Raw genomic sequence first — 115,343 nt, forward strand, 5'->3', positions numbered from 1 at the left:
AAAGGTGGAGTTTGAGATGGTAGAGCTAACTTATTTTTTATTAATCCTGGTGGAATCGTATTTGGTCAAAATTCCAGTTTGGATCTAGGAGGTTCTTTTGTTGGGAGTACTGCAAATAGTTTTGTCTTTGATGATGAGTTTAAATTTAGTGCAACCAATCCACAAACTCCACCTTTATTAAAGATAAATGTTCCCACAGGGTTACAGTTTGCAGGTAATCCAGGAAGAATTGAGAGTAAGTCAACTGCACCTGCTGGAGTGAATTTATTGGGAAGACCTGTTTTTGGTTTACGAGTACCTGATGGTAAGAGTTTGCTACTGGTGGGTGGAGATATTGCGATTAATGGTGGTGGAGAAAGATTCAGAGCAGGTTTACACGCTCGAGGGGGACGACTGGAATTAGCAGCAGTCGGAAGTGATGCAAAGGTAGGGCTGAGTGTAGATGGTAATAATTTGAGTTTAAGTTTTCCCGATGATATTGCGCGAACTGATATCTACCTGGACAATCGCACTGATATAAATGCACGAGCTGGAGCAGGCGGAAGTATTGCCGTTAATACCCGTAATTTGAATCTTACTCAAGGAAGTGTAATAGTAACTGGAATATCTTCAAAATCAAGTTCTTTCGATAGTAAAGCGGGAGATATTCAGATCGATACCACAGGAATAATAAGTCTAAAAAATATAAGTTTTATTTCTAACTCTATCAATGGTGGTACTGGTGATGCTGGTGATATAAATATAAAAACTCACTCCCTCTTTCTGGATAATAACTCTTTCATTGCTAGTAGTAATCGTCGAGGTAATGGGAATGCTGGTAATTTAATAGTTACTGCTGATAATACAGTTTCTGTAAGAGGTGGTTCTTTTCTAGCCAGCAACACTTTTGAACAGGGAAATGCAGGAAATATCAGTATTAATGTCCGTAATTTAGTTTTATTTGATGGTGTGAGTGGTCCTGAAAGATTATTTACTAGCAGTGGCATATATAGTAATGTCCAACGTAGAGCCCAAGGTAATAGTGGAGAAGTAAATATTACAGCTAAATCGGTTAGTTTTACCAATGGTGCTGGAATATTTACCAATATTTTTGGGTTAGGAAATGCAGGTAATATCAACATTAATGCCCAAAATAGAGTTTCCTTTGATGGAGTGGGTCCCAGTGGAAGAAGAAGTGGTGCGTTCAGCGATATTATGGAGGAAAAATCTGAGGGACGGGGTGCAGATATCAACATTATCACGGGATCGCTTTTTTTAAAAAATGGCGCTCTGCTAAGCACAAATACAGAGGGAAAGGGAGATGCAGGTAACGTAAATATAAAGGCTCGCGATACGGTTTCCTTGAATGCTGGTAGTATTTTCAGCGATGTAGAACAGGGTGCTAAAGGTCAAGGGGGAGATATAAATATCACAAGTGGGTCGCTTTTCGTCACAGATGGTGCTCAACTGATTGCAGCAACGAGAGGACAAGGAGATGCAGGAAGAGTGAATATAAACTCTCGCGATACCGCCGTTTTTGATGGTATTGGGAGCGATGGATTTTCCAGTGGAGCATTCAGCGCAGTGGGAGAAAGTGCGACGGGACACGGTAGTGGTATCAACATCAACACCAACATCCTTTCTGTTACTAATGGTGCTGTGCTTAACGCGAGTACTGCAGGAGAGGGTAAAGCAGGTAGTATTACTGTTAATTCTAAAACCTTGGAAGTCAAAAATAATGGACGACTTCGCACCACCACATCAAGTAATTTTGACGCAGGTGACATCACACTCAACGTTAAAGAGAAAATTAATGTATCAGGGACTGAGTCTGGTATATTCGCTAACACTACTATCAACTCTAACGGCAAAGGCGGAAGTATTATCATCGATCCCCAAAACGTAACCATCCGAGATGGTGCTAAAATCTCTGTAGATAGTCAAGGAGAAGGTATTAGTGGTGATATCCAACTCGTTGCAGGTTTACTCACTTTAGATAAAGGCACAATATCTGCTGAGACTCGCAGTAACACAGGTGGCAATATTACACTTAAACTTAAAGACTTATTATTACTACGTAATAGTAGTCAAATATCAAGTACCGCAGGAAATCAACAGTTTGGTGGTGACGGTGGTAATATAAATATTGATACTCCCTTTATAGTTGCATCTCCCCAAGGAAATAATGATATTACTGCTAATGCTTTCAGTGGTAGAGGTGGAAATATTAATATAGCGACTCAAGGAATTTTCGGTTTATCTCCACGGAGCAGAGAAGAGTTACAAAGTTTATTAAACACGAATAATCCTGCAGATTTAGATCCCGGGAACTTACCTAGCAGTGACGTTACCGCTATTTCTCAACAAAACCCCTCCTTAAGCGGTCAGATATCTATCAATAATCTTTTTGAATCCTCACGGGGAACAGAAGAATTACCTACAGATGTGGTTGATGCAGCAAGTTTAATTAATCGAAATATTTGTATTGCTTCAGGTCAAAGAAGTCAGTTTTTTATTACTGGAAAGGGTGGTTTACCTCCTTCTCCTTATAATCTTTTCGATCCCAATTCGACTTGGGAAGATTGGAGCGTTACGAAAGAAAGAGAAATATCTAAACCAAAACCTAAAACTAAACCAACGCAAACAAAAAATCAGTTATCGAAGCCAATTGAACAGAACAAAAATGAACAACTTAATCCAATAGTACAAGCTCAAGATTGGGTATTGGATGGTAATGGTAATGTAGTTCTAACTTCCAAGCCAGTTAAGGTTACTCAACAAGGTACTTGGTTACATCAAGAAGATTGTCTCCGTTTAGGAAAGAAGAAATCATAAAATATGCGATCGCATTTCCCTTCCTTATTGTTTTTCCTTGAGATCCCAAAATCCAAATCTATCTATATTTTGTAGAATAAAATTCCTAACAGAATGTTTACTGACGGTTAAAACTATAGTAATAAAAATCTTAGTCCTGTCCTAAATCTTGTAATTCAGAAAAATGTTGGGACAACCTTTGGTTGTGRTRAATTATTCCATCTTTTACAAAGTGATTCGTTTATCAGCAATAGTTTCACTTCAGTTTTTGCTGTTTTTTTTGGATGGATTTTGGCAAGGCTCGGCAAATGCTCAAATTACCCCAGATGCAAGTTTAGGAACTGAAGCTTCAAAAGTTACTCCCAATGTTGAAATTAAAGGTTCACCTGCTGAAAGAATTGATGGTGGTGCAACTAGGGGAATAAACCTATTTCATAGTTTTTCCGAATTTAATGTTGGAGAATCCCAAAGAGTTTATTTTAATAATCCTGCAGGTATTGAGAATATTTTAACCAGAGTCACAGGGGGAAAAGTATCTAATATTTTAGGAACCTTGGGTGTAGATGGTAGAGCTAATTTATTTTTTATTAATCCTGGTGGAATCGTATTTGGTCAAAATTCCAGTTTGGATCTAGGAGGTTCTTTTGTTGGGAGTACTGCAAATAGTTTTGTCTTTGATGATAAGTTTAAATTTAGTGCAACCAATCCACAGACTCCACCTTTATTAAAGATAAATGTTCCCACAGGGTTACAATTTGGGAAAAATTCCCAAGATATTCGTGTTGATGGTATTAGCGGTGGGCGTAGTAGCATACAAGGTTTGGGATTAAGAGTATCTCCAGGCAATACTCTGGCTCTGATTGGTGGGAATATAAATATAGAAGGTGTTTTTTTAAATGCACCAGAAGGACAAATTGAATTGGGTAGCGTTGCTGGAATTGGTCAAGTCAATTTAAAACCCATCAATCGAAATTGGATTTTAGATTATGATAATTTTCAAAATTTTGGCAATATTAATATTTCGAGAAGCTTGGTAGACATTGCTGCAGTAAAGGAGAATAGGCTTAATAATCCAAACGAAGATACTGCCATTTCGTTCCGAGCCGCAAAATTAGATATAGGTAGAACCTCTGTTATTAGAGCTAATAATGGTACTGATGCGCCAGGTGCAGATATCAACATTGATGTCAGACAATTGATAGTGCGAGAAGGGGCAAATATATCAACACTAACTAGAGACACTGGAAATGCAGGAAATTTGATTGTAAATGCAACTGAGTCTGTGAAATTGACTGGTACTACCCCTAGAGGTTTTTTTAAATCTTCATTGAATACCCAAACTGATGCTGCAGGTAAAGGGGGTAACTTGATTATCAACACTGCTTCTCTGGAAGTTAGCAATGGTGCTTTAATCACTTCTACTACTAAAGGTACTGGTGATGCTGGTGATATAACTATTAACGCCACTAATTTTGTCAAATTTGGTGGAGAAGGAGATTTATTGACTGGAGCATTCAGTCAAGTTAATCCCCTAGCAAGAGGTAATGGGGGTGGTATATCTATAACAACTCCAGTTCTTGAGGTTGACAAAAATGGCCAAATTTCTACCAGTACTTTTGGATCAGGAAACGCAGGTAGCGTCAGAATAAATGCCACCGGTCGGGTTAAATTTGATGGCGGAGGAGATTTTTTGAGTGGGGTATTCAGCCAAGTTGCTCCTGGGGCAATTGCTAATGCAGGCAGTGTATTTATTAACACTAATGCTTTTGAGATGGATAACAACGCCGCAATTTCTACTAGTACTTTGGGATTAGGAAATTCGGGGACTATAATAATTTCTGCAAACACTTTTAAAGCTACTAATTCTAGTCAAATTGCCAATTTTACAACAAATAAATTTACAGCAGGCAATATCGCCATCACAGCGAGAGATAGCATTATCCTTTCTGGTTCTCAAACTGGAATATTTGCGAACACAACTCCGAATTCCATTGGCGGAGGTGGCGGCATTATAATTGATTCAGGAACTACAACAATCCGAGATAATGCAACAGTTGCTGTTGATAGCCAAGGAGAAGGTATTGGTGGTGATATTCAGTTAGGGGCAGATTTTCTTACTCTAGACAAGGGCATAATCTCCGCAGAAACTCGTAGTAGTACGGGTGGTAGTATTACTCTAAAAATCAAAGATTTGTTGTTACTGCGCAATAATAGTAAGATTTCCACTACAGCAGGAAACCAACAGTTTGGTGGTGATGGCGGTAACATAAATATTGATACTCCCTTCATTGTTGCATCTCCCCAAGAGAATAACGACATTACTGCTAATGCTTTTAGTGGTAGAGGTGGGAAAATTAATGTGACTACTCAAGGAATTTTTGGTTTATCTCCACGCAGTAGAGAAGAGTTAGAGAATTTATTAAACACAAATAATCCCGCAAACTTAGATCCTAATAACTTATCTAGCAGTGATATTACCGCCATTTCCCAACAAAACCCTTCCTTAAGTGGTCAAATATCTATTAATAATATTGTTGAACCTTCACAGGGAACGGAAGAATTTCCCACAGATGTGATTGATGCAACGGGATTAATTAATCGAAATATTTGCATTGCTGCGCGTCAAGGGAGTGAATTTGTCATTACTGGGAAGGGTGGTTTACCTCCTTCTCCTTATAATATTTTTTCTCCCAATTCAACTTGGGAAGATTGGAGTATTACGCAAGAAACAAATATATCTAAACCCAAACCTAAAACTAAACCAATACAAACAAAAAATCAGTTATCTAAGCCAATTGAACAGAACAAATATGAATCACCTAATCCAATAGTGGAAGCTCAAGATTGGGTATTGGATGGAAATGGTAATGTAGTTTTAACTTCTCAACCAGTTAAGGTTACTCAAGAAGGTACTTGGTTACGTCAAGAGGATTGTCAGCGTTTAAGGATCAATTAATAATCAACAGTAGTAAGTTCATGAAAGGTTCGATCAAATTTATATCGATCGCAATTTTAAGCTTAATATTTAGTCTTAATATCCTAACAGTGTTTCCTGCGATCGCTTCCCGGTGGAGATATGCACCTATTGCACAACAACCCATTCGTATTGAAGATAAGGTAATACCCTCATCATCAATAGAAATGGGTAAGAGATATTATGATAATGGGCAGTTTACAGCAGCAATTGAAGTGTTGCAGCAAGCTGCACAAATTTATCAATTAAATGGCGATTCAGTAAAACAGGCTCAGGTATTAAGTTTTATTTCCTTATCTGAGCAAAAGTTGGGTAATTATGAACAAGCTGAAGCTGCGATCAAGACTAGTTTGTCATTACTAGAAAATTTACCACCAGAGACAAGAATAAACAAGGTTTGGGCTCAAGTATTGAATGCTAAAGGACATTTACAGTTAGCAAAAGGTAACGCTACAGCAGCTGTAAAAAGTTGGCAAGATGGAGAAGTCTTATATAGAAAATCTGGGTATGAAGCAGGTATAATTGGGAGCAAAATTAATCAAGTTCAAGCTTTACAAAGCTTAGGTCTTTACCGGCAAGCATACAACATTCTAGCTGAAACAGAACAACAAATCCAGGCGCAAGCAGATTCTCGCCTAAAGTTAGTAGGTTTGAATAATATTAGTAATATTCTCAGACAAAGAGGTAATTTAGAACGTTCTCAAATGCTTCTAGAAGAATGTTTAGGAGTAATAAAAAAATTAGGCCCAACAAAAGAACTTTCCCAACAAGAAAGTCAAATATTATTAAACTTGGGAAATACTAATTTAGCTTTAGGGAGGAGAGCACAAGATATAAAAGATGAACAAAATGCTGAAAGATATAATCGATATGCTTTAAATTTATATCAACAAGTAGCTACAACTACAAGGTCTCCAATTACAAAAATTCAAGCACAATTGAATCAGTTAAGTTTATTAATCGATAGCGGACAATTAAAAAAAGTTCAATCTTTAGTATCATCAATATCTGAAGATATCAGTAAATTATCTCCTAGTAGAACATCTATCTACGCCCGCGTAAATTTTGCAGAAAGTTTGATTAAATTAAATAATTTAAGTAAAAATATATATCACAATAAAGATATTATTAGAATCTTAAATACTGCTGTTACTCAAGCCAAATCATTAAACGATTCACGGGCAGAGTCCTATGCTTTGGGTACTATTGGTAAGTTATATGAAAATGGTAAAGATTGGTCAAATGCAATAGCAAGTACTCAATCAGCCTTACTAATTGCTCAAGGAGTTAATGCAGCGGATATTGCATACCAATGGGAATGGCAAATAGGGAGAATTCTAAGAAATCAAAATACTCAAAATCAAAATACTCAAAATCAAAATACTCAAAATCAGGCTGAGGCAATTAATTACTATAGTCAAGCTTTAGAACATCTTAATGCATTACGTAGCGATTTGGTTGCGATGAGTCCGGAAGTTCAATTTTCTTTCCGGGATAGTGTAGAACCTGTATATAGACAATTAGTTGATTTGTTATTGCTTTCACCTCAACCTAGTAAAGATAATTTAATGAAAGCACGCAATGTTATTGAAAACTTACAATTAGCAGAATTGGATAACTTTTTTAGAGACGCCTGTGCTAAACCTGTTGCAGTAAATATTGATAACTTAGATGTTAATGCAGCAGTTATTTATCCAATTATTTTACAAAATCGCTTGGAAGTAATAGTAAAATTACCAGGTAATGACAACCTAGTTCACTTTACAAATCAAAATGTTTCTACTTCTCAAGTCGATGAAGTTGTAAAAAAATTACAACAGTTACTCAGGAGAAGGAGTACGAGTACAGGGAAAATAAAAGTGTCATCCAAACAACTCTACGACTGGTTAATAAAACCATTTGAGGCAGAATTAGAAAAAGGTAGAGATAGGGATAAGAGTCAAATCAAGACTTTAGTATTTATCCTTGATGGTTCCTTACAAAATATTCCTATATCTATCCTCCATGATGGAGAAAAATATCTTATAGAAAGATATGCAGTTGCTGTCACTCCTGGTTTACAACTACTATCACCAAAACCTTTATTAAGGGAAAAAATTAACGCTTTAATTGCTGGAGCAAATAACGCTCCAAGTTTTGAAAAAGAGAAATTAAGACCTTTAGAAAATGTCAAGCTTGAGTTATCGGAGCTTAGCAAACAAGTAAGCAAAAGTCACAAGTTAGAAAATAAAAATTTTCTCAAAGAAGAAATTCAAAAACAAATTAATTCAACTCCTTTCAATGTTGTTCATATCGCCACCCACGGACAATTTAGTTCTAATCCAGAACAAACTTTTGTTTTAGATTGGAACAAACGTATTAATATTAAAGATTGGGATCAACTATTACAACTTAAAGACTTTAAAACAGAAACTCCTGTAGAATTATTAGTACTTAGTGCTTGTGAAACAGCTACAGGAGATAAACGTGCTGCTTTAGGTTTAGCTGGGGTTGCTATTCGTGCAGGTGCTAGAAGTACTTTGGCTACTCTTTGGCAAGTTAATGATGCTTCAACGGCAGAATTTATGATCCAGTTTTACAAAAAATTTAATAATTCAAAGATTACTAAAGCAGAAGCTCTACGAAATGCTCAACTTGCTTTTTTAAAAAATTACCCCGACACAGATTATAACCGTCCTTATCATTGGGCACCATTTATTTTAGTAGGTAATTGGCTTTGATTTCAGTTATCAGTTATCAGTTATCAGTCATTCATTACCCATTACTGTGCGCTGTCGCGCCCCGCTCCGCTAACATTACTCATTACCCATTACCTATTACCTATTACCTATTACCTATTATCAAAGATAAATTTTAGTTTTCTATGATCGATTCTTGGGAAATTTCTTCTAACCCAACTTCTGGTTGACTTAACAATTGAATCCAAATTTTCTTTAAATTCGCATCCTGGGATTTTTTGATTCTCTGCTGTGCAATCTCCGTTAAAGTATTAAACCAAACACCATATTTCGCATAAACTTTAATTTTTTCTACAGGAGTTTTTGCATTACTTAAATCCATAGTCATTTCAGAGGATGGATTAACCCTTTTCACAACTCCAGTTAATGAAACAGTAGTTGGTGCTTCAATTGATACTTCCGTCATCGGACAATTAATATCAATGTACCAACGATATTTACTACCAATTTCTAATCCTGGGGCTATAGGTGGTAAGCTGATACTAAAAACACCCGATTTAGTTGGTAATTTAAAACTAGTTCTGAATACTTCATTATCTCCATTTTGCAAAGAAAATTCACCTGAAAGTGGTTCTTTACGATCATAGGGTGTGTACATCCAAAATGTAGGACGCTTATCTATAGTTAGTTGTAAATTGCGACTACCTACCATAATAGTTAATGGTGGGCGATCTTGACTCTCAAAGCATTTACCTCTACTTCCCGTTCCTTCCGGTGCAGAAGGATTACCTCCTCTCTTTGGTGGAGGCTTTTTCTGTGCAGGAATAAATCGAATTTTTGTTTCTTGGGAATTACTCAGAACTAAATTGTGAGACTCCGCGAAAACTTCTCTAGAACAGCTAACTAGAGTCATTATTACTATGGTTACAAAGAATGTAGTCTTAAGTTTAAATAATAGAAAATTTTCCGTATCTTGTTGCATTTATTCCACCTCCTACAAATTATTCTTATTGCATTTACATACTTTGGCAATAGAGAATAATTTGACACTCTATAATTTTGGAATAACTACAAATTGGATAATCTATATTACTGATTTTTATATGATTATTTTGTAGAAAAAATCGTAAGAAATATATTTCGGTTATTCGATAAACCTATCTTTTGTTGACAAAGATATTTCAAGTAATTTAATTTGAATTAATTGACTACGGTTATTAAATCTCTTATAAATTTATTTGCACTTTTAAAATCAGGTATTTCTCTAGAAATAATTTCTACAAATTGATATGGTTTTAAATTAGTATTTTCATGCAATACATCTTCTACAATCAAACTTGAAATCGGTCCTATGTAATGAGCTAATTTTTCTTGACAAGATTGAATAAATTTTGGGTTTAACAAAATATGTTTTAGGCGATTGACATTTTTTGGTTGAGAGGATGAAGAATGTAGTTTTTTAGGAACATTAGATTTTTGAGATTGAGAGTTGTTTTCTCTAAAATTATAATTAGAAGTATAACTAGAATTTTCTCTACCTCTAACTTGAGATGTTAAAGGAGATATAGAAAATGTTTCAATAATTGTTGGTGCTAATTCGCTTGAATATTTTAATGTTTCTCCAGAACATAAATCAGGTCTAGATAATTCTTCCTTTGTTTTAGAATATGTACAATCATAGCTTGTTTCTAATGCTTGACAATTATTCAATTTTTTGAAATCTGAATTAGGTAGGGTAACTACAAAACTTTCTAAATCCACAAGTAATTGTTCACATGTTTGATATCTATTTGTATATACATCAGCCAACATCCGCTCTAATATACTAGCAAAACCTTTACTAACATTAGTATATAAATGCCACTTCCACTCAAAAGTGTATCTGTCCATAAGTAAAGATGGATCTTTTCCTGTAAGTAAAACAATTGCTGTCACCCCCAATGCATAAATATCACTGCAAGGGAAACATAAACCTAAACTAATTTGCTCCCGAGGTGCATATCCCAACTTACCAACAAGAGACATCTTTCCGACAAAATTTGTGGGTTGATAACTCTCTAGATTTTTAATATTAGCTATTTGCTTACCAACTCCAAAATCAATCAAAACAGGTAAATTTTTACCCTGTGGTAACATGATATTATCAGGAGATATATCTCGATGAATAATATTGTTTTTATGAACGTATTGTAAAACAGGTAGAAGATTATTTAACCACTGAATAACTTCTTGCTCTGTAAAAGTTTTTCCTTGTTTTTGACGTTCTTGTAATAATGTGGAATAAGCTTTGCCGTTAACAAATTCTTGTACTAAGAATAATCGATCATCTGCTTCAAAACAAGCAAGAAAACGGGGAATTTGTATATGTTCAAATTGGTAAAGGATTTTTGCTTCCCTTTTGAAAAGACTACGGCATTTTTCCAATTCATTGTATCCCGTTCCTGTAGGTGCAAACTCTTTTAAAACACAAGCTTCATTAAATCGACGAGTATCTAAAGCTAAATAAGTTCTTCCCAATCCTCCTTGTCCCAAAAGAGATTGGATGATGTAGCGATTATCAATGACGGTTCCTGATAGAATTTCTGTTTTTAATGGTAAAACTTGAGACATAAAAATCATACTCCACTGATACTTGATTTTTTCTCCCTGTCTCCTGCATGTCTTACTTCCACTATTGGTTTTTAGATTTGCATCTTTCAGCAATAAATAGAATTCAAGATTTTGATCTACCTACATTGTTTTCAAAAAATTACTTGCGTAATTCCTGAAGTAATTAAGCAGACATATTATCAGTAGATAGGTGGAGATAAAGCAAATAATTTTTTTTGGAAAGTAAAGGTTCTTTTTGCTTTCGCAATAACAGATGAATTAAGTGTACTCAAGCTTTATCCTCAGTAGTTGAGGATATTTAGGAACTATCAGAATTATTTCAGGTAGGGAATTCAGGTTAATTCAGATTAATTCAGGTTAATTCAGGATACCTTATCATATGACCTAATTTAAGGTGTCAGTATCAAGATTAAGGCTTGCTGGAATAACAACTAATACCAAACAGTAGTAACCAAAAGTTGATGTCTAAAATAAAAGTAATTTGAATAGTGTTAGATTCTAGGATTTTCAATTTTGCTTCATATAATAGCCATTAATAAATAACAGCATAAACTAGATATACCGTGATATTTATAGTTTTAACTAATTTTGTGGGACATAAAAGTTTTATTTTCAAATATAAATAATCGGGTAATTTGAATTTAAAATTATTCTGCTTATATCATTGAAGAGATAAATCATAACTCTACTGGAAACCATTAACTAATTTATATCCAATAGCTATCCTACAGTTAGTTCATATAAGTACTACACATGTTTCTTTAGCTCTGATCTTTTACCAGTCAAAAGTTTTGGGACATAAAAGTTTTATATTTGACTGTTAATAATTCGATGATTTGCAGTTAAAAATATCTTGCACATATATTATTAAATCATGGATATATCATTTCACTACCTATTAATATAGTCTGTACAAAAGCCATTCATCAATTTAAATTATGAGCATTACTATTACTTATACTGTTTGTAGTTGTCTGTATTATTAAATTTTCATTATTACATCTTCAAGATTTTGTATTGATACATATATTTCTACTTTGATAAATTATGATATTTCGATTAAACTCTCATAATGTTTTTGATTATTTAGTTGCTCGTGATTTATGCAATCCATCAGAGCAAGCTCTTAGTAAGATTGAGCCACTTGAAGCCAAAAACTTTAACTTGTTGCTGACTTTCTCAGATGGTTATAAACTGCTAGTAAAACAAGAGAGACACGATCAAGAAGGGAAAACAGCTGGTGAGTTTTTGAGTGAGTGGAGAATTCAAGAATTCTTACAGGAATTTCCAGAACTTGGTAATCTTCGTCCTTTAGTATCGGAAATCCTTCATTTTGACGCAGAAAATTCCATCATTATTTTCAGATATCTAGATGATTATCGAGATTTAATGGATTTCTACACTAAGGAAAATACTTACCCTACAGAAGTCGCTGCTGCAATTGGTACTCTCCTAGGAAGCATTCACCGTCATACATTTAATCGCCAAGAGTATCAAGATTTCTTTTGTACGGGATCTGAACCTCTAAGCAGTAACCGAATACCTCAGTGGATTAATAATTTAGAACGCATAGGTCCAGAAATTTTTGGTTTGGTATCTGCTGACGGTCTGAAATTCTTTGCCCTTTATCAACGATACAATAGTTTAGGGCAGGCGATCGCTCAATTAGGTAATGCTTTTACTCCCTGTTCTCTAACCCACAATGACCTAAAACTAAATAATATTCTTCTGCACAAAGATTGGGAGCATGAAAGTAACAGCATTGTCAGGCTAATTGATTGGGAGCGCTGTACTTGGGGAGACCCTGCTTTTGATTTAGGAACAGTTATCAGCAGCTATGTGCAAATCTGGCTAAATAGCTTGGTTATCAGTAAGTCTCTGAGTATTGAAGAATCTCTGCGTTTAGCCATGACTCCTTTGGAACAGATTCAGCCTTCCATTGCTGCGCTAGCCAAAGCTTATTTTCACACTTTTCCAGAAATTTTAGAACATCGTCCTGATTATTTATGGCGAGTGACACAATTTGCAGGTTTTGCCTTGATTCAACGGATTGAAGCAACAATCGATTACCAAAAATCTTTTGGGAATAGCGGAATAGTAATGCTTCAGGTTGCCAAGACATTGTTGTGTCGTCCAGAACAATCCATACTGACAATTTTTGGCATTACTGCTAATGAACTAATTCACCTGAGTCTTTCTGCTGCTTGAGATATTTAGTCGAGACAAAAGTTATGATACAAGTAATTAATTATACACATGATCAACCGTCGGATGTCGTAACTAAGCAATTACTAGAAGTTTTACAAGATATTGTTAACAAGGTTAAAATCCACTCCGACTTCTCTATTCGCCATCCAGATTACAAACCATTAGAAATTCCGACTGAGGTTGTTGAACGCTTTCATAAACTGCCTGAAGATATACAGCAAAAATATCTGAGTCTAAACCTGCAAAGTTTTTTATATGGTATTTACTACAATGGTTCAATGCGAACTGCCCTCGCACCAGAAAAAGATCGCAATGCTCCTCCATTAGACCTAGAAAATAATACCATCTTGGGAATAGACGTAGAGTTTTATCAGCGATTACACAAAAACAATACTGGAGAAGGCTACTTCGATCCTGGTTGGTCTATTTTGAGAGAGGAGAGTGACGGTAGTTTGGTTGTGACTAAGGGAGGGCTGAAGTTGTATATTGAGCACAACAAGCATCTCCCAATATCTGAAAAATCTCCCGTGGTGGGAAATTTGGTCGCTATCCGCATGCCTAAGAATCAGGTGCAAAACGGCTTTTATCGAGCTGTTGGCAATCTAGGATTTCATCGACTCGACTATTCAGACTCTTCAGTACTTGTGCGAGTCTACTTCAATTTGACTCCTGAAGGTGCAGTTGTAGTAATGGGGAGTCTAACCCGGCGACTGAACGAAATTGAAATTCCTTTTAGCTTTAAGGTTTTATATAATCCCAAAGACTACGAACGGCAAGATTCGGGGGTGCTGTACTTTGACAAGAGTGATTATGAAGTTGTCGAGGAAGTTTTAAAGACTATTTATGCAGAACACCGATTCCATTTTCAGACAGAAACTCCTCTATTTACCAAGCAACTAGCACCAGGTGTGGGATTAGCAGAAGAACCAAACTTCCAATTTGCAGAGCAGGAAAGTTTTGGCACTAATCGGTGTCAAATCATCGCAAATGGGTTATTAGAAGCTTGGTATCAAGGAGATAACTCATCACAGGGGCGAATGAAAACTATACTTCAGCAATTTTCTACCCTAGGGATTGATGTGCAGTGCGTTCATCTCAATGCCAAATCTAAAGATATTTATAAGTGTTTAGATATCAGTAGTAGTAAGACCTTAAATGAAAGGAAAGTTTAAGGGGAAAAGAGTTCGCATCAGGAGATTTAATCAACCGTAAAATGATTTAATAGTTTTTGTTTTTTAGCCCAATAATATTCTTGGGCTATTTTATTATGATTTTTGTTTCGATTTAATACTCAAGACTTTATGTGGACATAATTATTTTACTTTATTCCCTAAACTTTAAAGTATACAAGTCATTGGCATGCTTTTAATTGATTTTTTATTATCTAATAATAAGATGGAAATAAACTATGTATTGAAAAGCTTTTGGAGGGGATTTAATAGTGACAAAAATATTGATAATTTGACATTTATATTACTAACAAAAGTATAGACATCTCCAATAAAAATTATTATGATTAAATCAGGAATTAAAAATTAGTAATTAATTCTATTCAAAACACACATAACTTGGAGAAAAAATAACATGGCTAATATCAAAGTAAAAGAAATTCAACCTGCTGGAATTGAATTGTTTGGCGATTCTGAAAGTTTTATGAATGAATTGAGCGGTAACGAGCTTAATAACGTAATAGGTGGTAGGACTAACACTCATGCATATACCTGTACGGGTGCAAGGACTTGCGCAAAAACTAAGTAATTGCTTAAACATCGTAACAAGGAAATCTAATAATTCATTAATTTTATAAATTATCCTTGTTAAAAATTGAATTGAGAATGGGATTTTAATATTTTAATTATACTATTCATCCCATTCATTACACATCAATTGGAGAAAAAATAACATGGCTAATATCAAAGTAAAAGAAATTCAACCTGCTGGAATTGAATTGTTTGGCGATTCTGAAAGTTTTATGAATGAATTGAGCGGTAACGAGCTTAATAACGTAATAGGTGGTAGGACTAACACTCATGCATATACCTGTACGGGTGCAAGGACTTGCGCAAAAACTAAGTAATTGCTTAAACATCGTAACAAGGAAATCTAATAATTCATTAATTTTATAAATTATCCTTGTTAAAAATTGAACGGAGAATGGGATTTTAATACTTAAATATTGTTATTAGTCCCATTTATCATCATGAATAAATCCTAGAAATCAATCTTAATAATGATAATAAAATTAAGCTCTAATAATGTATTACAGTACTTAATTAACTCTAATATATGCAAGGAACAGGATATGGGATTGTGTCAAATTCATCCCAAACCGAATAATAATTTTATTTTTATAATTATTGATTTACCAAGTGGTAGCCAGCTAATTATTAAGCAAGAGTATTATCATCTAAATAATGACATTGCTAATCGGATAAAGCGAGAGTTGAAGATTCATAGCTTTTTGAATTCTTCTTCAAATTTAGAATTCACTTCTTCATTGAATCTAGAAATACTCCATGTCGATCTACAAAATTCGATTTTGGTGTATAAATGTTCAAACTATATGAGTTTAGCAAATTATTACCAAAAAAATAATTTTTTCCCAATAGCAATAGCCAAATTAGTTGGTATTAGTTTAGGAACTCTACATAGTGAAACTTTTGCTTCTCGTAATTGCTGTGATTTTATGAATGAAGTTATTGAGGGCAAGCTAAGGTATCAGTTTCCTTATCCTAGTCACCTACTAGATAAACTTAACTTTGAGGCTTCAATCCGGGATTTACCTCCACCAGGCTTTCCATTTATGGCTCTTTATCAACGCTTTGCAAACTTAAGAACAGCAATTACAGAGTTAGTAGCCAATCGTCAGCACTATTGTCTGACACACAATAATTCTCAATTAGACAATATTCTAATTCCTATACATTGGGAAGAATTGTTATCTCAAGCTGAGGTACATAATGAGAAGAGCTTGAGAATAATTAATTGGGAGAATTGTAGTTGGGGCGATCCCGCCTTTGACTTAGGTAAAATTGTTGCCAGTTATTTGCTATTGTGGCTGAATAGCTTCATTATTCATCCTGCTATTGAATTGAATCAATCCCTCCAGTTAGCGACAGTACCTCTAGAAGTTATTCAACCTTCAATTCTTGCTTTAACTAGAGCATATATTAGTATCTTCCCGAAAATCCTGGAAACAAATCTGAATTTCTTGTCTCAAATTATCCGCTTTACTGGTCTTGCCCTGATATACGAAATCATATCAAAACTCCAGTCTTTCAAAAGTTTTGATGATCGCTGTGTGTGCATACTTCAATTGGCAAAAAGACTCCTGTGTAGACCTGAAGAATCATTTCAATCTGTTTTTGGAATAACGCAGTTAGAATTGGTTGAACAATTAAAAAATATTTAGCCAATAAATTAGCAAATAGTAAATGATATTTTGTTATGCAAACAATACAAATAATCCAAGAAATTGCCAAAAAAATTCAAATTAATTATTCTGATTTATCATGTAGTCATATTAATTATCAACGAGACAAAAAATCTACAGATATTGTCGCAATCTTCAAAACACTGTCTCGAAAATTTCAATATGATCACCTTGCATCGCTCCTCTGTACTTTAATATTTGATATTTACTTCAGTGGAGAAATGTTATTAGTAAAAAAAAGAAAAGCAGTTAGCACACATAAATATTCCGAAATTGAATCAGAGAATACTATTGCTGAAGTAGATTGGGAATTTTATGAACAATTACACCACAATAATCAAGGTAAAGGTTGGTGGAACCCAGGTTTCTCGCTCCTCAGACAGGAAACAGATGGTAAGATTGCAGTAGAAAAGAAAGGTATTATCTTCTATATCCAATCAGATAGCTATCTTCGTTTAGAAAAACAATCTACGACAGTTGGTGACATGTTTTCAGTCTATACGCCACCAGGTAGAATTTTACATAAATATTATATGGCATTTGGAGATGTAGCTAGTTTTTATGAAAATTCACCTGCATTTATCTACTTCAACTTCAATAGTGAAGGTGCAGCTGCAGTTATGAGAAATTTGACGCAAAAATTTAATTATCTTCAGATTCCTTTCTGCTTTAAAGTCTTGCACAATCCCTCAAACTATGGGCAATACGACTCAGGATGTCTCCGAATAGATCGGGATAGCTATCCAGTGGTTCGACCAGTTCTACAGAATGTTTATGAAGAAAACGCATCCGACTTTAATACTAAAATTCCCATATTCACAAAAATGCTAGCACCAGGGTTAGCTTTAGCAGAAAATCCTGAACCTGAATACGAGTTTTATTTTAGAGAAGAGTTTGGTATAAATCGCTGCCAGATTGTTGCTAATGCATTGGTGGAAGCTTATCAGAATGGTCATGAATCTCTAGAAGATCGGGTTAAATATATTATTCAACACTTCGAGGGCTTAGGGATTAGTTTAGAGCATCCCTACCTTAATCCAAACTCTGAAGATATCTACACACCATTAGATTAAGCCAATGGTGTGGAAATAAATATCAAAATACTAAATCTAACTATTTACTAAGTAGGTAGGTTTCAGTGTTATTGGTTAAGCAATGGTCTTCCAAGTCATTGATAATCTCAAATTTTGCACTTTCTTCGTTGATCCATTCAGAAAATAAATCTGAACTAATTTTCTGGCGCAGCGTTTCATCCAATTGTGGTTGAATAATTTCTTCTATTAAAATCAAGTGTACTCCGTCAGAAGTGACAACTGGTTTAAGAAACTGAGGCGATTTAGCAGCAAAAACAGCAGCAGAAATTTCTGGCTTCATATCTTTGCGGTGTACTATCCCCCGATATCCGCATTTTCGACGTAATTCAGTATCCTGTATATATTGGTGAGCAATATCATAGAAACTCATTTCACCTTCTTTGATCGCATAGAAAAGTTCTATCGCCAATTCTTCATCCTCCAATACAACCTCATACATAACTACTCCCACATAATCTAATTGATATTCAAAAAAATAGGGTTCAATCTTATCTAAAAATAAATGCTGTAATAATTTATTACTAAGTAAATCGATGCGAATAAATTCTTCAAAATCTTCTAGAGAAAGGTTATGTTTTTTCAGCCATGTCCAAGTATCTTCAGCACTATTAAGTTTATTCATAAATCGAAATTTATCTGCTGCTTGCTGAAGTTCCTCAGTATCTACTTTGACACCAACCTCATTTGCTGTATTCTCAATAACTTTACGGGTGATAATTTTTTTGTTTAACGTAGGAATTTCGCAGTATAGCTTAACACAGCGTAGAATATCTTCGTTAGTAATAGTAATAGATTGTGGTATCATATTAATCCTATTTATTTAGTGGTAATTACTGATTAAAAAATATTAGTGAACAGCGATTAGTAAATATTGATAACTAGAATCATGCCCCGGGGATTCTAACCTCCCTGCTGCAACTTTTTAAATGGATCGATAACGTAATCAATAATCCGACGTTGCCGCACAATTACCTCAGCAGTTACTGTATCCCCAGGACGTAAAGGAATACACTTGTCAGTTGTGGCAATACAGTTTTGATTTGGGAAAATTTCCAAATTATAAACTGCTACCTTGCCTTTAGGTGTGTCTAATTCTGAGGTAGTAGGAGAAATATTAATTAATTTCCCTTTTAGAACTCCATAATCCTGAAATGGATAAGCATCTAGCTTAATTTTCACAGGCATTCCTTTTTCTAAATAACCACTTTCAGTGGTCGCCATCTGTGCTCGAAGTACTAATGATGTTCCTTGTGGTGCTATTTCCATTATCATTTTTCCTGGTTGTACTACGCTGCCTTCACCTTTAATTGGTAACTGAAATACAATGCCATCTATAGGTGCTTTTAACACCCTTTGGCTTAACTTAAATTCCAAAGATTGAATCTGACTTTTTGTTTGGGCAACTTCTGCTTCAAGGGTCGTTATTTCTCCATCTAAATTCTTTAACTGTTCCTCACTTTTAAGTACAGCTAATTTCCCAGAATGAACCAAACTTTTATAACTACGTTTTTGTTCTTGCCAACGGAGTTGAGCTTGTTTAATATCCGAAGATGCTTTATGAATCTTATTTTCATAACTACTTTGTTTTTCTCTCAAACGAGACCGAGCTTTTCTTGTTTCTGATGCAGCTTTCATCATATTTTTTTGAGCTTCTTTTGCTAACTGTTGAGTTTCTAAGAAGCGCTCTTGGGATAACGCACCCTCTTCATAAGCTTTTTTGTAACGAGGAATTTTTTCTTGGGCAGTTTTTAAACGAATTTGTTCTAAATCATAAGCAACTTTACTAGATTCAATAGCCTGTCGTACCTGCTCTATTTGTGCAAATAATTCTTCTTTTTGTAAACTGTAGGCGGATCTAAGAGTTTCAAGATTCTGCTGTGCTTGCTCTACTTGCGCCTGTTTTTCTAGCTGTTGAGCTTGACTTTGTTGCTGCTGGGTACGCAGTGCGAGTATCAACTGGTTTTTCAACAAATTTTGCTGGTGTAGACGATTTTCTTGACCTTCTAATTTCTGTCTTTGTTGCTGAAGTTCAGCACTAACTAACTCTGATTTCAGTTCTAATAACTTCTGCCCAGCTTTTACAGATTCACCTTCCTTTACCTTAATTGCTGCTACAGTTCCTTCAACAGGGGCATCAAGTCTAACTGTTTTCCCTTTTGGTTCTAGTCGTCCCTTTGCTGTCCCTGTTTCGTCAACCTGAGAAAACATTGCCCAAGGTAAAGCAATACCTATAAACACCACCACAAAATAGAGTAATCCCCTTGTCCAAACCTGTGGCAAACTATCTAAAAGCTCTTTGGTGGCATAAGACCAGTCATGACTTTGAGGTGATTTATTATTGTTAGATTTAGAAATATATTGTTGAGTAATTAAGTTGTCATAATGACGCTCATCTGGGATCGTTTCAGTAGGAGCATGTCCATTCAACGTATGATTTTCAGACATAGTAGTGTTTTGAGTTTTGGATTGTTGACTAGATGATACGAAAGAATCACCCTAGGTTAACCCAGGTTTGTAGTTGCGCTATAGATCCAAAGCGTCTTTCTGTAGAGGTAGCATAATTACAAGCTAGTTCATTCTGCAACATCTAACTGCTGTTGATTGAGATAGAAATAATGTCCTCTCTTCACCATTAATTCTTCGTGAGTACCGCTTTCAATCAACACACCCCTATCTAAGACTAAAATTAGGTCAGCCTTGCGTACAGTAGAAAGACGATGAGCAATAACTAGAGTAGTGCGGTTTTGGAGAATGGTATTGAGATTCTTCTGAATAATTTGCTCCGATTCTGCATCGAGGTGGGAGGTTGCTTCATCTAAAATTAATAGGCGGGGATTTCCTAATAAAGCACGAGCAATGGCTAGACGCTGGCGCTGTCCCCCAGACAACGTACCGCCTCCCTCCCCTATTTGGGTTTCATACCCCATGGGCAGTTTTTGAATAAATTCATGTGCACCTGCTAGTCGTGCCGCCGCGATAATTTCTTCTAAAGTAGCAGAAGGATAAGCAAGACCAATATTTTCTCGAATTGTTCCTCCAAAGAGAAATGTATCTTGATCCACTACACCAATTTGCTGCCGCAATGAGGCTAACGAAAGGTTGGTGATATCTTGTCCGTCAACTAACACTTTCCCATCTGTTGAGGTATATAACCCCAACATGAGCTTGGAAATAGTAGTTTTACCTGAACCACTACGCCCCACTAGCGCTACCATTTGTCCTGCTTTAACCTCAAAACTAAGATTTTCCAGAACGTTAATATCACTTTCTGGATGATAACGGAAGGTAACATTATCAAAGCAAATGTGACCATGCAAGTCAGGTAATGATTGCCGCGCTTGATGCTGCAAATCTTCTTCTGGCTCGTAGTCCAGCACATCATTAATGCGCTCTATTGCAATCACCACTTCCTGTAACTCATTCCACAACACCGTCAGTCTTTGAAAAGGGTTAATAACATTACCCAACAACATATTAAAAGCTACTAATTGCCCAATCGTGAGCTGATTTTGAATTACTAACCATGCTCCAAACCAGAGCATTGAAACAGTAGCTAGTGACTCGATAGTGTTGCTAAAAATCTGCAGTCGATTGCCAATAACTTCCCCAGAAAAGTTAGTTTTAACCTCTTTATTTAATAGTTCTTCCCAATGCCAACGCACAGTCTGTTCAACTGCTGTAGACTTGATAGTACGAATACCAGAAAGAGCTTCAATGAGGTAACTGCTCTCAGCTGCAATTGCACTAAAGACTTCCCGAGAAATTCGTTTTAAAAAAGGTGTAGAAATCCATGCCAACAGGAAAAAGGGCGGTACAATTACTAACATTAGTAGTGCCATCTTCCAACTGTACCAAAACATCAATCCCACATAGATAAAAACTGTCAATAAATCTAGCAGAATCGATAAAGCCTCACCAGTCAAAAATTGCTGAATCTTACGGTTTTCCTGGATACGAGAGGTAAGATCACCAACATAACGAGATTCAAAAAAACTCAAAGGCAATTGCAAAGTATGGCGAATAAAGCCAACAATTAACGCTAAGTCTACCTTATTTGCCGTGTGGTCAAGTAAATATTGCCGCAAACCTGTAATAGCAACCCGGAACAGGCTAAACATCAACAAGCCTAACCCGACTGCTGTCAGGGTTAGGGCGCTGCTTTGTACTACCACTCGGTCTAAAATTATCTGCGTAAATATAGGTGTAATTAGACCAAATACTTGAATCAGCACAGAAGCAATAAAGATTTCTAGTAGTACTAAAGCATGAGGTTTTACCAACTCAAAAAATTGCCAGAAGGAATTTATATTCTCCTTAGCATCCTTTAGCAGTACTGTAGGTTGTAGTAAGAGTGCATAACCAGTCCAATTTGCTTTGAATTCTTTGCAGCTAAGAGTTTTCTGACCAATGGCAGGATCAGCAATTACCACATGCTTATGAGTGATTTCATAAACAACAATAAAATGTTTTCCTTCCCAGTGGATAATAGCAGGAAGATTTTGTTGTGCCAGTCGATCCAGACTAGCTTTTACAGGTCGAGTAGAAAAACCAATACTTTCGGCTGCAGCTGATAGTCCCCGCAATGAAGCTCCGTTACGATCAGCATTGGAAATATCTCGCAACCGGTTAGCACTAAATCTTTTTCCCCAATAGCGAGCTACCATCACCAGACAGGCAGCACCACAGTCAGAATAACTCTGTTGGGCAAAAAACGGATAGCGCCGGATAACTCGCTGCCAAAAATGACCAACTTTTTGAGTGGGTCTAGGAAAGTAGACTTTGTTAAGCTTTTTTCCTGGCTTTAACTCTTCTAATATAGGGATTTCTTTATTTTTACCCGATTTACCTACTCTTTTTATCCCCCCTTCTCCCAAAAAATTTTCTGCCGGAATCATCTGCGAATCTTGGACTTGTGCCTGACGATAAAAATGCTCACGAATTTGAGGATATTTGCTAATCAGGGGAAATAACAGTTCAGGAGTAAGATAACAGAGCTTTGTTTTTAGTGAAGCTCTAGCTGAGTAAGACTCAAAGGATTCTTCTGGAAAGAAAGTACACTCTCCAAATGAGGCTCCGGCTTCTAGGTTGGTAATTAACTTGCCTGCACTATTAATTAGTCTGACCTTTCCAGAAATTACAATATAGACCCCTGCCTCAGCATCAACTTTCTGCCAAAACTTACCAACAGGAGGCTCTAGGCATTTTATTTGTTTGAGGCAGGATGATAATTCTGGTTCTGAAAGACGATGCCCTAGAGTATTGGTAAAATTCTGAGGGGAAATCAATAGATTAGATATATCTCGAACCATAATATCATTCCATGTTGCTGGGATTGAATAACCAAAAACCATTAGAATCGGAACCATTAGCGGATTTCAGATCGTGAATTAAGATACTTTGACCTTCTTTCCCTTGAACGCTAGTTTCTTGAATCTTTACTGGTTTCGGTTTAGTAGATAATCCCATCTGTTTGAGTATTCGTTTGAGATGGCGATCACTGATTTCAATCCCAAATTCTTTCGTCATATGTTTTTTCAGCCAGTTTATTGTCCATCGGCGAAAGGAATAACCATAATCACGAGGACTATCACTCAATAGTTCCTTTAAACGTTCCAAGTATTCTTCATTAACGGCTTTAGGACGGCCAATGGGACAATCTTGCCATTGATGTGCCATTCCTGTACGAGCTATATGCATCCAATGTCGCACTGTCGCTGGACAACACCCCAAAACACGACAAATTTGTGCTTGAGTCTTTCCCTCATCAGCTAAAAGCATAATCTGAATTCGCTGGCGGTACTGATCGGACAACTCATCTTGCAAACTTTTTTGTAGTAATTTGCGTTGGAATGATGTTAATATCTTTTTAGTGTTAATACTTGACTCTTGTGAATTTATCTTGTGTGTTTCATGCAACATATTTGTAAAAAAATAGAGTTTTTTACTACTAAAATAGAGCTTTTTACTACTATTCCTTAGCGAATATTGTCATAATGCAAAATACTTTTCTTCCTTAAAGAGAGGAAATTAAAGAGATTAAGCATGATTAGTATTAAGACAAAATTAATTTATAAAATTTCAGTATGACAATATGTAGGAAAGTAGAAAATCCAAAAATTATATGTCAATATTTCTGTATGATTTACTCAATAAATTTAATTATATTGAAATTTTAACCTCAATGATTGAGGTTAATTGAGGATTGTAAAAATTAATCTAATTCTGAATAATTGAGTTCAATTGAGGTTAATTTATAATAATGATTCGTATAATACGAAAAACTGTAGGTAATATGGATAAAACCGGATTCCTATATATGTTAACCCTATATATACTAAATAATTAGACTGCTTTGTATCTTTGTACGATTAAGTCTCATATCATATTCGGTAAATTCGTTATGATATCATGTCCGGTTAATGACTTACGATTAAACGCCGATTTGAGTTCACCAATAAAAACTTGTTAAACCTTGAATCAAATCTTGCTGTTGAAGTAAAGATTAGCACCGATAAAATAAGACTTCTTCCAAATCATCAAGTTTTTCAAATGACCGATAGCACTTTGTGCCGCTTTGCTGTATATTGCAATTGGTTCATCCACCTTTGCTATGCTAATTCGTTTCGGCATCGCTCATCCTTGCACCCTCAACTTTTATCGTAACCGATTATCCGGAGGTGTAACATAATATGATTTCCATACCTGTGCGAAAAACCGGAAACCCTTTCTCCCTCTGCACCATTCTCTCTTCTCCTTCCGCATTTAATGAAAAGTAATTAGGCAAACACGATTTCATCGGTTGTAATTATTAACATAAATCATCAAACTTCCCGTACTACCAACAAATGCAAAAAAACTGGGTATTAAAGGTAACCAGGCTGCACTTACGACTAGCGCACTCCAACAAATACCGTATAAAACACCCAAACTAGCACCCGTTGCAACTATAGTTTTAAGGTGAGATGAACGCAGACTCCAAGTAAGGAGACTTCCCGTACAAGAAAAAAAACTAATCCAGATGATTTCACCAAATTCAGGTAAAGTCCAAATCAAAGGTCGGTTATCTAAAACTGCACTGAGGATTTGACTAACCATATGAGCTTGAATTTCCACTCCAGACATTGTTTCTACTGATCCAGGATTGTTACTGTAGGGAGTACGCCAAAGATGATCTTTAAAGCTTGGAGCGGTCGTACCAATTAGGATAATCCGATTTTTAACTAACTCTGCATTAAATCGTTCGCTAAGAATCTCTTGCAGAGAAATCTTCGGTGCTATTTCATCATTTGCACGGTAATTAAGTAAAATCTGATGACTATCAGCATCAATATTATGATAACCACCACTATTATGCTTTACGGTCCTAAATACAATATTTCTTAACTTTAAATAATTATCCTGAGTAAATTCGGTTTGAATTCCCTTATCCTCTAAATAACGGGTTGCTAAGTGCCAATTAAACGCATACTGATTTTCGCAGGGAAATGCATCATTGCTTACAGCTAACAAATGACGGCGAATAACTCTATCTTTGTCAAAGAGTACATTATTAAATCCCTGACTTCGGGGAGGAACTTCTTGAGGAGCTCGAATACCTGATTTTCCATCGGCTTGACCATACAGACAAATTGCAAAGAAGCGATCGCTCTTTTGCATAGTTGTAATTAAGTCTTGATATTTTATTTCTACAGGTATTTCTCTATAGATGTCCAAACCAATAACTCTGGCTTGATTCTCCTGCAATTTTTTGATTAATCTGTCCAAGGAACGATTTGATAGAGATGACGCTCCTCGTTCTGCAACTGCTTGGGATCGAACATCATCTTCTGTAATAGTTACTAATAGAATTCTTCGATCTTGTTCTTCTTTTGGTCGCTGTTGCATCAAACTATCGAAAGCGACTAATTCCCATGTTTGCAATAAACCAAGGGAACGAATTCCTATAATCAGGATAGCTGTCAGCGTGCTGACTAAAATGGGACTCCAAATGGAGATTGGAGCGATCGCAGACTCTGTCGCAAGCTCTGATGTATCTAAATATTGCTCAACCCAATAGCTATTAAATACCGTTGCATAAATTCGATTTTTAACAACTAAATGACTTCCCTGTTGGCTTACCAATCCAGAAAGGCGCAATTCTAAATGTTCGCGACTATTTTCAGCTTTGATTTTTCCCTTACGAAGTATTGTTTGATATATTTGTAATAATGTTTGAGTGCAACGGGCATTTCTAAGAATGCGATCGCGAACTGTTCTAAGATGTTCTGGTTGATCCTGAGCTTCCCAATTTTCAATTATTCGCTTTTGTACTAATTGGTCGATGGATTTAGGTGTGTGAATTTCTGAGTCTTGAGAAATCAGCGAACATATTTTCTGAGTTAGAAATGGTTGTCCTCCTGACCAATAGAGTACTTCTTCTAATACTGCGTTAGGATTATTAACTCTTTGAGTTAATCCCTGAAGTAGAGCGTGGCTTTCGCGTAAATTAAAACCCCGAAGCTCAATCGCTCGACCAATATTAAAAGGAGTAGACTTCTCATTTTGAATTAAATCTGCAGGAGTTGCGACACCTAACAATGCAAATGTCAGTCTTCTATATTTTGGTCTACTTGCCCTTCGATCATAACAGTTGCGAATCAGTGCAAAAAATTCATCCGTGGCAAAACTTAAGCTAAGAACACTGTCTATCTCATCAATGAAAATAACTATATTTTTACTAATTTGTGCTAATAATACTGTATCAATAAATTCTCCCAAACGCTGTATCGGAGATAAATCCTCCTGTTCGCGCAACCAATTACGTCGAGATATTTTTAACTCAAAACCACTAATTAATTCTTGAATAATACCACCATACCATTGTTGCGGCGTTATTTCTTGGGATCCAATTCCACTCAACTCAATTTCGACACAAGCAATATCTTGAGTTTCCAGCTTGTTCATTGTCCTTATCCGCAAACTGGATTTTCCCATCTGTCGAGAATTGAGGACATAACAGTATTCTCCCGCTAATAAAGCATTATAAAGTTCGCAGTCTGCTTCACGAACAACATAACTAGAAGCATCAGGAGGTAAACTTCCCCCAGCTTGGTAGTGATAGTGGGAGTTGAGTGGAAGGTTCATAATTAATTTTCTACAGTATTATTTTTTCTTTGAGGGAATCTTTGAATATTATTTTTCTTTGTTTACTTAGATCGCTCTTATTTTTTTGATATACCATTCGATCAGTTATTTTGCAAAAACTTATTCAAAATCAATTTTATAAATACAATTATTTTTATGCGGAAATTTATTAATGGAATAAATACATTATTAGTCTTTGGGCAAATCATTATTTACCTCAAAAGTATATTGTTTTTAGGTTATAGAACCTTGATTGATCAAGGTTTATACAAATACTAGTTTTCAAATATTTCTCGAAAAATCAAATCTCGCGAATATTCTATAAAATATATTAAAGTAATGCGAACAAAGAAAATTATATTGCTTTACATAAGCTTTTATTTATAAATTAAACTAAATTCAAGTCAATATAAAATTTTATTACTTAAACTCAATTTACCTGAGTTTAGCTAAAATTTACCCATGGATATTCAGTTTGATGTTACTCAATTCGACTCAACTATTTAGGAAAAATATCAAACATACTATTTATATAAACTAAATAAAGCTTTATTGGCTGACCTATATAACCTAATTCATTAGTAAGATATTTTTTTCAACTGTAAAATCTAAGAATAAAAAAATGAAGCTAAACCTAACCTGAATAAAAACTAATTATAATATGATTCTTATCATAAATAATTTAAGATACAAGACATAAATTGATCATATTTTAGCAAATATAATCTACGATGTGTAATTAGGTATTCCGTAATCTTTATCAACCACAAATTATTTGAGAACATCATTTCATTATGGGAATCCTATATGCACTAATATTATATTGTAATTAATGTAATTATTTTGTCCACAGGTAAATCCTGGCAATGAAAAATTTAAATTTAACTAAAGTTTGAATTCCCGATCCTCATGCATATATTCTCCTAAAGAGTAGTGAATTTACGTCACTACTCCTTTTTCTATTTGTATCCTTTGTATTGAGCCTCCAATATGAAATAGAAATTCCTTACCTTAATAAATCTGAATTATCACAATTAAAACTCAGTTTAATGTTACTCAAATTAACTGAATTATTGATTTATTTAGTTAGAGATAATAATTACAGAAAGCAAAAAACAAGCTTTCTCAAACACAAATAAAACTCTATAAAATGAGTTAATCTAAATAAAGGAGAAAAAATATGTCCAACCTTAAAACTAACACAGAAATTACTTCTATTAACCAAGAATTGTTTGCAGATTTAAACGAAAAATCAGCTGAAACAATCAGTGGTGGTCGGTTTGAGAATGGTGGCGGTAAATACGAAGTATTCAAAGTTTACAACCAAACTGGTCGCTACAAAATTCCTTATACCGTTGATGGTAAAAGAACAAAATACCCAAGTACTAATTCATTCTGGGTTACTGATCGTGGTGGACTAATTAAATTTGACTATGATGCTGGTAAACCAGGTGTTCAATTGAAGCAATACAATTTACAAAACGGACGTAAGTATGCGTTCCGACTTAATACCCGTACTGCTTATAAATACGACATTGAACTCTATGATATCGGTGCATGGACCTAAGAAATGAATTCCAAATAAACAGTAATTCTGCTTAACGATATAATATCAATCTCTATAAAGCTTATAAATTGTAGATTGAAAGATATTACAAGTAGATTTGTTGTTTGGAACCTCTGAGCTTGTATAGTCCGAACGATAAAAAGTTGCATTCAAAGATAAAAATAGTACCCAGTTTCCTATTTTCTTGTTCAAAAACTAAACAAGGTAAAAATAAAACTTATCTTTGAATGCGGCTTGGCTTTACTCCTTTGGACAAATAGCAGGATTGCGCTCGCCATCCTCAAATTTTAAACCATCGCTCGTGTTAGGAACTTTCTATCTCAAAGCTGATTTCACAAGAAACAATTATTTGGGAATCAGCTTTGTCTTTAAGTTTAAGTTTGAATTTTAAATCTTAATTTCAAATCTTAATTTTAAATCTTAGTTTTAAATCTAGATCTTAAGTTTAAATTTTATAACCATAAATTATTTCTGAGTAGAGAAAAGTATTTGATAAAATGACTCCCTTTAAAAAATGAAATACCATATTGTCCAACAACACTCGGAAGAAGACTGTGGTGCTGCTTGTCTTGCAACTATTGCAAAACACTACGGGCGTACCTTTACTCTTAAGCGTACTCGAGAAGCAGTAGGTACAGGTTCTCGAGGAACTACTCTATTGGGATTAAGTCGTGGTGCAGAAGCATTAGGCTTTAATACCCGTCAAGTAAAAGCTAATCCTCAAGTACTTGATCAATTACACCAAGCACCTTTACCAGCTATTATTCATTGGAAAGGTTACCATTGGGCAGTATTGTACGGTAAAAAGGGTAAAAAATATGTAGTTGCCGATCCAGGTGTTGGTATCCGTTATCTCAATCGCCAAGAATTAATGACATCTTGGGGTAACGGCGTAATGCTTTTGCTGACACCAGATGATAGCCGTTTTTACCAACAAGAATCCGACAAAATAGGTGGTATAGGACGTTACATCCAACGTGTTTGGCCGTATCGTTTTCTTCTGCTACAAGCAATTGCTATTAACTTTGCCATAGGATTGCTATCTCTCGCTTCTCCCTTAATGATGCAACTACTCACAGATGATGTTTTAGTGCGGGGAGATACCCAAATGCTAACTACTGTAGCAATAGGGGTGGTTGTAATGAGCCTGATTCAAAGTGCGATTTCTTTAGTTCAATCTCACTTAATTGGTCATTTTGGTCAAAGATTACAATTAGGCTTAATTTTAGACTATGGACGAAAGCTTCTACACTTACCTCTTTCCTATTTTGAAGGGCGACGCAGTGGAGAAGTTGTTAGTCGTATTGCTGATGTTAATGCAGTTAACGAACTTGTTTCCGGAATTGTTCTTGGTTTACCCAGTCAATTTTTTATTGCTGTGGTGTCTTTGGGCTTTATGCTCTTCTACACCTGGACTCTGACTCTAGCTTCTATTCTTGCTTTTATTGTTGTTGCATGTATTAATCTGCTTTTCCTACCTGCAATGCGACAAAAAACTCGCAAGATGATTGTTGAAGGTACAGAAAACCAAGGTTTTCTAGTGGAGACATTTCGTGGGGTTCAGGTATTAAAAACTACACATGCTACACCCCAGGCTTGGCAGGAGTATCAGGGAAATTATGGTCGTCTGGCTAATATCAGTTGGAAGACCATGAAGTTAGGGTTATATAGCAACACGATTACGGGCTTATTTTCAACTTTCAATAGTATTGCTTTACTTTGGTTGGGTAGTTATTTAGTCATTAATAATACTTTAAGTATCGGTCAATTACTGGCATTTCAGGGCATGAGCAGTAATTTTCTTGGCTTTCTCAGTTCGTGTATCGAATTGCTCGATGAGTTTGTCACTGCTCAGATAGTAATTCAACGCCTAACAGAAGTCATTGATGCAACTCCAGAAGATGAGAATGATTTCAAAAAGCCTTGGGCTGAAATTTCAGAAAATGAAGACATTATCTGTAACAATCTCAACTTTCACCACTCCGGTAGAGTCAATTTATTGTCAGATTTTTCTGTAAATATTCCTGGAGGTCAAGTAACTGCTTTAATTGGTAAATCCGGTTGCGGTAAAAGCACCCTTGCGAAACTAATTGCTGGCTTATATAAAGTTCAGTCGGGTAACATCCGTTATGGTATATACAATCAGCAAGATTTATCTTTAGAATGTCTGCGACAACAAGTAGTATTAGTTCCTCAAGAAGCTCACTTCTGGAGTCGTTCAATTATTGATAATTTTAATTTTAGTTATCCCTATATTAGTTTTGAAGATATAGTAACAGCTTGTCAGATTGCTGGTGCAGATGAATTTATTAGTAAACTACCTGATAAATATCAAACTGTTTTAGGAGAGTTTGGAGCCAACCTTTCTGGCGGACAAAAACAGAGATTAGCTATTGCAAGAGCGATCGCAACTAACCCACCAATACTAATTTTAGACGAATCTACAGGTGCGCTTGACCCCGTTAGCGAAACACAAGTATTGGATAGATTACTTCACTATCGTCAAGGTAAAACCACAATCATGATTAGCCACCGTCCGAAAGTTATTCAACGTGCTAATTCGATTGTTCTTTTGGATGAAGGACGTTTGAATATCCAGGGTACACCGGAAGAACTAAATCATCTTCCTGGAGAACATTTAGATTTTCTTGATGATTTTCTTCCTCCTCGAAATAGTAATGGTTTCAAGTCTTCTTTCGCGATCGGTCATTAGTCACTTTAGTAATTCCTCAAGTAAATCACTAATTCTCAATCCCCAATTCCATGCTTACCAATTTTCAACCAAAGTTTTTACCTCCAGCACGAACAGATGAATTTCTCCCACCTATCAGTCGTTGGACTACTTTTGGCGGATTATTTATTCTGTTTGTACTGGGTCTAGCTGTTCCAATCGCTGCTGTAACTAAATATAAGGTAACGGTACAAGGACAAGCAGTTGTCCGTCCTGCTGGTGAGTTGAGAATCGTCCAAGCAGCAACAGAAGGACAAATAATGCAAATTTACGTCAAAGTAAATCAAACAGTTACAAAAGGTGCGGCGATCGCTAGGATTGATGATTCCCGTCTCCAAACAAAAAAAAGCAAACTACAAACCAATATTCAGCAAGCCAAATTACAGCTGATTCAAATCAACGCCCAAATTAATGCTTTTAATACTCAAATTAAAGCCGAAACTGAGCGCATACAACGTACTATTGCTTCTGCTCAAGCAGAATTAAGAGGACACAATCGTACTTTCCTAGATAAAAAAATTACTACTGTTTCTGAATTAAAAGAAGCCCATGCTAATGTCAAAATCGCCCAAAAAGAATTACAAGAAAGTGAAGCTCGCTTAACATCAACACAAGCTAATTTCCGGTCTACAGAAGCTGCGTTGGGAGCAGCAAAATCAAAGCGCAATCGCTACGCAAGTGTAGCGAAAGAAGGAGCATTATCTAAAGACCAAATGGAAGAAGCACAACTCGCTGTTAAGCAACAAGAACAAGCAGTCATAAGACAACAAGCATTAGTAGAAGCTCAAAAACAAACTATTGAGCGTCTAAAACAAGCAGTTAGGGGTGCGATCGCTCGACGAGAACGCGCTCAAGCAGTTCTCAACCCAAGTAATGCACAAGTCGCAGTTGCAACTGAACGCATTGCTCAAGAGAAAGCTTCTGGGGAAGCAAATAAAGCTACCCTAGAAAAAGAACGTCAAGCTCTACTCAAACAACACGTTGAAACCCAAAAACAATTAGAACGCGACTTAAGAGAACTCAAACAAGTAGAAAATGACTTAAAACAAACCACTATTACGTCAACTGAGGATGGTATTATCTCCAAATTAAACTTGAGAAACTCCGGTCAAACCGTACGTACTGGTGAAGAAGTTGTCCGAATTGTTCCTATTAATGCTCCCAGAATCATTAAAACATCCATAGACTCTGAGGATAAAGGTAAAATCAAAGTTGGTCAAAAAGTGCAAATGCGCGTTGGAGCTTGTCCTTACCCAGATTACGGAACCCTTAATGGTAAAGTCACAGCAATTTCTCCTGATGCAATTTCCCCTCAAAGAAACAATAGTCCATTGACTGAAAACAGTACCCCAAAAGCAAATTCTAGAGCTTCTTTCTATGAAGTCACTGTCGAACCAGAAAAACTCGTTTTGGGTCATACCCAAAAAAAATGCTATATTCAGTTGGGAATGAATGGTCGAGCTGATATTGTAACCAAAGAAGAGACTGTACTACGATTCTTTTTAAGAAAAGCAAGATTAATAACAGATATATAATTTTGAGGAAGAATAATATTTAGCTAAGATCTCATATTAAGTAATATTTGCGAGATTTTCATTAGATGCGCGGTTTTTGAGTTTTTGTCAAATAAAACCTTCACAGGGAAAAGTTAAAAAATATTAAATAAATATCAGTTACAAGAATTTATCTGAAGTATTTATAAACCTTTAATAGTGTGTGTTGAATATACTTTGCCTATTTTGTTACTAGTTACGGTTAGGCAAAGTTTTTATAGTTTTATTTAATGAATCTGATTATTGATGGAAATAAACAAATTCCCATTTCCCATTTTCTATTTTCTTAGTTAAAATCAAAAATCCTTAATGTGCAACAAAATGACTATTTTTATAAAATTAGTACAATAAAATTATGTTATAGTTCTCACTCAATTAAGTGAGCTACAAAACTTCGGCAATAGGAAACATACATGTATCTTAGTGATTTGAAAAAAGCGGTATTAAAATCAATATCGCGAAAGATTTCAACTTTTAACCTCACAATTAAGTAGGTTAGTAAGAAAAATCATAACTTGTTTGTAATAGTGCTACTATGAGCCAAATACGGACATTTTATATTTATTTATATAATTTAATTTTTTCTTACCTACTTACTTATTCTTTTTTATATGTTTTTTGTATTTATTCTATAAATTAAATATATTATGTTTATTTTCGAAGAATATTTTTTAGACGAACGTCACAGATGGACTTTGTGTAATACCAAAGATGTAGAAATATTTAGAGAACATAACTGTCACGTATTTCAACATAAACGTTCCTATGGTTACTGGGCAATATGGAAAAAGCTAAATGAAGATTTTTATGAGTATGACGAATTTCATATTCACGTTGTCCTTGAGCAAGTACCAAATTTTAAAAATCCAAATTATCAACAAGAACAATATGGTTTTATTTGGGGAGCATTAGATGCAGTAAATCACTTATCTTTCCTTATTACTAGTAATGGGAATTATCAAATATGTAAATGTGAAAATGGTAATTGGGAAGAATACAGTGAGCTTCAGGAAAATGATAATATCCACAGAGGTAACAGCTTAAATATCCTTGAGATTCGTAGGAAAAAAGATATAGTTAAGTTCTACATTAATAGTGTACTGGTAAAAGAAATTTCAACACAGATAGCGATGAAAATTCTGGGGAAAAATATCGGATTCCTAGTCTGTGGTGAAAATACAATTAAGATACATAGCTTAATAATCAAGACTTCTGGTATTGATGATAAAGATAGTGCAGAAAAGCGAAATACAGACGAATTCGAAAATAACACAAATTTAAAGGCATCTTTTTTTGAACATGTATCGCCCGAAAATGATAGCTTCGAGCAAGTATTTGCAGATTTAAATCTATTAGTTGGACACGATCTGATTAAACAACAATTCTTATCATTTGCTAATTTTCTTCAGGTGAAATCTGAGCGTAGCAAACGGGGACTTAAAAATTTAGATCTTTCACTGCATATTGTTTTGTTAGGTCCACCTGGAACAGGAAAAACTACCATCGCAAGATTAGTTGGTCGTTTATACAAACAACTGGGCTATCTTGAAAAGGGACATGTAGTCGAAGTAGATCGTGCGGGACTTGTTGGTGCGTATTTGGGACAAACAGCATATCGCGTAGACGATGCAGTTCAGCAAGCATTAGATGGAGTTCTTTTTATTGATGAAGCTTATAGCCTGATTACAGAAGGTGGGTCTTCAAATGATTACGGTCATGAAGTAGTTCAAATACTACTCAAACGAATGGAAGATCGTCGTGATCGATTAGCTGTAATTATGGCAGGCTATACTGAAGAAATGGAGTTCCTTTTTAAATCGAGTCCCGGTCTTAGTTCTCGTTTTAGTCGCTTTTTTTACTTCGAGCGTTTCACACCAAAGGAATTAATTTTAATTTTCCAGCAATTTTGCCGCGATCGTGACTATACCCTGGAAGAATCAGCAAAGTCTGCACTTTCAGAAATCTTTGAAAACGCTTATGCAAAGCAAGGAAAAATGTTTGATAACGGTCGTTATGTTCGAAAAGTATTTGAGTACAGCGTTGAGCAACAAGCAAATCGTATTATTTTATATGATTTTAAAGAAATAAATGATTCTTCCATATCTCTGATTAGAGCAGAAGATTTAATTGGTTTTATGGATAGGGATTAATTGACTTGCGCGTAACGCTGTAACTTCTGTTTGCAAAGCGGTACGTTACCGTAAATTATTTTACAATGAATTGATACTAAAAATTTATATTAAAAATTGATACTAGAAATTCCCTACAATTTAAATAAACTGAAGGGAATATCCTAAATCAAATAATTACCGAGTAAAAGATGAAAAATAATAAATTTATGTCATCTTGATTTAGCTGGATATATTCACAAAAAACCTCAAATTAAGAAGCCTTAAAAACATATTGTAAATGACTAGAATTAGAAATCAAATTAGATTCCGATAATTCCCAATTATGGCTATGACATAAACGGTCTATAAAATATTTCCGATACAAATTGCAACGAGGTTCAACTGTATTACCCAAAATTTTTATCAATCCCATACTTTGCAATTTATAAGCTAATACAGGTTCTATTTGTATTGGACTAACGGATGTGATTGCTCTTTTAAAAGCTTCAGCTAATTCAGGATGTTGTTGGAGATTTAACCAGTGTTCTAGTAAATGATGACTGTAAATACCTGCATCTGTAGTTGCTTCCCTCAACAACTTATCAACCGCCATTTTTGGATGTATTTTGAGATAAACAAAAGCTTGTTCTAATAAGTAAGGGTGACCTCCCACAAGTTTCATCAATAATTCAATAGTGTTGTTATCTATTTGTAACTGATGTTGGTGAACCAATTCTAGTACTTGTTCATGAGTGAATTCTGATAATTCAATTGGTAACCCAACATTAAACGGAGATTGATTAATATTGAGTCGGATATAAACATCTGTGGCGTGAACGATGATTAGTCTTAATTTTTTCCAAAGTTTACGACTTCTTGCTTTTTCATACCAAGAGCGTAGCAAACCAAAAAAATCTTCATATATCTGGGGATAAGGGAAGAGTAAATCCACATCATCCAAACATATAACTAAGGGAGAATTTGCCAGGTCTAAAAGATATTCTTCAAAGTAGGTAGTGCAACTAACTTTTGCTCCCATACCTTCCTCGTCCCAATATTCATCTAGATTAGTGGGTAATCCTAATTCACGGCTGATGTTGATACAAAACCAGCGTAAAAATTTATTTAAGTTCGTAAAATGAGTACTACTATCAGCTAACTCGAAGCTTAAATTAACAGTGCGATAGTCACATTGTGCAATTTCAGAAAGAACTTTACCAACAAGATAAGTTTTCCCCATTAGACTAGGAGCCTTAACCCTAATCAGAGAACCTGGTTGCTGTATTGTTTGATGACAAATTAATTCAATTGGAGGACGTTCTACATAAATATCAGGGATAAGTTTATCGTCCTCATTTTCAATGTTTAAATATTTATCTTTAACTTCTGTTTGACACAATCTAGAGTTAATTTTTTTTTCGTTTATACTTGTTTTTCCGGAGTTTTTATTACTACTATTAATCCCTAAATAATTTGAACTTGCAGACATATATTGGTCATGGGATAAATATTCCCAACGTCGTTTCAGTGCTTCTTTAAAATTACTTTTCCGAACCCGCTCACCCAATGATTCTGTCAAAATTTTCCACAGCTTCGGGGCAACATCTTGACTGATATAACTAGTAGCGTACTGATTCTTTGCAGCTATAACATCATATTCTTCTCTCAACCATGCTCCTTTGAGGATCATAGTTTCAACATCTGTTAAGTTACGGTTGAATTTTAAGTATACAGATTGATTCGCAATTTTAATTGCTTCTTCTAAATTGAAATTAATCATAATTAAAAATTATTACGAATAATACAATCAAAACATTTGCTAGATCTCAAAAAATTAAATTACTTCTTAATTTCTCCTAAGTTGCTCCTGAGTAAATGCTGGGAGCAAGTCCAACTCATACGCCGCGAGTTTAGGAATAAGTCATATATAAAATTTTATGATGTATGTCGCGCTACTTGAAGTCGGAGAACTTAATCTACACTGCCGTACAGGCTTATTCCTCAATAATCTTGCAACTAAATACTTGAATATAGTAATTCTGCTGTTAAAACAAATTTAATGCTAGGACAGAAAAGGGAAGATATCGGGAAGATGTAGAAAATATAGCAACAGGAATTTCATATTTAGCTAACAAATGTAACTACATGAACCGTTAACGTCAATTAGCACAATTCCCCATCCTCTCAAGGTTGGGGAGAGGCTGCGCCGACGCCTACGGCTCTGGATAGCGGGTTGGACTAGTTAACAATAAAGTTAATATTTTTAATTATTAGCAATATTTAGAGTTCAATTATTCCGTGAATTTAAAAAGCAAACTCTACCCCAAAATTTATGAGGTAGAGTTTGCTTTTTGGCACATTTATATGGGGGAGCGAAGAAAGGTAAATGATGATAATGTAACATCAAATATACTTATTATATCATCATGTCAGTTAAATTACCTATAGATGAAATACCAGTTATTGATTTTTTTCTCTTCAGCCATGGAAATAAACAAGCTAAACAAATGGTAGTTAAGGAAATTCATGATGCTTGTAGTCAAGTTGGCTTTATTTATTTGCAAAATCATGGTATGAGTGAGGACTTGATTGAAAAAGTATTTATACAAAGTAAAAGTTTTTTTGATTTACCCTTAAAAACTAAGCAACAATTTGCTTGGAGTGATGAGTTTAGTAATCAAGGTTATGTTGGTATTGAACGAGAGCGCCTTAACCCAAATAGACCCGGAGATCTAAAAGAAGCTTTTAACCTTGTTGAGAGCAGGAATCGGGTAAATGAATCTTCTATTCCCGAATCACAAAATACTCCAATCCACAATGGTTACATTCTTAATTTCTATGAAGCTTGTAACCAACTTGCAAACAAAGTTCTGCAAGCTTTAGCATTAGCCCTAGAATTGCCGGAAAACTTTTTTGTTGACAACCATAGTAATCGCAAGCATACCCTCAGACTTCTGCACTATCCACCCTTGGAACAAAAACCACAAATTGGACAAATACGTGCTGGCGAACATTCAGACTATGGAAGCATTACCTTATTGTTTCAAGATTCCCTTGGTGGTTTGGAAGTCAAAACTAGTTCTTCTGGTTCTAATGGTGATTTCGGTAAATGGATTTGTGCTCCAAGCATCCCCAATACAGTTATAGTCAATACAGGAGATTTAATCCAACGTTGGACAAATCATGTATTTTGCTCCACAAAGCATCGAGTCATAATCCCTGACGACAACAGAGTAACGCAATCACGGTACTCTTTGGCTTTTTTCTGTCATCCCAACGACGATACAACAGTTACTTGTTTGGAAAGCTGTAAAAAAGAGCATCCTCCCATATATCCCCCCATTCTTGCTGGAGATTACCTGTTAAGTCGTTTGCGAGCAACATATTAACTGCGCTTCTGCTCCGTTTTAAGAATAAATCTATACAAAATTAGCATTCAATATTATTTATTGACTTATGTTTGCAAAACAAAATATTTATTTGATTTTCAACAAATTACTTGATACATATTAATTCAGTCTGGTAAATAAAGCATTAACTTCAATAAATTCATCAAAAATTCATACATACTTTAATGTTAATGTTTTAGTATTTTGACTGAGGTAGATATTTAACCAAGGAGATAAATAAATTCACTGTTATTTTCCTCCTCTAGGGTGCTTAATAAAGTTATGTGTAATCGACTCTGAATAACTGATGCATTTCTTTTCGGATGTTCGCAAACAAGCTATTTTATAGCTTTTTGATGGCTTAAGCTAGTATAAAAATATATTTTTGTGAGGAGAATATTTTTGAAGTTTTTCTCAATTTATTTCTATTACCAGTGAAATCTTATAATTAACGGCAATTGTTTTCTTACTAGTATTTAGGACAAAACTACATGTAGAATTTTTCATTTTGTGAATACTTCAATCAGGAAATTTGTTCTTTGTAGTTAATAAAGAAAATTTATTTAAATGAGTTTGTAAGTTTATGAAAAATTTATAGTGGCTTAATATCGACTACTAAATCAAATTAAAGACTTAAAAAAGCTGGAGTAGAATATTAACCTCTTTTAATCTGAATATTTTCTATATTTCCTAAATATTGTAGATAAATGTTTAAGTGGAAAGATTTTATTCTCTTCAAACTTATCCAGGGAAAGGTCTTACATAAGTCCTTTTAAATAAAAACTACTTAACCAAGTTATTGGTAACATCATCACAGAGGTTTTAGATGAAGTCATATTCAGTCTTAGTCAAAAGAATTGCTTTACGAGTAACCCCATTCGTGACTACTTGGGTGCTAGCAAGTGCTCCTGGTTTAGCCGCAACTTTAGCTGGTTCCTATGGGGAACTATTTTTTACAGATTTCAGTCAACAAGAAACATCAGCACTGGAAGCTGTAAATGATGCTGATGGTTTCGCTGAATCCAGAACGGATGATAGTGTAGCAGACTTTGATAACTTTTCTAGTACCATTGCCGAACCTTCTCCTTTAAATGTATCTAATGTCGCGGAAAGTTTGGTATTTGGTAATGGTCCTAGTTATACAGCTTCAGCGACAACATCACCGAGATACTTTGCTAATTTTGACGTCAGTCGTAACGACACTTTATCTTTTAACTTTACTGCTTTCTTAGATTTAAATGCTTCTGTAGATCAACCAGGAGTTGAGTATGCTAGCGCTGCTGGAGATATTTCCTTCTATCTCTTGGATACAACCGGTACCTCTGCAGATCAACGGTTAAACTTCCTCAACTCACCGCAATTCGATCCAACCCAGATTGGTCAGAATAATGTACTAGATTCATTTATGTTGGCAGCAAGCATTGACGCTACAGGTCAAAATAATTTTATTAATAATACCAGTAGTGGCAATATTACTTTTAATAGCAATTCTGGTCTTTCTAGTTTTGGTCCAATTGATGGTGGAAATGGAAGCGAAGCATATAAAAGTTCTTCTGTGGAAGGTTCTGTGAGCAGATCGTTCAAGAAAGATAGCAATATTACTTTATTAGCTTTCAAAAATACAAAATCTAATGTCGAAGTTCCTGAACCAGAAAACGTTTTAGGATCTGTTTTATTTGCAGGATTACTTGTTGTGGCGATGAGAGCAAGAAAGAAAGCTCAGAATAAGTCTTCTTCATAGTTAAGCATCGAAGTTTCTGCTCTTGTATAAACCATTAAGAGACAGAGATATACGCGAGTGTTTCTGTCTTCAAAACTAATTCAATAAGTGAAAATTTGTTTTTAGATGCGGATAAAGTTTCCTGGGAGGAAAATTAAAAAAACTTCAAGGAATAAAATGTCTGCTCAAAGCAAATTTCAAAAAAGACATCAATCAGTAATGAGTATGGCTATTATCCCGGAGCCGCAGGTATTTCTGAGGGCAGATCGGGTTAGTCATGTAAAAATATAATTTGCAATGTCCCTATTAGCTTCTTCTCTTTCAGTGTTTTATCACCAGCGAGAATGAGCTGACCTATGCTATTTTGACTCAAATTCAAGCCTTTTCCTTGAAGAGTTTCAGCAAATCTATCCAAATTAGTAGTTTGTATCTCAGAGTTGATGTAAATCAAGATATCCGAGTACAAATGAAAGTCAGTAATCCAAGCTCCTGCTTGGCTAATAGCCTGACTCACGCGGACAGTCATCTGAATCCGTTCAATTTTAGTTTTAAGATTAGACTTTACTAATCCGTAGGAACTTCTAAAATATAAAAGTCACACCTCCCAACTTTATTCTTACTCCTTACTTATTACTTATTACTTATTACTTATTACTTATTACTTATTACTCCTGACTCCTGACTCCTGACTCCTGACTCCTGACTCCTGACTCCTGACTCCTGACTCCTGACTCCTGAATTCTAATTTTCATTCTTCGTATGTTAGCCCTATCTCCCGAATTAAAAGCTAGACTTTCCCAACCTTTAAAAATTGACTCATTTGAAGTCAAAAGTCGAGTTTTGCAATCGCCTTTATCAGGTGTAACTGATTTGGTGTTTCGCCGTTTGGTACGTCGCTATGCGCCACAATCCATGATGTACACCGAAATGGTGAACGCTACGGGCTTACATTACGTTAAAGAATTACCCAAAATTATGGAGGTGGATCCAGGAGAAAGACCAATTAGTATCCAACTGTTTGATTGTCGTCCAGATTTTTTGGCGGAAGCAGCAGTGAAAGCAGTTGATGAGGGTGCCGATACAGTTGATATTAATATGGGTTGCCCGGTTAACAAAATCACTAAGAATGGTGGTGGTTCTTCTCTGCTTAGACAGCCAGAAGTCGCTGAAGCTATTGTACGGGAAGTAGTTAAGGCTGTAGAAGTTCCAGTAACAGTTAAAACCCGTATTGGTTGGAATGATAAAGAAATAAATATTCTCGATTTTGCCAAACGGATGCAAGATGCAGGAGCAAAAATGATTACGGTACATGGACGTACCCGCTCCCAAGGTTATAACGGGAATGCTCGTTGGGAATGGATTGCTCGTGTTAAGGAAATACTTGAGATTCCAGTAATTGGTAACGGCGATATTTTTTCTGTGGAAGCAGCAGTAAAATGTTTGGAGGAAACTGGTGCTGACGGGGTGATGTGTTCTCGTGGAACCTTAGGTTATCCCTTTTTGGTAGGTGAAATTGATTATTTTCTCAAAACTGGCGAAAAATTAGCACCACCTACACCAATTCAACGCCTTGAATGTGCTCGAGAACATTTACAAGCTTTGTACGAATATAAAGGCGATCGCGGCGTACGTCAGGCGCGCAAACATATGACTTGGTATGCAAAAGGTTTTCTCAATGCTGCGGATTTGCGTGGAAAACTAAGTGTAGTTGAAACTGTACAGCAAGGTTTAGATCTTATTGATCAAGCGATCGAAGATTTAGCACGTTATGAGGAATCTGGAGCAGAAATGCAAGCTGAATGTGTCGTGGTGTGAAATTGTATTTTATTACATGAGGTTCTGAAAATACCCGGTGATTCAGGATTTTGGAGATTGAGAATAAAGCTGAGAAAATTATTTATAAGAAATAAACCTAATTTTCCGAAATCATTCCAAAGGAGTTGGTAGTTATGTTCAGAACAAAACGACTATAAATGACTCCTATAAGTAACCATGGGGATATACCCCAAAATTAAAGCCTAGTCTTATGACTGGGCTTTTAATTTGAGAAAATTAGAAATGTTAGAAGTAATTTTCCGAAATCGATCTGAACCAGTTTGTAGTCATATTCAGAACAAAACGATTATAAATGACTCCTATAAGTAACCATGGGGATATACCCCAAAATCAAAGCCTGGTCTTATGACTGGGCTTTTGATTTGAGAAAATTAGAAATGTTAGAAGTAATTTTCCGAAATCTATCTGAACCAGTTTGTAGTCATATTCAGAACAAAACGATTATAAATGACTTCTATAAGTAACCATGGGGATATACCCCAAAATCAAAGCCCGGTCTTGTGACTGGGCTTTTGATTTGGGCAAATTAGAAATGTTAGAAGTAATTTTCCGAAATCGTTCTGAACCAGTTTGTAGTCATATTCAGAACAAAACAATTATAAATGACCTCTATAAATAGCCATCGGGAATATATCCCAAAATCAAAGCCCGGTCTTATGACTGGGCTTTTGGCTTAGGATTTTTTGTTTTGTACCATAAGCATTCTTGTGCTGCACGTAGAATCGCAGTCATATTATTGGAGATAATTAGCGCTACATTCTGTCTACGACCCGAATACCCAACAAAGACAAACCCAAATACAATGTCCTCGCTGTCAAGTCACACAAAGCTAAACGTGACGTTCTCTGTGGTTCTTCAACTTTTAATACCGGGCACTGTTCATAAAACTTATTGAATTTATCGCTAAGTTGATATAGATATTCACACAAACGATTGGGAAATAAATCTTTTTCTACATCCGCGATCGCTTCACTTAATTGCAAAACATGCTTGGCTAAAGCTAATTCTGCTTCTTCTCGTAACTGAATTTTCTGTTCGCTTCCCAATTTTTCAAAATCAATGTTACCTTTACGACCAATACTTTTAATTCTGGCATAGGCATAAAGCATGTAAGGTGCTGTATTACCTTTATCGGAAAGCATTTTATCGTAACTGAAAATATAATTGCTGGTGCGGTTTTGACTGAGGTCAGCGTATTTTACTGCACTTATACCTGCAACACCGGCGACATTTGCTTTAAATTCTTCTGTTTCTTGCCTACCTTCTTCCTTAATTTTCTCTTCTAAAGTATTGCGAAAACGAACAACAGCTTCATCTAATAAATCCCGTAATCTTACAGTATCGCCGGAACGAGTTTTGAATTTTTTGCCATCTTCACCCAATACCAAACCAAAAGGAACATGGACTAGTTCTACTTCTTTGGGAATCCAACCAGCACGACGTGCAACTTGAAAGACTCCAGCAAAATGATTTGCTTGTCCAGAGTCTGTAACATAAATTAAACGGGTAGCTTTATCTTCTTCAATTCGATAGCGTAAAGCTGCTAAATCTGTCGTCGCGTAGTTGTAACCGCCATTAGTTTTTTGAACAATTAAAGGTAAAGGTTGACCTTCTCTATTGGTAAAACCTTCCAAGAAAACAACCTTTGCTCCTTGGTCTTCCACCAGTAAACCCGATTCGGCTAGGTCTGTGATAACTCCAGCGAGGAAGGGATTATAAAAAGATTCACCCCTTTCTTTGATATTTATATCTAATAGATCGTAAATAATTTGAAACTCTCGTCGGGACTGCTCGCATAATAATTTCCAAGCATGGATGGTATCTTCTGCACCTGCTTGCAATCTGACAACTTCTTGACGTGCTGTTTCTTGAAATACTTCATCTTCATCAAACCGTTGTTTAGCTTTTTTATAAAAAGTAACCAAGTCGCCAATATCTAAAGCATTTGCAGTTGTCAAAGCATCAGGATAAGCTTCCCGCAGATAGGTAATTAGCATCCCAAACTGGGTACCCCAATCACCAACATGATTTAACCGTAGGACATCATGTCCCCTAAATTCCAAAATTCGGGCGATGGAGTCTCCAATAATTGTCGAACGTAAGTGCCCAACATGCATTTCTTTTGCAATATTGGGGCTAGAAAAATCGACAACCACCCGTTGAGGATTGTTTGTTTCTGGTACTCCCAATCTGCGGTCAGTTTGAATCGAGTGTAATTGAGCTTCCAGGTATACCGTTTTCAATCTAATATTAATAAAACCCGGTCCAGCAATCTCTGGGGGTTCACAAATATCCAACACATCTAAATTTTCGACTATTTGTTGTGCGATCGCCCTTGGCTGTTGCTTTAACTTTTTTGCTAATGGTAAAGATATATTGGCTTGATAGTCACCAAACTTAGGATTTGATGCAGGAACTAAGATTGGATCGGCTTCGGCATAATCCTCACCAAAAGCCGCAGCTAAAGCCTGTTGAAATTTAATTTTAAGTTGTTCTTGTGTAGCGTTCATATATAAAAAATTATCGCTTCAGGAGACAGTATAAGGAAACTTTGAATATACTTCATGATAAAAGGCTCGATTATTTTATCTTGAAAACATCACATCCACACGTTACTTATTTTTCAGTAACACACCCAAATACAAGGAAGGTGGTGGAATAACACTCAAGTTTAATAAGCCCAAGCAATGACCAATTACCATATGCCGCTTGCGGCGGCACGCAGTGCTATTAATAATTACCGATGACCAATTACCGATGACCAATTACCAAGAAAAGATGAGAGCAGTTAAATTTTCACGTTTATAATGGTACGTAATATTTCGTGGTTCTTATAAAGCTGGATAACCCTAATAAAATGGGTGGAAGGAGGTCGATGTAATATGTCAAAAAACCGTTCTGGAGTATTTATTGGCGGTTTAATGCTGGGAACTGCTATTGGTACCTTGGCTGGATTACTAACTGCTCCCCGTACGGGACGGGAAACACGCAAACTATTGAAAAAATCTGCCAATGCCTTACCGGAAATAGCAGAAGATCTATCTACTAGCGTGCAGCTTCAGGCAGATAAATTTTCCCACAACGCTCGTTCTAACTGGGATGATACTTTGGATAGATTACGCCTTGCGATTGCAGCTGGTATTGATGCTAGCCAACGAGAAAGTCAAATATTGACAGAACAAGATATTTTAGAGAAACAGACCGTTTCTTCTTCTACAGTTGGAGAGGAAACAAATTCACTTGGACACAGGATGGATAGCTGATAAATAATATAAGCGTGATTGAACCTTTATTTTGGCTCGCACTATCCCTTATTTTAGTCGCTACCAGTTTGATAGCTGTTTTGGTTGCGGCTATGCCAGCGTTGCAAGAACTTGCACGAGCAGCTAGAAGCGCAGAAAAACTATTCGACACTCTTTCCAGAGAACTACCACCGACTCTCGATGCGATTCGCATGACTAACTTGGAAATCAATGATTTAGCTGACGATGTCAGTGAAGGTGTCAAGAGTGCAGATCGTATTATCCGACAAGTAGATCGAAGTATTGATGGTGCCAGGAAACAAGCTCAAACGGTTCAAATTAGCACTCGTAGCTTTTTCGTTGGTGTCAAAACTGCATTTAAAAGTTTTACACGCTACAGATCTCCTCGACGAATGAGCGAACGTATGCCACCATCATCACTCCATATGCTCAAGTTACGCGAGCGCGAACGCGAAAGAGAAACAATTAGGCAAGATAACCGTGAAACAGATCAGACATACCGTATTAAAGACAATCATAAGGATGTTTCACGTTAAGGTTTCCTGACAATTGTGCAATTAGATTAAAATTAATCTAGATTTTAAGCCTGTCTGTAAAACCGAATATCAGTATTCATCGCCTTTGTTCCTCTATCTGACAAAATAAATTAAGGAACAAAGGCGATACTGTACTCGGGTAAAATAAATTAGATTCAAGTAACAAACTGTAAAGAAGAATTACTTTTTTCGTATTTTCATAAAAAAACCTTCTTTACTTCTAGTATTGGCATCTGTATAAAAAATCATGCAGCACTGTTTTTGGCAGCGAATTTTTCAGCAAACTTTCAAATTTGTAGCAGTAATATTTATAGCCGCTTCGGTATGGATTACCCAGTCAGAGGGTGCATATGCCTATGATAATCCCGAATTATTACCCGATAATCCCACTCCAGTCGTAGACTTAGCAAAAACTCTTAATAGCGTTCAAGAAAATAATTTAGTCCAAGAATTAGAAAAATTTGAAGCCGATACGGGTTGGAAATTACGGGTATTAACCCAATACGATCGTACTCCTGGTAGGGCAGTAATTAATTTTTGGGGTTTGGATGATAGAAGTATTCTTTTTGTTTCTGATGCACGTGGTGGTAACATTTTAAGTTTTAGCGTTGGCGATGCAGTATATGAATTATTACCACGTACTTTTTGGATTGAATTACAAACCCGCTTTGGAAATTTATACTTTGTCCGTGAAGAAGGGGAAGACCAAGCAGTTCTCACAGCTGTAAGAACAGTTGAGAATTGTTTGAGTCAAGGGGGTTGTAATGTAGTACCGGGGCTACCAAGAGAACAGTGGATATTAACATTGATTAGCTCGGTAATTGGTGGAGTTATATGTGGTTTTGCTGCTCAACCCCGTAAAGAAGGACAAGTTTTTGCTTGGCAATGGGCTTTGATATTTTCTCCTTTGTGGGGGATATTATTTGTTGCTTTCGGTATTGGTCCGGTGGTTACCCGAACAAATGACTGGTTACCAGTAGTTCGTAATATTTCTGGTTTTCTTATTGGCGTTTTAGTTGCTTACTTATCTCCGATTTTCAACCAATCTCCTGGTACGGAAAATAATTAATAGAAAACAGGAGACAATTACAATCGTTTCCGATCAAAATCAAATATAAATCAGGGAACAGGTATAAGGGTTATTAATTAACGAAAAGCCCTGTACATTACATTATTAAAATTAGGAGATTTTAACGAAGACGTAGCATGCTACGTCTCTACATCAAATTCAATCGGATTGAGCTAAAAAATTTAACTAGAAAACTTAAAAATATGGTGGGCTTTTGGAATCCTGCGGATATGATTGAATTTCAATCAAAATGAGTAATTGGTACATATAGGCGATGGAATGGCATTCAAGTGATGCTCAAAGTTTGACAATAATTGACCGCGAAATCGGCGCTCATGTTTTTTCCCCTGCAGAATATGAGATTGTGCGAAGAGTGATTTACGCCACAGCTGACTTTGAGTATAAATCTTTAATTCGCTTTTCCGAACATGCTTTGCACGCAGGAGCTGCAGCTTTAGCCGCACGTACTGCAATTGTTGTAGATTCTCCAATGGTACGGGTAGGAATTTCCCAGACGATTCAAGAAACCTTTGCTAATCCGGTTTATTGTGGTGTGGAAACCTTTACCAGACCTCAAAAATCTAAAACTGTTGCAGCTTGGGGAATGGAAAACTTAGCCAAACGACATTTAGAAGGAATTTTTGTTATCGGTCAAGCTCAAACAGCCCTCAACACCATTATTGATTTAATTGAAGCGGAAGAAATTAAACCTGCTTTGGTGATTGCTACTCCTGCTGGATTTTTGAATTTAGCAGCAGCAAAAGAAAGTTTGAAAAATTCTGTGATTCCTCACATTACTCTTGAAAGTGACAAAGGTAATGCTGTTGTTGCTGCAGCAATCGTTGATGGACTTGTAGATTTAGCTTGGCAAGCTTATGGGAAAAATGGGTGATGGAGAGGGCTTGGGATAGCACTGTGTGCCGCCCGCCGCCCGTGCTAACGCACCGCTAGAGTCTACGGCGTCGGCAAAGCCTCTGACTAACGTCACGTTTCGCTTTCGCTAATGCTAACGTGTAAGCGCGCTCATAGCGGCATAGAGCTTGAGGGGCATCTGCGGTGTTTTGACGCAGCAAGCTGTTCATCCGTAGGATGCGTACTAACGCCTCTGGCGCGTCTCACGGCGTCGGCAGATCCGCAGGTGACGGCTCCTCCGTAGGTAGCGCAGCTATAGTCATGCCTCTGGCGACTGGGGAGATTGGGGAATGGACCAAAAAAATATAAAAAACAAATAATTAATTACCAATTACCGATTACCAATTACCAATTACCAATTACCAATTACCAATCATCATCATAATCCCTAGCTGGGCGACGACGGCGAGGTTCTCTGTATTTGTCATCTGAGTAGCGGTCATCTGAATTTCTCTCATCAGGGTAGCGATCTTCTAAGTATCTATCATTAGAAGAATATCTATCGTCTAAATACCTATCGTCAGGATATCTTTCATCAGGATACCTTTCATCAGAATACCTTTCATCAGAATATCTGTCTTCTGAATATCTGTCTTCTGAATATCTGTCATCTGAATATTTATAATTCGGTCTTCTGTTATTTCTTCTTCCTTCTTTACCAATACGACGACTAACTCCAGTAAAAAAATCTCTCCTGATCCACGGATAGTCACTCACCCAAATTTCGCGACTGGGTATATAAACATCGCTAATTTCATCAATCCGGCTCAGATCGGGGCGATTGGAAAAAACTAACATTTCCGCAATTTGACCAGTATTAATAATTTTATGAGTAACGCGTAACGGAGCACTGAATTCCGCAATAAAGCCGCTTTGGTCACCAATTTCCAAGTTAATTGTTTTTTCTCGATTTTCAACAATTACTAAATCGCCCCTATTATTAACAGTTTCTTGCGTGCCAATTAACTGTTCGGTTATCCAATAATCCAACACCCGACCTCGAAAAAAGCCGACATATTTATACCGTCGGCATTTAGAATTCTGTAGACTAGCCCACAAAACTGGTCCCCACAACCAATACAGTGCGCCCACTAAACCCAGAAAAAATACAATTGGTCCAAAGTCAAGCTGTAAAACTACTTTAAGTAATAAAACTATGGCAGCAGCAACAACTGATATTAATAATCGCTGCAAAAAATCAGGAAATTTACCCCAGTAATATTTATACTGGGGACCAGTAGCAATTAGAGGTATGAGTTGATGGAATTTTTCGCGAGTCAGGGGGACTAACATTTTGGCTAAGTACTGATTCTAAAGTATCTTTTCTAATCCATATACTAACGACTTTAGCTGAAGCACCTTACGAATTGCTAGTAATACTCCCGGCATATAGCAAGCTCGATCGCTGGTGTCATGACGTAAAGTATAAATTTGACCAGGAGCACCAAAAATTACTTCTTGATGGGCAATGAGTCCTGGTAAGCGTACGCTATGAATTCTAATGCCTTCCTCGGCTTGACTTCCCCTTGCACCAGTTAGCTTTTCCGTTTCTTCAACAATTGCAGGATTAAAAGTTTTACCCATTTCCCCTAACTTTTGGGCTGTTTCAATTGCTGTACCACTGGGAGCATCTGCTTTCTGATTATGATGCAATTCAATTATTTCTACATGGTCAAAATACTGGGAAGCGGCAACAGCAGCTTGTTGCAGTAGAACCATGCCAATGGAAAAATTAGGAATAATCAGACATCCAGTACTGGCTTTTTCCGCAAAATCTGCTAATTCTTGAATTTGTGTTGTGCTTAAGCCAGTTGTACCAATAACAGGACGAATACCATAGGCGATCGCGCTGCGAACATTATCATAAACCGAATCAGGATGAGTAAAGTCTACCATTACACCTGGCTCCTTTTCTTGGCATGCAAAAGCCAGCATCGATTCCATTTGATTGGTAACAGGTACTTCTAAAGGTTCGCTCAAGCCTGCTAGTTCTCCAATATCTTTATCTTGATGTTCGGGGTTCCTATCAATCGCACCAACCAAATTCATATCTTCGGCTTGTGCTACAGCTTTAACCACCTCAAGACCCATTTTGCCTGCAGCACCAATCACAACAACAGGAATCGGAGTTTTACTTGTCATAATTATTAGTCAACTTTTTCGCTTACCATTAGGCATTTTAGACCTATTGACAAATATATATAGCAGAATTGTCAGAAGACAGAAGTCAGAAGTCAGGAGTCAGAAGTCAGGAGTCAGAAGTCAGGAGTCAGGAGTCAGAAGTCAGAAGTCAGGAGTCAGAAGTCAGAAGTCAGGAGTCAGAAGTCAGGACAGACCGCGCTTACAGCGAGCAGGAGTCAGAAGTCAGAAGTCAGAAGTCAGAAGTCAGAAGTCAGGAGTCAGAAGTCAGAAGTCAGGAGTCAGAAGTCAGGAGTCAGAAGTCAGGACAGACCGCGCTTACAGCGAGCAGGAGTCAGAAGTCAGGAGTCAGAAGTCAGGAGTCAGAAGTCAGGAGTCAGAAGTTAGGAACAGTAACTCATTACTCATTACTCATTACTTATTACTTATTACTTATTACTCATTCCCTGTTTTCTTACTTAAAAAATAAAAAAAAGCCAGAGAACAACATTTCCGGCTTTGATGTAAATATATTTAAATTACAAAATCTTTAGGTTATAAAAAGTTTATATATTTCCAAGATTATGTAAACCTAAAATCACTCCTACTCCTAAAAGGTGACCAAAGGATGTAGTTGCTAGTAGTCCGGGTAAGCCAAAACCGCCAAAGAAGTTTGATGATGGCAATTCTGGACCTGTTTTGGGGTATGTGACTTTAAATTTAGCAAAAGCGATCGCGATGATGTTGCAGATAATCATGATCGCGCCAACTGTTGGACTCCACTGCAAGGGAGCGGTAGCTGCTGCAAGTAAGTTCGATGTCAACAACTGCTTTTCTCCTGTGATTTAGTAGGGATTCAAAATACTCCTGTGACTATTATCAAAAAATTTCACTCTGCAATGAAATATCGCACAAATAGTTAATATTTCTTGGTAATGCTTAATATCATTAAACCTGAATTGGATTTTCTGTGCGATCAGGGGTTTTATGTGAATGAGTTTGGTTTTCAAGATCGACTAGATCCCCCTAAATTCCGCTTGTGAAGCGATTTTCGTCTTCAAGATGGGCTACATCCTCGTAAATCTCGTTGGGAAGAAGATTTCACATGGGTGATTTTCGTTTTCAAAATGGGTTATATCCCCCTAAATCTTCAGGGCTGTTTCTAACGGGGATTTAGGAGAATGTGATTATTTTGGGTTATTGAGTAGTCTTATATTTTATAAAGGGGGAGTTTCAAGCGATCAATATTTAGCTTAGAAACTTCAAACCCAATAACAACGCCGTAACAGTCCCCATCACGGAAATCTTCCCAGAGTTGATTTTTTCTAAAATTGAATCCACTGGGATCAACAACACTTCAATTTCTTCAGTTGGATCTAAATTTTGCTTACCTGTTGCGTTTGCTCCGCACAATCCCTCTGGGATTATGGCATTTTCTGCGAAAAATACATGTGTTTGATTTGTATCCTTACTTGGTCGGTCGTAGAGTGTTGCAATTTTTTGCAAATTTTTGACAGAGTAACCTGTTTCCTCTTCCATTTCTCTCATTGCGGCGATTTCTGGAGCTTCTTGCGTGGGGTCGAAGCCTCCTGCAGGTAATTCAATAAAAAATTCACCTATTGCATGGCGATATTGCCTGACAAATACTACTTCTCGCTTCGGAGTAACAGCTAAAACTAAAGCCACATCAGGCTTAACATGCACAAAAAAATCATCAATTACTTTCCCATTTGGTAACCGAATTTCATCCCGCCTTACCTGACAATAGGGATGATCCAAAACCATATTAGATTCTAATAATTCCCATTTCTTGAGATTTGTCATTTTTTAGATTCTTGATTTGCCAGCGATCAACTATATCCTGTCAAATATTATTATTCATTGATAATTAAATTTGATTGAAATTATCTGAATTTTGTATCCAAATTTTGCCCAGACTCATCCTTTACTGTTTTCTTTTATGCCTTATCCTCAAACTTAAGATTAAATTTGCTCCTACTTAAATACATGAAAATACAGGTTGAAATTTTTACAGTCAACAAGCGCTTTCCGTTAACTATTAGTCGGGGAACTACTGCTAAAACTAACAATGTTTTGGTCAAAATATCCCAAGATGGAATTGAGGGTTGGGGAGAATCTTCGCCTGTCAAAGTAGGAGATAGACATCAGTCAACCGAAGTTATTCACGAATCATTACAACAAATTAAACCCCAACTAGAGAAATTTCATCCTTTACAACGACAGGAAATCGAACAAGTTCTCATTACCACCAATTTACCGTCATCAGCATGGGCAGCATTTGATGTAGCATTATATGATTGGTTAGGGAAAAAAGTTGGACTACCTCTGTGGAAAATATGGGGGTTAGACTGTAAAAAAATTGTCCCTACATCTGTCACAATTGGTATCAATTCTCCTGAAGGAGCAAAATCAAGAACCCGTGATTGGTTGGAATTTACTAACATCAAAGTTTTAAAAGTTAAGTTAGGTAATCCGGAGGGTGTTGAAGCCGACCGAAAAATGCTAACAGCAGTTAAGGACGAAGCACCAAATTTAGATTTGTATGTCGATGCTAACGGAGGTTGGAATTTGACAAATGCCTGTGAAATGTGTAATTGGCTTGCAAATTTGGGTGTTAAGTACGTGGAACAGCCTTTAGCACAAGGGGAAGAACATAAGTTAGCCGAACTGCGAAAACATTCGCCTCTACCAATATTTGTCGATGAAAGTTGTTTCAACAGTCGAGATATTCCTAAATTGGCAAACTCGGTGGATGGGATCAATATTAAATTGATGAAATCTGGAGGACTAACTGAGGCGATGCGGATGGTATATACCGCGCGTGCTTATGGTTTACAAGTGATGTTTGGTTGCTATTCCGATAGCACTTTGGCTAATACAGCAGCCGCACAGCTTGCACCATTGGCTGATTATCTCGACTTGGATAGTCACCTTAATTTAATTGACGATCCCTTTGAGGGAGCATCAATCCAAGAAGGCAGAATTTTACCAAATAACTTACCAGGCTTGGGGGTACAGCATAGTGCGTCTCGCGCTTAATCAACGGGTAGTAGTTTTGTTACATGGGGGTATTACCAGTGAGGGCGGTAAAACCGGTCTGTCACTTTTACGATACAGTGAAGCCCCTATTGTTGCAGCAATTGACCGCGATTGTGCAGGAAAATCTTTAACGGAACTGACTGGTATCAAACGTGATGTCCCAATAGTTTCATCTCTAGCCGATTCCTTGCAATATAAACCTCAGGTTTTAGCAATTGGTATTGCGACCAAAGGTGGTGTCTTACCAGATGACTATTGGCGCGAAATCAAAGAAGCTTTAGCTGCAGGAATGTCTCTAGTCAATGGTTTGCATACTCCATTGGCAACAATACCGGATTTGAAAAAACAACTCAAGCCCGGACAGTTAATTTGGGATGTACGAAAAGAACCACAAAATTTAAATATTGCTAGTGGTGCAGCTCGTAATCTTTCCTGTAAGCGAGTACTAACTATTGGTACAGATATGAATGCTGGCAAAATGTCAACTTCTTTGGAGTTGCATTGGGCTTCGCGAATGCAAGGAATGCGTTCTAAATTTTTGGCGACTGGTCAAACTGGTTTGATGCTGGAAGGTGATGGAGTCGCATTGGATGCTGTCAGAGTTGACTTCGCTGCTGGTGCTGTAGAGCAGATAGTAATGCGCTTTGGTGGTAACTACGATATTTTGCATATTGAGGGACAAGGTTCTTTGCTGCATCCAGGTTCTACAGCAACATTACCTTTGCTCCGAGGTTCCCAACCGACCCACATGATTTTGGTACATCGTGTCGGACAAACCCATGTAATTGACAATTTCCCAATTCCACCTTTACCGGAAGTAATTAAATTGTACGAGACGGTGGCTAGTGCTGCTGGGGCATTTAAAAAAGTCCCAGTTGTTGGAATTGCTCTTAATACTTCTCATTTAGAAGAATCAACTGCAAAATCTACGATCGCACAAATGGAACAAGAAACAGGAAGACCTTGTACAGATCCTGTTCGTTTTGGTGCGGGTAAGTTACTGGATGCGGTGATGCGTAGTTAGGGATTGGCGACTGGTAACCAGATCATTCAATAGTAAATAAAAACAAAATATCTTATTGCTATCCTCAATCCTTTTCCGTAGATGGAGGTAGCAGCTAATAGAAGCTAACGTAGGTATTGGTGTGACAGTTATGTGTTACGCACGCTCTAAACGCCAAAAACCAAACTTGTCTACACAAAAATTATCAAATTTGGTCTAACCCTACAAATCTCCTAGTCAAAATAAAGTATTGAGAATTTTGGATTTTCTCACTCGAGTTCAAGGTTATTAAAATACAAAATGCTTGTGTTAATGGAGTCTAGACTACAAAAAATTGTAAGTAATGGAATATTTATTTTTTTCAATCCTAGTTGTTTATGCTGAAAAAAAAAAAGCAGTAATGAATAATTATTTACGTAGCACGCAAATAATTATTCATTTTCAAAACCTACAAATCGATTTTACTTGAAGGCTGTGTTCTTCAATTTTATACCGTAAACAATGATTTTATTGTTACAAAGAAAATGCCATCAAAATTAAGACTGGATAATCAATTTATCCTTGCTTATGATGACTTATAAAGCATTTTGTCTAGTTTTTAGCTTAAAGCTTAAAGTAACAAAAATCAACCAATGGAATATAAAGTTCAATAGGTTGCAATTTACTACGAATGATAAAGGTAACAAAGCTTACTCAATAAAAATAACCAAAAGTAGTAATTGTTCTAAGGAAGATGAACCCTTACACTTTTTGGGCGCAAAAAGTGTAGAATTAACAGGAGTCTCCAGTACATAAGGCTTTTATAGATATACCCAATCAAAGGCAACTTTAAAGTTAATAAGACATAATATGTCATTGAAACTTTAAGAAATTGTCAGGGGAGAACTTCAATGGGGGACTTTCGTATGAAAATTAAGGGCATTCTATTTGCTGACAGGTTAACCTGATGCACATTGGCACAGTTCTCCGGAATCGCTACAAAATCCTCAAACTGTTGGGAAGCGGCGGATTTGGTGATACTTATCTGGCGGTAGATATCGACTTACCTGGTAGCCCAAAGTGCGTTGTTAAACACCTTAAGGCTCAAAAATCCAATCCCACAGTTTTACAAATTGCCAAAAGACTGTTTGACCAAGAAGCTAAGGTTTTATACCGTCTAAGCAAAGGTCACAGTCAAATACCCCAATTGTTTGGTCACTTTGAAGAGAATAATGAGTTCTATTTAGTACAGGAATATATTGATGGATATGACTTAACCAAAGAAATCAAATCGCGCAAGCAGATGAGTGAAGCTGCAGTAGCCAAGTTGCTGCAGGAAATTCTCGAGGTATTAGCATTTGTCCACGAGCAAAATGTGATTCACCGAGATATCAAGCTGCGCAATATTATGCGTCGTCGTAACGACGGCAAAATTGTTTTGATCGATTTTGGTGCAGTAAAAGAGATTAAAGGGTTAGCAACAACTTATGACGGAGAGGTAAATTCCACACTAGTAATTGGTACCCCCGGCTATATGCCGAGCGAACAAGCAAATGGTAAGCCCAGGCTGTGTAGCGATGTGTATGCAGTGGGGATGATTGGCATTCAAGCATTAACTGGGAAACCACCACGTGGTTTACCCCTAGATCCCAGCAGTGGGGAAGTTATGTGGCTGCAAGAAGTGAATGTCAGTCATAAGATGGCTCAGGTTTTGACAAATATGGTGCGCTGTAATTTCAGCCAAAGGTATCAAACTGCAGGGGAAGCTCTGCAGGCACTACTTTCACCGATGCCAGGACCACCACAACATTTACTAGCGAATACAGAAAGGGAAGTTCGACGGCAAATGCCGTTGGAAAATTTGTCTTACCCACAGGTAGTCAAAGTTGCTGGTCTTTTAGGTTTGTTAGGAGCAGGCTTGGGATTAACATTCTTTGGTGCAAGTCTTCTTCCTAAGAATAATGCAACTAGTAATGGCACCAATAAGGTGGAAAAAACTGATAGTAAGCCAAAAGATTCACCATCTGCTTCCCCTGTTCAAAGCAGTAATCCCGAACCACAACCTCCTCCAGAAGTTGAGAAAAAAGTAGAAACAAATCCTTTTAATTCATCAAGTCCTCTCACTTTTCCACCTTTAACAAACCCCAACGAGCAGATCAAGGTTTCGCCTGCACAACCACCAATTAACCCAAGTGATTACGAAAAACGGTTCGACCTACCTCCTAGTAATCCCTCCCAATCCGTAAGTCCAGGAAGACCATTTTCTGTTGGTGGCGATCCCAGACAATCAAACACATCTCCAGATACGAATGAGGGGAAAGATGGTCAAGATTCAACAAGTGAATCGCCACTGAAGCCTTCACAACCGGTTAGCAGTCCTTTATTCAAAGGATTTGATATCGACTCTGAAAATGCTTCACCTTCCGTAAGCCCACCAAACAAAAATCAGAAAAGCACCGAAACACCAGAAACATCTCCTGAGAACAAGGCTAAAGATGATGGTGAGAAATCGGCTCCTGAGTCCCCTCAGACACCTGCAATTGAGGAGGAAACAAAGTCCAAAAATGAATCTAAAAATGATTCTTCAGCAACCTCTGAAAATAATAAGGGCTTACCCGATTCTTCTCCTACACCATCAGTTGAAAGTAAAAACAAACCATTACCAGGTTCTTCTTCGCTCCCAATTTTGGAAGGGAACGTAAATCAATTCTCTACTCCTTTATTGCCACCAGCGCTAGAAGGAAAAGTAGATGTTTATAAGATTTATACTCAACCAGTGATTGTGCCTACCGATCCGTCGAACGGAAGTAAGGTTATTATTCAAAAGCCAGAACCATCACCATCAAAACCACCATCTTCTTCTGCATCCAAACCAGAAGATCTAGACGATTTGTCCCTGAAGAACTTTTCCAGTTGGATTGAGAAATAAATTTACTTTAGTGAATTTATGCTTTAGTAAATTGATGATGAAGTGAATTTAATTCAAGGAAAAGTGTTCTAGGCAGTTAAAATCTTTAGAGAAAAATCTTTAGGAGAAAATCTTCAGATTCAGCCTAATGCTAAAGTCAGTCTAATTTTTATTAATTTTTTGTGAGTCAGGCTAAGTGACCTGTCTAATTAGAGTGTTTCCTCATACATTGGATACAATGCTTGTTACATAGGTGAATTCCACCATGAAACTTAGATGGAAATCTCTGATTTTAGCTGTTAATTGGGTTTCAATTTCTTTTGTTACCTTTTTTGCTGTTATTTTATCCCAACCGAGTTTACCCTCAGTGGCGCAAGAGCCTGCGGTTATTATTGACACTAGTAAAACTCAAACTGAGGAAACTGTAACAGAAAAAAAAGATGAGGAATCAAATCCCAAGGTGAGGACACCCCAAAAATCAGACTCATCCACAAATGACAATCAAAAGACTGATGAAGATAAGGGTAAGAATCAGGAAGATTTAGAAGAAGTAAAACTCAGTGCTTCTGAACTTGCGCGTCAAAACAAATTGATCGAAGCCGATCGACTTTATCTCACTGGAAATATTTCAGCAGCGGAAAAATTGTATCGGGAAGCTAAAGAACCTTTTACCGATACTGAAAGTCTTGAAGAACGTAAAGTAGCAATTGTCGATCCGAACCAACTTTCTCCAGGAGGTAAAGTATATTGGCGCGAAGCGAAAGCAGGAATCGCCAGTCAACTACAGACTAAAACATTAGTTTCCCTAAATCTGTTGGTTGAAAAAAATCCAGAATTTATTCCTGGTCATATAAAATATGCTGAATCTCTGAAAAAATATGGTAAGGAAAAGAAAGCATTAGAGGTTTTAGAACGAGCTAATTCCCTATACCCCGATGAAGTAGACTTAGTAAAATATAGGGTCCAAGCCTTAGCAGAATCAAAAAAATGGATGGAAGCTTCCCTTGCTGCGCGTCAATTTGCGATTCTCAATCCCCAAGATCCCCAAGCTACAGAACTACAAGAACTTGCTGATAAAAATCTCAAACGCTTCAAATCCCATATCAGAAGAGAAGTTCGGGGAAATGCGATCGCTAATGTAATTACTGGCGCATTAGGTTACGCTGTCACAGGTAGTCTTTTTGGTCCATTTTCAGCTTTAGATTCTACTTTGTTATTACTTAAGGGTGAAAAATCTATTGGTGAATCAGTAGCGAAGCGAGCGAAAAAACGCTTAGATCTAGTTGAAGATAAAGAAATAGTAGATTACGTTAACGGAATTGGGCAAAAACTTGTTAAAGTAGCCGGACGCGACGAATTTAAATATGAGTTCTTTGTAATTCCCGAAAAAAGTCTTAACGCTTTTGCTTTACCGGGTGGTAAAGTATTTATTCACGCAGGAGCAATTGCCAAAACTAATTCTGAAGCAGAACTAGCTGGTTTAATCGGTCACGAGCTATCCCATGTAGTTCTTTCTCATGGATTTCAGCTAGTGACTCAAGGTAATTTAGTTTCTAATGTTACTCAATATTTGCCTTTAGGGGGTACATTCGGTCAAATACTGACTTTCAATTACAGTCGCAGAATGGAAAAGCAAGCTGATAGATTGGGTACCCGTTTAATAGTTGCTTCCGGATATGCTGCTGATGGTTTGCGGAACTTAATGTCGACTCTGGAAAAAGAACAAAAAAATACTCCTCCTGCTTGGTTATCTTCCCACCCTGCAGGTAAAAAACGTGTCCGCTATCTTGAAGAACTGATTTCTGAAAGTGGTTATAATCGCTATGCTTATGAAGGAGTAGCACGTCACCAAGAGATTAAAGCAAAAGCTAAGCAAGCTATTAAAGATTTTGAAGATAAGAAAAAAGATAAAAAAAAGCGCCGACGAGAAAACAAAAAGAAACGTAAATTAGTTGAGCAAGATTGAATCAAAATATCAAAATTTTTCGTCACAACGGCTATGAGCTTCCCTGATGATTTCTTTGTAGGAGGATGATTTATGTTATTAAAGAGCTGGCAATTTTTATTATTTGGTAGTTTGGGATTATCAATATTTTTCGGTAATTCAGTAGTTTTAGCTCAATCAAATAGATCGTCTGATAGCGTTGTAGTACCTACAGGTTCAACAAATACCAGGTCGAGAACATCATCATCAAGTAACTCTTCAAGACAAATAAACCGAAACGTAAATATAGATAATTCAGTTAACGGACGTTCGACTTCAACTAGAACAACAACCCGAACTAGAAGAAATTCATCATCACCGATTACTACTGCAACTCGTTTTAGTTGTGCAAGTTATGGTGGTGAGTATACGGTTATGTACCAACCTGAAACTCAACCGGGACAGTACTTCCCTTGGGCTAAACCTAGAAAAATGGGTGGTGGTTGGGACCCAATTAAACGTTGTAACAAGATTGCTGAACGTTTAGAGCGCTATCGTCCCGATGGTTTAACAGAACTGAGAACATCTTCACTCAATGGATATAATATCCTTTGCGTAACTAGTGAAGCAGACCCATCTTGTAGGATTGTACTTACAGTTCCTCAAGATAAGGATCCTTATGAGGTGCGTAATAACGTCTTCGAAAATCTAATTGCTGCCGATAGTGGAAGAGAAACTGTAGGAGTAAGTACTTACTCTGCGGAGAATGGAGATTTTGAAAATATTGTCAATATGGGGCGTTCTCTTTTTGGAAACAATAAGAAACCCAATTCTGCGTCTCAAAAGAGAATTAATTTAAAACCTTTTTTAGATCCGAAAGATGGTGGAAGCGGAAGTCAATTGAAGAAAGGGGTTAACTTGGGTGGAAGCAAAAATCAATCTGGTTTGGATTTAAACACCGATCGCTTGCGTTAATCAGACGATTTCTATCTAACTTGCGCCATTTCCAATTAGTTCAACAATCTACCTGGGAATTTTTTCAAGGTGAGTTTTTGGATTGAATGTAGTTTGGTGCAAGTTATAGTGTTATGCACAAGTTAAAAATCATTAGCGGATCCGTCCATAGGTAGCGCAGCTATAGCTTTTATGGCATCATCGGCGTTAACCTAAGTACGTGTCCGTAGGACAAACAGGATTTACCAATGTCTTAACCTTATTACCTAATGCTCTATTATTTTTTCTTCAAGTTAAAGTAATTAAATAGATTGATACAGTAATCATAAGTTGTTTACATATGCTTGAGTCTTCATGTTTTGTTACTTAAGTCAACAAAATGTTAAATTAATTTAGCTGAGTATTTAACAAAATATGTTTGGTAGACCCCAACGAATCGAGCCAGGACCAGGTCAAGAATCAGTGTGGGATTATCCCCGTCCACCCCGCTTAGAAGATACGGATAAACATATTCGGATTATTTTTAATGATGTAACGATCGCAGATACCCGTCGAGCCAAAAGATTTTTGGAAACTAGTCATCCACCAACTTATTACATTCCTCCTGAAGATATAAAAATGGAGTATTTAACCAAAACATCGAACTCCAGCTTTTGTGAATGGAAAGGACGTGCTGCTTATTATTCAATTCGAGTTGGTGACAAAGAAGCTCAGAATGTAGCTTGGTTTTATCCCGATCCAACACCAGATTTTGTATCCATCAAAGATTATCCATGTTTCTACGCTCAATTTATGGATGCTTGCTACGTTGATGATGAGTTAGTACAAGCACAAATAGGTAATTTTTATGGGGGTTGGGTAACCAAGGATATCGTTGGACCCTTTAAAGGTGGTGCTGGTACTTGGGGCTGGTAAACCTTTAGTATCAAAAAATCTAATAGTACAAATTTAAAAATACAAAAAATTAAGCATTAGAAATTATTTCCATTTCTTATGCTTTACGATGAACCTTAACTTTTCTGTTAGGGTCTTGTTTTTTCACCCATTTAATAAATTTTTGCATCTGAGCTTCATTGATTAATTTTTCTCTGGAATTAAGCTCTTGTGCTAAACGGGTATTGTCGAACAAAGTATGAATTTGTCGGTGACAAGCGGAACAAATATTAATCTTGGGACCGTGGTGACCTTTTTTTTGTCTGGGAATGAGATGGTGAATCGTTAGTTTTTCTACATCTCGTTCGCATAACTCGCAAGTCATGTAATTCACCTATTTCTTATTTTTAATTTTTGTAGCTATTACTTCTAGGTATTATTACTTTCTATTTTGATTGACGTATTGATTTTAGTTCCACGTGGTTATAAATTTGCCGTCATATAATCTCTCTAAAGTTAGAAAAAACAACTTATTAGAAGTATGACCTTTGCTAGAGTTAACTGCTTTGCTCTTATCTCTAAGCTTAAGTAGTAATCGTTATTTAATTTCAATACTTAGATTTAACATAACATGGAGTTTTGTTGATAAGCTTTAAGGCGAAAAATTTAAATTGTTAAATTTTGCTTGTTGATAAATCAAAGTAGTAGGGATTTTCCCCGAATTAAATAATAGATGACAACCTTTTAAAACCTAACTAGCCCTCTACAGGGGGAGAAATTGTATGAGTAAAATATTTTCTGTATTTAAACGCCTAGACTTACAGCGCTTTATGTTCGCCTGCCTTTTAGGAGTTATACTCTTTTTCAACACAGCTTGTAGTAATAAGCCTTCAATAGATGCTGCTGCAAGCGAAGGCTACAAGGGTATTCAACCGACTAGCAGATATGAACGTAAAACTCCAGACCTTAGATATGATGACCTTCAAGCTCCTGAAGGTGGTATGAACCGCTTCAGTGATGTGGATCCAAGACAGAATACATTAGATGAACAGGTAAAAACTAAGGCTTTAATTGACCGACATAAAAGGCTAGTTAGACAAGGTGGAGAGATAAACCCTGTTGAGAGTGCTGAGGAATTTTCTCGGGATGTAAATAAAAGTATTCAACGGGGAGCAGAGGACGCGAAAGATGCAGTTCAACAAACAGGTAACACTCTATTAAAGAAAGCGCAGAGGGCTGTTGAAGATACTACTGATGCAGTTCAGGATACTCTTCGATGAGGGTAGTAACCACTAGTCCTATGCACTTCTAATTAGGATAGAGTTCGCTGCAAAGCTTTACCAAGTGAGCGAACTCTAGGGTAATCTTTTCATTGGGTCCCATATCTCCTGGCATAATTTTTGTATTGGGTTTTATGGGTTCTAATTAAAGCGGAAACTGAATCAGAAATTTTCGAAATGCGATCGCTAGACGTAAGTAAGTCAGCACAAATAAACCCAATCATGTAACAAAATGTAAATAAGGCTGTATCCCTTGCGTTAGCGTAGCGTGTCCGATAGGACATATGATTCATTACACTTCGTTCCACTCGCAATGACATACCTTGATTTTTTCACGCCGACCTACTTAGCTAAATGTAATTACTGAAATCCAAACAGCATTAATTATATTTAGGAATGTGGATGAAATAAACTACAAAATGAGGGTGCTGTTAGCATTGCGTAACGCACCATTCCAAATTTAATAGTTACAGTTTATTAAATTTTCATTCCTTAGAATTTTAGATCAAACTACATCTTTTAGTAGGGCAATTTATAATTTAGCGGAAAAGTTTTTAGTTTGATTTATAGGTAAACTTAGAGCAAAAATTAACAAACATTTTTCTTTAATTTTTAGCCTGTGGTTCAAAAATTAGATAAGTACCGCCCAAAGCTTCTACAATTGTACGGGTATTAACAGTCATCATTCGTTGGTAACTGTCTACATCACCCCCAGATTTTTCCAGAGTATTAGTAAATAGGGGTCTTTGTGAAACCTTGATTTTTGCAGTTTTCGCTACAGACTTAGTTAATTTTAAATCGGTGTTTGTATCAGAGAAGATGACTTGAACTTTATCTTTTCTAATATTTTGGGCAAATTTTTCTATCCGCTGTTGTGAGATTTTTTGGTTGTTATCAATGCTAATTAGATGTCTTTTCAAAAGAAAATTATAAGCCCTAATGTAATAACTCATTGCATCGTGAGTTGTCACAAATTTACGTTTTCTATCGGGAATACTAGCTACTCTAGATTTAATCCACTGATCGATTTGTTTTAATTCGCTATTGATTCTTTTGGTATTACTAGCATAAAGCGATGCATTTTCAGGGCTGAGTTTTGCTAGATTATCATTAATAACTTTTACCATTTCAATGCCATTTTCGACATCATGCCAAACATAAGGGTCGGCTACGTTTTTGCCATTTAACTTTAATTTTCTCGGCTTGGGTACTGCAGCTTCTGCTACAGGAATTTTTGGTATAGAATTATTACTATTTTCAATTATTTCTATTAATTTAGATTCTAAATCATAACCATTAAAAAGAATCAATTGGGCTTGTTCTATGGCTTTACTATCTTCTGATTTAGGTTTGTAAACGTGAGGATTAACTTTCGGAGGAATCAAGCATTTAATTCGGATAGTATCTACAGCAATTTGTTTAGTTAGATCGCAAATAATATTTGTAGTTGCTAATACTTTGGGTAGATTTTTATCTGGTTTGCTCGAATCAACAGTGGTTGCAGAAGGTTTAGAATTCTCTTTTACTTGGTTTCGATTATTACATCCAAGTAACGCGACAGACAGGGTCATTAAAGTTATGCCGAAAGTTATATATGCTAAGCTTCTTCTTGACATGGATAGTTAATAAGTAGTGTGGCGCTACGCGCAAGTAAAAAGTAAAAATTCATTAGCCCCTAGCGTAAACGTACCGGTTTGCACGCGTCTAAAGACGAAAGCACACCTGGCTTGCGCCGACGCGCAGGCTCTAGCGTGTCCGTAGGACCTAAATACGTAGTGCTATAGCTGTTATAGATACAGCCGAATCTAGAAAATCAGAATTTAGGAATCAGAATATACTACACTTTTATGAGGGAGCAGGAATCAGAATTTTGAACTCAGGCTCGTAAGTTCCTACTACCTATTACTCATCAGGAAACTCTACAAATATGATACGTGTTTAAGCCCCGATAAGTGATATTTAAGTTACTACTTATGGATGATGTCAATATTATTTATGCAAAAACTGGAAAATATAGCTTTATATAGAAATTAATAAGTTTCCTATGCTTTTCATAGGAAACCTAAATAAATTAGTTCAAAATTAACCTCTCTAAACCAAAAATCAGTGGTTTATCAATTAGATTTAACTTTTGAATTTCGTCATCGAATAATAAATTTTACGGTTAAAAATTTCTGGGGGATGGTAGCTTACCTTGCAATTCTAATCCAGATTTAACACAAGCACTACAACCACAACCAAGATGTTCTCTGAGCGGATCGGATTGTTCTGAAATTTTAGGTGCTGTTAGTGCGAGGGTTTGTTGTTGGTGCAACGTGGGAGTTACATGTGCGGCTGTTGGTGTGGTTTTAGCTACAGACGCTTCCGCAGGATGAGCAAACAACAAGGTTAACGCAAGGGAAAAAGGGGATATGAGGAAAATTAGTTTAGCTAATTTCATGGTTAGTTTTTAAAAAGGGCTTGTTGATACAGCATAGCTAATTTTTATGGAGTTAGTCACGCCTAAGTTAGAGAAACAAAGGTAATACAGAGGAAGGACTAAAACAAAGAGAAATGACGTGGTTTATTTGTTATTTTGTTCCTATATTACAAATGAGCTGTTTGGAGTGTTGCTACCTTTAAACATTTTGTACGAGCTAGGGGTTTATATTTGAGTAAGCCAAAAAGCTAAGCTTCCTGGGAATCATTATTTTAAACCTACATTTTATGTTAAATATCAAAGATTTGAGCTAATTTTTCTAGCTAAAATTTCTATTTTACTAATTTGTTTTTGTTGTTTCAAATTTAGCAAATTGTGAATTTACTGCTCTAATTCTTCTTTTTGCTTTTCAGATTCCCTAAGACGTTTGCGTAACTCTTGATTCTCTATTTGATACCTGACTAAAAGTCTTTTAGATTGACGCAGAAAAAATCTCCAAAAATAAAACATACTTAACATTTGACCAAAAATGTAAGATTGTTTATCCACAAATTTCAAATCGCTACAGTTATCTTTTGATAAGGTCATACTGTGCAGAGATTTAGTTCTTTTGAGGCGTTCTAATTTTAAGTAGGTAATACTATTATTAGGATACATTCAGGGTTTATTATCTTTTATTATATGAATATTGAGGATATTCTAGCTAGCTTTTGATTTGTCCTAAATCAAGATTTTTACGGATATTTTGATATTAATATTTACCAGTAGTTCAGTTTTTATTGAGTTGTTTCTTTTTTCCAGACCCGTAATTCTCCCGTTTCCGTACCTGCAGCAATGTGCGTAGCTCCTGGGTGCCAAGCGATACATGAAAAGCCACTGGAAACACCTGTTAGTAATTGGGACACTTGCTGAGCTTCTTCCCATAAACATAACCAACCATCCGCACCCGCAGAAGCGAGGAGAAAACTTTGGGGTGCAAAACTAACGGTACGAACTATATCTATATGATTGGTTAATACTCTAGATTCCCAACCAGTGGACTCATCTGCTGATTTTTCCCAGACAATAATTCCATCCATGCTGACAGTTGCTAATATCGGTGCACCTGTTTTGGTTGTAGCTTCCGACCATGTCAATTCACGAACTTTTCCTGGAAAACCGCGCATTACCCAAGGATCGGGATCTTGACGAGATAATAATAATTTTGCTTCTACTACGGTCAAGGTATTACCCATATTGCAAGAAGCAATATATTTACCATCTGGAGACCAACCCATAGCAATTGTGGCAGATGGAATATCAAAAATATATGGTTCTTCTTTCGGATTTTGATAATCCCAAACCTTTATTCCCCGGTGACCTGAAGCTGCAATATATTTACCATCACATGACCAGTCAATACCTAATACTGAAGAGTTTGCAAAATTCAATTTTGCTAAAATTTGTCCTGTTTCGGGGTTCCATACCTGTAAATATCGTCCCAATCCAAAAGCCAAATGGTTATTAACTGGACTCCAGGATAAGCGATCAATCCATAAAGGAGCATTTTCTAAAGTTGCAATTAATTGATTATTTCGCCAAACCTTAACTCTTCCATCCTGTCCTCCAACCGCTAAAAATTGTCCGTCATGGGAAAATGCAAGACAATCTACGGATTCTCCATTTCCAATTTGTAAGTATTCAATCTGTAAGTGTTCCAGTTCTCGATCGCGCCATAATGAAACTTCGCCGTTGGAAGTCGTTACAGCTAAAGTTTCACCGTCCGGCGACCAAGCTAGATCGGTAATATAATCCGATAGGGTATCAGAAAAATGTGGTTTGAATTCTTGTGACTTTAGGGTGGAAGAGTTCATTTGGGTGGTGATTTGGGATTAGGGATTTGGAATTGGGAATTTACTACTTATTACTTATTACTTAGGAATGAGAATTTAATAACCTGTAATTCTGAAATCTGGAATGGTGCGTTACGCGATGCTAACAGCACCCTACTTTTTTAATTTATTTAATCCACATTCCTTATTACTTATTACTTATTACTTATTACTTATTACTCATTACTCATTACCCAATCCCTAAACCATACAAGCTTTGAAATTTTCTTGAAGGTTCGCTTCGTCCAAATTGCGTCCAATGAAAACTAGTTCACTTTGACGTTTTTCTCCTTCTTTCCATTGACGGTCTGGTTTACCGTCAAATATCATATGTACTCCTTGGAATACAAAGCGGTTATCTTCCCCAGCAATATTTAAAATTCCTTTCATCCGGAAGATATCTGGACCTTTAGTTTGTAATAAAGTTCCCAACCACTGATTTAATTTATCACCGTCCAATTCCCCTTCTTCGACTAAAGCTAAGGAATAAACGCTTTCATCATGTTCGTGAGCATCTTCTCCCAAAAATTCTGGATCGATTTCTAAAGCCCGATCCAAATCAAAGGCTTTAACTCCTAACAGTGCATCCATTTCTACCTCAGAATTACGGGTACGGTAGATTTTCGCCATCGCATTCATAGATCGGATTCGCTGTTCTAATTCTTCTAACTGCTCTGAAGTGACTAAATCGGTTTTGTTGAGCAAAATTACATCAGCAAAGGCGATTTGTTCTTGGGCTTCATCTGCATCCCAATGTTGCCAAATATGCTTAGTGTCCACTACGGTAACTACTGCGTCAAGTTCCAGTGTTTCCTTCATATCTTCATCAACAAAGAAGGTTTGAATTACTGGTGCGGGGTCAGCTAATCCGGTGGTTTCAATCACCAAATGATCGAATTTGTCGCGACGTTTCATCAAGTTACCAATGATACGAATTAAGTCGCCCCTGACTGTGCAACAAATACAGCCATTATTCATTTCAAATATTTCTTCATCGGCATCAATAACTAATTTATTATCAATACCAACTTCACCAAACTCATTTACGATCACTGCAACTTTTTTACCGTGCTCGTAAGTGAGAATGTGATTGAGAAGTGTGGTTTTACCTGCACCTAAATAACCAGTTAGCACGGTTACGGGTACTGTATTCATAGTTTCTAAAGTCATAGTTATTTTAATTAGGGATTGGGGATTAGTGACTGGCGACTGGCGATTGGGAATTAGAATAGGAAAATTATCTTATTCCATATTCGCCATATCGCGTATCTAAAAAACATAATCTTGAAAGTTTATAATAGCGCTTCTATAAAAAATGAAATCCACCAAAAGTTATTTATAAAAAGTTATTCGTTAAATCTAAAATTCCACCTTGAACTAAATTTCAACACGCTTTGTGTCGTCGCTACCCTGCGGGGTGGCTACGCCGGATGAGCAGTCAAAGTTCATAGAGCAAATACGTTAAAATGCACTGCAAACCCTTCATAGTCTGATTTATCAGACTTTTCTTATTAGCCTGGGAATTTATTCCAAGGCGGTAATTGAGTCAGAAGTGCAAGTTATTTAATATTATGATTCCTAACTCCTGACTGCTATCTTCTCCAATAAAACTCAACTCAAAAAAGGTGAAATCGCCTCAAATACTTCTCTTGGGTATTCTTCATGCATTCCTAAAGTACCTGCAAGTTTAATGGATTCTACTCCTGGTAATGCTGCTAAAGCATCCATTTCAGCCCGAGATGATGGCGGAGAAGATTCACCTATGATTACCATCAGAGGTATTGATATACTTTTCGCTAGATTGAGGAAATTATCTCGGTTTTCCACCGCATCAAGATTACCGGTCACAAAAGCTGCAGGAGCAAATCTACCTCCAGGTTGTTGAGTATTACGCCATTTATACTCAATAAAATCCGATGTCAGTTTAGTTGTATCAGTATAAACATGGCGGCGGTACATAAAACTTAAAAATCCAGGTGCGGTGTTAAGTTTATATAGGAATTGACCGAGGATTGGCGATCGCACCAAATTTTTCACTGCTCCTGCGACAGATTCACCCGCACCCATGGTAGGTAAGGGACCGCGCCAAGTTGGAGCAACTAAAACAATCCGGGAAAAAACATTTTGGTCTTTCTGGAGTTGCAATACGTAAGCAGCACTGTGACCTGCAGCAACAACTGCTACGGGAGTATCAAATACAGAACTGACAAAATCTTGTAAAAATTTTTGATATAAAGCCGGTTTGTAATCAACTGATGGGCGCTCGGAATCTCCAAAACCGGGAAAATCAACCGCTACTGTTTGAAAATGGGGAGATAATAACTTTGCAATATCCGCCATTTCCGAACGCATGGAAACAGTACTAAAAGCCGGAAGTAATAACACAGGGGAACCTTCACCCAAGCATTCATAAACGACTCGGATTTGTTGTTGTTCCCAGTTCCAGAGAAATTCTTTGACTACACCACCAATTTTGGTTGGGGTTGATGCGAGGTTGGTCATGATTGGGGATTGGGGATTAGCGACTAGGGATTGGGAAGAGTTAATTCGTAGAAACGCGACAAGGTAGGGGTTGATTTGTAGAGACGTGACGTGTCACGTCTTTACAGGAGCTTGACCATAAACCAACCCGTCATAGCTAATAAAATTTACTGTTGATAAATGCGACTTTTTAGAATCAATTATTATCTGTTGCTTGAGATTCTAAAGCTTTTTTCTGCATGGTTTTGAAAATATTATAAAAACCATTAGCGCGAGAAGGGGTCAAGCTCGCATTTAAACCTGTTTCTTTAATAAAATCGGGCGTTAATTGAACAATTTCATTTGCTGTGGATCCATTTAACCCCTCAATTAACAATCCAAGCAAACCCTTAGTTAATTGAGAATCGGAGTCGCCCTGATAAAATACCTTACCTTCATCTGAACTCGCCGTCACATACACCTGAGAAACACAACCAGGAACCTTATTTTCTGCAACTTTATCAGATTGGGGAAACTCAGATAGCCGTTGACCATAGTAGATTAATTGTTCGTAGCGTCGCTTATTGTCAGAAACGCGTTGAAAGCGTTTGACTATTTTAGCAAGTGCGGGTGGCAAGGAATCTGTTGTCGAGGACATATCAAAAGTGCAAACAATCTATCTCACCTTGAGTTTAGATGATCTTGGGGGGATTAGCGATAGCACTGCGTGCCGCCCGCCGCCTTGCGGTATATGGGGATTGGGGATTAGGGACTGGGGATTGGGAATTGATTTCGATAAATTCTTACTTTTGATTTATATCCTACGGACACGCTAGGCTAATGACTTTTAACTTTTGAATTTTTATTTGAATTTTTATTTTTGCGTACATTTCCGAAATTTTTTAACCTGACGGCGAAGTTAACATCAAATATCAAGTTTAATCTGCTTGATTCGCTAAATTATAAGTAATATTTTTCGTGGTTCACTGTGTCTGAAGCTAATGCAACTAATCACTACTTAAAAACCTAGACTATATAAGAATTTATAATTATGACGGAACCTGTAACGACTTTAACTGCAACTGCGATCGCAACTCTGGCTTTTACTAAGTTTATTGAGGGTGGAGCGGGTAAATTAGCACAGAAGTTTACTGAATCTGCTTGGGAAAAAATTGATAAACTCCGGGAAAAAATCTGGAATAAGTTACGGGGTAAGAAAAATGCAGAAGCTGCGATGACGGCGATAGAAAAAGGTTCTGGGGAGAATATCAGTCAAGAATTAAACCGTTTGGGGGTTTATTTACAGGATGTGATGGATGATGACCCCGAGTTTAAGGCTGAGTTAGAAGCGATCGCCCAGGAAATTAATGCTGGTAAATTACAAGATAATAGCCAGATGGTAATGAATATTGATGGTCAAAATAATACTGGCTATCAAACTAAGAATGAAGTTACTAATCAAGGTGGGACAAATTACACTGGTAACAATACCATCAACAATAATTATTACCAACAACCTTGACTAAAGTCGTCAGATTCGGCACCTGATAAAGTAAATGCAGTTAGTACTATCATCGATAATAACCTTCCCGATCTCACTAATTGGCAGGGAAGGGAAAATGAACTTGACCAATTACAGCAATTGGTCGATTCTGGTGAGAAAAAGCTAATTGGTGTTACTTCTACAGGTGGTTTTGGTAAATCAGCTTTAATCGGAAAGTTTTACTTAAGTTTAAAAGATTTTACACATAAAATTTGGACTAGTTTTAGTCAAGCTTATTCTTTTGCTGTTGAAAAGCATCAATCAATTCTTCAATAAAAAACTTGCTGCATCTCAGTCTAAAGAGGCTTGGAGACAAATCAAGGAACTGAATTACAAACGTGATAACAGAGTTAATAATTACTTGCACACAGCCAGTCGTAGAGTAATTAACTGGTGCTTAAAAAATGATATTTCAACTTTAATAATTGGTAATAATCAAGGTTGGAAGCAAAATATCAAAATAGGTAAACGTAATAATCAACAGTTTACAACAAAAAATTTCAGATGAAGAGAAGAAAACAGCCCATCAACAAGCAATTATCTATTACGAGCAACGCCGTAAACCACAGTTAGAATCGACAGATGAAATTGATGCAGTCACGGAATACCTGCAGATTTTCTATCATAACTGTGAAATTGGGCACTATTTACCAGCTTTTAACATAATTCAACAACAAACTAATCCTGAAGACCGCTACAGTAATTGTGATTCTGTGCTGCAATTTAAGGGTTATGGTGCCATACGTTTGGATATCTACGAACTCTTATTAAAACAATGGCGTCCAGAAACAGATGAAGAAGTCATACCTTTTATTGATACAGTTAAAACTTATGGCGATGTTTTACAATTACTTGACCAACGTGAGGAAGCATTAAACTATTATCAAGATGCTTTAGAATATTACCGCCAAATTGGGGCAAAGTTGGGTGAAGCAAATACCTTAAAAGCCATCGGCGATGTTTTACAATTCCTCGACCGACGTGAGGAAGCATTAAACCATTATCAAGATGCTTTAGAATATTACCGCCAAATTGGGGCAAAGTTGGGTGAAGCAAATATTTTGCAAGAATTTGGTAAATTAGAATCAAATCCACAGCGATCGCTCGAATATCTGCAACAAGCACACACCCTGTACCTTCAAATCAGTGATATCTATAGTCAAAGTCGTAACTTACAATTTATCGCTGATGTTCAACTAAACTTAGGGAGACAAGATGCAGCTATATCTTCCCTAGCTCAAGTTTCAAAACTTGCCAGCACAATATGTGATAAAGCTTTCCAAGAATACGCTGCAAATAAAATTGTAGAAATTCAAAATTCACAAATACCTGAAAATCTACCAAATTAATTTTTGGTCATTTGTACAAAACTTTTTCCGACAGGGTTGGGCGATCTATCGTTTGCTGTTTTTAGTTGGTTTGATTGTTGTGTTGTTGTTGCGGTAATGGGTAATGGGTAATTGGTAATTGGTAATTGGTAATTGGTAATTGGCTGGTATTTGCTTATCAAAGTCCCCGAGATATCGCTGATATCATGCTGCGCTATCTACGGATCCGCTAATAAGGGATTTAGGAGGCGGTAAAAATATCCTTTAACAGCAAGCTCGAATGCTATACCAATCAAAATCCACCCAGTCTATCAATCAAAATCCATCAATCAAAACTAGGTGGTTATTACCGAAAAAAGCAAATATCAGGCGATAAACCTATAGGATATCGCACACATGAGTAACTTTTGCTTTATTACGCTGTTTATTTAAGCCTAAAGTTGTATATCACGAAATAGTTTTAATGTGATACACTGATGGTGTTCATAGTTAAACCGCCCCGTTGTTCTCACAGCAGCGGGGCTTTATCTTGCGATTTTGAAAATTTAAACGCTCATAGGCGGAAAAACTTCAAAATATAGTACACAAGAATATTTATAAGTTATGAGCGATCAAAATCATAACTGTTTTTCGTTCGCTGCTAACTGTCGCGATGATTGTAAAATCCTTAAAATAAGAATATACTCATCGCTGACGATGCGTGTTTCTATTATGGTTTCACGTATCGTGCTGATTTTTAATATAGCATAATATAACTTCCATCAACAGTCATGGTATTCAAGATTCCTTTTCTATATGGCAATGACTGTTAGCAAAGCGTGTGCGGTCTAGCGGTTAGCGGAGCGTGACGTTAGTCAGAGGCTTTGCCGACGCCGCAGGCTAAGGGCGTACTGTAAGTATTGCGCATTAACTGTAGCCTGTAACGGCGTGGCGCAAGCCATAAACTGTTAACTGCTCAAAATAGCCTTTGCTTTTTGCCACAAAATTTCCAAGTCAGGCAAACTGTAATCAGACAGGGGGCGATCGGCGACAGACTCCATAATTTTGAGTCGGCGAATAAAACGCCGATTTGTACCTTGCAAAGCTTCACTAGGATCGAGATTTTTCCATCTTGCGATTTGCACAATCGTAAACAACAAATCTCCTAACTCAGCTTCCTGTCTTTCTGGAGTTTCTGAAGCTAAAGCTTGCTCAAACTCCTGTAATTCTTCGTGGAATTTTTCCCAAACCCCATCAATATCTTCCCACTCAAAACCTGCAGCAGCAGCCTTTCGGGAAATTTTCATTGTCGCCGTTAAAGGTGGAAGTTTGCGAGTGTAACCGCTAAGTTTTTCAGTCAATTGATTATTACTGGGTGTTTCACCTTTCTCCGCAGCTTTGATTTGCTCCCAGTTTTGATTTACCTCATCCGCATTTTGCACCGACACATCGCCAAAAACATGAGGATGACGACGAATTAACTTTTGAGAAATCCCTTCAACTACTTCCTTCAGAGAAAAATCCCCATACTCTTGAAAAATTTGGGCTTGTAAAACAACCTGCAACAGCAAGTCGCCTAATTCTTCAGCAATATGACTTTTATCTTCGCTTTTAATTGCATCTACCACCTCATAAGCCTCCTCAATCACATATTGAGTTAGGCTTTGGGGTGTTTGTACCAAATCCCAAGGACAACCCCCATCCGGATCTCGTAATTTTGCTACCACCTCAATTAACTCTTGCAGTGCTGTCAGAGTTTCAGCGTTCTTATTATTTTGTTCTGATTTCATAACTATAAAAGATAAAAAACTGCCATAAATTTTTTTCTAGTGTTTACGAATGATTTGATATCACATCACTGATTTTGCCTTAAGAGGTGACATACTCCCACACTGTAAACTAGTTTACAGTGTGGGCTTCTCAGCGACTCGTCTTTGACGACATTAACTGAGCTTTAAGAACGGGATGCCCCACCGCCCTATTTTTTATATTTATCGCTGCATTCAGGTCTCTGCACAAACTCGCATGACAAACTGGACAGTTATGCATTCTCTGAGATAACGACTTTTTGACTTTGTGACCACAACTAGAACATTCTTGGCTTGTCCCATTCGGCTTGACGGGAATTACTAGCAAACCAGCATTTGCGGCTTTGTTTTCTAGTATTTTGATAAATTGTCCCCATCCTGCATCATGGATACTTTTAGCAAGTCTAGTTTTAGCAAGTCCTTTTATATTCAACTTCTCAACCGCTATAACATCGTGTTTATCAAGCAGTGTCTTAGCGGTTTTAAAGTGAAAATCTTTCCGGGTATCAGCAACTTTTTTGTGCTGTCTACCCAGCTTTTTGATTGCTTTCTTGCGTCGATTAGAACCTTTCTTTCTGCGGGATACTCGTCTTTGAGCGCTCTTTAACTTACGCTCAGCTTTACGTAAATATTTAGGAGCTTTGATTCGTTCGGAATCAGAAGCAACCAAAAAATCAATTAATCCTACATCAATACCTGCTATTTTTTCAGGGTTAAAATCAGGTTTCATGGTCGGGATAGTTTTATCATCAAGACTTAAAGTTACATAATAACCGTCTGCTTTTTTGGTAACAGAAACTGTTTTGATAATAAAGCCATCTGGAAATGGTCGATGAACGATTACTTTTACTTCACCTATCTTGGAAAGCTGAATTTTATTATCAACAAACCAATGCATTTTGAATTGCGGATAAGTAAAAGTTTTATATTGTCCCGCACCTTTAAATCTAGGTCTACCAGATTTTTTACCATTACAATCTCCACCAAGCCACCTATCAAAAGCTAGCTCAACTCGTTTAGTCATGCCTTGCAGTACACCAGAATGGATGTCTTTGTACCAAGGTCTATCTTTTTTCAACTGAGTTAAGGAAGCTTTTTGATTGTAGTAATTTGGCTGGTCTTTTAGTTCTGGTAAATGACAAACAAGAGAACATCTATCAATTGAACATCTATTTTGCTCGTACCAATTAAACCGCTGAGCAAGCAAGTAATTATATTGATAGCGCAACATTTCAAGTGTTCTATCAATTTTTTCTTTTTGCTCTTTAGTTGGCTTTATTTTGTATTGGTAAGACGTTTTCATTGTTAAATTCCTCTTGCTTTCGACCTACAAAAAGACTAACATTAATGTGTTGCGATTGTGTTGTAACGATGCCAAAAATACCATTACATATCCGGATAAGTAAACGCAGAAAAAATAAGCTGCAATTATATGCAGCAATCAAAGAAAAAAGTATTACGTCTTTAATAGAAGACTGGATTGATTCGTTGCCCCAAGAAGAGATAGATAAAAACGGCGCTATCCTTTCGCGGCTATCAATCGATGATTGATTTACTTAAAGGATGCACCGTTTTTATCCGCCTTATATCCCACGCCTCCCTACGGGTAGGACGTGGGGCTTACGGCGTTAAAGCTAAGATTATTTAACTTCTGACTTCTGTTAGCAAAGCGGTGCGCTACCGCGCACAATTCTGACTCCTGACTCCTGCTCGCTGTAAGCGCGGTCTGTCCTGACTCCTGACTCCTGACTTACACGTAGCGCCGTACCATCATTTTTTAGAATTTTTATTGCTGATATTTTTATTGAGTGAAGATCTAGAAGATTTAGTTTTATTAATTGAAGATCTAGTGCGCTTTGGTTTTGGTTTTAACTTCCTCCGACGGGTAGTAGAACTGTTAGCTTTACGTTTCTTCATTTTCCCACGGGGCAGCAAACCACGAACACCCTGCTTGCGAAAACGTTTATATGCTGAATTTGTCCAGTCACTAACGGAATGACTCATCGCACCAAGTTCCATTCCTAGAAACAGCGACCAAAATTCGATCACATAAACAAGAAACGATTGCTGAACTTGACTACCTAGTTCTTCCCATGTAAATGCTATTAAACCAAGGAATTCAGCAACTACCAAACAGATTGCGATCGCAATTCCTAAGAGAGTACACAGGTAAAGTACCCTTAAAGTTGTGCCAATAATCGGTCCATGGGACAAAAACGAACGATGGCGCAAGCTTTTTTGATAGGGTAACCAAATAAAACGAAACCAACCCCAGCGCTTATACTGACAAGAATAAATATCCAAATCGGGACCAAACATAAGTCCCCCAAATAAAAATCCCCCCGCAACTAATAAAGTTAAGTTACCACTGCGAGTTTGCCACAGAGCAATCCCGGTAATAAAAGGCAAAGCCCAGATAGTAATGCGATCGTGCGTTTGACCTGAGGGCATTATAAATTGAGTTTTAAGTGATTTAGCAGAGTTTAGATAAGTTAGCAGACTGTTAATCGAAAGATTTTTTAAATCCCTGAATTCCTGTTATCTCAAAGACTTGAGCGTTTTTTAGTGCTCTGGTATCAAAAAAAATAAAAAAAATTTCAAAAATACTATAGCGTAATTCGTAGAATGTGCTATATTTATTTCTTGTGAGCGGCAAAACGCAAAGCACAGCAAACCGCAACACATATTAAGGACGATTAGCTCAGTTGGTAGAGCGCCTGCCTTACAAGCAGGATGTCACTGGTTCGAGTCCAGTATCGTCCATTTTTAAATTAAATAAGCATTGATAATTCAAAAACCCAGGGCGTGTTAGCGACAGCGTAATCAATTATTTGCAATATTTTGTGTTTATAAAATCTCCTCAACACACCCTAAAATATCATTGCCGAGTAAAAACGATCTGCGATCGCACAAGTATAAGTTTTCAGTACATATACTTACTCTAGATATTTACGTTAGACATTGGACGATCGCAAATATTACTCTAATTTCTAATTCCAATTTCTAATTAGACAAAAATAAATTGACTAGAGTCATCCAAATTTAAAGTATCCGGTGAAATATCGGTAATCAATCCAATCAACTCTGGGGTCGCACCATCATTGAAAAATATACCCGTTCCAAAGGGTAGTTCCCCTGGAGCGACACCAAGGGAGTAATCACTTGAAGAACCAAAAAGTTGAATTGTATCATTACCGTTACTTTCAAAATCGGTGATTAGCGCATAATCAGCAATTCCAGCACTTTTTGTATCACCGTCGTTATAGTAAACCGTTCCCGTCTCACCTGCACTTCTTCCTCCCAAAATAAAGGTATCCTTTCCTCCTTCACCAGAATCACCATTTAAAACATCAAACTGCTACATAAAATATAGACAAAACTGCCAGCCCTTATCAGTTATATGTTTTAGCCGATAAATTGTTGGTTGGGGCTGCCACGAGCGGGGGCTGTAGCATGAGTAATCTAATAGTACAAACTAACCCGACCCCGCTCGTGGCAAGGGCTGGCAGTTTTGTCCAGGTTTTTCCCTACTCTCCCCTTCCTGGAGTCAGAGAAGTAGTTGTCGTTCCTAACAAAGTATCATCTCCAGTACCGCCAAAAACCTCATCATCCCCCAAACCACCTAAAACTAAATCATCACCACCATCACCAAACACAGAATCATCACCACTATCCCCAATAACTTGGTCATTATCTCTCCCACCACGAATAAAATCATTCCCAGACTCACCCACAGCTATGTCTTCACCACTTCCTGCATACAGACAGACTATCTCCATCTTCACCACCCACTAACAAATCGTCACCAGAACGCACCCTTGCATTTAGCTGTTGCGTTCAGCGAGATAAAACTATTTTTTCTTTTTGGAATATTAATACCAAAGCAAAACCATCTGAGCGTATTTGTATAAGTCTTTATCAAATAAAAATTTTCTCGATAAAAAAATATACTTATGTATATATACTTGAAGTAACCTGAACTATAAATATTTGCTTGTTAATCCTATATAGTCGCGACAAAAAGTGGAAAATCAAAGAATTTTGAGCAAAATCAGTCACAAAACTAAAGCCCTCAGCAGCGCATGCTAAGGGCTTTAATTTTAAGTTGAAAAGCTAGTACAGAAAGCTAGCACAAAATCATTTAATTCCTTGTATAGCTATATACTTTTGTATAAATATCTATCTAAAGGAATATAGAATCATATGCATCGCTCCAAGTATGCTTGAAGTTTCAAGGATTAAATACTGCCAAGCCAACGGGGGAACGCTTTGAGGCTTGGCTTTTCTTAACTAAATTCCTCAAATTGTATCAAACATTGGCGCTTGTAGCAATCAATTATTCAATTTTTAATGTTAATTATTTACGTCGTAACAAAAATTAGTCAAATTATTTAGTTGAGAAAAAAGTCTTTTGGCAAAGTAAAAAATGAAATATATTTGCAGTTAAATATTAAAAATCAATATTACGAATAATCGATCAAAAGTTTTGTAAAAATTATACGAAATGCTGCATAAAAGTAGCGATATTAGCCTTAAACAAAGATAGAAGTTAAGGTAGGCGATTGCTGCTGTTGAGCATTGTTTGTATTCAGCAGGTTCTGCAATCATCTCAGGTTCAGGAAATTGCTGAAATAGCATTTCTCCAACCCAAGTCAAGCAAATAAACATAAAGTCCTCAGGATTCCTAGCGATCAAAACTTTAGCCTAGTTTGCAAAGGGAAAATTGGATTTTTGTTTATGAGCTTTATAAACATAAAGCTGCTAGTTTGGTGAATCTGCTTTATTTCTGTATTTGCAACCAGTTAATACAACTAACTATAGGTCAGGGAGAATAAATATATGCTTTTAGGTTTAAATAACTCAAACAATCAAACTAAAAAATACCAAACAAAAACATATCAAACAAGAAATAACACCAGATGGACTTCTTTGTTCGCCACAGCAATTATAGCAACTGGTTTTTTGGCAAGCATTCCTGGGAAGGCTCAAGGACAAATCCAGATTAAGCCCCAAATAAAGCCCGAGATTTTACCCAATGTTCAGCGTCAGATTCAGCGCCAGCGGTCGCCAGAACAGTTAGCAGAGGTAGACAAGGCAAAACAGCTGAACCAACAAGTTATTCAATTGTACAATCAACGTAAATACAACAGTGCTATTCCCTTAGCAGAGAATGTAGTGGGAATACTTGAGAAAGCACTAGGGAAGAAAACTACTCCAGTAGCCAATAGCTTGAATAATTTGGCAAAACTGTATCACATTATCGGAAATTTTCAGAAAGCGGAGCCCCTATACAAACAAGCGTTGGATATTTACCAGAGTACCCTGGGTAAAAACGATCCTATAGTTGGTACCACCCTTTATAATTTGGCGCAACTGTATCAGAGTATGGGGAATGGTCAGAAAGCACAACCTCTGTTTAAGCTTTCAGAATCAATCTTGCAAAATGTTGTGGGACAACAAGGAGCCCAACAAGCAGTATCAGAAGTTGAAGGAATTCTGAAAATAGTTCCAGGATCTGAACTTATATTACCCTCGGATTCTGGTAATTCAGGCAACTCAAGCAATCCAAGTAGTTCAGGTAATCCAAGTAATTCAGCGAATCCTGGTAATTCTGGTAATTCTGGTAACTTAGATAATTCAGGCGGGTTACAACCAATCGAGTAACTATAGCGGTTTCCATTTGAATCAAATACATTTTTATATTGCCATTCTGTAGAGACGTTGCATGCAACGTCTGTCATGCACTCTACTAAAAACCGCTACATTTCACATGAAAACCGTTATATTTTAGACATGTAGAAAGATTACAGAGCATGTAGTATTACCTTCTGTAATCTCTCTAAAAACCAATTGTATTGACCCAAGTTACTATTTGCAGGCAAAACTTTTAGATCCTCCTAAATCCTCTTTTTAAGGCAATACAGTTCAGAATCGGCTAAATCTCAAGATTGAAGTAGGTTGGGTTGACGGAGCTTAGCAAAGCGTGTCCGTAGGACATAACCCAACAATAATCAGCTTTTGTTGGGTTCGCTGTCGCTTAACCCAACCTACGAACATGCTTAACTGAACCGTATTGCTTTTTAAGGGGGACTTTGAAGTAATTTTCCTCCTTATTACGTCAGTGACTTAAGGAAAATCAATTTTGCGAAACCTTCAACAATAGTTCTGCTAGCTCACAGAAACCTTCACCTTCATAAGCTGAGGTTACATAAGCGGGTTGATATTTCAATTCTTTTGAATACTCTAATACATTTGCTACACCAACAGACACGGGAAAAACAGCCTGATTGAATAAACTTTCATCATTCGGACTATCACCCACCGTAACAACTTGTTCTATCTGATATTCAGGAAAGTATTGTTTGAGTACTTGTAATAATGCTTTAGCTTTTTCTTGACCTAGAGGTTTGATATGACACTGAACAGCACTGTAGGTAAATCCCCAACCCATATCCTGACAAAGATTATCCAAAGTTGTTAATTCTTTTGTGGTTAAATCTGGACCATAAAAAGCCCAGTCAGTCAATCGGAAGCGATTGTCGCTAGACTCTTTTATGCGGGGAAATCGGGTTTGTAATTTGCTAAAAGCTGCAGCTAAAGCTTGACGATGCTCGTTATAATCACTGATTGTATTTAATTGGATTATATCTTCACTATCGCCAGGATAAAATAAACCTCCATTTTCTGCAACAGCACCAACTATAGGTAAATAACTCACCAATGCATGTACAAAACCAGCACTACGTCCCGTTAAAATTAGAACTTTGATACCTTGAACAGCTAAATTTTCCAATGCTTGTAGTAAAGCCGTTGTAAATTTTCCTTCTCTAGTTAAAGTTCCATCAACGTCCGTTGCGACAAGGGAAATTTTCTCAAAACACTCATGGTTAGATGAAAGTAACATGTTCACTGATAACTGTTCACTGATAACTGTTAGCGAAGCGTGCGCGACAGCGCATTAACTGTTCACTGTAAACTGATTTAACAAAATAAATATATAGTAGCTGATTTGGGCATCCTAAGAAGCAGGATTGCAGTTATTTATTTACCAATCATGCCAACATCTACATATTTAGCCCAAACTCTGAAATCTAGTAATAGTAAGCCTTCAAGCAAAATCACACAGGCAATTTTAACTAATAATCATAACCAACAAGGTCCACCATTTTTTGTGGTGACTTCTGCAGGGCTAGCTGTATTGGTAATTATTTTAATTATTTACGGTAAAATTCACATGAATAAACTTCAGAAACAGCTGAAGTTTGAAAAATTCCGAAGTAAAGAAATAGAAAAAAAGTTTAAACTAGCTCTTGAAACCATCCGCAAAATGGAAACTAATCCCGATTTAATTAACTCTCGGGATTTCAATTTGGATTATTTACGAATGCGGATGTCAGAAGAAGTATTTAATTTTGCGATTCTTAATCAAATTAAAATTAAAGTTAAAGATCAAATTTCTCAAGCATTACGTCCGAGCCAAGCCCAGCAAGGAATTGTCGGAATTGCTAGCACAACTGGACGACCTGTAGATCAAACTTTTGATGTTGAATATGAAACTGGATTCAAAACTGAAAAACGGGTACTATTTCGCATTCAAATTCGGTTAATGAAATTACCAACTCAAACAACTTCGGCAACAATCAGTCAGATTATTGCTTGCATTGAAAAATATCTTAGTCCCATTGAAGATGATGATACTTGGCAGCCTACTATTCAAGGGCGAATTGCTCATATGCACTGGGATCAAAAAGCAAAACCCACGCCTTTACTAGTTTTACAACAGTCCAATGAAGGTGTTAACGTTAGTTTTCGTACGAGTCGTTCTGGTGGAACGGTTCCTCAAAATCAAAATAATGGTAAAAAATCGGGAGTTACCTGGTAAAATAATTTTCCCTGCATCTACTAACTAATATTAATTTGCTAGTTGATGACTTTAACTAGTTAATAAGTTTACCAGCTGGTGATTTAGGCTCAATATTTAGTATTAAAATCATAAATTTAGAATTCACTACCTTAAACATTGTTGTTTGAAAATTTTTGAAATTATAGTCAATCAAATGATATTAAATGTGCATTAATTAATTTGCATTAATTATTGACAGCAACATTGTGATTGTCACCTAATAAAATACCATCTTCCATTTCCACAATTCGATCAGCTATATCTAAAATTCGATTATCGTGGGTTACCAGCAAAATCGAAGTTCCCTGTTCCTTTGCAAGACGTTGCATTAATTCCACTACATCCCGTCCCGACTGTTTATCCAAAGCTGCTGTTGGTTCATCAGCTAACACCATTGGTGGGTTATTAACCAGAGCGCGTGCGATCGCAATCCTTTGTTTTTGTCCACCAGAAAGATTTTCAGGATAATAATTAATGTAATTACCTAAACCAACTGCTTGCAGCATGGTAATAGATCTATTTACAGCATGGTATTGAGAAACAGACTGCTTTATTTCCACCGCCATTTGAACATTTTGTCTAGCAGTTAAAAAACCCAATAGGTTGTGGGCTTGAAAAATATAACCGATTTTTTGGCGAAGACTAACTAGCTTTTTCTGACTTGCTCGATATAATTCTTCTTCTAGAAAAGTGAGACTACCTTCTTGTACGGAACGCAAACCACCAATTAAACTTAATAAAGTTGTTTTTCCAGACCCAGAAGGTCCAGTCATAATGACAATTTCACCGGGGTAAATTTCTAAATTAATATCATGTAAAATCTGTCTTTTTAAAGCTCCCTTACCATAGTAGTGATTGAGATTTTTTATAGTTACTACTGGTTGTCTTTCCATAATACCTGAAAGAATATAAAAGTCAGAGATTAATACTTACGATTGACCCAAATCAAAGTATGAATATTATTGTTTGATATCTTCAAATACTTTACTGTTTGGATTTAACATTTTGCCTAAATATCAGTTTATGGCTGACGCCACGCCCTTACGGGCTAGAGTTTATGGCTTGCGCCACGCCCTTACGGGCTACAGTTAATGCGCAATACTTACAGTTACCGCGCACGCTTTACTAACAGTTTATGGCTAACGCCAAGCCCTTACGGGCTAGAGACATCTGTTATCAGGTATTAAGTAGATTTATATAAGACCAATCAACCTTGTGCATGTTTTACGCAAGGCAGTATTATTAATAATCACAGTATTATTCACCGATAACTTTTCACTGTTAACTATTAACTGTAGCCCGTAAGGGCGTGGCGTCAGCCATAAACTGTTAACTGATAACTGTCAATTAAAAAATATCTGCCGGGTCAGCATAACGTAACTTACGTACTGCAATTACACCAGAAGTAAAGCACATTAAAATAGTTATTACTAGTACTCCAAAAGCACGAGATAAGGTCATAAAGATAGGTAATAAAGTCGCTGCTCTTGCTTGTTGATATAGAAATAAAGCCGAAGCAATTCCGGGCAAATAACCTATTAAAGCCAAAATCAGCGCCTCTTGAAGAATTACAGTTAATAGATATTTTTGCGTATAACCTATTGCCTTTAAAGTTGCATATTCTGCTAAATGGTCTGCGACTTCAGTATAAAGAATCTGGTAAACAATGACAGTTCCAACAATGAATCCCATCACAGTCCCTAAGGAAAAAATAAATCCAATTGCTGTATTAGTTGCCCAATAATTTCGTTCAAAATCAATAAATTCTTGCTTTGTAAATACTCTGATATCATCCTTTAGATAACCTTTTAAAGTACGTGCGACAAAATTAGAATCTACACCAGGTTTTAATTTAATTAAACCAATTTGAATTAATCCCCGTTGTCGAGAATTGAATATTCGCAAAAAATTTACATCGCTAGTAATAAGATTTCCATCAGCACCAAAAGAAGCACCTAAAGTAAATAAACCAGCAACCCTAACCAATCTTCTTCTAACTTCAGCTTTAACAGTTTTTCCCTTCTCAAATTCTCGAGCAATTGGACCATATTCCTGTCTGGAAGTTTTATCGAATAAAACAACATCAGGCTGTTTCAGATTATTCAAATTAGTTTGATTAATACCCGTCAAATTTAAAATTTTAGATTCGGGATTAAATCCAATCACTAATAAGTTACGTGGAACCCCATTAACAGGATTTTTCCAGCTGGTGTAGTCTAGATATATTGGATGTACCGATTGAACCTGCTGTAGGTCTAAGGCTTTATATAACCGTCTTTGAGAAAAGCTCTTCATTGCTAATAAAGCAGTAGATTGACGGCTAACTAAAACAATATCTCCCTGCAAGCTTTGGTGAAAACGAACATTGCTGTAATACAGTGAATCTCGAAAACCCAACTGCATAAACATCAAAATATCTGCAAAAGCAATTCCTGCTAATGCGATCGCCAAACGAGTTTTTTCTCGCGTTAACTGTAACCAAGCGAGGGGTATTTTTTTGAGCATTGGGAATGATGAATAAGGAGTAAAAAGTAATGAGTAAGAAGTAATGAGTAAGAAGTAATGAGGGATTACCAATTACCAATTACCAATTACCAATTACCAAATCAAATAAATATTTCGACAACAACTTTGGAATTGGTTAAACCAGCGACTTTCTTACTGTCATTTTCAGACAAAGCAATTTTCACTTCTACAACTCTTGCATCAACATCTGCAGCAGGATCTGTACTCAAAACGTCTCTTTTACCTACTTTTCTTCCTATTTCCGTAACTCTTCCCTGTAGCTGTCCATTGAAAGAGCCATTATCACTGCTGATACTTACTTTTTGACCGACACGAACTTTATTAATGCTATCTTCCGGTACTTCCGCAACTGCAGTCATTTGGTCAGTTTTCCCAACCTCAGCGATACTTTCCGTACCGATACTTTCTCCAGGTCTGGTATTGATTTGCAAAACCTCTCCAGATATTGGCGTTTTAATATAACTCAATTTCACACCTGCTTCCGCTCTTCTCATTGCTGCGATCGCATTATTTACCTGTGCTTGAGCAACTTGGATATCAACGGGACTAACATCTCGAATTCGATTGAGTTTGGCGTTTTCTTCATTAATTTGGTTTTGCAAGCTTGCTATTGTCTTTGCACGAATAGCCTTGGCTTCTGCTAATTGCTCTCGTATTATTGCAACAGTTTTTGCTTGATTTGCTCTAGCTTGGGCTAATTGTTGTCGCAAACTAGCGATGATTTGAGTGCGATTTGCTCGAGTTTCTGCTAATTGTTGAGTTGCTGTAACTGCAGTTAAACGAGTACGTTCAAAGTCTTGTCGGGAAATAGCTCCTTCCCGATATAAATTTTGATATCGTCTCAGTTCGACTTGGGCGTTACGTTGCTCTGCTAAGATGCGCGCAACGCTAGCTGTCAAAGCGTTACGTTGTCCTTCTAGCTCTACCGCAAGTCTCTCTACTGTTGCTTGTTGAACTAATCTTTCCCCTTGTAATTCCACTTGCAGCCGAGTCACAGTTGCTTGCTGGGCGTTTCTTTCCGCACCTAATTGGGCTCTTAACCTATTTACAACTGCAATTTGAGCTTCAATGTCTCTGGGGGAAACAGTTCTAATACTTGCTAAATTAGCACGGCTTTCTTGCAATTTTGCCCTAGCTTCTGACAATACTGCTTGATTTGTCGAAAGGTTATCTAAAATTGCGATGGTTTCGCCTTTTTCTATGCTTTGTCCTTCTCGAACTAAAACTCGATCTACTCTAGAAACGGCTTCTAATCCGGAGGAAGGAGCAGATAATTTAATTACTTTCCCCGTAGGTTCCAAGCGCCCAATTGCATTAACACTAATTGTAGCTGGTGCAGTGGGAGTTACCGATACGCCGGTCATTGTTCTGAGTTGTTCAACTTTAGCCGTAGCAAGTATTCCTGCAGCGACAACTATGGGTAAAGTTAAAGCAATGACCCACCACAACTTGGATTTTCCTAGAGATTCCTCATTCTGTCTTGGACTTTCACCCAACCTTGACATGGTTATTATCTATGAGTCTGATATGTGTTGATGAAAGCAAAAAAGTTAATTGGAGCCAGCAAAATGATTTAGTATGAGTTACAAATTTACTGCTTCAATATCAATTATTTAGTTAAATGAAAATCACATTCATCTAGCTAGATATTTGATGAGTAAATCAAATACATACATAAATAATTTATTACTGATTTATATTTTAATTTGAATGTATTTTTTTCAGATTTCAATGTCATATTGATTAACTAATATCTAAAATTCATCTACGTTTATTGACATTAAAATTACATCATCCAAATTAAAATATTAAGCCAGATTACCAACTTAAATTATCAACACTCTCTCACAACCAAAAATCTAATATTGAGTTGGTTTAATCTAGTCAATTAAACAATAGATTAAAGTATAGACAGCTTCAATATCCAATTCGGTTAGCCGCGAACAAAATTTTAAATATTTACAGGTTTAGACTTACGAAGCAAGATTAATCCGAACGGCATATATTTAAATATAAAACTACTACTCGGAATTCAGAGCAGTAGTTAAAATATTTAGCTATTTCACTTCTAGGATTTAGTTTCTAGAAAAATTTTACTATTTTATATCCACAGTGGATTAGTTGTTTGTAGCAAAAAGTTTTGCGATTTTATTCAAGAAAAAGTGAAATTAAAACTGAGTGCAGATTAAATTTTTAAATACAATATTCAATTTTCAGAAAATTAGATTACAGGAACATTGTACTGCACTAGTTTTTCGACTTAGGATATAAATTTTAAATGTATTTTAAAGCAAATTTTTGTTGTGAACAATTTTCTAAATCAGTAATATTCCCTAACGGACTGTAATACTCTTGGAATTAACTAATTTAGGGTATGCGATCTTAACCTCTTGATCTCGAGCCGCAGCTTGAACAACAGACTGTACTACATCTCGACGAACTGAGTTGTATTTTTTAGTAAACCAATAACGGAATGCCCCATGTGTGGCATCACCAATAACTTTAGCAGAATAACCACCTATTCTAGAAACACGATCAAAGTAAACATCTTGCAGTTTAATATTAGCTCCTGTTGAACGCGTTCTCCAGCTTAGATTACGACCGTTTCTTGAAAAAGAGACTTCTATATTTACAGTAGTTTTTATTCTTGCACGACCACTTACACGAGTACTTCCAAGTTTTACTCCGTGATTATAAGCCCTAACATCTGTTTTATTTCTTAATAAGCCAGAAATTATCGCCTGAAATCGTAATTTATTTCCAGAAAAATAAAAGTTTCGTAAATTAACATTCAAATTATCCTCAAAACGAACCCAACCCTTTGACCATAGACCATGATTTACTTTTTTATAAGTAGCTCTCGTTTGTGGTTCCCAATAACATACTTTTCCTCGAAAGACTTTTTTGCATTTTTTGACTTTAATTACTTTAGCTCCGCTGCGAACGCTAATTTGATTGCCCCAGTTTTGATTAAAATTAACTTGCTCTGAATCTAATTTTCTTTCTACATAACGCTCGATTGCTCCACTGAGAGCACCTTCTATAATTTGCTCTGGTCTGACACGAGCAACTAAAGATTGATTTGGAATAGTTTCGATATTTTTTGGAAGTACTTTAGCTTCGACTGGGTTTTTTATGGCTATTTGAGATAATACTGCAGTAGTTGCAACCAAACTGAGTGCGGATAATTTTTTAATAATTGGTGCAGACATATTTTCTCCGTAAATACTAGATTAAATTTGGCGTTATAGCCCTCTACGGAGAGTTTTAATTTCTATGCACCTAAAGTAGAAATTTATAGATAAAATGCTTAACTGCTATTTGTGAATAGCAAAGAATTAAGTAAGTTATGTTAAATTGATATTTTTTTATTTAATAAGATATTTTTTGTTTAGTAAAATCCGCTTAACCCCATCTAATTTAAACATTTGAGATGGGGAATGCGCGGTAAATTCTATGCTAACCCTCTTCCCCAACAATTATTTTGGTAGGTCAAATAAAACCGTACTCATATAATGTTCAGCCCAACTAGAACCGAAAGCTTTTTCTAAAACACGTCTGGTTTTATCATTTTTTTGCTGCTTAGCGCAGTAATTACGCTGTCCGCTCAGAATTTGAATCATTTTTTCCGGTGGTACGGGGTCGGAATTCACAGCTTGATGACAGTGAATTTCCAAAAACGACTTAACACGGGAAAGAAACATTGTTTCTTCTTCCCCAGAAGCAGGACGGACAAAAACACAATAATCCGAAAAAATATCTCCCCATTCTGGTAAAGCACGTGGCTGAGAAAATTCAACGACAGGTAACATTGAAAGTTCTTTAGAATAGGATGGTGTTAAACTATGTCCTGAATTTACCGGAGATAGGTCTACTACAGCAGCACTAATTTGACCTCTACCACCAATTAAGTCGCAGCCAAACATTGGTAATTCGTATTCCGGGCGGGGAAACATTACACAATGTAAAATATCAAGCATATTGCCAACCCTAGCCAGTTCCATGTGCATTTTTCGAAACTGGGGTGCTTGATAGCATTTGTTCTCAATTTTCAGCTTTTCACCTTCCAATTTACCTTCGACATAACCCAATTCAGCCGGTAAATGGTAAGGAGAAATATCCAGATACTGATGCCAAACAGCTTCGATAGTATCAGCTAATTGACGAATCAAGGGATGTTGTTGTTCGCGCAGGGAGGAAGTAGAAGTACTCGACATATCCAATTTCAATCCCCAAGCGGGATTAGTTTAGTATAAGGTCGCAGCCTACTATGAGGCTAAAGAAAAAGTGTGAAAGGACGTTATCTTTGTTAGATACACAAGAAAACGACAACAAGGGAGCGTTAGAGAGATTATCATCTATCATAAATCCCAGAACGCACTAATTTTTTCAATTTTTCATTTAACCTTCTTAAACCGAACATCGAACGGTTTATATGCAACTGCTTTTTAACCCCTATGATTGAAATTTAGGGGTTATTTACAGCTAATTAATTGGTAATTCTCAACTAATTAGTAATTTTCAACTAACTGGTAATTCTTGATTCATTAATAATTCTTAATGAAGTACTGTTAATGATTTATTGTTTATGTCACGGGTTGAGGTGTTGTGACTCTATTCTGTAACGCCTGAGGATCTACTGCTGTTAACTCACCTTGCTTTAAAGTCCAGGAAAAATCAGCGATATGTAATAAATCGCCAGCATCGTGGGTTACAACCAATAATGTCCAATGTTTTTTGAGTTTACCCAGTAAGCTTACCAATTGTCGGCGCATGGACCAATCTAAACCAGCAGTTGGTTCATCTAATAATAATAAATGTGGCTGACGAATTAGTTGCACAGCCAAAGCCAAGCGTCGTTGTTGACCTCCACTCAACGCATGGGGAGAAGATGATAGTGATAAATGTCCCAACCCCACCTGATTTAATGTTAGTTTAACCCGCTCCAACCCCAACTCCGGATGTCCCAACCGCAATTCTTCTAAAACTGTTTTTCCACAAAAATGACGTTCGGGAAACTGGAATACTAAGCCAGCCAATTGCTGTAGTTGTTCTGTACTGAGTTCTTGCTCTCGCCAAAATGAAGAACCTGATGTGGGTTCAGCTAACCCAGAAAGAATTTCTAACAAAGTACTTTTACCAGAACCACTCGGTCCAATAATTAAACCCAATTTTTGAGGTGGTAAATCCAGGTTAATAGATTTTAAGATTGGTGTCGGAGAAGCAGCGGGATGATAAACTAATTTTCTAAGATGGAGCATTTGTTAAGATTACCAAAAGTTAGGGATTTACTTATAACTACACTACGGAAAACTCTCGAATCCCGAAAAATTTCATAGCCCATTACCTAAACTAGCACTCTCCATCTAGTAACGGGAAATATTTACTGGGAAACATCCTAATATTTTCTCAAATTAGTTATTGTTTTCCCTACTACCAAGAATTTTTAATTATGCAGATAAATTTACTTAATTAGAAATTATTGATTTTGAATAGGGAACAGGGAACAGAGAACGGCGAACAGACAGGAAAGAATAAAAAAGTTCTAACACAAAAATTTAGTACAGGTCGGTGGAAATAAAACAACCATTTACAAAGCCTAACAGCTAGATAATAAAATACTCTTGCTGTGCTAACGCCCCACTAGAGGCTAACGCCGACGCCCTTCGATTAATGACTTCCGCGCTGCGCTGCGCTACTAGTTCTATACTTTGGGGTTCCCAAATCGAGCGATAATTTGGGAACCCCAAATCGAGCGATAAGAGTCAGACTTAAGAGAAAGTAAAAAATCGCCAACATTCGGGAGAATATTTTTTATCGTCCAGTAATTTGTCATTCAGTAATATATAAGACTTTAGGAACATTAATTATCCTGCTGTCAAAAATGAACAAGAAAAAATTATTTCCACAAGTATTATTTCCACAAGTATTTTTTTCACAAATACTATCATCTGTGAAACCTATTACTTGCTCCAAAATCGCAATTACAGCCGTAATCGCCAGTAACATTTGGATTAATCCGGCTTTAGGTGCAGACCCATTTCGTACCCAAAAGCCACGTAATATCGGCAATCAAACAGAAGCTGCATTTAACGCTATTTTCCAAAAAGGGAATTATAAACAAGCCCAAAAGTACGTCAAAGAAGCAATTCGCGACGAACCTGATGAGCCCCTGGGATACGCAATCAAAGCATCCTTAGCATACACTTCCAATGATGTTCCCACACTAGCAAACTACAGCAAGAAAACCCTGCAAACAGCCAAAAGTTTGATTGCTAAAGACCCCTTACGCGGTAACATATATGCTGCTGTCGGTCATTTTTTGGAAGGCTCGGTCATCTTACTGCAAGATGGTACAGTGAAAGGCGCGCCTCAAGCATTGAGAAGATTGCGCCAAGTTTATGGACATTTAGAACGAGCCGAATCAATATCTCCCCGCGACCCAGAATTGAATTTACTTAAGGGATATATGGATTTGATGTTGGCTGTAAATTTGCCATTTTCCGATCCGGAACAAGCAATTCAGCGTTTGCGACAGAATGCTGGTCCCCAGTATTTAGTGGATCGGGGAATCGCCATTGCTTATCGGGATTTGAAAAAATATGATCGCGCATTGGGATATGTAGACCGTGCTTTAAAAGCCACATCAGAAAATCCAGAGTTGTATTATCTGAAAGCTCAAATTTTACGGGAGCAAGGTCAGCGTAAAAAGAATCAGGAAATGATGCAAGAAGCAGTAAAGTTCTTCGACCAAGCTTTGGAGAAGAAAAATCAGCTTCCAGAGCGCATGGTCAAACAAATTGCTCGGGAACGTCGCAGAACAGCGGAAAGACTTGCAAGATGAATTTAAAATTTAATTAAAAACTTAAAAGTTGAAAACTTAGTGGGTTGGTTGACGGTTGATCGGTTAAACGGTTCTCAGACTAATCAAAAAACAAGATATTTTAGTCCATTAGTTGTGGTTTAATGTCTTACACTAATAACCGTTAACTGTTAACTGTCAACTCTTAGCGATCAGGCATAGTAAAAATTAATGCAAGTATATTTCCGCGAAGTTAACCCCTTTGATATCTGGATTTGGATCAAGTTCAGTACTGTTCCATCTCGACGCGAAACAGAATTTGTTGAGGAACTGTTTAATTCTTGGTTTTATCTCGGTAAGTTGGGCGGTTTTAACGCTGAAAATCTCCAGGTACAAGATACGGGATTAGAAATTAGCTACATGAACTATGACCAAGATGGTTATGATAGGAGCCTACTGGCGCTGATGCATAATATGGGGGAATTTGAATATCAAGGAGTTTGGGGACGTTGCTGGTTCGATTTGGGAACTTCCGATGCGATCGCCATTGATGTTCTAGTTAACGCTCTTACCCAACTAGGAAATGAATACGTCACCATTGAAGAAGTATACATTGGCGGTGAAAATTCAGATTGGCCGGTTGAAGATAGCAATACCCGTCCTTCGTTTATCTACGACAATAATTAATTTCTACAGTAATTAATTATTTACAGTTGTTGTCGACACAAATAACTACTAATACTCATAATTAGCAATAATAATGCATAAAAGTGGTGAAATTCGCGTTCTCGCCTTAGGGTTAATTCGAGATGGCGATCGCATTTTCCTTTCTGAAGGCTACGATCCTGTAAAAGAAGCAACTTTTTACCGGGCTATGGGTGGTGGTGTAGAGTTTGGAGAAACTAGTTTGGAAGCCCTAGGAAGAGAGTTTCAAGAGGAAATTCAAGCGGAATTAAAAAATGTTCGCTATTTGGGTTGTTTAGAAAATATTTTTACTTTTAATGGTAAATCCGGTCACGAAATCGTTCAACTTTACGGATGTGATTTTGTTGACAATAAATTTTATCAACAGGAAAAAATTCTATTTAATGAAGGGAAGCGGGCAAAAACAGCTTTGTGGGTAGATATTAATCGTTTCAAGTCGGGAGAATTAAAATTAGTTCCAGAGCAATTTTTTGATTATTTATAGGGTGTTCGAATTGGTAATGGGTAATTGGTAATTGGTAATTGGTAATTGGTAATGGGTAATGGGTAATTGGTAATGGGTAATTGGTAATGGGTAATTGGTAATTGGTAATTGGCAACTATTCTTATTTATCCATTATTATTTTTTACACTTCAGTCATGGGAAACTGAATTTTATACTCTTCTATCTACTTTGAAATTCAGTTTTCAAAATATATTTATATTTCGCACTTTTGAGATAAATATAACCTTTTGATTGTTTTGCAATTGCCCTTTGTCAAAATAAGGAGATAGTGCACCAATACCATACTCATGATGAGAGTAAGAGCATTAGCACTTCACTTTACACAAACTATTTTTGGATGCCGTCGTTGAATAAGAATAGAAAATACTGGCAATATTAATTAACATTTAATCAAAATTTACCAATTATTTATTTGATAGTGGATAAATCAACACTACCTTCTCTACCTCAAATGGTAGAAATCTGGCAAAAAACTCTGAACTGGGAGCCAAATACACAGCAACAAGACAATTTTCAGCAGCTCTACGAATTGATATTACAGGGGAATCGCCAACTAAACCTAACTCGTATCACCGATCCCAGAGAATTTTGGGAAAAACACCTGTGGGATTCATTACGAGGTATTTCATCTTTATTACTATCAGAAAAATCAAAAACTAGTAAATATTCTCAACATTTACTCTCATCTTCAGCGAAATTAATTGACATTGGAACTGGTGCAGGATTTCCAGGTATTCCGATCGGAATAGTTGCAGAAAATATTAATGTAAAACTACTTGATTCAACCCAAAAAAAAATCAATTTTATTGATACACTTTTAACTAATATTCAATTAAGCAATATCCGAACTGTTGTGGGAAGAGCTGAGGCAATTGGTCAAAACCCCCAACACAGGGAAAACTATGATATTGCTACTGTTCGTGCCGTAAGTAATGCTTCAGTATGTGCTGAATACACATTGCCATTACTAAAACAGGGTGGTCTAGCAGTTATTTATCGGGGTAGTTGGACCGAAGAAGAAACAAATACTTTGCAAAGTGCGACTCAAAAGTTGGGTGGAGCGATCGAATCAATCGAGCGATTTACAACTCCCTTAACTCAGAGTGTTCGTCACTGTTTGTACCTGCGCAAAATAACTCACACGCCAGCAAAATTTCCTCGTGCTGTAGGTATACCAACTCAAAAGCCATTGTAAACTTCTCAGAATTCACTCACCCAGATTTTCATCAAAGATGTAATCCCAAAAACACACTCTCGAACAATGCATTCCCAAAAATATATTTCCCCAAAAAACTAATGTCAAAAGGAAATATAGAGTATTCCTTTCCTCACTTGCGGGGATAGGAGGGGGTTCGCATTTACCGAGGGGACGCTAGGAGGGAATTCGCATTTACTTAGAGAGTTAAGAAATTTGAATTTGCTTGAGGAAAATTTACTTGGGGAAAAAACCTCTTGATGTACTCATGAATTCAATGAATGTTTTCTTTACTACCTAACATTTGTGTAGTTTTTATATTATTGTGAATTCTCACAACAAAGAATAGTTAAAATTACCCAATGCGACCTGCAAAAATACAAACGTACTTTTATAAAGTAGTTTTTCATCATAGAGTAAGACAAAGACCACAAGCATTTTGGTCAAAAACAACATAAACTATAATCGCCAAGACTTAACTTTATATAGAGTTTTCGGCGAATACTAACAAAGAAGCCAATCTTTTAGTCATCAAGACTACGGTTTCAAAATGGGTAACAGCAAGCGCCCCTAACAGTCCGATCACCTATGCTAAAAGTTATGCAATCTGCTGCCAATTCATCCACTCCAATTTCCCTGTGGGATGATTTAACTAAGATTGATGCCCCTCCCATAGTTCAATGGGATAACATGAAAACCCAGCTGGACTTGGTGTTGTTAGCCCTAGAAACACTAGCTGGCATCGGTTCTGAAGAAATGCTGGCAGCAGCGAATGTACTCAATTTAGAGTCCAAACTGCCAGATCGTGTAGCACTATGGCGACTGCGCCAATCTAATCCCCTGCGAAAAGGTCAAGGAGGACGAAAGAAACTCGATATTGAAGAAGCACGATCGCTAGTAATGATTATCTGTCATCTTGCCAAACAGAATCAGGAATTAATCAGACGTGCGATCGATTTGTTAGAACAAATGGCTCAAGCAAACCGCGAACCTCACCAAGCAGCATTGCTAGGTGATTATATCGATGCTTTCTGTAATACTTATCAAGAACGGATGACGGAGGATGAAAAAGTTTCCACCGAAGTAATTAGCCACTTAGCATTAAAACTACTTATAGATTTACTGTTTTACAGTGGTCCCGGCGGACATCGTCGTCTTTGGCTCTCACTTATAGACCGTTCAACAAAATTTTAACAATGTCTTTTTCGTTGTTCTTGCCATGCCTTTATCAAATCCTGTAATTCGTCGGTACACGCCGCCTACCTGTACCTTAGAAATTTGGGCACAGAAGTCCCCAATATCGCGCTGGGCAAAACAATCTGTACTAAAACAACTAACTTTCGAACTACAGCTTGATGACCCGCGACTATCAGAAGAAGATAAGGTGACGATTCGAGGCGATCGCGAACAACTCGAAGCTTTGTGTACAAAAGTATCTGATTACGTGCAGGAATTACTGCAAAAAGATACAGAAAATTTTTGGCTGAGTTTCCAAGGTTCGCAAGTAAATAATCAAGTAGAACCGCCACCAGATAATTCGAGCAACACTTCGGCGTTTGCTCATAATCCCGATCCCAGCGTAAATAATTCAAATTCAAATACCGATAATTCAAACTCTGGTGTCTCCCAAGCATCGACAGGGAGTATCCACTTACAACCACATACCCATTTAAAACACAAACTTTTTCTAGGCTCGTTGACAAATCGGTCGACCGGTGAATTTGTTCAACTAACATCATTACAACTATTTGATCTAGCAAGTGCCCTGGAAAATTACTCTGCTGAATTTATTGCACTCCCAATGAGCACCAGCAGCACCAGCCAAAAAGGAAACACTTGGTCAAGTTGGGGCCCAGTTGCAGCCGTTGTAGCAGTAGCAGCAGGCTTAACACCTGTCACATGGCAATATGCGAACAGCCTCAGACAGCAACAAGTAGCTACCACATCTTCTTCTCAAAAAGATAATGTTGCTTTAAACTCATCACCTTTAGAAAAACAATCTTCATCCGAACTTGCTCCATCAAACTCCTTACCTTCAATTCAGCCACCCTTAACTTCTGACTTACCTTTATCTGTCAGTCCGCTTCCTGCACCATCATCTGTATCACCACAAAGTGGCACTGCAGGTGAACTACAACAAATTAAACCCGGTCTGAATAGTTCTTCAGGAATATCTGCAAATCGTGGCGCAAGTAGTACCTTTACAAAACCTGCAACTCCCAAAAGCAATACTTTAATCGTACCTGGAACACAATCAGACGCAGCACCAAATTCTTCAATTAAATCCTCAAGCTCGACCCAAACAAACTCCCAAAGTCGTATTGGATCTAATTCTATTCAAAGCAAGATTCCTCCAATCCCTTCGCCTCCTAAGAGTGCTGCCACTCCCGAATCACTTACAAATCCAATTACAAGTAACTTAACTGGTACAAATTTATCTACTAATAAAAATAACGAAACTTCGAGATCGTCAAGTCTTCCCCAACCCAATATTCCTGTGGGTTCTCAAACTCGAATAGGAGCGACCAATACAAGTACTTCACTAAATACTTCGACAAATACTTCAGCAAATACTTCTGATTTAATTACCAGCCTCAAAAGTAGACCTGGAAGTAATCCTAAAATTGCTACAGGTAACAGCGATTTACTTCGTTCCGAACAACAAGTGGCAGAAGTTAAAAAATATTTAAAACGCCGTTGGCAACCACCAAGTGGACTGAAACAAAGTTTAGAATACAGCTTAACTGTTGGAGTTGACGGCACAATCGAACGAATTCTTCCCTTAGGAAAAGCTGAAAGAGAAAATTTTGGTAAAACTGGAATACCTGCGATCGGGAACCGCTTTATCTCCCCCAGTAACACCGGACAAGATACGAGGATTAGGGCAGTTTTTAAGCCTAATGGTGACGTACAGGCATTTCCAGAAACTGATTAGTTTGGGTAACGGGTAATGGGTAATTGGTGATGGTAATTAACAGGTAATACGCAAGCACTATTCTTCCATCATGTAACGTTCGCTTAATTACTTATGAAAAAATATTTTTGTAGTAGCGCTTTAGCACCAATATTTGTCCACCGTACTATTAGCGCTAGCGTTTCTCCTGTCAGGACGTAGTGCTCTACCAACCTTATTACAAGTTTTTTACCGGACGTGATATCACCCACCTGTTTATAAGAGAAGTATTAAAAACTCATAAAAAGCGAAAAGGACTACTAAGCGTAGTCCTTTCGTTCGTATATAAAAAAATTTCTTTCTATGTGCGCTTCCCAGTGTGAAATTTTTTTATTGGATCCTCATGACTCATTAATCATGAGCACAAAGAATATTGTGAATATGCAAGCGATCGATGAGTAATGATAAAAGGTGTCTTGTCAATTAAAAGAAGTTCAACTGCTTGATTTCTTTTTCTTTTTCATCTTTTGCTTTCTACGCCGTACCTCTGCAGATAAAACCGAACGATCTATAGGAAAACCTGCTAAAGGAACTACCTGATACGAACGTTCTGTTTCTAGCCGTTTGACCTCGGTGTAATCAAACCAATGAATACAATCAACCGGACAAGTGTCAATCGCTTCCTGGATAACTTCTTCAGAATCTCCGTCTTGCCGGATTACCCGCGATCGCCCGTAATCTGGTTCAATATAAAATGTATTCCGGGCAACATGGGCACAATGTTTACAACCGATACAGGTTATTTCATCAACGTAAACACCTTTCTGACGAAAAGTACCACCCAGTTCGGGTTCTAATCCAGAACGCTCTGCTTCGGAACGAAAATAACCACCTAATTCTGGTTCAAAACCAGAACGCTCTTCATCCGATTCTGGCTCTGGTGGCAAAAAATCAGACATTACGCACTCCAGCGTTGTACTACAAGGCGAATAGAACCATCTTGAGCTTGTTTTTGTTCGGCAACTTGAAAGCCAGCCTTAGCTGTTTCTTTAACTACTGTGTGATAAGCATAACGCTGTGTTACCTGACGCAAAAATCCTTCTACGGACAAATTCTGTTCCCAATACTGTAGATCGGCAACTAGTTCGTATTCCTTACCATTCCATGTAAAGCCGACATCATAACCATTGTCTTGCTCAATGGTAACTTCTGCAGCATGAGTTTGACCGCGATAGCCGCGAACATCTCTAGGACCTTGCTTCCAATCTATGCCCAAATCATTTAGTGCATCTTTTAAGGACTCAAGATTACGGATTTCAGTCTTGATTTGGCTAAAGTGTGACATAGTGATTGTGAATCAATAAACTCTCTTGATGTTGAAAAATTTACCAATCGCTAAAAGTCGATTGGGTATTCGCTACTTCGCCTGATTGTTCTACTTTGCTGGCAAAGAACTCTGAGGTTGGTTGATGCGTTACTACTACTCCTAGTTGTTCTTCTATTGCAGCAGTAACCTCAGCGCAAGAAGCACCTATAATTCCGGTGACTTTTTCTTGCACCCGACCATCTGGATAAATTATGAACTCCAATGTCTCCATGCTTTTAGTCGATTGCAACAGTAGAACTCAACAATAACGGACGCATACTACAAAAGAAATATGGGTGTATGTGCGAATCACATATTTAACCTTGTAATAGAAGTTTTATATGTTCACTAATGTTTCATATTTCTAAATATACATTTCATAATATTTACAAAAGTTATTTTTAAAATGAGCCTACACCCCTATACCTTGTAAGTTTCCCTTAACCATTATCATAAGTCAAGCTCCAATATCCTGTGGAGAGCTTTGCAATTGGGAGCCTGAAATCCTTACTACGAGAATTATTAGGGCTTATTGGCTTTTTAGAGCTACTGTCATAAACTATTGATAATATTTATTATTTATATTGTTTTCTGCTGTGTTGTTTGCTAATTGCTATGAATGCACAATATGCAGATATATTTGTACGAATATCATTGATTTGATGTGAATATCACCGATTTTCGTTTTTAGTTACTTGTAAAAAATCTAAATTTTGAATCTAAATTTTGAATCTAAATTTCAATCTGAATTTGAATCTAAATTTGAGCTTTGATTGCCAATGTTCAAAGTATTTGTGGCTATACTGCAGCAATCATTAGTGAATTATATATTCCATTAATCTTAAGCTTTTGTTAGAAGTCAACTCCTAAATCTTGATTCTCATGAATAATTTAGAATTGCTATAACTCTCGACTCATTATTTATCACTCATTACTCCTGAATTTTGCTAACTGCATTCAGCTTTCCACAAAATATAAGGGGCGAAAGCCCCTTAAAAATTGCAGTTTATTTACAAAAATTAAACTCTTTCCCAAATGGAATTCTTATCCCAAATCTTCAAAGACTTTAAACATAGGTAAATACATAGAGAGTAAAATTACACCAACCATCCCCCCAAGAACCACAATCATAATTGGTTCGAGAACGCTGGTTAAAGCTTTAACTGCTTGTTCGACCTCATCTTCATAAAAATCAGCAACTTTCATTAACATTGCATCTAATTCTCCAGTTTCCTCACCTATGCTGATCATTTGGATCGCCATGATGGGAAAAACAGGGTACTTTTGTAAGGCAAGGCTAATCATACCCCCTTGTTGTACTTCAGCCCGTGCGGCGTCGATGGCGTTGGCGACAACTTGATTTCCCGAAGTGTCTCGGACAATTTCCAATGAAGTCAAAATTGGTACGCCAGAACGCGTCAAAGAACCAAAGGTACGGCTAAAACGAGCTACGGAAGATTTTTGAATTAAGTCGCCAAATAAAGGCATTTTTAGAGAAAGACGGTCAATGGTTTCTTTACCAACGCGAGTTTTATAGTATTGCTTATAAGCAAAAGCAAAAGCTGCTACCGCACCAATTACAACTAATACCCACAAACTTCTTAATATTTCACTGACCCACAACATGAACGCAGTTAGAGGTGGTAGTTCAGTTCCCAAATCTTTAAAAATGTTGGCAAAAATTGGAATCAGGAAGATAGTCATAGCCAAGAAAATACCAACTGCCAGAATTCCCACCACAACAGGGTAAGATAGGGCAGCTTTAATTTGGTTTTGTAAACGGGCTACATCTTCGAGTAACTTCGCTAAACGATTTAGTACCTCATCTAAAACACCCCCAACCTCACCAGCTTGGATCATGCTGACATACAATCCATCAAAGCACTGGGGATGTTTCCGCATTGCATCAGAGAGATTGACTCCATTTTGGACATCAGAACTAATCTCTGTAAGTGCTGATTTTAGTTTGGGGTTAGTACACTGTTCTGCAAGAACTCCCAAACTCCTAACTATTGCCACTCCTGCATTCACCAAAGCGGCTAATTGACGAGAAAAAACAGCCTTATCTTTTACTGAAACTGTTGCAAATTTAGTTTGAAGACCAGCTAAATCAAAGCTTTGAAAGCCTTGAGAATATTCTTTTAAATCTTGAACGACAAAACCTTGATCCCTGAGATTAGTACGAGCTTGCACTAAGGTATCAGCAACAACTTTCTCTTTTCTAGATTTGCCTTGTGCATCCCGGATGCGGGCAACAAATGTTGGCATTTATCACCTCTATATAAATTAATTATTGGTGTAATGTTTAGTCTTTGGGTTTAATTTTTAGTTTTTGATTGCAGAGTTATAAAACTCAAGGTGACTAACCTGAAATGTCCTTAACTACCTTCTTAAAGGAACTTTTCCACCTGTTTTTGCTTGAGCCGCAGCCTGGGGAGCAGCAGCACCAATTAAACGCTGGACTTCATCGGGTTTAGAAGTTTTTGATATTGCAGCTTCAAAGGAGACTGTTCCCTGTTTGTATAAATCTGCTAGAACTCTCTCCAAGGTTTGCATCCCTAGTTTGCCGCCAGTTTGAATTGCTGAGTAAATTTGTGCTGTTTTACCTTCGCGAATTAAGTTGGAAATTGCTGGGGTAACTACCAAAATTTCTTGCGCCATTACCCGCCCAAATTCGCCCGGTTTGGGATTTTTTCTTGGAACTAAAGTTTGGCTGAAAATTGCCACTAATGAGTTGGATAGCTGTACCCGCACCTGAGTTTGTTTCTCGTGGGGGAAAACATCAATGATCCGGTCAACTGTTTGAGCAGCAGAGGAGGTGTGTAACGTTCCAAATACCAGGTGTCCTGTTTCTGCTGCTGAAATAGCCAAGGAAATAGTTTCTAGATCCCGCATTTCACCAATTAGGATAATATCTGGATCTTCTCTTAGTGCGCCTTTGAGAGCATTACCAAAACTTTTAGTATCTTCACCCAGTTGTCTTTGGTGAACTAGGCTTTGAATTGGTTCGTAAACGAATTCGATCGGATCTTCAATGGTTAAAATATGTTCTGCCCGCGTGCGGTTGATTAGATCGATCATTGCTGCGAGGGTTGTAGTCTTACCAGAACCAGTCGGACCAGTTACCAAAATCAGTCCTCTGGGCTTTTCTGACATTTCCTTTACCACATTTGGCAAACCTAATTGCTCAAAGTTGGGGATTTTTGAACTCAAAGCCCGCAAGCAAGCAGCATAAGTACCTCTATCCTTATAAACGTTCACCCGGAAACGAGCTAATCCTTTCACACCATAGGAACAATCTAACTCCCAAGTTTGTTCTAAAGTTTTTCTTTGGGAGTTATTAAGCATGCTGAAAATTAACCTTTGACATTGCTCAGATGATAGAGCTTCATTGCCAATAGGAGTTAGTTTGCCACTGATGCGAAAATAGGGAGGTAAGCCAGCAGTCAAGTGCATATCAGACCCCCCCATTTCAATCATTTGTTCCATTAAGTCTTCAATCATCAGGTCCATATTGATTCATCTCCTGTTGTTATTTGTCCGTTATTCTTTCCTTTTACCCAATCCCCAGTCGCCGGCTATGACTATAGCTGCGCTACCTACGGAGCGGAGCCGTCACCTACGGATCTGCCGACGCCGTAGGCTCTATGCCGCTTGCGGCGGCACGCAGTGCTATCCCCAATTCTTAATCTTGAAACCTAGATGTCATGCAGTAAGGACAATCCAGCCATTCTGGTTTTAAATCAGCGCCACAATTTCGGCAGGTCAAACCACTCTTGCGCTTAGCTTTTAGCTCTGCTTCTAAACCGGTATCTGTGAAGGTTACCCTTTGTACCTCTTCCAGGGTTGTTGCACCTTGACGTACAAGTTCTAAGCTGTAAGCTAGCAATGTTTTCATACCATCCTCTACAGCAGCTTCTTTAATCAACTCAGTTGGCGCTTCTTCGTTGATTAGAGTTTGCAGGCGCTCGGTAATTTGCATCACTTCATAAACACCGCAGCGTCCTTTATAGCCGATCCCATTACAATCTGGACAGATTTGATTATTAGTTTTAGCTTGGGCAATTTGTTCATTTGTCAGAGTATTAGCTTTGTAAAAAATTACATCTGCATTTTGGCTGACCGACAAACCATAGCGAGCTAATTCTTCTGGTGAAGGAGTGTAAGGAAGACGACAAGTGGAACAAACTCTTCTTACCAAACGTTGTGCTAACACTCCAATTAAAGAACTGGAAATCATAAACGGTTCAATTCCCATTTCTCCCAAGCGAGCGATCGCCCCAGGAGCATCATTGGTGTGCAAAGTGGTTAAAACTAAGTGACCTGTCAATGCTGCTTCAATGGCAGTTTTTGCCGTTTCCTTATCCCGCGTTTCACCCACTAACAGTACGTCTGGATCCTGTCGCAAAAACGCCCGTAAGGCTGTGGAAAAATCTAGACCTTTTTCTCTAATTACCTGTACCTGGGTAATTCCCGGCAAACTATATTCAATGGGGTCCTCCACCGTACTAATATTGATTCCCGGTGAGTTGCGTTCCGACAGCGCCGAATAAAGTGATGTGGTTTTACCAGAACCTGTTGGTCCAGTAACCAAAATTAGACCGAAGGGACGACCAACCATTTCCTGAACAATTTCTAAAGTCCCAGGGTCCGTAATTAATTTATCCAATCCCAATTGAGTGGACGAGTTGTCTAAAATCCGCAATACTACTTTTTCTCCGTAGCGACTAGGTAAAGTATTTACCCGGAAGTCAACCTTGCGTCCTTCAAATAAGCGTCGGATCCGTCCATCTTGGGGTAAACGCCGTTCCGCAATATCTAAATTAGCAATAATTTTAAATCGTGCCGTAACAGCAGGAATAATTTTTTTTGGTAGTGGGTCAAATGCTTGATTTAAGACCCCGTCTTTGCGGAAGCGGATACGTAAATTTTCTTCTTGGGGTTCAATATGAATATCAGAAACTTTATCGTGTAGGGCTTTAGCAAGAATTCTATTAACTAAATTAATAATTGGAGCATCTTCTGCACCTTTCATCGCTGCTCCCAAATCAGCTTCAGCTTCATCAGGTGCATCCTCAAGATCTAGATTGTCCAAATTTTCTAAATCTTGATTGATATCTGTAAATTTTTCTTTTTCCAGTTTCTTTTGCTGGACAGCTAATTCATCTAAAAATTGATTAATCAGTTGCTGGTAATCTTCTTGAGTAATTACCATTCGCTGTAAAGTAAAACCTTGGGGGCGCAAAATACGATTTAGATCGTCCGAAGCCTCCAAATTGTCCGGATTGACCATCGCCACTAAAACCGAAGGTGGGTCTTGGTCTTGATTTTTGGATAAAGGTACCAAGTTATGGCGACGACATATATCTACTGGAATCAGGGAATTAATTAAGTTTCCCACCGCTGTGTTGCCAACTTGACTTACTTCCGGATCTAAGGAGTCAACACCGTAGAGTATTTTAAGTTCAAATAGTTGATGTTTTTTATACTCTCTAAGTAATTCTGGTGATAGTTGTTTCCCCGATATGGATTCGATAATTTCTGTTAGGGGTCTGCCGGATTTACGACTTTCAATTAACGCTTGTCTCATCTGTTCGCTATTAACAACACCAGATTGGACAAGCTTATTGCCGAAGGGCGAAAATTCCGTTCTGACACTGAGAGCAGTACTGCGTCTTTGTGCTGACGAGTAAGTCATATATAAGTAACAAATAGTTCAAAGCTGTGATGTTAGTATTCCCAAATTAGTGCGGCGAATTTTCATGAGGGTTGAATTTGGGGATTGGGGATTAGGGGTTGGCGACTGGGGATTAGGGGTTGGCGACTGGGGATTGGGTATTGGCGACTGGGTATTGGCGACTGGGGATAGCACTGCGTGCCGCCCGCCACCTGTGCTAACGCACCGCTAGAGCCTACGGCGTCGGCAAAGCCTCTGACTAACGTCACGCTTCGCTTTCGCTAACGCTAACGCGTAAGCGCGCTCATAGCGGCATAGAGCCTGCGGTGTCGGCAGATCCGCAGGTGACGGCTCCGGATCCGTAGGTAGCGCAGCTATAGGTAGCGCAGCTATAGTCATAGCCTCTGGCAACTGGCGACTGGGAATTGGGTGATGAGAATTAAAGTAGGTATTGCTTTTTGTTACTTATGACTAGTAATTTAATTTGTTAGCGCTCTGCGCTAACGCCAACCCCTAATCCCTAATCCCCAATCCCTAATCCCCAGTCGCCAATACCCAATCCCCAGTCGCCAATCCCCAATCCCCAAAATGCTCAGTATTTGTCACAATAGAGGACGTTGATGTTTTCAGATTCGGAAAAATTCACGCCTGGGATACGCTTTTATATTTATTATTTATTGGTTGGAAATAAATTTAACGGCTGTATGATATGGCAACTATAGAAGACAAGCACTTGGAAGAAAGCACAATGACAGACGAGGAAAATAAACAAAACGATACGATTGAAAAATCAGATGAGCCTAAAGAGGAGAATCAAGAAATGATTGATGACTCTGCGGTTCAAGCGAATGCGGATGCTAACGAACCTGCTGATGAAGTCACAGAAGAAGCAACAAAATCCGATAGCCCAACAGTAGATGAAAATGTGTCACCCAATCCAGAACCCCAAACGGTTGCAAATGAGACGGTAACAAATACTGTAGATAGCGCTCAATTAGTGCAAATGACCCAGCAGATCGAGTCTCTCAAAGCTCAACTAGAAGAGCGTACGATCCAATATGCACGCTTAGGAGCAGATTTTGATAATTATCGCAAACGCATGCTCAAAGAAAAAGAAGAACTTGATTTGCAAGTGAAGCAAAGGGCAATTACTGAATTGTTACCCGTTGTGGATAACTTTGAACGTGCTCGGGCGCAAATCAAACCCCAAAATGATGGGGAAATGGGGATTCATAAGAGCTACCAAGGTGTTTACAAACTATTGGTAGACTGCCTCAAGCGTTTGGGAGTTGCTCCCATGCGTCCCGAAGGTAAAGAATTCGATCCCAATCTCCATGAAGCAGTAATGCGCGAACCTACTGATGAACATCCGGAAGGAACAGTGTTAGAAGAGTTAGTGCGCGGATATTATTTGGGCGAGCGGGTGCTGCGCCATGCAATGGTTAAAGTTGCTGCTCCGAAGGAAGATACATCAGTCTCAGAAGAGGATACCTCTTCTTCTGCATCTAGCTAAGGTATGTTTCTTTTTTCTAACTGACAAAAAGTACTTTCCTAACAGTATTGGCGAGCACAGTGTGTCTACGTTCATATTTTTTTGCTTGCGATTTACCTCAACCTGAGTGACTTTTGGGAAATTGACCTGAATACAGGCGATCGCTTGAAATTTTTCTCTCACTCGGTTTATCGCAGTCAGATTGAAAACTCCCCATGCCGCGAGCCATTATGCCCGAATTTTTGAGCGGTGCGAAGTTGCCGCTCAAAACTTCGTAAAAGAAGTACTAAGTAAAAATATTGTTAGTTATGGGAAAAGTTATAGGTATTGACTTAGGCACTACCAATAGTTGTGTAGCGGTGCTCGAAGGTGGTAAACCAATTGTAATCGCCAATTCGGAAGGGGGTAGAACGACTCCCAGTATCGTCGGTTTTGGTAAAGGTGGAGAGCGTTTGGTTGGTTCCTTAGCAAAACGCCAGTCTGTAACTAATGCTGAAAATACCGTTTATAGTATTAAAAGATTTATTGGTAGACGTTGGGAAGATACGATTTCTGAGCGCGATCGCGTTCCCTATAAATGTATTAAAGGTCGGGATGAGACCGTTGATGTAGAGATTCGCGGACGGAACTATACACCCCAAGAAATTTCGGCAATGGTTCTGCAAAAACTCAAGCAAGATGCAGAAATTTTTCTGGGAGAAGCAGTATCCCAAGCTGTCATAACTGTTCCAGCCTATTTTACTGATGCCCAAAGACAAGCAACCAAAGATGCTGGTACTATTGCAGGACTAGAAGTTTTACGGATAATTAACGAGCCAACTGCTGCTGCTTTAGCATTTGGTTTGGACAAACAGGATGAAGAACAATTAATTTTAGTATTCGATTTGGGTGGTGGTACCTTTGACGTATCCATCCTGCAATTGGGAGATGGAGTCTTTGAAGTTAAGGCTACCTGCGGAAATAATCAACTTGGTGGGGATGATTTCGATAATCTGATCGTGCAGTGGATGCTGGAAAAATTTCAGCAAGAAGAAAATATTGACCTATCCCAAGACAAAATGGCTCTGCAACGCTTGCGCGAAGCCGCAGAGAAGTCAAAGATAGAACTTTCTAGTATGGGTAGCACCTCAATCAATTTACCGTTCATTACTGCTGATAGTGGCGGTCCTAAACATCTGGAGATGGAACTCTCTCGCTCCAAATTTGAGGAACTCTCCAGTAATTTGATCGAGTCCACTATCGAACCGATGGTTCGAGCCCTCAAAGATGCAGACCTCAAACCACAAGATATCGATAAAATTATTTTGGTTGGTGGCTCCACCAGAATTCCTGCGGTGCAAAATGCCCTTGTTAAGTTTTTTAACGGCAAAAATCCCGATCGTTCTATCAACCCTGATGAAGCTGTAGCCCTAGGTGCAGCAGTCCAAGGTGGTGTAATGGGTGGTGAAGTTGATGATTTATTACTACTGGATGTCACACCTTTGTCTCTGGGAATTGAAACTCTAGGAGAAGTCTCTACCAAAATTATTGAGCGCAATACCACAATTCCCACCAGCAAATCCCAAGTTTTTTCCACTGCTGTTGACGGACAAACTTCAGTAGAAATTCACGTTCTTCAAGGAGAAAGAGCGATGGCTCGGGATAATAAAAGTCTCGGTAAATTTCTTCTAACTGGAATTCCCCCATCTCCCCGGGGTATCCCTCAAATTGAGGTTTCATTTGAAATCGATGTTAATGGAATTTTGCAAGTTGGAGCAAAAGACCAAGGTACGGGTAGGGAACAGAGTATTCGGATTACTAACACTGGTGGTTTGAGCGCCAATGAAGTAGAGCGGATGCGCAATGAAGCTGAAGTATATGCTGAAGATGATAAGAGACGTAGAGAACTAGTTGAATTACGAAATCAAGCAGAAAATCTTTTGCTCGGTTATAAATCCACTTTAGATGATAATAGTGAATCAATTGGTGAATCGGTCAAAGTATTAGCTGAGGAAAAATTATCCAGTCTTCGCACTGCGATGGCTGATGATCGAACTTCTGTAGCTGAATTTAAACAACGTCTCGAAGACTTCCAAGAAAGTTTATTTGCTCTCGGTACCGAAGTATACACCAAAGCTAACGAAAGTACGGTTGGTTCTGAACCTTCATCTGAAGAAGAATTGACTGTAGAGCAATCAGACAATCCTTTTCAACCAGAAAATTCAGCAGTTGCTGTTGCTGATTTAACTACAAACTCAACAACAAACTCAACAGCAAACACAGATGCACAAGCAGAAACATTGTTTGACTTTAACTTTACGGGAGAAAGTGACCCACAAGTAGACTATGAAACTATTGAGTAATCTAATTTCAAAGATTAATTGGACTTAGAGTGACTTAACTGTTTAGAGCAAACCAGAGCAAACAAAATATATTTCCGCCCTCTATCTTGCTTTTCGATTAAAGATGGGGGGTTTTCCACACCCAAATTGTGCGGCTAGCACCTATAGTTTATGTGCAGAGTTTTCTGTTTATACGTAGCACAATTGTAAAAGAGGTCGCTTATTTGCGACCAAAAATGCAAGCATCATTGGACAACATAGCCGGAGAATACTATTTTGGTGAAAGTTCGCCATTTTGTGAAGTGAGGTAAGTCGGTATCAAACATCAGTGTTTTTTATCGTCATATTTGTTATAAGATTACTTGTCCTTTTAGCTTTTACCCTAAAGCTTCTAATCTCAAAACTTTTAGTTCCAAAACTTTTAGTTCCAAAACTTTTAGTTTAGAGGTTATTGGGTTTTTAGCACGGAAAAACCTTCACTGTTACGATAGTATAAGTTAGGTCTGCGGCGATCGTAAGAGTGACTTTTATTATCTACTCCAGGAGAAAGTATTTGTTGCTAGAAATTTAGTCGTAATTTTTGTAGAAGCTAAAAAGTAAAATCAAATATTAACAAAATTTAACTCTTGCCTTCTGACTTGCTAAACTTCTAAACTTAATGGCGGAATTTGCTTCTCCAAGTTGTTTGTGCATTGCTGCTTTCTACCTTTTAACGTTCACCTTTGATATATGGCCCGCGACTACTACGAAATTCTGGGCGTCTCTCGCGACGCCGACAAAGAAGACATAAAACGCGCATATCGTCGTTTAGCCCGTAAATATCATCCTGATGTCAACAAGGAAAGTGGGGCTGAAGAGCGCTTTAAAGAAATTAATCGTGCTTACGAAGTTCTTTCAGAACCAGAGATCCGCGCTCGCTATGACCGTTTTGGTGAAGCTGGTGTATCAGGTGGAGCAGGAGGCGTAGGCTTCCAAGATATGGGAGATATGGGTGGTTTTGCCGATATCTTCGAAAGTATCTTCAGTGGCTTTGCTGGTGGCGGTGTGGGAGCTACATCCCAAAGGCGACGCAGTGGACCAGTGCGCGGTGATGACCTGCAGTTAGATTTAAAATTAGATTTTCGGGAAGCTGTATTTGGCGGCGAAAAACAAATTCGGATCGCTCATCTAGAAACTTGTGATGTTTGTAGTGGTTCCGGTGCAAAACCAGGAACTCGTCCCCGCACCTGCTCTACTTGTGGTGGAAATGGTCAAGTTCGCCGTGTTACTAGAACTCCTTTTGGTAGCTTTACCCAAGTTTCAACTTGTCCGACCTGTAATGGTTCAGGAATGGTAATTGAAGAAAAATGTGACAGTTGCGAAGGAAAAGGCACAAAACAGGTAGCCAAACAACTTAAAATTAGTATTCCACCAGGTGTTTACGATGGTTTGCGCCTGCGAATTCCCGGAGAAGGAGATGCAGGTCAGCGTAGCGGTCCCCCAGGAGATTTATACGTTCAGCTATCTGTAAAAGAGGATAAAGAGTTTCAACGGGATGACTTGAATATTCTTTCCAGCACTACGGTTAGCTACCTACAAGCAATACTGGGTTGTAGTTTGGAGGTGGAAACTGTTGATGGACCGGTGGAACTAATTATTCCTCCCGGAACACAACCGGGTACGGTGATGAAACTAGAAAATCGGGGCGTACCGCGTTTGGGTAACCCTGTGAGTCGCGGCGACCATTTAATTACAGTATTAATTGATATTCCCAATAAGATTACTTCTGAAGAGCGAGAATTGCTCTTAAAGCTAGCTAAAATAAAGGGGGAACGCACCGGTAAAGGTGGTTTAGAAGGATTTTTGGGAAATTTATTCCATCAACGATGAGTTTATCTTCGCTTTCAACTCCCGATGCTCAACTCGATTTACGCGGCACCCCGTGCCCAATTAATTTTGTCAGAACAAAACTTCGCTTGGAACAAATGCAGCCAGGAAACTTATTAGAAGTTTGGCTGGATCCAGGGGAACCGATTGAGCAGGTCCCCGATAGTCTGACAATGTCTGGCTACACAGTAGAGAAAATTACCGAATGTTCTGATTACTTCTCCCTATTAGTACGCTGTCCCGTTGCTGTGGAATGAAAGGGAAAACTTTTTTTCGCGAGGGACATTTACTGGGCAGGGTATTAGCCGTGCAAGCAAATTTTTATAGGGTTCAGTTAGATCCAAGAGGCAGCATTGATGAGGAAAATAAGGAACTCAATTTTGTTTCTTTCCGTTCCTCGGTTGCCCCAATTTTGCTTTGTACCCGCAGAACCCGCCTGAAAAAAATTGGTCAACAGGTAATGGTTGGCGATCGCGTAGTAATAGAAGAGCCAGACTGGAATGGTGGGCGGGGTGCAATTGCTGATGTGTTAGACCGTCAAACGGAGTTGAAACGCCCAGCAATTGCCAATGCTAATCAAATTTTGTTAGTTTTTGCTGCAGACGATCCGCCTTTAGAGCCATATCAACTCAGTCGTTTTCTAGTAAAGGCTGAGTCTACAAATTTAAATGTATGTTTATGTCTAAATAAAAGCGATTTAGTAACCCCGCAACAACAAGCAGAAATTTATGAAATGCTAGATAAATGGGGTTATAAATCAATTTTTCTGAGTGTATATAAAAATATAAATATTGAAAAATTATCTCCAATTCTTAAAAACAAAATTACGGTTATTGCTGGACCTTCTGGAGTGGGAAAATCTAGCCTCATTAATGCTTTAATTCCCGATGCGAATTTACGGGTAGGTGAAGTCTCAGGTAAAATCGCCAGGGGTCGTCATACCACACGCCATGTAGAGCTATTTGAACTGCCTAATAGCGGTCTACTTGCTGATACTCCAGGTTTTAATCAACCGGATATTAATTGTGCACCTGGGCAGTTACCTTTTTATTTCCCAGAAGCAAGGGAGAAATTGAAAACTGCTAACTGTCGCTTTAGTAATTGTTTGCATCGAGATGAACCCGACTGTGTGGTTCGTGGTGAATGGGAACGTTACGAACATTATTTAGTTTTCCTAGAAGAAGCTATTACTCGGCAAACTGAACTTAGCCAACAAACCGATCCAGAATCAACCTTGAAGGCAAAAGTGACAAGAAAAGGTAAAAATCGGTACGAGCCAAAATTGGAAAGTAAAAAATATCGTCGTCTTTCCCGACGCAAACAGCAGCAGATACTGCAAGATTTATTTAATGAAGATGAAGAGTAGATGAAGTAATGGGTTATAGGACAGGAGTATTGGACATAGAGCATGGGATAATCTGAAGCATGGGATTTGCGATGCTGCGGGTAGTAATGCTACAAAGTTTTACAGAAAAAAGTAACGCCTCGCGCTACTAATATCTTCGCTTTGCGATATCGGCTAATTAACAATTGATTTTTGTAGATCGTTAAAAGTCAAGGAAAGGCGATTACGATCCCCAGAAAGTCTTAAAATATTGTTAATTTACGGTCAAACCCTGCATCTATAAAATTCACGGATACTACCCGAAATCATTATGGCAATCGGCTATGTTGCGCTCGTACTCCACGCACACTTGCCCTTCGTTCGTCACCCGGAAAGTGATTATGTGCTGGAGGAAGAATGGCTTTACGAAGCTATTACTGAAACCTACGTCCCTTTGTTGAGAGTCTTTGAAGGCTTAAAACAAGACGGTGTTGATTTTAAAATCACGATGAGTATGACACCACCTTTGGTGTCGATGCTACGCGATCCTTTATTACAAGAACGCTATGATGCCCATCTAACTAAACTTGAAGAACTTGTAGAGAAGGAAGCAGAACACAATTCTCACAACGGTCATATTAAATATTTAGCCGAGCACTATGCCAAGGAATTTAGTGCAACCCGAGAATTGTGGGAGCGTTACCAAGGGGATTTAGTAACAGCTTTCAAGGAATTCCAAGACTCCAATAATGTCGACATTATTACCTGCGGTGCAACTCACGGTTATTTACCGTTGATGAAAATGTATCCCCAGGCGGTATGGGCACAAATTCAGGTTGCTTGCGAACATTACGAACAAAACTTTGGTCGCCCTCCTAGGGGTATTTGGCTCCCAGAGTGTGCTTACTATGAAGGATTGGAGCGAATGCTAGCGGATGCTGGTTTGCGCTATTTTCTCACTGACGGACATGGCATTCTTTATGCTCGCCCCCGCCCTCGATTTGGGACTTATGCTCCGATTTTCACCGAAACTGGAGTTGCAGCTTTTGGGCGAGACCATGAATCTTCCCAACAGGTGTGGTCTTCTGAAGTGGGCTATCCCGGCGCACCGGAATATCGGGAATTTTACAAGGATTTGGGCTGGGAAGCAGAATATGAATATATCAAGCCCTATATCATGCCCAATGGTCAGCGGAAAAATACGGGCATTAAGTACCACAAAATCACCGGTCGTGGTTTAGGTTTATCAGATAAGGCATTATATGATCCTTACTGGGCGCGGGAAAAAACGGCAGAGCATGCTTCTAATTTTATGTTTAACCGCGAGCGTCAGGTAGAACACCTTCATGGTATAATGGGTCGCCAGCCAATTATTGTTTCTCCCTACGATGCGGAGTTATTTGGTCACTGGTGGTATGAAGGACCTTGGTTTATTGATTATCTTTTCCGGAAATCCTGGTTTGACCAAGGGACTTACCAAATGACGCATTTTTCAGACTATATGCGTGCTAATCCTACGCAACAGGTCTGTCGTCCGTCCCAATCTAGTTGGGGTTACAAAGGATTTCACGAGTATTGGTTAAATGAAACTAATACTTGGATCTATCCGCATTTACATAAAACTGCCGAGCGGATGATCGAGTTATCAGAAAGAGAGCCAGAAGATGAACTGCACTGGAGAGCACTCAATCAAGCCGCAAGGGAATTACTTTTGGCTCAATCTTCTGACTGGGCATTTATTATGCGTACTGGGACAATGGTTCCTTATGCTGTCAGAAGAACCCGCTCCCATGTTATGCGATTTAATAAGCTTTACGAAGATATTAAAATCGGCAAAATTGATAGTGGTTGGTTAGAAAAGGTTGAATATATGGATAATATATTCCCCAAAATCAACTACCGCACTTATCGACCGTTATAAGAAGTAGTCGAATCCTAAAACTCCTAGCATGTTGTCAGGAGATGTAGGGTGAGGCAACATTGTTAAGTGCTTTAAACGATAAAATGTCGATAGTCAGCATAAGACTTTAAAACCTACCGAGGGACTCTCGGGAAGTATAAGCCCAAATCTCGAACCGACGAGTTGAAAGGAGATATTACTCCGCCCATTGATGGCAAATGGAGTGAGCCTGGGAACCCGGCAGCTGCATAAGGATATTTCAAGCTATGCTGTCTAGGCTTGGAAGAATCTTCCATCTTCCAGATGGGAGAGTGTCAACCCGCTTGAGCTTCTTGACGGTTTACTGTTGAGGTTTTACCGTCAAAAGCTAACATGGGATTCTTCACATTGTAGTTTTTTAATAGCTTACTAATATTCTTGATAAAGTACGTCTCATTATCAAGAATAAGGAATAATTTGCACCCACGACATGCGCAACAAGATATTTGTAGCGAGTGCAAAATTGCTAACCTAGGTATCTATTTTCACATTGATTCTGCTTGGTTATTTTTAGTTGGAAGTATTGCTACTTGCATAAGCATCCATTCTATAAGCAGGAATGCGATCGCTATAATTTGTCTCTTTACCAGTTACAGATTTAGCTAAAACATCAAAAGATTCAGAAGCCCAATTACGTTCGTGAATGGGTTTTCTTTGTTCGCCTCTGAAATAAGCTTGGCTACCGATTACAGCAGCAGCGACCCAAGCAGTTACAAATAGTCCAATTAAAATTGCAAACATCATAGTTGTTACCTCTTTTTTAACTTTTGTTTCTCTTTGTAAACTAATATAACAAAATCAATAAATAAGGAGTAAGGTGTGCATACCGGATACAAGGGTAGGGTATACCGTACTACAAATACAAATTGTGAGACAGATCAAAAATTAGGGCGCATCAACATGCGCCCCCACAGGCAACCGATAATGGTGGAAATTATTTTTTAAATTCCTGAAAGTACCCCATGCTGAAGTATGAAGAGTTTATAGCAGATTGTGAGTCATTGAGGTGCAGGTTAAAAGCTGAAAGTCAGTGGTAAAAGGTATTGGTATTCTACTCCTGACTCCTGTCTTCTGCTCGTCCGTAAGGACGCGATCTGTCCTGTTAGCAAAGCGGGGCGCGAGCTAGCGGTTAGCGGAGCGTGACGTTAGTCAGAGGCTTTGCCGACGCCGCAGGCTAAGGGCGTACTGTAAGTATTGCGCATAATTCTGCTATTAATTTTTAACTTTTTCGAATTGGTTCAATTCTTTTCTTACTGGAGCCAAAACAATTAACGTGTCAAATTGTTCTCGTTCGGCTGTAGTAGAACTGCTGGAACTGATACTATAAATAGAACCAATACCTTGTTTAAACGTTTGGAAATATGGACTGTTAAATTCTGCTGGTACAAAACCATAAGCCCATGACAGGACAGATCCCATATTCATATAAAAATATCCTTGATTTGGATGGGGAAAAGAATTAGTTGCTGTTTTGAAATTATAAGCAGAAGGTAATGACACATAAGGCTGCGGTACTAAGTCTGCAATTGCTCCTTTTCCAGTAGTAATCATTACAGTGTCATCATCTAACCAACTATAAGCAAGCAAACTATAAGCTGAAGGATCTGTTGGGGATTGCGATTCCCAACTAGTAACTGAGTTACCTTTGATAGTGCTATTGCTAACTGTAACTTCGTTTTTAGAGACGGTTTGGATAAATTCATTTAGTTTATCCAAAGTGTTAGATACTGCTTTTCGGTTACTGGTTTGGAAACTCAAACCTATACCCAAGTTAAGGTTTGAACTTGTAGATGATAAATTAGGATTTACAGATGATAAAAAACCACCTTTAGTAGGATAAAAGAAGAAAGCATATTCCCCATCCATCCAGTTGATAATATCTTTCTCAAAATCTAAGCCAGTGTTACTACGGAAGAAATTACGAAACTCTTCCAAACTATCAGCAGCTTTGGGTTGAGTTGCAAATAACCGAGATATTATTTGCCATGTTTGATTAATATTTTTGCCGGTAAATGCAGAATATGTCGCAGCAGGTATGGAAGAGAGAATTTTTTCCTCTGGAATATTTGCTAATTTAACTTGGGAAGCGGTTAGAGCCTTTTTGCGATGAGCAACAACTTGGAAACGTAATCCCTCAGGCTGGATGGTAATAAAGCTATTAGTACTATTATATGGTTTGATTTGTTCCCTAATCTGCCTGATATTTGTATTCAACAACTCCATACTTTCAGGAGGAAAAGATAAACGCGGATCCTTGATAAAACTTTCCAGTAAATTCACATATTCGATCGGATTTTGATACATCCCAAACATTGCTTTATTCGCCAAGGGATGACTCATTGCTGGCTGAAAGTTGGGATTATCAAATAAATTGTCTGTATTACCTTGGGAAACAGAACTATCGATCAACTGTTTGATTGGCTGAACTGAAGTTGCAACTGTAACATAGCCAGGAACGACTGCGATCGCTAAAGTTTGTTTTTGGCTGTTAATTTTCGGCTTTTTCTTCAAAGATGTCTTTGAGGAACGTAATTGTAAAAAGTTTAATCTTGATCGCTGAGTTAATGACGGTCTTCCTTGAGAAGTATCTATTTCTAAGATTTGGATACCTTTATACTCTTGCTCCTTAATGTTTGTAACACTTCTCTTAAATTTATCTATAATACCTTGCAAAGCTTGCTCGTCTTTGACTGCTGCCAAAGTTAAAAAGCTAGAATTTATGCTGGAGAGCTTATCCTCACTTTTGGGTAAAAACGCAAATACAACATGATCTCCAATCCAAGGTTGTAAATAAGAAGCATAATTTGTGTATTGACTTGGGAGAAATACAAGGGACGTTGAGATTACTTGTCCGAGTAATCGAAATAGCTGAAAACGCCCCATATCTTCCCAATCAGGTGATGACGTATTAACATAACCAAATAATGCTGTATCTGCAGGTAATATTTTTGCAGCATTAGCAGCAGTAAATAAAGATGACTGGTTACTCTTAAGCTTAGGGGTAGTTGTATTAGTTAAAGTATCTGGAGAATTGTTCGGTTTTACTTGTACTAAAATATTTTTTTGCTTTAAATTTTGCTTTAAAGGTAAATATTGATCGGTTGTTTCTATTACTGATTTCCCAATAACATTTGGTGTGACATTTGTAAGATAGTTAGAATTAGATTTACTGTTTTGATTATTAGTCGAATGTTCTGAATATGCTGGAGTAGAAAACAATAGCAAACCAATTATTGCTGTTGTTCCTTGTTTTATAAGTGATTTCATCTCCGATTTATTCCCAGTAACTTATTTTTTTGTAACGTAATAAAGCATAAACGGATTTGGTATTATTGCGGTTATTTTCTATGAAATCAAGGTAAAGAAAAAATAATATTTACAAAATTAATGAAATGTAATCAAAACATGCTTTGGATATGACAACAGTGATAAATAACACTATTGCTCGTAAGTGAGGGGTTCAATTGATTGTGAACACCAGTTTTGAAAATTATCATGGTGCTTAATTTTTAGATTTATTCTCTTATTTTTTCTATTCTTATTTGTCTATTCTTGTTGCAAAATGCAGTTTAATGAAAATCCCCGATCGCTACCAATAGGAATCGGGGATTTTCGTCAACTAATTGACACTCTGCGTTCAAATGTTCAATACTTCTATTTTTTTACGGTGAAAGTCTTAGATTTGACCATCGGACTTACGCACTCATTACCTTAGCGTAGCG

At 37.5% G+C, this 115,343-nt stretch carries 90 protein-coding genes, 1 tRNA gene and 2 pseudogenes; 47 read left to right on the top strand and 46 right to left on the bottom strand.

The features are described from left to right. Nucleotides 1–30 precede the first annotated feature (30 nt). From BC008_RS40335 to BC008_RS40345, 3 genes and pseudogenes are all read left to right on the top strand, one after another. Nucleotides 31–2,814, top strand: a pseudogene (locus BC008_RS40335) (two-partner secretion domain-containing protein); the annotation flags it as partial. 163 nt (nucleotides 2,815–2,977) lie between these two features. Then, on the top strand, nucleotides 2,978–5,749 hold the full coding sequence (locus BC008_RS40340) for a two-partner secretion domain-containing protein (RefSeq protein ID WP_058184600.1): 2,772 nt from the start codon (nucleotides 2,978–2,980) through the stop codon (nucleotides 5,747–5,749). Nucleotides 5,750–5,769: 20 nt separating this feature from the next. Further along, nucleotides 5,770–8,487, top strand: a complete 2,718-nt coding sequence (locus tag BC008_RS40345) for a CHAT domain-containing protein (protein WP_027845722.1) — start codon at nucleotides 5,770–5,772, stop codon at nucleotides 8,485–8,487. Between the two features lie 133 nt (nucleotides 8,488–8,620). Here BC008_RS40345 and BC008_RS40350 read toward each other — a convergent pair whose 3' ends face one another. Together BC008_RS40350 and BC008_RS40355 are read right to left on the bottom strand one after the other, a co-directional pair. Further along, a complete protein-coding gene (locus BC008_RS40350; protein WP_036267494.1) occupies nucleotides 8,621–9,427 on the bottom strand; it encodes a DUF928 domain-containing protein in 807 nt (268 codons plus the stop codon). Nucleotides 9,428–9,645: 218 nt separating this feature from the next. Beyond that, nucleotides 9,646–11,055: a serine/threonine-protein kinase gene (locus tag BC008_RS40355; protein WP_027845721.1), complete on the bottom strand. Its 1,410-nt coding sequence runs from the start codon at nucleotides 11,053–11,055 to the stop codon at nucleotides 9,646–9,648. Between the two features lie 1,047 nt (nucleotides 11,056–12,102). Between BC008_RS40355 and BC008_RS40360 the strand changes: the two genes are divergently transcribed. The 6 genes from BC008_RS40360 (at nucleotide 12,103) to BC008_RS40375 (ending at nucleotide 17,769) form a co-directional block, all read left to right on the top strand. Beyond that, nucleotides 12,103–13,263, top strand: coding sequence for a phosphotransferase family protein (locus BC008_RS40360; RefSeq protein ID WP_027845720.1), 1,161 nt, complete (start codon nucleotides 12,103–12,105; stop codon nucleotides 13,261–13,263). A gap of 23 nt (nucleotides 13,264–13,286) precedes the next feature. After that, nucleotides 13,287–14,435, top strand: coding sequence for a T3SS effector HopA1 family protein (locus BC008_RS40365; protein ID WP_027845719.1), 1,149 nt, complete (start codon nucleotides 13,287–13,289; stop codon nucleotides 14,433–14,435). Nucleotides 14,436–14,847: 412 nt separating this feature from the next. Continuing rightward, the gene (locus BC008_RS50925; protein WP_201026226.1) at nucleotides 14,848–15,021 is read left to right on the top strand and encodes a hypothetical protein; all 174 of its coding nucleotides are present in this window, start codon (nucleotides 14,848–14,850) and stop codon (nucleotides 15,019–15,021) included. Between the two features lie 145 nt (nucleotides 15,022–15,166). Then, entirely contained in the window at nucleotides 15,167–15,340 is a 174-nt protein-coding gene (locus BC008_RS50930) for a hypothetical protein (RefSeq protein ID WP_201026226.1), read from the top strand. Nucleotides 15,341–15,565: 225 nt separating this feature from the next. Continuing rightward, complete coding sequence (locus tag BC008_RS40370; protein WP_058184603.1) at nucleotides 15,566–16,675, top strand: phosphotransferase family protein; 1,110 nt, start codon at nucleotides 15,566–15,568, stop codon at nucleotides 16,673–16,675. 35 nt (nucleotides 16,676–16,710) lie between these two features. After that, nucleotides 16,711–17,769 carry a T3SS effector HopA1 family protein gene (locus BC008_RS40375; protein WP_027843178.1) on the top strand — a complete coding sequence of 353 codons (1,059 nt, stop codon included), beginning with the start codon at nucleotides 16,711–16,713 and terminating at the stop codon, nucleotides 17,767–17,769. A 40-nt stretch (nucleotides 17,770–17,809) separates the two neighbouring features. On the opposite strand, the gene BC008_RS40380 is transcribed toward BC008_RS40375, so the two are convergent. From BC008_RS40380 to BC008_RS40400, 6 genes are all read right to left on the bottom strand, one after another. Then, on the bottom strand, nucleotides 17,810–18,592 hold the full coding sequence (locus BC008_RS40380; RefSeq protein ID WP_058184646.1) for a peptidylprolyl isomerase: 783 nt from the start codon (nucleotides 18,590–18,592) through the stop codon (nucleotides 17,810–17,812). 98 nt (nucleotides 18,593–18,690) lie between these two features. Next, nucleotides 18,691–20,235 carry an HlyD family efflux transporter periplasmic adaptor subunit gene (locus BC008_RS40385; protein WP_027843177.1) on the bottom strand — a complete coding sequence of 515 codons (1,545 nt, stop codon included), beginning with the start codon at nucleotides 20,233–20,235 and terminating at the stop codon, nucleotides 18,691–18,693. A gap of 128 nt (nucleotides 20,236–20,363) precedes the next feature. After that, nucleotides 20,364–23,099: a peptidase domain-containing ABC transporter gene (locus BC008_RS40390; protein WP_027843176.1), complete on the bottom strand. Its 2,736-nt coding sequence runs from the start codon at nucleotides 23,097–23,099 to the stop codon at nucleotides 20,364–20,366. A 4-nt stretch (nucleotides 23,100–23,103) separates the two neighbouring features. Then, entirely contained in the window at nucleotides 23,104–23,709 is a 606-nt protein-coding gene (locus BC008_RS40395) for a helix-turn-helix domain-containing protein (RefSeq protein WP_036265314.1), read from the bottom strand. A gap of 558 nt (nucleotides 23,710–24,267) precedes the next feature. Further along, a complete protein-coding gene (locus BC008_RS50075; protein ID WP_161938218.1) occupies nucleotides 24,268–24,420 on the bottom strand; it encodes a hypothetical protein in 153 nt (50 codons plus the stop codon). Nucleotides 24,421–24,582: 162 nt separating this feature from the next. Continuing rightward, nucleotides 24,583–26,913 carry a CHASE2 domain-containing protein gene (locus BC008_RS40400; protein ID WP_027843175.1) on the bottom strand — a complete coding sequence of 777 codons (2,331 nt, stop codon included), beginning with the start codon at nucleotides 26,911–26,913 and terminating at the stop codon, nucleotides 24,583–24,585. A 1,180-nt stretch (nucleotides 26,914–28,093) separates the two neighbouring features. Here BC008_RS40400 and BC008_RS40405 point away from each other — a divergent pair. The 4 genes from BC008_RS40405 to BC008_RS40420 all read left to right on the top strand — a co-directional run bounded on the left by BC008_RS40405 (nucleotide 28,094) and on the right by BC008_RS40420 (nucleotide 34,914). Beyond that, a complete protein-coding gene (locus BC008_RS40405) occupies nucleotides 28,094–28,480 on the top strand; it encodes a hypothetical protein (protein WP_027843174.1) in 387 nt (128 codons plus the stop codon). Nucleotides 28,481–28,994: 514 nt separating this feature from the next. Continuing rightward, nucleotides 28,995–31,193, top strand: a complete 2,199-nt coding sequence (locus BC008_RS40410; protein ID WP_027843173.1) for a peptidase domain-containing ABC transporter — start codon at nucleotides 28,995–28,997, stop codon at nucleotides 31,191–31,193. A 50-nt stretch (nucleotides 31,194–31,243) separates the two neighbouring features. After that, nucleotides 31,244–32,746, top strand: coding sequence for an HlyD family efflux transporter periplasmic adaptor subunit (locus BC008_RS40415; RefSeq protein WP_027843172.1), 1,503 nt, complete (start codon nucleotides 31,244–31,246; stop codon nucleotides 32,744–32,746). Nucleotides 32,747–33,411: 665 nt separating this feature from the next. Further along, nucleotides 33,412–34,914 (top strand): AAA family ATPase, encoded by a 1,503-nt coding sequence (locus BC008_RS40420; protein ID WP_027843171.1) that lies wholly within the window; start codon nucleotides 33,412–33,414, stop codon nucleotides 34,912–34,914. Between the two features lie 232 nt (nucleotides 34,915–35,146). Here BC008_RS40420 and BC008_RS40425 read toward each other — a convergent pair whose 3' ends face one another. Continuing rightward, nucleotides 35,147–36,655: an AAA-like domain-containing protein gene (locus BC008_RS40425; RefSeq protein ID WP_235596011.1), complete on the bottom strand. Its 1,509-nt coding sequence runs from the start codon at nucleotides 36,653–36,655 to the stop codon at nucleotides 35,147–35,149. Between the two features lie 664 nt (nucleotides 36,656–37,319). Here BC008_RS40425 and BC008_RS40430 point away from each other — a divergent pair. Together BC008_RS40430 and BC008_RS40435 are read left to right on the top strand one after the other, a co-directional pair. Continuing rightward, nucleotides 37,320–38,264, top strand: a complete 945-nt coding sequence (locus tag BC008_RS40430; protein ID WP_027843170.1) for an isopenicillin N synthase family dioxygenase — start codon at nucleotides 37,320–37,322, stop codon at nucleotides 38,262–38,264. Nucleotides 38,265–39,090: 826 nt separating this feature from the next. After that, nucleotides 39,091–40,005 carry a hypothetical protein gene (locus BC008_RS40435; RefSeq protein ID WP_027843169.1) on the top strand — a complete coding sequence of 305 codons (915 nt, stop codon included), beginning with the start codon at nucleotides 39,091–39,093 and terminating at the stop codon, nucleotides 40,003–40,005. Between the two features lie 250 nt (nucleotides 40,006–40,255). Here the strand turns inward: BC008_RS40435 and BC008_RS40440 are convergent, their stop codons facing one another. Beyond that, nucleotides 40,256–40,510: a hypothetical protein gene (locus BC008_RS40440; protein WP_027843168.1), complete on the bottom strand. Its 255-nt coding sequence runs from the start codon at nucleotides 40,508–40,510 to the stop codon at nucleotides 40,256–40,258. A gap of 139 nt (nucleotides 40,511–40,649) precedes the next feature. Then, nucleotides 40,650–40,814, bottom strand: coding sequence for a hypothetical protein (locus BC008_RS50935; protein ID WP_201026228.1), 165 nt, complete (start codon nucleotides 40,812–40,814; stop codon nucleotides 40,650–40,652). On the opposite strand from BC008_RS50935, the gene dusB reads away from it, so the two are divergent. After that, nucleotides 40,744–41,799 carry a tRNA dihydrouridine synthase DusB gene (gene dusB / locus BC008_RS40445; protein ID WP_027847076.1) on the top strand — a complete coding sequence of 352 codons (1,056 nt, stop codon included), beginning with the start codon at nucleotides 40,744–40,746 and terminating at the stop codon, nucleotides 41,797–41,799. The two genes, BC008_RS50935 and dusB, sit on opposite strands and share 71 nt — an antisense overlap. A gap of 773 nt (nucleotides 41,800–42,572) precedes the next feature. On the opposite strand, the gene argS is transcribed toward dusB, so the two are convergent. After that, nucleotides 42,573–44,330: an arginine--tRNA ligase gene (argS, locus tag BC008_RS40450; protein WP_027845982.1), complete on the bottom strand. Its 1,758-nt coding sequence runs from the start codon at nucleotides 44,328–44,330 to the stop codon at nucleotides 42,573–42,575. A 372-nt stretch (nucleotides 44,331–44,702) separates the two neighbouring features. Here argS and BC008_RS40455 point away from each other — a divergent pair, with 372 nt between their 5' ends. The 4 genes from BC008_RS40455 (at nucleotide 44,703) to BC008_RS40470 (ending at nucleotide 47,580) form a co-directional block, all read left to right on the top strand. Next, nucleotides 44,703–45,083 carry a YtxH domain-containing protein gene (locus BC008_RS40455; RefSeq protein ID WP_027845981.1) on the top strand — a complete coding sequence of 127 codons (381 nt, stop codon included), beginning with the start codon at nucleotides 44,703–44,705 and terminating at the stop codon, nucleotides 45,081–45,083. Between the two features lie 14 nt (nucleotides 45,084–45,097). Beyond that, a complete protein-coding gene (locus BC008_RS40460) occupies nucleotides 45,098–45,619 on the top strand; it encodes a DUF948 domain-containing protein (protein WP_027845980.1) in 522 nt (173 codons plus the stop codon). A gap of 247 nt (nucleotides 45,620–45,866) precedes the next feature. Further along, nucleotides 45,867–46,688, top strand: a complete 822-nt coding sequence (locus BC008_RS40465) for a TPM domain-containing protein (RefSeq protein ID WP_027845979.1) — start codon at nucleotides 45,867–45,869, stop codon at nucleotides 46,686–46,688. A 274-nt stretch (nucleotides 46,689–46,962) separates the two neighbouring features. Continuing rightward, entirely contained in the window at nucleotides 46,963–47,580 is a 618-nt protein-coding gene (locus BC008_RS40470; protein WP_027845978.1) for a precorrin-8X methylmutase, read from the top strand. A 629-nt stretch (nucleotides 47,581–48,209) separates the two neighbouring features. Here BC008_RS40470 and BC008_RS40475 read toward each other — a convergent pair. After that, nucleotides 48,210–48,893, bottom strand: a pseudogene (locus tag BC008_RS40475) (phosphate ABC transporter permease); the annotation flags it as partial. Nucleotides 48,894–48,911: 18 nt separating this feature from the next. Beyond that, the gene (gene dapB / locus BC008_RS40480) at nucleotides 48,912–49,742 is read right to left on the bottom strand and encodes a 4-hydroxy-tetrahydrodipicolinate reductase (RefSeq protein WP_027845977.1); all 831 of its coding nucleotides are present in this window, start codon (nucleotides 49,740–49,742) and stop codon (nucleotides 48,912–48,914) included. A gap of 68 nt (nucleotides 49,743–49,810) precedes the next feature. Between dapB and BC008_RS50940 the strand changes: the two genes are divergently transcribed. Next, complete coding sequence (locus BC008_RS50940; RefSeq protein ID WP_063800856.1) at nucleotides 49,811–50,272, top strand: hypothetical protein; 462 nt, start codon at nucleotides 49,811–49,813, stop codon at nucleotides 50,270–50,272. A 12-nt stretch (nucleotides 50,273–50,284) separates the two neighbouring features. On the opposite strand, the gene psaK is transcribed toward BC008_RS50940, so the two are convergent. Next, a complete protein-coding gene (gene psaK / locus BC008_RS40490; protein ID WP_058184605.1) occupies nucleotides 50,285–50,545 on the bottom strand; it encodes a photosystem I reaction center subunit PsaK in 261 nt (86 codons plus the stop codon). A gap of 421 nt (nucleotides 50,546–50,966) precedes the next feature. Beyond that, entirely contained in the window at nucleotides 50,967–51,542 is a 576-nt protein-coding gene (locus BC008_RS40495) for an NUDIX hydrolase (RefSeq protein WP_027845232.1), read from the bottom strand. Between the two features lie 183 nt (nucleotides 51,543–51,725). On the opposite strand from BC008_RS40495, the gene BC008_RS40500 reads away from it, so the two are divergent. From BC008_RS40500 to BC008_RS40530, 6 genes are all read left to right on the top strand, one after another. Then, on the top strand, nucleotides 51,726–52,778 hold the full coding sequence (locus BC008_RS40500) for a dipeptide epimerase (protein WP_027845231.1): 1,053 nt from the start codon (nucleotides 51,726–51,728) through the stop codon (nucleotides 52,776–52,778). Next, entirely contained in the window at nucleotides 52,762–53,802 is a 1,041-nt protein-coding gene (locus tag BC008_RS40505) for a DUF1611 domain-containing protein (protein WP_027845230.1), read from the top strand. The genes BC008_RS40500 and BC008_RS40505 overlap by 17 nt, the downstream gene beginning before the upstream one ends. A gap of 925 nt (nucleotides 53,803–54,727) precedes the next feature. Further along, a complete protein-coding gene (locus tag BC008_RS45920) occupies nucleotides 54,728–56,689 on the top strand; it encodes a protein kinase domain-containing protein (RefSeq protein ID WP_063800857.1) in 1,962 nt (653 codons plus the stop codon). 244 nt (nucleotides 56,690–56,933) lie between these two features. Beyond that, nucleotides 56,934–58,634 (top strand): M48 family metallopeptidase, encoded by a 1,701-nt coding sequence (locus BC008_RS40520; protein ID WP_027845229.1) that lies wholly within the window; start codon nucleotides 56,934–56,936, stop codon nucleotides 58,632–58,634. Nucleotides 58,635–58,706: 72 nt separating this feature from the next. After that, nucleotides 58,707–59,567: a COP23 domain-containing protein gene (locus BC008_RS40525; RefSeq protein WP_027845228.1), complete on the top strand. Its 861-nt coding sequence runs from the start codon at nucleotides 58,707–58,709 to the stop codon at nucleotides 59,565–59,567. A gap of 393 nt (nucleotides 59,568–59,960) precedes the next feature. Continuing rightward, nucleotides 59,961–60,461 (top strand): DUF427 domain-containing protein, encoded by a 501-nt coding sequence (locus BC008_RS40530; RefSeq protein WP_027845227.1) that lies wholly within the window; start codon nucleotides 59,961–59,963, stop codon nucleotides 60,459–60,461. A gap of 76 nt (nucleotides 60,462–60,537) precedes the next feature. On the opposite strand, the gene BC008_RS40535 is transcribed toward BC008_RS40530, so the two are convergent. Further along, nucleotides 60,538–60,804, bottom strand: coding sequence for an HNH endonuclease (locus BC008_RS40535; RefSeq protein WP_027845226.1), 267 nt, complete (start codon nucleotides 60,802–60,804; stop codon nucleotides 60,538–60,540). A 397-nt stretch (nucleotides 60,805–61,201) separates the two neighbouring features. On the opposite strand from BC008_RS40535, the gene BC008_RS40540 reads away from it, so the two are divergent. Continuing rightward, nucleotides 61,202–61,699 carry a hypothetical protein gene (locus BC008_RS40540; RefSeq protein ID WP_027845225.1) on the top strand — a complete coding sequence of 166 codons (498 nt, stop codon included), beginning with the start codon at nucleotides 61,202–61,204 and terminating at the stop codon, nucleotides 61,697–61,699. A 605-nt stretch (nucleotides 61,700–62,304) separates the two neighbouring features. Here BC008_RS40540 and BC008_RS40545 read toward each other — a convergent pair. The 7 genes from BC008_RS40545 to BC008_RS40575 all read right to left on the bottom strand — a co-directional run bounded on the left by BC008_RS40545 (nucleotide 62,305) and on the right by BC008_RS40575 (nucleotide 69,107). Beyond that, the gene (locus BC008_RS40545) at nucleotides 62,305–63,315 is read right to left on the bottom strand and encodes a metal ABC transporter solute-binding protein, Zn/Mn family (protein WP_027846626.1); all 1,011 of its coding nucleotides are present in this window, start codon (nucleotides 63,313–63,315) and stop codon (nucleotides 62,305–62,307) included. Nucleotides 63,316–63,863: 548 nt separating this feature from the next. Further along, a complete protein-coding gene (locus tag BC008_RS40550; protein WP_058184609.1) occupies nucleotides 63,864–64,139 on the bottom strand; it encodes a hypothetical protein in 276 nt (91 codons plus the stop codon). Nucleotides 64,140–64,499: 360 nt separating this feature from the next. Next, a complete protein-coding gene (locus tag BC008_RS40555; RefSeq protein WP_058184611.1) occupies nucleotides 64,500–64,775 on the bottom strand; it encodes a hypothetical protein in 276 nt (91 codons plus the stop codon). Between the two features lie 119 nt (nucleotides 64,776–64,894). Further along, a complete protein-coding gene (locus BC008_RS40560; RefSeq protein WP_027846624.1) occupies nucleotides 64,895–65,971 on the bottom strand; it encodes a WD40 repeat domain-containing protein in 1,077 nt (358 codons plus the stop codon). A 219-nt stretch (nucleotides 65,972–66,190) separates the two neighbouring features. Beyond that, the gene (locus BC008_RS40565; protein ID WP_027846470.1) at nucleotides 66,191–67,159 is read right to left on the bottom strand and encodes a CobW family GTP-binding protein; all 969 of its coding nucleotides are present in this window, start codon (nucleotides 67,157–67,159) and stop codon (nucleotides 66,191–66,193) included. A gap of 441 nt (nucleotides 67,160–67,600) precedes the next feature. Continuing rightward, complete coding sequence (locus BC008_RS40570) at nucleotides 67,601–68,494, bottom strand: alpha/beta fold hydrolase (RefSeq protein WP_027846469.1); 894 nt, start codon at nucleotides 68,492–68,494, stop codon at nucleotides 67,601–67,603. 172 nt (nucleotides 68,495–68,666) lie between these two features. After that, entirely contained in the window at nucleotides 68,667–69,107 is a 441-nt protein-coding gene (locus BC008_RS40575; RefSeq protein ID WP_027846468.1) for a SufE family protein, read from the bottom strand. Between the two features lie 393 nt (nucleotides 69,108–69,500). On the opposite strand from BC008_RS40575, the gene BC008_RS40580 reads away from it, so the two are divergent. The 4 genes from BC008_RS40580 to BC008_RS40590 all read left to right on the top strand — a co-directional run bounded on the left by BC008_RS40580 (nucleotide 69,501) and on the right by BC008_RS40590 (nucleotide 71,341). Then, nucleotides 69,501–69,971 carry a hypothetical protein gene (locus BC008_RS40580; RefSeq protein WP_027846467.1) on the top strand — a complete coding sequence of 157 codons (471 nt, stop codon included), beginning with the start codon at nucleotides 69,501–69,503 and terminating at the stop codon, nucleotides 69,969–69,971. Between the two features lie 120 nt (nucleotides 69,972–70,091). Next, the gene (locus BC008_RS50080) at nucleotides 70,092–70,268 is read left to right on the top strand and encodes a hypothetical protein (RefSeq protein ID WP_161938219.1); all 177 of its coding nucleotides are present in this window, start codon (nucleotides 70,092–70,094) and stop codon (nucleotides 70,266–70,268) included. Further along, nucleotides 70,240–70,500 (top strand): transposase, encoded by a 261-nt coding sequence (locus BC008_RS40585; RefSeq protein WP_058184612.1) that lies wholly within the window; start codon nucleotides 70,240–70,242, stop codon nucleotides 70,498–70,500. Before BC008_RS50080 ends, BC008_RS40585 begins: the two co-directional genes overlap by 29 nt. Nucleotides 70,501–70,705: 205 nt before the next feature. Beyond that, the gene (locus BC008_RS40590; protein WP_027846465.1) at nucleotides 70,706–71,341 is read left to right on the top strand and encodes a tetratricopeptide repeat protein; all 636 of its coding nucleotides are present in this window, start codon (nucleotides 70,706–70,708) and stop codon (nucleotides 71,339–71,341) included. On the opposite strand, the gene BC008_RS50945 is transcribed toward BC008_RS40590, so the two are convergent. The 4 genes from BC008_RS50945 to BC008_RS40605 all read right to left on the bottom strand — a co-directional run bounded on the left by BC008_RS50945 (nucleotide 71,338) and on the right by BC008_RS40605 (nucleotide 75,558). Then, nucleotides 71,338–71,502 carry a hypothetical protein gene (locus BC008_RS50945; protein ID WP_201026227.1) on the bottom strand — a complete coding sequence of 55 codons (165 nt, stop codon included), beginning with the start codon at nucleotides 71,500–71,502 and terminating at the stop codon, nucleotides 71,338–71,340. The genes BC008_RS40590 and BC008_RS50945 overlap by 4 nt on opposite strands. Nucleotides 71,503–72,267: 765 nt before the next feature. Next, nucleotides 72,268–73,089, bottom strand: coding sequence for a nucleoside triphosphate pyrophosphohydrolase (gene mazG / locus BC008_RS40595; protein WP_027846890.1), 822 nt, complete (start codon nucleotides 73,087–73,089; stop codon nucleotides 72,268–72,270). A 130-nt stretch (nucleotides 73,090–73,219) separates the two neighbouring features. Then, entirely contained in the window at nucleotides 73,220–74,410 is a 1,191-nt protein-coding gene (locus BC008_RS40600) for an RNA-guided endonuclease InsQ/TnpB family protein (RefSeq protein ID WP_027846891.1), read from the bottom strand. Between the two features lie 467 nt (nucleotides 74,411–74,877). Then, nucleotides 74,878–75,558, bottom strand: coding sequence for a metal-binding protein (locus BC008_RS40605; RefSeq protein ID WP_072207816.1), 681 nt, complete (start codon nucleotides 75,556–75,558; stop codon nucleotides 74,878–74,880). A 239-nt stretch (nucleotides 75,559–75,797) separates the two neighbouring features. Here BC008_RS40605 and BC008_RS40610 point away from each other — a divergent pair. After that, nucleotides 75,798–75,870 (top strand) — tRNA-Val (locus tag BC008_RS40610). A gap of 244 nt (nucleotides 75,871–76,114) precedes the next feature. Here BC008_RS40610 and BC008_RS40615 read toward each other — a convergent pair. Both BC008_RS40615 and BC008_RS40620 read right to left on the bottom strand, forming a co-directional pair. Next, complete coding sequence (locus BC008_RS40615; protein ID WP_027847010.1) at nucleotides 76,115–76,411, bottom strand: hypothetical protein; 297 nt, start codon at nucleotides 76,409–76,411, stop codon at nucleotides 76,115–76,117. A gap of 223 nt (nucleotides 76,412–76,634) precedes the next feature. After that, a complete protein-coding gene (locus BC008_RS40620) occupies nucleotides 76,635–76,886 on the bottom strand; it encodes a calcium-binding protein (protein WP_058184614.1) in 252 nt (83 codons plus the stop codon). 1,060 nt (nucleotides 76,887–77,946) lie between these two features. On the opposite strand from BC008_RS40620, the gene BC008_RS40625 reads away from it, so the two are divergent. Further along, nucleotides 77,947–78,771, top strand: coding sequence for a tetratricopeptide repeat protein (locus tag BC008_RS40625; protein WP_027846933.1), 825 nt, complete (start codon nucleotides 77,947–77,949; stop codon nucleotides 78,769–78,771). Nucleotides 78,772–79,243: 472 nt separating this feature from the next. On the opposite strand, the gene BC008_RS40630 is transcribed toward BC008_RS40625, so the two are convergent. Continuing rightward, a complete protein-coding gene (locus BC008_RS40630) occupies nucleotides 79,244–80,011 on the bottom strand; it encodes an HAD-IIB family hydrolase (protein WP_153009745.1) in 768 nt (255 codons plus the stop codon). A gap of 150 nt (nucleotides 80,012–80,161) precedes the next feature. On the opposite strand from BC008_RS40630, the gene BC008_RS40635 reads away from it, so the two are divergent. Next, a complete protein-coding gene (locus BC008_RS40635) occupies nucleotides 80,162–80,989 on the top strand; it encodes a hypothetical protein (protein ID WP_027845035.1) in 828 nt (275 codons plus the stop codon). Between the two features lie 206 nt (nucleotides 80,990–81,195). Here BC008_RS40635 and BC008_RS40640 read toward each other — a convergent pair whose 3' ends face one another. The 6 genes from BC008_RS40640 to BC008_RS40665 all read right to left on the bottom strand — a co-directional run bounded on the left by BC008_RS40640 (nucleotide 81,196) and on the right by BC008_RS40665 (nucleotide 88,797). Continuing rightward, nucleotides 81,196–81,903 (bottom strand): DevA family ABC transporter ATP-binding protein, encoded by a 708-nt coding sequence (locus tag BC008_RS40640; protein WP_027845036.1) that lies wholly within the window; start codon nucleotides 81,901–81,903, stop codon nucleotides 81,196–81,198. Nucleotides 81,904–82,357: 454 nt separating this feature from the next. Further along, nucleotides 82,358–83,515, bottom strand: coding sequence for an ABC transporter permease DevC (devC, locus tag BC008_RS40645; protein WP_027845037.1), 1,158 nt, complete (start codon nucleotides 83,513–83,515; stop codon nucleotides 82,358–82,360). Between the two features lie 101 nt (nucleotides 83,516–83,616). Further along, entirely contained in the window at nucleotides 83,617–85,041 is a 1,425-nt protein-coding gene (locus BC008_RS40650) for an HlyD family efflux transporter periplasmic adaptor subunit (protein WP_027845038.1), read from the bottom strand. Between the two features lie 828 nt (nucleotides 85,042–85,869). Further along, nucleotides 85,870–86,748, bottom strand: coding sequence for a hypothetical protein (locus BC008_RS40655; protein WP_027845039.1), 879 nt, complete (start codon nucleotides 86,746–86,748; stop codon nucleotides 85,870–85,872). Between the two features lie 267 nt (nucleotides 86,749–87,015). Then, complete coding sequence (locus BC008_RS40660; RefSeq protein ID WP_027845040.1) at nucleotides 87,016–87,753, bottom strand: phycocyanobilin:ferredoxin oxidoreductase; 738 nt, start codon at nucleotides 87,751–87,753, stop codon at nucleotides 87,016–87,018. A gap of 369 nt (nucleotides 87,754–88,122) precedes the next feature. Beyond that, nucleotides 88,123–88,797 (bottom strand): ABC transporter ATP-binding protein, encoded by a 675-nt coding sequence (locus tag BC008_RS40665; protein WP_058184616.1) that lies wholly within the window; start codon nucleotides 88,795–88,797, stop codon nucleotides 88,123–88,125. 623 nt (nucleotides 88,798–89,420) lie between these two features. Between BC008_RS40665 and BC008_RS40670 the strand changes: the two genes are divergently transcribed. The 6 genes from BC008_RS40670 (at nucleotide 89,421) to BC008_RS40695 (ending at nucleotide 95,678) form a co-directional block, all read left to right on the top strand. After that, nucleotides 89,421–90,380, top strand: coding sequence for a Sll0314/Alr1548 family TPR repeat-containing protein (locus BC008_RS40670; RefSeq protein ID WP_058184618.1), 960 nt, complete (start codon nucleotides 89,421–89,423; stop codon nucleotides 90,378–90,380). A 189-nt stretch (nucleotides 90,381–90,569) separates the two neighbouring features. Beyond that, complete coding sequence (locus BC008_RS40675) at nucleotides 90,570–91,025, top strand: DUF3531 family protein (RefSeq protein WP_027845042.1); 456 nt, start codon at nucleotides 90,570–90,572, stop codon at nucleotides 91,023–91,025. A gap of 73 nt (nucleotides 91,026–91,098) precedes the next feature. Further along, nucleotides 91,099–91,527, top strand: a complete 429-nt coding sequence (locus tag BC008_RS40680) for an NUDIX hydrolase (RefSeq protein WP_027845043.1) — start codon at nucleotides 91,099–91,101, stop codon at nucleotides 91,525–91,527. Between the two features lie 472 nt (nucleotides 91,528–91,999). Beyond that, on the top strand, nucleotides 92,000–92,743 hold the full coding sequence (gene rsmG, locus BC008_RS40685; protein WP_036267087.1) for a 16S rRNA (guanine(527)-N(7))-methyltransferase RsmG: 744 nt from the start codon (nucleotides 92,000–92,002) through the stop codon (nucleotides 92,741–92,743). A 588-nt stretch (nucleotides 92,744–93,331) separates the two neighbouring features. After that, a complete protein-coding gene (locus BC008_RS40690) occupies nucleotides 93,332–93,937 on the top strand; it encodes a DUF3038 domain-containing protein (protein WP_027845212.1) in 606 nt (201 codons plus the stop codon). 25 nt (nucleotides 93,938–93,962) lie between these two features. Further along, on the top strand, nucleotides 93,963–95,678 hold the full coding sequence (locus BC008_RS40695) for a DUF4335 domain-containing protein (RefSeq protein WP_036267090.1): 1,716 nt from the start codon (nucleotides 93,963–93,965) through the stop codon (nucleotides 95,676–95,678). Nucleotides 95,679–96,130: 452 nt separating this feature from the next. Here the strand turns inward: BC008_RS40695 and BC008_RS40700 are convergent, their stop codons facing one another. From BC008_RS40700 to BC008_RS50085, 7 genes are all read right to left on the bottom strand, one after another. Then, on the bottom strand, nucleotides 96,131–96,595 hold the full coding sequence (locus tag BC008_RS40700) for a ferredoxin (RefSeq protein WP_027845213.1): 465 nt from the start codon (nucleotides 96,593–96,595) through the stop codon (nucleotides 96,131–96,133). Beyond that, nucleotides 96,595–96,981 (bottom strand): DUF1257 domain-containing protein, encoded by a 387-nt coding sequence (locus BC008_RS40705; RefSeq protein WP_027845214.1) that lies wholly within the window; start codon nucleotides 96,979–96,981, stop codon nucleotides 96,595–96,597. The genes BC008_RS40700 and BC008_RS40705 overlap by 1 nt, the downstream gene beginning before the upstream one ends. Nucleotides 96,982–97,021: 40 nt before the next feature. Next, entirely contained in the window at nucleotides 97,022–97,234 is a 213-nt protein-coding gene (locus tag BC008_RS40710) for a DUF2997 domain-containing protein (RefSeq protein ID WP_027845215.1), read from the bottom strand. A gap of 812 nt (nucleotides 97,235–98,046) precedes the next feature. Beyond that, nucleotides 98,047–99,270, bottom strand: a complete 1,224-nt coding sequence (locus BC008_RS40715; protein WP_027845216.1) for a type II secretion system F family protein — start codon at nucleotides 99,268–99,270, stop codon at nucleotides 98,047–98,049. Nucleotides 99,271–99,384: 114 nt separating this feature from the next. Next, entirely contained in the window at nucleotides 99,385–100,515 is a 1,131-nt protein-coding gene (locus BC008_RS40720) for a type IV pilus twitching motility protein PilT (RefSeq protein WP_027845217.1), read from the bottom strand. A gap of 172 nt (nucleotides 100,516–100,687) precedes the next feature. Next, entirely contained in the window at nucleotides 100,688–102,700 is a 2,013-nt protein-coding gene (locus tag BC008_RS40725; RefSeq protein WP_027845218.1) for a GspE/PulE family protein, read from the bottom strand. Nucleotides 102,701–102,762: 62 nt separating this feature from the next. Next, nucleotides 102,763–102,948, bottom strand: a complete 186-nt coding sequence (locus tag BC008_RS50085; RefSeq protein ID WP_161938220.1) for a hypothetical protein — start codon at nucleotides 102,946–102,948, stop codon at nucleotides 102,763–102,765. A 440-nt stretch (nucleotides 102,949–103,388) separates the two neighbouring features. Between BC008_RS50085 and grpE the strand changes: the two genes are divergently transcribed. From grpE to BC008_RS40755, 6 genes are all read left to right on the top strand, one after another. Next, on the top strand, nucleotides 103,389–104,192 hold the full coding sequence (gene grpE, locus BC008_RS40730; RefSeq protein WP_407657098.1) for a nucleotide exchange factor GrpE: 804 nt from the start codon (nucleotides 103,389–103,391) through the stop codon (nucleotides 104,190–104,192). Nucleotides 104,193–104,479: 287 nt separating this feature from the next. Next, the gene (gene dnaK, locus BC008_RS40735; protein ID WP_027843112.1) at nucleotides 104,480–106,513 is read left to right on the top strand and encodes a molecular chaperone DnaK; all 2,034 of its coding nucleotides are present in this window, start codon (nucleotides 104,480–104,482) and stop codon (nucleotides 106,511–106,513) included. 708 nt (nucleotides 106,514–107,221) lie between these two features. Continuing rightward, nucleotides 107,222–108,361, top strand: a complete 1,140-nt coding sequence (gene dnaJ, locus BC008_RS40740; RefSeq protein ID WP_027843113.1) for a molecular chaperone DnaJ — start codon at nucleotides 107,222–107,224, stop codon at nucleotides 108,359–108,361. Then, complete coding sequence (locus tag BC008_RS40745) at nucleotides 108,358–108,615, top strand: sulfurtransferase TusA family protein (RefSeq protein WP_058184619.1); 258 nt, start codon at nucleotides 108,358–108,360, stop codon at nucleotides 108,613–108,615. Before dnaJ ends, BC008_RS40745 begins: the two co-directional genes overlap by 4 nt. Further along, nucleotides 108,612–109,724 (top strand): small ribosomal subunit biogenesis GTPase RsgA, encoded by a 1,113-nt coding sequence (gene rsgA / locus BC008_RS40750; protein ID WP_027843114.1) that lies wholly within the window; start codon nucleotides 108,612–108,614, stop codon nucleotides 109,722–109,724. The genes BC008_RS40745 and rsgA overlap by 4 nt, the downstream gene beginning before the upstream one ends. Before the next feature lie 289 nt (nucleotides 109,725–110,013). After that, entirely contained in the window at nucleotides 110,014–111,603 is a 1,590-nt protein-coding gene (locus BC008_RS40755) for a glycoside hydrolase family 57 protein (protein ID WP_027843115.1), read from the top strand. 528 nt (nucleotides 111,604–112,131) lie between these two features. Here BC008_RS40755 and BC008_RS40760 read toward each other — a convergent pair. Next, entirely contained in the window at nucleotides 112,132–112,362 is a 231-nt protein-coding gene (locus tag BC008_RS40760) for a photosystem II protein, Psb35-related (RefSeq protein ID WP_027843116.1), read from the bottom strand. Between the two features lie 471 nt (nucleotides 112,363–112,833). Further along, on the bottom strand, nucleotides 112,834–114,888 hold the full coding sequence (locus BC008_RS40765) for a DUF3352 domain-containing protein (protein ID WP_027843117.1): 2,055 nt from the start codon (nucleotides 114,886–114,888) through the stop codon (nucleotides 112,834–112,836). Nucleotides 114,889–115,343 lie beyond the last annotated feature (455 nt).

This window comes from Mastigocoleus testarum BC008, from assembly GCF_001456025.1.
In the GTDB taxonomy this organism is placed as follows: domain Bacteria; phylum Cyanobacteriota; class Cyanobacteriia; order Cyanobacteriales; family Nostocaceae; genus Mastigocoleus; species Mastigocoleus testarum.

Excerpts from the sequence above, each read along its gene's own strand:
- BC008_RS40345 (WP_027845722.1), top strand. The coding sequence starts at position 5,770 with ATGAAAGGTTCGATCAAATTTATATCGATCGCAATTTTAAGCTTAATA.
- BC008_RS40350 (WP_036267494.1), bottom strand. The coding sequence starts at position 9,427 with ATGCAACAAGATACGGAAAATTTTCTATTATTTAAACTTAAGACTACA.
- BC008_RS40355 (WP_027845721.1), bottom strand. The coding sequence starts at position 11,055 with ATGTCTCAAGTTTTACCATTAAAAACAGAAATTCTATCAGGAACCGTC.
- BC008_RS40360 (WP_027845720.1), top strand. The coding sequence starts at position 12,103 with ATGATATTTCGATTAAACTCTCATAATGTTTTTGATTATTTAGTTGCT.
- BC008_RS40365 (WP_027845719.1), top strand. The coding sequence starts at position 13,287 with ATGATACAAGTAATTAATTATACACATGATCAACCGTCGGATGTCGTA.
- BC008_RS50925 (WP_201026226.1), top strand. The coding sequence starts at position 14,848 with ATGGCTAATATCAAAGTAAAAGAAATTCAACCTGCTGGAATTGAATTG.
- BC008_RS50930 (WP_201026226.1), top strand. The coding sequence starts at position 15,167 with ATGGCTAATATCAAAGTAAAAGAAATTCAACCTGCTGGAATTGAATTG.
- BC008_RS40370 (WP_058184603.1), top strand. The coding sequence starts at position 15,566 with ATGGGATTGTGTCAAATTCATCCCAAACCGAATAATAATTTTATTTTT.
- BC008_RS40375 (WP_027843178.1), top strand. The coding sequence starts at position 16,711 with ATGCAAACAATACAAATAATCCAAGAAATTGCCAAAAAAATTCAAATT.
- BC008_RS40385 (WP_027843177.1), bottom strand. The coding sequence starts at position 20,235 with ATGTCTGAAAATCATACGTTGAATGGACATGCTCCTACTGAAACGATC.
- BC008_RS40390 (WP_027843176.1), bottom strand. The coding sequence starts at position 23,099 with ATGGTTCGAGATATATCTAATCTATTGATTTCCCCTCAGAATTTTACC.
- BC008_RS40395 (WP_036265314.1), bottom strand. The coding sequence starts at position 23,709 with ATGTTGCATGAAACACACAAGATAAATTCACAAGAGTCAAGTATTAAC.
- BC008_RS50075 (WP_161938218.1), bottom strand. The coding sequence starts at position 24,420 with ATGCCGAAACGAATTAGCATAGCAAAGGTGGATGAACCAATTGCAATA.
- BC008_RS40400 (WP_027843175.1), bottom strand. The coding sequence starts at position 26,913 with ATGAACCTTCCACTCAACTCCCACTATCACTACCAAGCTGGGGGAAGT.
- BC008_RS40405 (WP_027843174.1), top strand. The coding sequence starts at position 28,094 with ATGTCCAACCTTAAAACTAACACAGAAATTACTTCTATTAACCAAGAA.
- BC008_RS40410 (WP_027843173.1), top strand. The coding sequence starts at position 28,995 with ATGAAATACCATATTGTCCAACAACACTCGGAAGAAGACTGTGGTGCT.
- BC008_RS40415 (WP_027843172.1), top strand. The coding sequence starts at position 31,244 with ATGCTTACCAATTTTCAACCAAAGTTTTTACCTCCAGCACGAACAGAT.
- BC008_RS40420 (WP_027843171.1), top strand. The coding sequence starts at position 33,412 with ATGTTTATTTTCGAAGAATATTTTTTAGACGAACGTCACAGATGGACT.
- BC008_RS40425 (WP_235596011.1), bottom strand. The coding sequence starts at position 36,655 with ATGATTAATTTCAATTTAGAAGAAGCAATTAAAATTGCGAATCAATCT.
- BC008_RS40435 (WP_027843169.1), top strand. The coding sequence starts at position 39,091 with ATGAAGTCATATTCAGTCTTAGTCAAAAGAATTGCTTTACGAGTAACC.
- BC008_RS40440 (WP_027843168.1), bottom strand. The coding sequence starts at position 40,510 with ATGACTGTCCGCGTGAGTCAGGCTATTAGCCAAGCAGGAGCTTGGATT.
- dusB (WP_027847076.1), top strand. The coding sequence starts at position 40,744 with ATGTTAGCCCTATCTCCCGAATTAAAAGCTAGACTTTCCCAACCTTTA.
- argS (WP_027845982.1), bottom strand. The coding sequence starts at position 44,330 with ATGAACGCTACACAAGAACAACTTAAAATTAAATTTCAACAGGCTTTA.
- BC008_RS40455 (WP_027845981.1), top strand. The coding sequence starts at position 44,703 with ATGTCAAAAAACCGTTCTGGAGTATTTATTGGCGGTTTAATGCTGGGA.
- BC008_RS40465 (WP_027845979.1), top strand. The coding sequence starts at position 45,867 with ATGCAGCACTGTTTTTGGCAGCGAATTTTTCAGCAAACTTTCAAATTT.
- BC008_RS40470 (WP_027845978.1), top strand. The coding sequence starts at position 46,963 with ATGGAATGGCATTCAAGTGATGCTCAAAGTTTGACAATAATTGACCGC.
- dapB (WP_027845977.1), bottom strand. The coding sequence starts at position 49,742 with ATGACAAGTAAAACTCCGATTCCTGTTGTTGTGATTGGTGCTGCAGGC.
- BC008_RS40495 (WP_027845232.1), bottom strand. The coding sequence starts at position 51,542 with ATGACAAATCTCAAGAAATGGGAATTATTAGAATCTAATATGGTTTTG.
- BC008_RS40500 (WP_027845231.1), top strand. The coding sequence starts at position 51,726 with ATGAAAATACAGGTTGAAATTTTTACAGTCAACAAGCGCTTTCCGTTA.
- BC008_RS45920 (WP_063800857.1), top strand. The coding sequence starts at position 54,728 with ATGCACATTGGCACAGTTCTCCGGAATCGCTACAAAATCCTCAAACTG.
- BC008_RS40520 (WP_027845229.1), top strand. The coding sequence starts at position 56,934 with ATGAAACTTAGATGGAAATCTCTGATTTTAGCTGTTAATTGGGTTTCA.
- BC008_RS40525 (WP_027845228.1), top strand. The coding sequence starts at position 58,707 with ATGTTATTAAAGAGCTGGCAATTTTTATTATTTGGTAGTTTGGGATTA.
- BC008_RS40530 (WP_027845227.1), top strand. The coding sequence starts at position 59,961 with ATGTTTGGTAGACCCCAACGAATCGAGCCAGGACCAGGTCAAGAATCA.
- BC008_RS40535 (WP_027845226.1), bottom strand. The coding sequence starts at position 60,804 with ATGACTTGCGAGTTATGCGAACGAGATGTAGAAAAACTAACGATTCAC.
- BC008_RS40540 (WP_027845225.1), top strand. The coding sequence starts at position 61,202 with ATGAGTAAAATATTTTCTGTATTTAAACGCCTAGACTTACAGCGCTTT.
- BC008_RS40545 (WP_027846626.1), bottom strand. The coding sequence starts at position 63,315 with ATGTCAAGAAGAAGCTTAGCATATATAACTTTCGGCATAACTTTAATG.
- BC008_RS40550 (WP_058184609.1), bottom strand. The coding sequence starts at position 64,139 with ATGAAATTAGCTAAACTAATTTTCCTCATATCCCCTTTTTCCCTTGCG.
- BC008_RS40555 (WP_058184611.1), bottom strand. The coding sequence starts at position 64,775 with ATGTATCCTAATAATAGTATTACCTACTTAAAATTAGAACGCCTCAAA.
- BC008_RS40560 (WP_027846624.1), bottom strand. The coding sequence starts at position 65,971 with ATGAACTCTTCCACCCTAAAGTCACAAGAATTCAAACCACATTTTTCT.
- BC008_RS40565 (WP_027846470.1), bottom strand. The coding sequence starts at position 67,159 with ATGACTTTAGAAACTATGAATACAGTACCCGTAACCGTGCTAACTGGT.
- BC008_RS40575 (WP_027846468.1), bottom strand. The coding sequence starts at position 69,107 with ATGTCCTCGACAACAGATTCCTTGCCACCCGCACTTGCTAAAATAGTC.
- BC008_RS40580 (WP_027846467.1), top strand. The coding sequence starts at position 69,501 with ATGACGGAACCTGTAACGACTTTAACTGCAACTGCGATCGCAACTCTG.
- mazG (WP_027846890.1), bottom strand. The coding sequence starts at position 73,089 with ATGAAATCAGAACAAAATAATAAGAACGCTGAAACTCTGACAGCACTG.
- BC008_RS40600 (WP_027846891.1), bottom strand. The coding sequence starts at position 74,410 with ATGAAAACGTCTTACCAATACAAAATAAAGCCAACTAAAGAGCAAAAA.
- BC008_RS40605 (WP_072207816.1), bottom strand. The coding sequence starts at position 75,558 with ATGCCCTCAGGTCAAACGCACGATCGCATTACTATCTGGGCTTTGCCT.
- BC008_RS40620 (WP_058184614.1), bottom strand. The coding sequence starts at position 76,886 with ATGGAGATAGTCTGTCTGTATGCAGGAAGTGGTGAAGACATAGCTGTG.
- BC008_RS40625 (WP_027846933.1), top strand. The coding sequence starts at position 77,947 with ATGCTTTTAGGTTTAAATAACTCAAACAATCAAACTAAAAAATACCAA.
- BC008_RS40630 (WP_153009745.1), bottom strand. The coding sequence starts at position 80,011 with ATGTTACTTTCATCTAACCATGAGTGTTTTGAGAAAATTTCCCTTGTC.
- BC008_RS40635 (WP_027845035.1), top strand. The coding sequence starts at position 80,162 with ATGCCAACATCTACATATTTAGCCCAAACTCTGAAATCTAGTAATAGT.
- BC008_RS40640 (WP_027845036.1), bottom strand. The coding sequence starts at position 81,903 with ATGGAAAGACAACCAGTAGTAACTATAAAAAATCTCAATCACTACTAT.
- devC (WP_027845037.1), bottom strand. The coding sequence starts at position 83,515 with ATGCTCAAAAAAATACCCCTCGCTTGGTTACAGTTAACGCGAGAAAAA.
- BC008_RS40650 (WP_027845038.1), bottom strand. The coding sequence starts at position 85,041 with ATGTCAAGGTTGGGTGAAAGTCCAAGACAGAATGAGGAATCTCTAGGA.
- BC008_RS40655 (WP_027845039.1), bottom strand. The coding sequence starts at position 86,748 with ATGTCTGCACCAATTATTAAAAAATTATCCGCACTCAGTTTGGTTGCA.
- BC008_RS40660 (WP_027845040.1), bottom strand. The coding sequence starts at position 87,753 with ATGTCGAGTACTTCTACTTCCTCCCTGCGCGAACAACAACATCCCTTG.
- BC008_RS40665 (WP_058184616.1), bottom strand. The coding sequence starts at position 88,797 with ATGCTCCATCTTAGAAAATTAGTTTATCATCCCGCTGCTTCTCCGACA.
- BC008_RS40670 (WP_058184618.1), top strand. The coding sequence starts at position 89,421 with ATGAACAAGAAAAAATTATTTCCACAAGTATTATTTCCACAAGTATTT.
- BC008_RS40675 (WP_027845042.1), top strand. The coding sequence starts at position 90,570 with ATGCAAGTATATTTCCGCGAAGTTAACCCCTTTGATATCTGGATTTGG.
- BC008_RS40680 (WP_027845043.1), top strand. The coding sequence starts at position 91,099 with ATGCATAAAAGTGGTGAAATTCGCGTTCTCGCCTTAGGGTTAATTCGA.
- rsmG (WP_036267087.1), top strand. The coding sequence starts at position 92,000 with ATGGTAGAAATCTGGCAAAAAACTCTGAACTGGGAGCCAAATACACAG.
- BC008_RS40690 (WP_027845212.1), top strand. The coding sequence starts at position 93,332 with ATGCTAAAAGTTATGCAATCTGCTGCCAATTCATCCACTCCAATTTCC.
- BC008_RS40695 (WP_036267090.1), top strand. The coding sequence starts at position 93,963 with ATGCCTTTATCAAATCCTGTAATTCGTCGGTACACGCCGCCTACCTGT.
- BC008_RS40700 (WP_027845213.1), bottom strand. The coding sequence starts at position 96,595 with ATGTCTGATTTTTTGCCACCAGAGCCAGAATCGGATGAAGAGCGTTCT.
- BC008_RS40705 (WP_027845214.1), bottom strand. The coding sequence starts at position 96,981 with ATGTCACACTTTAGCCAAATCAAGACTGAAATCCGTAATCTTGAGTCC.
- BC008_RS40710 (WP_027845215.1), bottom strand. The coding sequence starts at position 97,234 with ATGGAGACATTGGAGTTCATAATTTATCCAGATGGTCGGGTGCAAGAA.
- BC008_RS40715 (WP_027845216.1), bottom strand. The coding sequence starts at position 99,270 with ATGCCAACATTTGTTGCCCGCATCCGGGATGCACAAGGCAAATCTAGA.
- BC008_RS40720 (WP_027845217.1), bottom strand. The coding sequence starts at position 100,515 with ATGGACCTGATGATTGAAGACTTAATGGAACAAATGATTGAAATGGGG.
- BC008_RS40725 (WP_027845218.1), bottom strand. The coding sequence starts at position 102,700 with ATGACTTACTCGTCAGCACAAAGACGCAGTACTGCTCTCAGTGTCAGA.
- grpE (WP_407657098.1), top strand. The coding sequence starts at position 103,389 with ATGGCAACTATAGAAGACAAGCACTTGGAAGAAAGCACAATGACAGAC.
- dnaK (WP_027843112.1), top strand. The coding sequence starts at position 104,480 with ATGGGAAAAGTTATAGGTATTGACTTAGGCACTACCAATAGTTGTGTA.
- dnaJ (WP_027843113.1), top strand. The coding sequence starts at position 107,222 with ATGGCCCGCGACTACTACGAAATTCTGGGCGTCTCTCGCGACGCCGAC.
- BC008_RS40745 (WP_058184619.1), top strand. The coding sequence starts at position 108,358 with ATGAGTTTATCTTCGCTTTCAACTCCCGATGCTCAACTCGATTTACGC.
- rsgA (WP_027843114.1), top strand. The coding sequence starts at position 108,612 with ATGAAAGGGAAAACTTTTTTTCGCGAGGGACATTTACTGGGCAGGGTA.
- BC008_RS40755 (WP_027843115.1), top strand. The coding sequence starts at position 110,014 with ATGGCAATCGGCTATGTTGCGCTCGTACTCCACGCACACTTGCCCTTC.
- BC008_RS40760 (WP_027843116.1), bottom strand. The coding sequence starts at position 112,362 with ATGTTTGCAATTTTAATTGGACTATTTGTAACTGCTTGGGTCGCTGCT.
- BC008_RS40765 (WP_027843117.1), bottom strand. The coding sequence starts at position 114,888 with ATGAAATCACTTATAAAACAAGGAACAACAGCAATAATTGGTTTGCTA.